The sequence below is a fragment of the Intrasporangium sp. Soil_C_50 genome (assembly GCF_057656595.1).
The window spans coordinates 372,651-472,260 of the sequence record NZ_JBDGKB010000002.1; the positions used below are offsets into that span (position 1 = coordinate 372,651).

The window sequence follows — 99,610 nt, forward strand, 5'->3', positions numbered from 1 at the left end:
GGCTTCGACCGCCGCTACGGCGTGCTGCGCTACCTCGGCGTGACGCCGCTCGGCCGGGGCGGCCTCGTCGTCGCCAAGGCCGTGGCGACCCTTGCCGTCGTGGCCGTCCAGCTCGTCGCCATGGCGGCGCTCGGGTTCGCCCTCGGCTGGCAGCCCGCGGCCGGCGGCGTCGTGTGGGCCCTCGTGTTCGTCGTCGTCGGCACCTGGGCGTTCGTCGCCCTCGCGATGCTGCTCGCGGGGACGCTGCGGGCCGAGGCGGTGCTCGCGCTGGCCAACCTCGTGTGGGTGCTCCTGCTCGGCCTGGGCGGGGTCATCGTGCCGCGCACCGAGCTGCCCGCGGGTCTCTCGCACGTCGCGGCGGTGCTCCCCTCGGCGGGGCTCGCCGACGGGCTCCGGTCGGCCCTCGTGGACGGCTCGCTGAACCTCCCGGCCCTGCTCGTCGTCCTCGCGTGGGGCGTCGTCGCGACCGTGCTCGCCGCGCGATTCTTCCGTTTCGACGACTGACCGTCCCGGACGCCGCGGCACCACGGGCCCCTGCGGGACACTGAGCGCACCGGGAGCCGTGCGGCGTCCGGGGAGAGGCGACCGTGTTCGACTACATCTTCGGGCTGCCGATGCACGCCCTCGTCATCCACGCGGTCGTCGTGTTCGTGCCGCTCGCCTCGCTCGCGGCGGTCGGCTACGCCGTCCGTCCGGGGTGGCGACGCATCCTGCGCTGGCCGACCGCCCTCGGGGCCGTGATCTCCGGCGGCTCGGCGTTCGTCGCGGCCGAGAGCGGCGAGCAGCTGCTGCGACGCGTCTCCGTGGTACGCCCGAGCACCACCGACTTCGGCCTGCTGGCCCAGCACCAGGAGTGGGGTGACCGCGCCAAGGTCGTCTGCTTCGTCTTCATGGTGCTGACGCTCGCGCTCGTGTGGTTCGTGCGCCCGCCGGAGGAGCAGCCCCCACGGGCCCGCCCGATCGACTCCGTCCTCTCGGTCCTCGCCGTCGTCGCCGCGGCGGCGGCCACGACCACGGTCGTCCTGGCCGGGCACGCCGGCTCGGCGGGCGTCTGGCACGGTCTGGGCTGAGGACGACGACCGAGGGCGATTCCGGCCCGGGGGCCTCCTGCCCGTACCCTCGTGTCGTGTCGACGCCCGTGTTCGCCCCTGCCCCCTCGACGGCGGCCCCCACCGGGTTGTCCCGGCTGCTGACGCGGCTGCGCGTCCCGGCCGCGCCCCAGCGGTGGGTGAGGCCGCTGCTCGTCGCCAACCTCGTCGGCGAGATCGGCATCGTGGCCACGGGCGGCATCGTGCGCCTCACCGGCAGCGGCCTCGGCTGCTCGACGTGGCCCGAGTGCCAGCCGGGCTCGTTCACCCCGGTTCGCACGCCCGCCAGCTCGTTCCACGACCTCGTCGAGTTCGGCAACCGCACGCTGACCTTCGTCGTGGCCGTCCTCGCGCTCGTCGCGGTCTGGGTGGTCGCGACGCACTGGCCGCAGCGTCGACGCCTGCAGGCCGTCGCCCTGGGCGTCCTCGCGGGCATCCCGGCCCAGGCGGTCCTCGGCGGCATCACCGTGCTCACCGGCCTCAACCCGTGGACCGTCATGTCGCACTTCCTCCTGTCGATGGCCCTCGTCGCGCTGTCGACGGCGCTCGTGCGCGGCGCGCTCGACGAGCAGGACGGCCCCGGCGAGGTCGTCGTGCACCCGCTGGCCCGACGGGTCGCGCACCTCACGGCCGCCGTCGGCACCGTGGTGCTGGTGCTCGGCACGATCGTCACGGGCTCGGGCCCGCACTCCGGCGACGCCGACCGGCCGGCACGCACCGGCTTCGACCCGCGCTTCGTGTCGTGGATGCACGCCGACGCCGTCATGCTCTTCTGCGGTCTCGTCGTGGCGACGCTCGTGGCGGTCCGCATCACGGCGACGACCGACCGGGCCCGTCGCTCCTTCGACCTCGTGCTCGTCGTGACGCTCCTGCAGGGGCTCATCGGCTACGTGCAGTACTTCACCGGCCTGCCCGAGCTGCTCGTGCTGCTCCACATGATCGGCGCTGCGCTGCTGGCGACCGCCCTGACGTGGGGCGTGCTGTCGACGCGTCGCTCCCCCGTCTGACCGCCCGCGCCCACCGCTGCCTAGGCTGGGCGCGTGAGCGAGCAGCCGACCCTGCGTGACGGCGACCTTGTGCTGCGGCCCTGGCGCGCCGAGGACAGCGAGGTCACCCGCCTGCTGCACGACGCGGAGATCGCCCACTGGTTCGACTTCCCCGACGTCGTGCCGTCGGCCGACGAGCACCTCGCCTGGATCGGGCGCACCCACGACGAGTGGGCCGACGACCGCGCCAAGGCGACCTTCCTCGTCGAGTGGCGCGGGCAGCCCGCGGGCTCGGTCGACGTACGCCGCTCCGAGCCCGGCGTCGGCGTCCTGTCGTGGGTCGTCTACCCGCCGTCGCGCGGGCGGGGCCTGGCGTGGCGCGCGGTGCGGCTGCTCGTCGCGTGGTCCTTCGCCGAGCTCGGCCTCGAACGCGTCGAGGCCCACGTCAACCCGGCCAACCGCGCGTCGCTGCGCACGGCGCTGCGCGCCGGGCTGCTCCGCGAGGGCCTGCTGCGGGGCAACGCGACGCTCGGCGGCACCCGGACCGACACCGTCGTCCTCGGCCGCCGCCGCACCGACCCGGCACCCGACAGCCGCGACGGCTTCACCGCGATGCTCGACTCCACGCTGCCCACCAAGCGCGCCATCGCCCAGGGCGTGCTGCGGTCCCCCGAGGGCCGGCTCCTGCTCCTCGAGCTCGTCTACAAGCACGAGTGGGACCTGCCCGGCGGCGTCGTCGACCGGCACGAGTCCCCCGCGGCCTGCGTCGTGCGTGAGCTGCGCGAGGAGCTCGCCCTCGACGTCACCGTGCGCTCGCTGCTCGCCGTCAACTGGCTGCCCGCGCTGCACGGCTGGGCCGACGCCACGGTCTTCGTGTTCGACCTCGGCACGCTCGACCCGGACGCCCTCGACCCGGCCCGGCTGCAGCGTCGGGAGGTCGCCGCCGCGCACTGGACCGAGCCGCACGAGTGGGCCGGTCGCGTCGCCCCGTACAACCGACGCCTGCTCGAGATCGTCTCGGGCCTCGGAGCCGACGCCCCGACGGTCTACCTCGAGGACGGCACCCCGGCCCTCTGACGCGGCGCGCTGCCGGCGACGCGCTCAGCGCAGGAACGGCAGCGGCAGGTGCCAGATCGGGTCGAGCGCGACGCCGACGAAGAGCAGCGTCAGGTACGTGATGGAGAAGTGGAACAGGCGCATCGGCTTGAGCGCGTCCTGGGCGACCCCGGCCCGGGCGCGCGCCAGGAGGCGGTGGGCCTCGGTGAGGAACAGGACGCCCGACACGACGGCGGCCACGGTGTAGACCCATCCGACGTGCTGGACCGGGATCAGGGCCAGCGAGGTCAGGACCATCGCCCAGGAGTAGACGACGACCTGCTTGGCCACGACGACGAAGCGCTCGACGACGGGCAGCATCGGCACGTGCGCGGCGGAGTAGTCGTCCTTGTACCGCATCGACAGCGGCCAGTAGTGCGGCGGCGTCCAGAAGAAGATGACGAGGAAGAGGATGAACGCCGACCAACTGACGGTGCCGGTGACGGCCGACCAGCCGATGAGGACCGGCATGCAGCCGGCCGCGCCGCCCCAGACGATGTTCTGGGCCGTGCGCCGCTTGAGCAGCAGCGTGTAGCCGAAGACGTAGAAGAGCAGCGCCGCGAGCGCGAGGCCGGAGCTGAGCCAGTTGACGAGCAGCCCGAGCCAGAGCGTCGACCCGATGGTGAGGGCCACACCGAAGACCAGCGCGCCCCGCGGGGAGATCGTGCCGGTGACGAGGGGGCGGCGGCTCGTGCGGTGCATGACGGCGTCGATGTCGCGGTCGATGTAGCAGTTCAGCGTGTTCGCCGCGCCGGCCGACAGCGTGCCGCCGACGACGGTCGCGACGACGAGCCACAGGTTCGGCACGCCCTGCTGCGCCAGGAACATGACGGGGATCGTCGTGATGAGGAGCAGCTCGATGATCCGCGGCTTCATCAGGGAGACGTACTGCCCGACGAGGAACTTCAGCCCACTGCCGTCCGGACCGTGCAGCGCCGACAGGTCGGCGCGGGGGTCCACCGTTGTCACTGAGATCCTCACCGCTGGTTCGTCGCTCCGACCACCGGGTACGACCCACGGCGTACAGAGCATTGCGCCGCAAGTCTAGACCGTCGCCAGACCGACGAGACACCGCACCTTCCCCGCACCGACGCGTTGCGCTCCGCGCCGGAACGGAGCCCCGGCTCCCCCTCCACCAGCCCCCTCCACGGGAGCTCGCCCGAGCCGTGCGGCACCGCGCGTGACCACGGGACGGGCGTGGTGTCGTCGCTCACACGAGCGGGACTAGGCTCGTGCCGTTACGCGATCCACCTCGTCCGAAGGAGACCGGTCCGTGTCCAGCACCGCCACGAAGGCGAAGAATCCCACCCGTTCGAGGTCGACGAAGAGCACCAAGGACCTGCTGGCACAACGAGACCCGGGCCTCCCCCGCCCCGTCGCAAAGAAGGCCGGTTGGAGCGACCTCGACGTCCGCGCCGTCGACACGACGCGTCTGCTCGCCGCCGACGCGGTCCAGAAGGTCGGCAACGGCCACCCGGGCACGGCCATGTCGCTGGCCCCGCTGGCCTACCTGCTCTACCAGAACGTCATGACGCACGACCCGTCCGACCCGTCGTGGCTCGGCCGCGACCGCTTCGTCCTGTCGTGCGGCCACTCGAGCCTGACGCAGTACATCCAGCTCTACCTGTCCGGCTACGGCCTGTCGCTCGACGACCTCAAGGCGCTGCGCACCTGGGGCTCCCAGACGCCGGGCCACCCCGAGGTCCACCACACCAAGGGTGTCGAGATCACGACCGGTCCGCTCGGCTCCGGCCTCGCCTCGGCGGTCGGCATGGCGATGGCCCAGCGCCGCCAGCGCGGCCTCTTCGACCCCGACGCGAAGCCCGGCACGAGCCCCTTCGACCACCACGTCTACGTCATCGCGTCCGACGGCGACATGCAGGAGGGCGTCAGCCACGAGGCGTGCGCCCTCGCCGGCCACCAGGAGCTCGGCAACCTCACCGTCGTCTACGACGCCAACCAGATCTCCATCGAGGACGACACCGACATCGCGTTCAGCGAGGACGTCGCCGCACGCTTCGAGGCCTACGGCTGGCACGTCGCCCGGGTCGACTGGCGCAAGGACGCGAACGGCGCCACCTACGTGGAGGACGTCGACGCCCTCCTCGCCGCGATCAAGAGCGGCGACAAGGTGCCCGACAAGCCGACGCTCGTCGTGCTCCACACGATCATCGCGTGGCCCGCGCCGACGAAGCAGAACACCGGCAAGTCCCACGGTTCGGCCCTCGGCGACGCCGAGATCGGTGCGACCAAGGAGCTGCTCGGCTTCGACCCGAAGAAGAGCTTCACCGTCGAGCCCGCCGTCCTCAAGCACGCCCGCGACGTCGTCAAGCGCGGCAAGGCCGCCCACCGCGAGTGGGACAAGGGCTTCAAGGCATGGCGCAAGGCCAACCCGGACCGCGCCGAGCTGCTCGACCGCATCCTCGCCCAGGAGGCCCCCAAGGGCCTCAAGCGCGCCCTGCCGACGTTCCCGGCCGACGCCAAGGGCGTCGCGACGCGCGCCGCGTCCGGCAAGGTGCTCGGCGCCCTCGCCGACGTCATGCCCGAGCTGTGGGGCGGCTCGGCCGACCTCGCCGAGTCGAACAACACGACGATGGAGGGCCAGCCCTCCTTCATCCCCACCGGCAAGCAGACCCGCGAGTGGAAGGGCGGCCCCTACGGCCGCACGCTCCACTTCGGCATTCGCGAGAACGGGATGGGCATGATCCTCAACGGGATCGCGCTCGAGGGGCTGACGCGTCCCTACGGCGGCACCTTCCTCGTCTTCTCCGACTACATGCGCCCGGCCGTGCGCCTCGCCGCCATCCAGCAGGCACCGGTCACCTACGTGTGGACGCACGACTCCATCGGCCTCGGCGAGGACGGCCCGACCCACCAGCCGATCGAGCACCTCGCCGCGCTCCGAGCGATCCCCGGCCTCGACGTCGTCCGTCCGGCCGACGCCAACGAGACCGCGGCCGCGTGGGCGCAGATCCTCACCAGGACCGACGGCCCCGCCGCACTGTGCCTGACGCGCCAGGCCGTCCCGACGTGGGACCGCACGAAGTACGGCAAGGTCAGCGGCGTCGCCAAGGGCGCCTACGTCCTCGTCGAGGAGTCGCGCGCAGGCGACCCCGACGTCATCCTCATCGCCACCGGCTCGGAGGTGCAGCTCGCGGTCGAGGCCGCCGAGAAGCTCGAGAAGTCCAAGGTCTCGACGCGCGTCGTGTCGATGCCCTGCCGGGAATGGTTCGAGAAGCAGGGCCGTTCCTACCAGGACAAGGTGCTGCCCCCCGCGGTGCGCGCACGCGTCAGCGTCGAGGCCGGGGTGTCGATGGGCTGGCACGACCTCGTCGGCGACGCCGGCCGGATCGTCAGCATCGAGCACTTCGGGGCCTCGGCCGACTACCAGACGCTCTTCCGCGAGTTCGGCATCACCGCCGACGCCGTCGTCAAGGCCGCCAAGGAGTCGCTCAAGGCCGCCGGCGGCACGGTCGGCTCCGGCCGCACCGCGCCGCGCATCACCGAGACCAACCCGGCCCGCGCGGAGCAGAGCGCCGCCACCGACGTCATGGGTACCGACGTGGCCTCCGGCGCGGCCGCCGCGTCGGCCCACGCCTGACCCCCGGCCCGGCCCGCCGACCTGACCCCACCTGACTTCCACGAGAAGGGGACACCCATCATGACCAACCCGAACACCCAGGCCCTCTCCGACGCCGGCGTCTCGATCTGGCTCGACGACCTCTCCCGCGAGCTCCTCGAGACCGGCAAGATCACCGAGCTCATCACCGAGCGGAACGTCGTCGGGGTCACCTCGAACCCCTCGATCTTCCAGGCCGCCCTCTCCAAGGGCGAGCGCTACAACGAGGACCTCGCCGCGCTGACGAACGCCGGCAAGGACGTCGACGAGGTCGTGCACGAGCTGACGACGTCGGACGTGCGCAGCGCCTGCGACCTCTTCCTCCCGCTCTACGAGTCGACGAAGGGCGTCGACGGCCGGGTCTCCATCGAGGTCGACCCGCGCCTCGCGCACGACACCGACAGGACCGTCGAGCAGGCCAAGCAGCTGTACGGCGACGTCGACCGGCCGAACGTGCTCATCAAGATCCCGGCCACCAAGGCCGGCCTGCCGGCCATCACGGCCGTCATCGCCGAGGGCATCAGCGTCAACGTGACGCTCATCTTCTCCCTCGAGCGCTACCGCGCCGTCATGAACGCCTACCTCGAGGGCCTCGAGAAGGCGCAGGCCAACGGCCACGACCTGGGCAAGCTCCACTCGGTCGCCTCGTTCTTCGTCTCTCGCGTCGACACCGAGATCGACAAGCGCCTCGACGCCATCGGCACCGACACGGCCAGGGGCCTGCGCGGCAAGGCCGGTCTGGCCAACGCCCGCCTCGCCTACCAGGCGTTCGAGGAGGTCTTCTCCACGCCGCGCTGGGGCACCCTCGCCGACGCGGGCGCCAACGTCCAGCGCCCGCTGTGGGCCTCGACCGGCGTCAAGGACCCCGCCTACCCCGACACGATGTACGTCGACCAGCTCGTCGCGGCCGACGTCGTCAACACGATGCCGGGCAAGACGCTCGAGGCCACCGCCGACCACGCCGACATCCACGGCGACACCGTGACCGGCGCGTACGAGGAGGCCTCGGACGTGCTCGACCAGCTCGACGGCGTCGGCGTCTCCTACACCGAGGTCGTCGACCTGCTCGAGGAGGAGGGCGTCGACAAGTTCGAGAAGTCCTGGGGCGAGCTGCTCGAGGGCGTCCGCGTCGAGATGGACAAGGTCGGGGCATGAGCTCGATCTCCGTCACCGCGTCAGGCGCGGCGGCCGAGGCGATCGCCGGCCACGTCGGCACGCTCGTGGCCGATCGGGTCGCGAGCCGGCTCTTCGAGCAGGACAGCACGCTGTGGGGCGAGGCCGCCGAGTCCGAGGCCGGCATCCGCCTGTCCTGGACCGGGCTGGCCCGCTCCTCGCGTCCGCTCGTCGGCGAGATCGCCGCCCTGCGTGGGCAGCTCACCGACCAGGGCCTGACGCACGTGGTCCTCTGCGGGATGGGCGGCAGTTCCCTCGCGCCCGAGGTCATCTGCGCGACGGCCGGCAAGGACCTCGTCGTCCTCGACTCGTCCGACCCCGACTACGTACGCCGCGCCCTCGGCGACGACCTCCCGCACACGGTCGTCGTCGTGTCGAGCAAGTCGGGCTCCACGGTCGAGACCGACTCGCAGCGCCGGGCCTACGAGCAGGCGTTCACCGACGCCGGCATCGACCCGGCCGAGCGCATCGTCGTCGTCACCGACCCCGGCAGCCCGCTCGACGGTGAAGCCCGCGAGAAGGGCTACCGCGTGGTCAACGCCGACCCGAACGTCGGCGGGCGCTACTCGGCGCTCACCGCCTTCGGCCTCGTGCCGAGCGGCCTCGCGGGCGTCGACATCGAGGCTCTCCTCGACGAGGCCGACTCCGTCGCCGACCTGCTCGCCGCCGACGACGACGCCAACCCCGGCCTGCGCCTCGGTGCGGCCATGGGCGGTACGTCGCCGCTGCGCGACAAGCTCGTCCTCGTCGACGACGGCTCCGGCATCGTCGGGTTCGCCGACTGGGCCGAGCAGCTCATCGCCGAGTCGACCGGCAAGGACGGCACCGGCGTGCTGCCCGTCGTCGTCGCCGGCGACGACGACCCGGAGGTGCGCTGGCCCGCCGCCGACGTCACCGTCGCCCGGCTCGTGGCCGACGACGACGAGGGCGACCCACCGGCGGATCCGGCTGCGGCGCAGGGTGGTTCGGAGGTCCGCGTCAGCGGTTCCCTGGGTGCCCAGCTGCTGCTCTGGGAGGTCGCCACGGCCGTCGCCGGGCGCCTCCTCGGCATCGACCCCTTCGACCAGCCCGACGTCGAGAGCGCCAAGAAAGCCGCCCGCGCCCTCCTCGACCAGGGCGCTGCCCAGGCCGACGCACCGGCGGCCACCGACGGCGCGGTCGAGATCCGCGCGGTCGGCGGCGGTGACGGCGCGTGGCTCGGCGACGCGTCCACCGTGCCTGCCGCGCTCGACGCGCTCTTCGGTCGGCTCGACCCCGAGCACGGGTACGTCGCGGTCATGGCCTACCTCGACCGGCTCGCCGACGCCGACCTGGCCGACACCCGCGCCGCGATCGCACGCCGCACCGAGCGTCCGACGACGTTCGGCTGGGGCCCGCGCTTCCTCCACTCCACCGGCCAGTTCCACAAGGGCGGCCCCGCGGTCGGCGTCTACGTGCAGGTGACGTCGGCCCCGAAGCAGGACCTGCCGATCCCCGGCCGCGAGTTCACCTTCGGCGACTTCATCGCCTCCCAGGCCGGTGGCGACGCCGCCGTCCTCGCCGAGCACGACCGCCCGGTCCTGCGGCTGCACCTGACCGACCACGACGCCGGTCTGGCGCAGGTCCGCGACGCCCTCGCGCAGCAGCCCAGCACGTCCACCACCACGTCCACCACCGCGTCCACCAAGGGAGGGACCGAGTGAGCCCGGCGCGAGTCGCCCACGGGCACAACCCGCTCCGCACGGCCGAGGACAAGCGGCTGCCCCGCATCGCGGGGCCTTGCGGTCTCGTCCTGTTCGGCGTCACGGGCGACCTCGCCCGCAAGAAGCTGATGCCGGCGATCTACGACCTCGCCAACCGCGGGCTGCTGCCGCCGGGCTTCTCGCTCGTCGGGTTCGCGCGGCGCGACTGGGCGACGCAGGACTTCGGCCAGGTCGTCCACGACGCCGTCAAGCAGCACGCCCGCACGCCCTTCAGCGAGGACGTGTGGCGCAACCTGTCCGAGGGCTTCCGGTTCGTGCCGGGCACCTTCGACGACCCGGCCGCCTTCGACCTGCTCGCCAGGACCGTCGAGGAGCTCGACCGCGACCGCGGCACCGGGGGCAACCACGCCTTCTACCTGTCGGTCCCGCCGTCGTTCTTCGCCCCGGTCTGCGAGCAGCTCGAGCGCTGCGGCCTGACACGGGCCGAGGGCGACAGCTGGCGGCGCGTCATCATCGAGAAGCCGTTCGGCCACGACCTCAAGAGCGCCCAGCAGCTCAACGAGATCGTCGAGGGGGTCTTTCCTCCCGACGCCGTCTTCCGCATCGACCACTACCTCGGCAAGGAGACCGTCCAGAACCTCCTGGCGCTCCGCTTCGCCAACCAGCTCTTCGAGCCGGTGTGGAACGCCAACTACGTCGACCACGTGCAGATCACGATGGCCGAGGACATCGGCATCGCCGGCCGCGCGGGCTACTACGACGGCATCGGCGCGGCCCGCGACGTCATCCAGAACCACCTGCTCCAGCTGCTGGCGCTGACGGCGATGGAGGAGCCGGTCTCCTTCGACGCCAAGGAGCTTCGCGCCGAGAAGGAGAAGGTCCTCTCGGCCGTCCGGCTGCCCGCCGACCTCGACACCCACTCGGCGCGCGGGCAGTACGCCGCGGGCTGGCAGGGCGCCGAGGAGGTCGTCGGGTACCTCGACGAGGACGGCGTCGACCACGGTTCGACCACCGAGACGTTCGCGGCCGTGACCCTCGAGGTCGACACGCGTCGGTGGGCCGGGGTCCCGTTCTACCTCCGGGCGGGCAAGCGGCTCGGCAAGCGCGTCACCGAGATCGCGGTCGTGTTCAAGCGCGCCCCGCACCTGCCCTTCGAGCACACCGCCACCGAGGAGCTCGGCCAGAACGCCATCGTCATCCGGGTTCAGCCCGACGAGGGCGTCACGCTGCGGTTCGGCTCGAAGGTGCCGGGCTCGCAGATGGAGGTGCGCGACGTGACGATGGACTTCGGCTACGGCTCGTCGTTCACCGAGGCGTCCCCGGAGGCCTACGAGCGGCTCATCCTCGACGTGCTGCTCGGCGACCCGCCGCTGTTCCCCCGGCACGAGGAGGTCGAGCAGTCGTGGAAGATCCTCGACCCGCTCCTCGACCACTGGGCCAAGAGCGGCAAGCCCGAGCAGTACCCCGCGGGCGCCTGGGGGCCACGATCGGCCCACCAGATGCTCGAACGTGACGGACGCGTGTGGAGGATGCCGTGATCAGGGACCTCACCGACACCACGACCACCCAGATCAGCAAGACGCTGGTCCGGCTGCGCAACGAGGTCGGCGCCATGGCGCTCGGACGCGTGCTGACGCTCGTCATGGTCGTCGAGGACACCGACGCCCAGGAGGCCATCGACGCGGCCAACCACGCCAGCCGGCAGCACCCGTGCCGCATCATCGTCGTCATCCCCGGGGAGCGTCGCGGCAGGAACCGCCTCGACGCGCAGATCCGGCTCGGTGGTGACGCCGGTGCCTCGGAGATCGTCGTGCTGCGCCTCTACGGTGCGCTCGCCGCCCATGGCCCGAGCGTCGTCATGCCGCTCCTGCTGCCCGACTCGCCCATCGTCGCCTGGTGGCCCGGCAAGGCACCCGACGACGTCGCCAAGGACCCGATCGGGGCCATGGCCCAGCGGCGCATCACCGACGCCGCCCTGCACCACAATCCGCGTCTGCTGCTCAAGAAGCGCGCCGCCGCGTACGCGCCCGGCGACACCGACCTGTCGTGGACGCGCCTGACGCACTGGCGCGGCCTGTTGGCGGCGGCGCTCGACCAGCCGCCGTACGAGCCGGTCACCGAGGCGGTCGTCAGCGGCGCACCCGAGTCGCCGTCGTCCGACCTGCTGGCCGGCTGGCTGAGCCGACGCCTCAAGGTGCCGGTCCGTCGTGTCTCCACGCCGCGGGGTTCTGGCATCGCCTCGGTCCGTCTCCAGCGGGCCAGCGGTCCGATCGACCTCGTCCGGCCGGGCGACGTCATCGCGACGCTGTCGCAGCCGGGACAGCCCGACCGGCGGATCAGCCTGCCGCGCCGCGAGCTGCCCGAGTGCCTCGCCGACGAGCTGCGTCGCCTCGACCCCGACGAGGCCTACGCCGAGTCGCTCTGCCGCGGCATCCAGGACCTGCAACCCGTGCGCCAGAGCGCGGCGGCCGCGGCCAAGGCCGGCAAGGCTCCCGACATCGCCGAGGCACGGCGCCTCGCCACCCGACTCGGCCGGGACGACTCGGCCCAGGACGCGAGCGCCATGATCACCGCTCCCCCGGCACCGGAGCACGCCGAGACCGCGGACGTCCGGGCTGCCACGGTGCGCAAGCTCGCCGGCAAGCGCACCCCGCGCGAGAAGGAGACGGCCCGGGCGCGCAAGAAGGCGTCAGCCACGAAGGCCGCTGTGAAGACGGCTGCGACGCCGGCGGCGAAGACCACCGCCACGAAAAAGGCTGCTGCGACGAAGAAGACGGCGACGAGGAAGACCGCGGCCACGTCGACGACGGCCAGGGCGACGGCGTCAAAGACGGCGTCCAAGACGGCCGGCTCGCGGACGACCGCGAAGCGCGCGGCGACGAAGAAGGCGTCGTCGTGACGGCCGACCCTCGGGTCGTCGTCCACCCGGACAAGCAGTCGCTCGCCGACGCCGCGGCGGCCCGTCTCGTCACGGCGCTCGTCGACGCCCAGACCCGCTCGCCGGAGGCCCAGGTGGCGCTGACGGGCGGGTCGATGGGGTCGGCGATCATCGCGTCGGTCGCCGAGGTTCCGGGACGGTCGGCGGTCGACTGGTCGCGCGTCCGGGTCTGGTGGGGTGACGAGCGCTACCTGCCGGCCGGCGACCCCGACCGCAACGACACCCAGAACGACGCCGCGGGGCTCACCGACCTCGGGCTCGACCCGGCGAAGGTGCATCGGGTGGCCGGGCCCGACGCGTCCGAGAGCGCCGAGGCCAGCGCCGAGGCCTACGGCGCGTCGATCCGTGAGTTCGGCCAGAACGCCTGGGACGTCGTGCTGTTCGGTGTCGGCCCCGACGGCCACGTCGCCTCGCTCTTCCCGCACCACCCGGCGCAGCGGATCGAGGATGCCATCGCCGTGGCGGTCCACGACTCCCCCAAGCCGCCGCCGGACCGGGTCAGCCTGACGTTCGAGTGCTTCGAGCGCAGCCACGAGGTGTGGTTCCTCGTCGCCGGCCCCGACAAGGCCGACGCCGTGGCGGCCGCCCTCGCGCCCGGCGCAGACCGCTGGGACGTGCCTGCCGCCGGCGTGCGGGGCACCGACGCGACGCTGTGGCTCCTCGACGCCGACGCCGCGTCGGCCCTCGGCTGAGCCAGGGCCCTGGCCCGAACGAGAAAGTGCCCACTCGACCGTGAAGGTCGAGTGGGCACTTTCTCGTGGTGGGGCCGGACGGGCCCCGTCAGGTCACTGGATGAGGCCGCGCTCTCGCAGCGAGCTCAGGGCCTCGTCGAGGATCGCGGCGCCGTCGGCGTCGCTGCGCCGCTCCTTCACGTAGGCGAGGTGCGTCTTGTAGGGCTCGACCTTCGGCGGGGCAGGCGGGTTCTCCTTGTCCTGGCCGGCCGGGAAGCCGCAGCGCGGGCAGTCCCACGTCTCCGGCAGGACCATGCCGGGCTCCTCGGCGAAGCTCGGTCGCGTCTCGTGCCCGTTGGAGCACCAGTACGAGATGAAGACGCGAGGAGCGGCGTCCCCGCGCTCGGCCTCACCCATCGGGCCGGCACCGACCCGGCTTCCACGAATGGCGTTACCACTGGCCATGTCGTGCTCCTCTCAGCTTGCGAAGCGGGTCAGCAGACCCAGGCCGATGATCGCCGTCGCCCAGACCACCGCGACGGCCACGGTGAAGCGGTCGAGGTTGCGCTCGGCCACCGAGGAACCGCCGAGGGACGTGGACATGCCCCCGCCGAACATGTCGGACAGGCCGCCACCCTTGCCCTTGTGCAGCAGGATGAACAGGGTCAGGACCAGGCTGGACAGCACCAGCAGGACCTGGAGCACGATGCGAACCGCATCCACGGGGGTCACTCCATCTCGTCGGGGTCGTCGGCGCTCGGGGGTCTCGCTCCGTCCGCGGTCGCGGTCGGCTCCGGCGCTCGGGACAGGATACCTCCCGCGCCCGCCACGGCCGAACGACCGTGGCGGGCGGGAGGCTGCAGTGCGTGAGGCGTCAGCCTGCCGTCACGTGGTCGCGGAAGCGACAGATCGACGCGAACTCGGCCGGGTCGATGGACGCGCCACCGACGAGGGCGCCGTCGACGTCCTCCTGGGCCATGATCGCGGCCACGTTCGCGGCCTTGACGCTGCCGCCGTAGAGCACGCGGACGCCGTCGGCGACGTCGCCTCCGTAGAGCTCGGCGAGCAGCGTGCGGATCGCCGCGCAGACCTCCTGAGCGTCGTCGGGCGTCGCGACCTCGCCGGTGCCGATGGCCCAGATGGGCTCGTAGGCGATGACGATGCTCGCCGCCTGCTCCTTGGAGACCCCGTCGAGGTTCTCGCGCAGCTGCGCGACGACGTGCTCGACCTGGCGGCCCTCCTTGCGGACGTCGAGGGCCTCGCCGCAGCAGAGGATCGGCGTCAGGCCGTGGGCGTACGCGGCCCGGACCTTGGCACCCACGACGGCGTCGGTCTCGCCGTGGCCCTCGCGACGCTCGCTGTGGCCGACGACGACGTACGTGCAGCCGAGCTTGGCCAGGAACGCGCCCGAGATGTCGCCGGTGTAGGCACCGGACGCGTGGGGCGAGAGGTCCTGGGCGCCGTAGCGCAGCTCGAGCTTGTCGCCCTCGATGAGGGTCTGCACGGAGCGCAGGTCGGTGAACGGCGGCAGCACCGCCACCTCGACCGCCGCGTGGTCGTGCTTGGCGTCACGCAGCGTCCAGTCCAGCTTCTGCACGAGGTGCGTCGCCTGGAGGTGGTCGAGGTTCATCTTCCAGTTGCCGGCCATGAGCGGGACGCGCCCAACCGGCTTGGTGTCCTTCGCCATCAGGCGTCGCCCTCCTCGAGAACGGTCAGGCCCGGCAGCTGCTTGCCCTCGAGGTACTCGAGGCTCGCGCCGCCACCGGTCGAGATGTGGCCGAAGTCGTCGTCGGCGAAACCGAGCTGGCGCACCGCCGCGGCGGAGTCGCCACCGCCGACGACGGTGAGCGCACCGCCCTTCGTCACCTCCACGAGCGCCTCGGCCACGGCCTTGGTGCCGGCCGCGTACGGGGCCATCTCGAACGCGCCCATCGGGCCGTTCCAGAAGACGGTGCGGCAGTCCTCGAGCTTCTCGGCGAACAGGCGGCTCGACTCGGGGCCGATGTCGAGACCCATCCGGTCGGCCGGGATCGCGTCGGCCGCGACGACCTCGTGGTCGGCGTCGGCGCTGAACGCGTCGGCCGCGACGACGTCGACGGGCAGGACGATCTCGACACCCTCCTTCTCGGCGCGCTCGAGGTAGCCCTTGACGGTGTCGACCTGGTCGGCCTCGAGCAGGCTCTTGCCGACCTCGAGACCCTGGGCCGCGAGGAAGGTGAACACCATGCCGCCACCGATGAGGAGGCGGTCGGCGGTGCCGAGGAGGTTGCCGATGACGCCGAGCTTGTCGCTGACCTTCGCGCCGCCCAGGACGACCGCGTACGGCCGCTCGGGGTCGGCCGTGAGTCGGCGCAGCACGTCGACCTCGGTGGCGACGAGGCCACCCATGGCGTGCGGCAGCAGCCGGGCGATGTCGTAGACCGAGGCCTGCTCGCGGTGCACGACGCCGAAGCCGTCGGACACGAACACGTCTGCGAGAGAGGCGAGCTCGCGGGCGAATGCGCCGCGCTCGGCGTCGTCCTTGGCGGTCTCGCCGGCGTTGAACCGGAGGTTCTCGAGCAGCAGCACCTGGCCGTCCGCGAGCGCCGCGGCCTTCGCCTGCGCGTCCGCGCCGACGGTGTCGGTGGCGAACACGACGTCCTGGCCGAGCACCTCGCCGAGGCGCCGGGCGACCGGCGCCAGCGAGTACTTCGCCTCCGGGGCGCCCTTGGGACGCCCGAGGTGGGCGCACACGATGACGCGTGCGCCCGCCTCGGCCAGGCTGCTGATGGTCGGCGCCGACGCGCGGATGCGGCCGTCGTCGGTGATCGTCGTGCCGTCCAGCGGGACGTTGAGGTCCGACCGGACGAGGACGCGCTTGCCGCGCAGGTCCCCGAGGTCCTGGATCGTCTTCACGCCGCGCCTCAGAGCGACGAGCCGACGAGCTTCACGAGGTCGACGAGGCGGTTGGAGTAGCCCCACTCGTTGTCGTACCAGCCGACGACCTTGACCTGGTTGCCGATGACCTTGGTGAGGCCGGCGTCGAAGATGCACGAGGCCGGGTCGGTCTCGATGTCCTTGGACACGATCTCGTCCTCGGTGTAGACGAGGATGCCCTTGAGCGGGCCCTCGGCGGCAGCCTTGACCGCGGCGTTGACCTCCTCGACGGTGGTCTCGCGGCTCGCCTCGAACGTGAGGTCGGTGGCCGAGCCGGTGGGCACCGGCACGCGGAGGGCGTAGCCGTCGAGCTTGCCCTTGAGCTCGGGGAGCACGAGCGACACGGCCTTGGCCGCACCGGTCGTGGTGGGGACGATGTTGAGGGCTGCGGCGCGGGCGCGACGGAGGTCCTTGTGCGGCGCGTCCTGCAGGTTCTGGTCCTGCGTGTACGCGTGGATCGTCGTCATGAGGCCTCGGACGATGCCGAACTCGTCGTGGAGCGCCTTGGCCATCGGGGCGAGGCAGTTCGTCGTGCACGACGCGTTCGAGATGACGGTGTGCTTGTCGGCGTCGTACAGGCCGTCGTTGACGCCCATGACGATGGTGATGTCCTCGTTCTTGGCCGGGGCCGAGATGATGACCTTCTTCGCACCGCCGGCGACGTGCGCCTTGGCCTTCTCGGCGTCGGTGAAGAAGCCGGTGGACTCGACGACGACGTCGGCTCCGACGCCGGCCCAGTCGATCGCGGAGGGGTCGCGCTCCTCGAAGACCCGGATGGCCTTGCCGTCGACGATGATCGAGGTGTCGTCGTAGGACACCTCACCCGGGAAGCGGCCGAGGATCGAGTCGTACTTGAGCAGGTGGGCGAGGGTCTTGTTGTCCATGAGGTCGTTCGTGGCGACGACCTCGATGTCGGCCCCGGACGCCACGATGGCGCGGAAGAAGTTGCGGCCGATGCGGCCAAAGCCGTTGATACCAACGCGAACGGTCACTGCTGTGCACCTCTTCGGTGAGACGGTGATGAGGGTGTGTCGGACGTCGTCAGACGACCTTCGTCAGACGGTGGGGTCGCGACGCTGCGACCTTGGTCACAGGCCACCCTAGTCGCTCCCCTCCCGGCCCGAACGGGCAGTCTCAGCGCTCGGTGAGCGCCCGCTCAGCGATCCGGTCAACCATCGGGTCAGCCCTCGAGCATGTCCGGCGTGAGGTTGGCCTCGGTGCCCGGCACGCCGAGGTCCTCGGCACGCTTGTCCGCCATGGCGAGCAGGCGGCGGATGCGCCCGGCGACGGCGTCCTTGGTCATCGGCGGCTTGGCGAGCTGGCCGAGCTCCTCGAGGCTGGCCTGCTTGTGCTCGAGACGCAGGTGACCGGCCTCGCGCAGGTGCTCGGGGACGTCCTCGCCGAGCAGCTCCATGGCGCGCTCGACGCGGGCGCCGGCAGCGACCGCGGCCCGCGCGGACCGACGGAGGTTGGCGTCGTCGAAGTTGGCGAGGCGGTTGGCCGTGGCGCGCACCTCGCGGCGCATCCGGCGCTCCTCCCAGGCGAGGACGGCGTCGTGGGCGCCCAGACGCGTCAACATGGCGCCGATGGCGTCGCCGTCGCGGATGACGACCCGGTCGACGCCGCGCACCTCGCGGGCCTTGGCCTGGATGCCGAGCCGGCGGGCGGCGCCGACGAGGGCCAGCGCCGCCTCCGGGCCGGGGCAGGTGACCTCGAGCGCCGAGGAGCGACCCGGCTCGGTCAGCGAGCCGTGCGCGAGGAACGCCCCGCGCCAGGCCGCCTCCGAGTCGCACGTGGCCGCGCTGACGACCTTCGGCGGCAGGCCGCGGACCGGACGGCCGCGCGAGTCGATGAGGCCGGTCTGGCGGGCGAGGGTCGCGCCCTCCTCGACGACGCGCACGACGTAGCGCGAGCCGCGGCGCAGCCCACCTGCGGCGAGGACGAGGACGTCGCTCTTGTGCCCGTACACCTCGGCGATGTTGCGCCGCAGGCGCCGTGCCGCGTTGGCGGTGTCGAGCTCGGCCTCGACGACGATCTGGCCGCCGATGATGTGCAGCCCGCCGGCGAAGCGCAGCATCGTCGACACCTCGGCCTTGCGACAGCAGGGCTTGGTCACCTCGAGGCGCGAGAGCTCGTCCTTCACCTTTGCTGTCATGGCCATGTGGCACATCCTGCCACCCTGATCAAGCACCCTCCGCCCGAGTGGGGTTCCTGACACGCCGCGACCCCCTTCGCACGCACCGCGAACGGTTCGTCATGGTTCGTCCCACCCCCGCTCCCGGGCGCGTCCGAGGGCGCCCGGGCACGCGTCCGGAGGGGTCGGGGCAGTCAGGCGATGACGTCGCGCAGCGCGGCCGCGAGGCGCAGCGGGTCGTGGACGCCGGGAGCCCCGCGCGCCGACACCGGGGCGACGACGAGCTCCGCACCGAGCTCGTCGGCGGCCGCGCGCAGCGACGCCTCGTCGACGACGACGCTCGGGTCGGCGAGGACGACGTCGAGGCGCAGCTCGGGGGCGTTTGCGGCGAACGAGGCGAGGTGGTCCTCGGCGCGGAAGTCGCGGGTCTCGCCCTTGTGCACCTCGAGGTTGAGGTTGAGCAGCCGCCGGGCCGGGGTCGCGACGAGCGCGTCGGCGAGGTCGGGCACGAGCAGGTGCGGCATGACGGAGGTGAACCACGACCCCGGCCCGAGGACGACCCAGTCGGCCTCGGCGACGGCCCCGAGCGCCTCGGTGCACGGTTCGGGGCAGGTGGGCACGATCCCGATCGAGGACACGACGCCGGGCGAGGACGCGACCCGGTGCTGGCCGTGGACGGTGACGGCGTCGTCCGGCCGGTCGGGGTCGTGGCCGACGATCTCGGCGACGATCTCGAGCGGCTCGGCGGCCATCGGGAGCACCCGTCCGCGCGCGCCGAGCAGCCGGCCCACCAGGTCGAGACCCTGGACGGTGTCGCCGAGCAGCTCCCAGATCGAGACGATCATGAGGTTGCCCAGGGCGTGGCCCTTGAGCTCGCCGGCGCCGGCGAACCGGTGCTGGAGGACGTCGCGCCACGTGTGGCCCCAGTCGCTGTCGTCGCAGAGCGCCGAGAGGGCCATCCGCAGGTCGCCGGGGGGCAGGACGTCGAACTCGCGGCGGAGCCGTCCGCTCGATCCGCCGTCGTCGGCGACGGTGACGACGGCCGTCACGTGGTCGGTGAGCAGGCGCAGGGCGCTCAGGGTCGCCGACAGGCCGTGGCCGCCACCGAGGGCGACGATCCGGCGCTGCTGCGACGGGCCGAGCGCGACGCGGGGTGCCGGGACGGTCACGCGCGCGGCCTCACTCGCGTCCGAGGTCGCGGTGCACGACGAACGTGTCGACGCGGTCGCGCCCGCCGAGCCGGCCGCTCAGGGCCTCCGCCGTGGCGACCGACCGGTGCTTGCCGCCGGTGCAGCCGACGGCGACCGTGACGTAGCGACGCCCCTCGCGGACGTAGCCCTCGATCATCGTGCCGAGCAGGTCGCTGGCGCGGTCGATGAACTCCTCGGCGCCGGGCTGCTTCATGACGAACTCGGCGACCGGCTCGTCGCGTCCGGTCAGGGATCGCAGCTCGGGCACCCAGTACGGGTTGGGCAGGAAGCGCATGTCGAAGACGACGTCGGCGTCGAGCGGCAGGCCGTACTTGAAGCCGAAGGACATGACGGCGATGCGCAGCTGCACCTTGCGGTCGCCGGCGAAGAGCGAGGACAGCTTGGCGCTCAGCTGGTGCACGTTGAGGCCCGAGCTGTCGATGACGACGTCGGCCGAGGACCGGAGGTCCTGGAGCAGCTCACGCTCGCGCTGGATGCCGTCGAGCAGCCGGCCGCTGCCCTGCAGCGGGTGCGGCCGTCGGACGCTCTCGAAGCGGCGGACGAGGGCCTCGTCGGTCGCGTCGAGGAAGACGAGGCTCGGCCGCTCGCCCCGCTCGCGCGCGGCGGAGATGGCCTCGTCGAGGTGGCCGAACCAGCCACCGGCGCGGACGTCGACGACGACCGCGACCTGCTGGTGGGATGCCTCGGGGTTGTTCGCGAGGGCGGCGTCGCGCAGCTCGGCGAGGTGGCCGAGCAGCTGCGGGGGCAGGTTGTCGACGACGAGCCACCCGAGGTCCTCGAGGACGTTGGCCGTCGTGCTGCGGCCGGCACCACTCATGCCGGTGACGATGACGATCGGTGCGTCGGCGAGGGCGGCCGGGCTGGTGGGCCTGCTGTCGGCGGTCATTCGAGGACTTCTCCCGTCGTGAGGTTCACGGCTGGCTCCTGGGGTGCACCCTCAGCCAAGTGCGTCACGACGGCCGAAGCAAGCGACGGGCCGATGCCCGGTACGGCCATGATGTCCGTCTCGTCCGCTGCGCGAAGTCGTTTCACCGATCCGAAGTGGCGCAGCAGGGCCTTCTGACGACTCGCCCCGAGGCCGGGGACCCCGTCGAGGGCGCTCGTCGTCATGGCCTTGGACCGACGCTGGCGGTGGAAGGTGATGGCGAAGCGGTGCGCCTCGTCACGCAGCCGCTGCAGCAGGTACAGCCCCTCGCTCGTGCGGGGCAGGATGACGGGGTGCTCGGTGCGGGGCAGCCACACCTCCTCGAGGCGCTTGGCCAGGCCCACGAGTGCGACCTCCTCGATGCCGAGCTCGTCGAGCACGGCCTGGGCGGCATTGACCTGAGGCAGCCCGCCGTCGACGACGACGAGGCTCGGCGGGTAGGCGAAGCGGCGCGGGCGGCCGGTCTCGGGGTCGATGGGCCCCGACGCGGCGGGCGTGTCCTCGGCGGTGCCGTCGACGGAGTGGTCGGCGGTGTTGTCGCCACCCTCATCGAGCGAGCGGGTCTCCTCGGCGAGCTCGGCGAGCTCGCCGTCGGCGGCGGCCTCGTCGAGGTACCGGCGGAACCGCCGGGTCAGCACCTCGCGCATCGCCGCGGTGTCGTCGACCGTGACGGTGCCGTCGGCGGCTGCCTCGACGGTGACGCCCGTGCCGCCGCCGTCGACGGACGACCCGGACGCACCGGACGCACCGGACGCATCGGACGCATCGGACCCGCGGCCGGCGACCGCCGTGCCACGGACGATGAAGCGTCGGTACTCGCTCTTGCGGGGCAGGCCGTCCTCGAAGACGACCATCGAGGCCACGACGTTGGTGCCCTGGACGTGGCTGACGTCGTAGCACTCGATGCGCAGCGGTGCGTCGTCGAGCTCGAGGAAGTCCTGCAGCTCCTGCAGGGCCTGGCTGCGCAGCGTGAGGTCGCCGGCACGGGCCACCTTGTGGCGGGCCAGCGACTGGTCGGCGTTGCGGCGCACGGTCTCCATGAGCGTCCGCTTGTCGCCCCGCTGCGGGATGCGGACGTCGACCCGGGCCCCGCGCACCGATGAGAGCCACTCGACGACGGCCTCGGCGTCCTCCGGGAGCGTCGGCACGAGGACCTCTCGCGGCACGGAGTCGCGGTCGGCGTCGCCGTAGACCTGCTGGAGCAGGTGGCCGACGAGGGCGGGGAGGTCCTCGCTCTCCTTCTCGACGACCCAGCCGCGCTGGCCCCGGATGCGCCCGCCCCGGACGTGGAAGACCTGGACGGCGGCCTCGAGGTCGTCATCGGCGAGCGCGAAGACGTCGGCGTCGGTGGCGTCGCCGAGGACGACGGCCTGCTTCTCGAGAGCCTTGCTGATGGCGCCGATGTCGTCGCGCAGCCGGGCGGCCTGCTCGAAGTCGAGCTCGCCTGCGGCCTCGCGCATCCGGACCTCGAGGCGCTTGACGAACCGGTTCGTGTTGCCCGCCATGAAGTCGCAGAAGTCCTCGGCGATGGCCCGGTGCTCCTCGGGCGTGACGCGCCCGACGCACGGGGCCGAGCACTTGTCGATGTAGCCGAGCAGGCACGGCCGTCCGCTCGCCGCGGCGCGCTTGTAGACGCCGGAGGAGCAGGTGCGCAGCGGGAAGACGCGCAGCAGCAGGTCGAGGGTCTCGCGGATGGCCCAGGCGTGGCCGTACGGGCCGAAGTAGCGGGTGCCCTTGCGCTTCGCGCCGCGCATCACCTGCGCTCGCGGGATCTCCTCCCCCATCGTCACGGCGAGGAACGGGTAGGACTTGTCGTCGCGGTACTTGACGTTGAACCGCGGGTCGAACTCCTTGATCCAGGAGTACTCGAGCTGGAGCGCCTCGACCTCGGTGCGCACGACGGTCCACTCCACCGACGCCGCCGTCGTGACCATGGTCGCCGTGCGCGGGTGGAGCGCGGTGATGTCCTGGAAGTACGAGGACAGCCGCGGGCGAAGGGATTTCGCCTTTCCGACGTAGATGACCCGGCCGTGCGCGTCGCGAAAGCGGTAGACGCCCGGGTCGGTCGGGATCTCTCCCGGCTTGGGTCGGTAGGTCGTCGGGTCCGCCACGTGTCCCACCCTATGTCGGGCCACCGACGCACCACGGTGCGCCCCCGGGTGGGGCGCGAGCGCCTGTGACCGGTGGGTCAGCTGACGCTGAGGTTGCTGCCGCTCACGGTGACGGTCTTCGGGGTCAGTCCGGTGGGGGCCGGGCCCGACTCGACGTCGCCGGTCGCCAGCGCGAAGTGGCTCAGGTGACACGGGCACACGAGCTGGTCGCCCTGCACCGACGACACCGCGCACCCCTGGTGCGGGCACGTCGTGTCGAACGCCTTGAACGTGCCGGCCTTCGGCTGCGTCACGACGGTGCGGGCGTCGGGGAGGAACTTCGCGCCCCCGACCGGCACCTCGGACGTCGGGATCTTCGTCGCGCCCGCCGCTCCACCACCGGAGGTGTCGGCGGGCGTCGAGGGGCTGCTGCAGGCGGCGAGGGCACCGGCGCCGGCCAGCGCACCGACCCCGAGGAGGACGCTCCGGCGCCCGGTGCCCGGGATCGGGGCGACGTGGTCACCGTCGACGGTGCCGGCCTCGTGCTGCTCGGTCATGCCTTCCTCTTCCGGGTCGTCGTGCTCGGCGACGTGCGCGCGGTGCTCACGGTGGAGCCCGAGGACGCCTTCTTCGCGGCGGCGGTGGTCTTCGTCGAGCGCGTGGCGGTCTTCGTCGCGGCCGTCTTCGTCGTCGCCGTCTTCGTCGTCGCCGTCTTCTTCGTCGCCGTCTTCTTGGTGGCCGCCGTGCCGGTCAGGGTGCGCTTCGTGGCTGAGCCGGAGCCGGACGTCCGCTGGGAACCGGTCGAGCCCTTCGCCGCTGCACGCGTCCCGGAGGCCCGCGTGGTCGTGCGCGCCGTGCGCTCGAGGATCGGCTTGAGGAACCGGCCGGTGTGGCTCACCTCGACGTCGGCGACGTCCTCGGGGGTGCCCTCGGCGATGACGGTGCCACCGCCGGATCCGCCCTCCGGGCCCATGTCGATGATCCAGTCGGCGTTCTTGATGACGTCGAGGTTGTGCTCGATGACGATGACGGTGTTGCCCTTGTCGACGAGGCCCTGCAGGACGTCGAGCAGCTTGCGGATGTCCTCGAAGTGCAGCCCGGTGGTCGGCTCGTCGAGGACGTAGATGGTGCGCCCGGTGGAGCGCTTCTGCAGCTCGCTCGCGAGCTTGACGCGCTGGGCCTCACCACCGGACAGGGTCGGTGCCGGCTGGCCGAGCCGCACGTAGCCGAGGCCGACGTCGTTGAGGGTCTTGAGGTGGCGCGCGATCGCGGGCACCGCCTCGAAGAACGTCGCGGCCTCCTCGATCGGCATGTCGAGCACGTCGGCGATCGTCTTGCCCTTGAAGTGCACCTCGAGCGTCTCGCGGTTGTACCGGGCCCCGTGGCAGACCTCGCACGGGACGTAGACGTCGGGCAGGAAGTTCATCTCGATCTTGATCGTGCCGTCGCCGGAGCAGGCGTCGCAGCGACCGCCCTTGACGTTGAACGAGAACCGGCCGGGCTGGTAGCCCCGGACCTTGGCCTCGGTCGTCTCGGCGAAGAGCTTGCGCATGTTGTCGAAGACGCCGGTGTAGGTGGCCGGGTTCGACCGCGGGGTGCGCCCGATGGGGCTCTGGTCGACGTGGACGACCTTGTCGAGCTGGTCGAGGCCGGTGACGGTCTTGTGCCGGCCCGGCACGTGCCGCGCCCCGTTGAGCTTGTTGGCGAGGACGTTGTAGAGGATGTCGTTGACGAGCGTCGACTTGCCCGAGCCGGAGACGCCGGTGACGGCGACGAGGTTGCCGAGCGGGAAGCTGACGCTGACGTCCTTGAGGTTGTTCTCGCGCGCCCCGGTGACCGTGACCTGGCGGCCGTCGTGGCCGCGGCGCACCGCCGGCGTCGGGATCTCGCGGCGGCCGGACAGGTACATGCCGGTGAGCGAGTCGGGGTGCTCGAGCAGGCCCTTGACGGGGCCCGAGTGCACGACGTGACCGCCGTGCTCGCCGGCGCCGGGGCCGATGTCGACGACCCAGTCGGCCGTGGCGATGGTGTCCTCGTCGTGCTCGACGACGATGAGGGTGTTGCCGAGGTCGCGCAGTCGGGTCAGCGTCTCGATGAGGCGGTGGTTGTCGCGCTGGTGCAGGCCGATCGAGGGCTCGTCGAGGACGTAGAGGACGCCGACGAGGCCGGACCCGATCTGCGTCGCGAGCCGGATGCGCTGGGCCTCACCGCCGGACAGCGTGCCGGCAGGCCGGTCGAGGGACAGGTAGTCGAGGCCGACGTCGAGGAGGAAGCCGAGGCGCGCGTCGATCTCCTTGATGACGCGCTCGGCGATCTGCTTCTCGCGGGACGTGAAGTCGACGGTGTCGAGGAAGCCGGCCGCCTCGTTGATGGCGAGGTTGCAGACCTCGGCGATGTTCTTGCCGCCGACGAGCACGGCCAGCGACTCGGGCTTGAGGCGGGCGCCCTTGCACACGGGGCACGGCACCTCGCGCATGAAGCCCTCGTACCGCTCCCGGCTCCACTCGGAGTCGGTCTCGGAGTGGCGACGCTTGATGAAGGGCACGACGCCCTCGAACCCCGTGGTGTACGAGCGGTCGCGGCCGTAGCGGTTGCGGTACTTCACGTGCACCTTGTAGTTCTGCCCGTGCAGCAGCGCCTCGCGGGCCCGCGCCGGCAGCGCGCGCCACGGCACGTCCATGGAGAACTTCATGTCCTCGGCGAGGGCGGCCATCACCCGCTGGAAGTACTCCGCCGAGCCGGAGCCCTGGGCCCACGGCTGGATGGCGCCGTCGGCGAGGCTGAGGTCGTCGTCGGGCACGACGAGCTCGGGGTCGACCTCGAGCTCGGTGCCGATGCCGGTGCACGTGGGGCAGGCGCCGAACGGGGAGTTGAACGAGAACGACCGCGGCTGGACCTCGTCCATGCCGAGCGGGTGGTTGTTGGGGCAGGCCATCTTCTCGGAGAAGCGGCGCTCGCGGTCGGCGTCCTTGGGCTCGCGGTCGACGAAGTCGATGACGAGGACACCGCCGGCCAGGCCCAGGGCCGTCTCGACGGAGTCGGTGAGGCGACGCTTGGCGCCGGCGTCGTCGCCCTTGGCGACGAGGCGGTCCACGACGACCTCGATCGTGTGCTTGCGCTGCTTCTCGAGCTTGGGCGCCTCGGTGAGCGAGACGACCTCGCCGTCGACGCGGGCGCGGGAGAAGCCCTTGGTCTGCAGCTCGGCGAAGAGGTCGACGAACTCGCCCTTGCGGCCCTGGACGACGGGCGCCAGCACCTGGAAGCGGGTGCGGTCCTCGAGGGTCAGCAGCTGGTCGACGATCTGCTGCGGCGACTGCCGCGTGACCGGCTCGCCGCAGACCGGGCAGTGCGGCCGGCCGGCGCGGGCGAAGAGGAGACGCAGGTAGTCGTAGACCTCGGTGATGGTGCCGACGGTGGAGCGCGGGTTGCGGTTGGTCGACTTCTGGTCGATCGACACGGCGGGCGACAGGCCCTCGATGAAGTCGACGTCGGGCTTGTCCATCTGCCCGAGGAACTGCCGCGCGTAGGCGGAGAGCGACTCGACGTACCGGCGTTGCCCCTCGGCGAAGATCGTGTCGAACGCGAGGCTCGACTTGCCCGACCCGGACAGCCCGGTGAAGACGACGAGGCTGTCCCGCGGGAGGTCGACCGAGACGTCGCGCAGGTTGTGCTCGCGGGCGCCGCGGACGACGAGGGAGTGGGAGGTGCCGGTGGGCGTAGCAGTCACGCGCCCCATGCTAGGTCGGGCCACCGACAGTGCCCGAATGCGCCCGACGAGCACCCGCCCGGGTTCGGCATACTCGCTGCATGAGCACGTGGCAGTCCACCCCCATCGAGGACTACGCCGTCCTCGGCGACCTCGGCACCGCCGCCCTCGTGAGCCGGAAGGGCTCCGTGGACTGGCTGTGCCTGCCCCGGTTCGACTCCCGTGCCTGCTTCGCTGCCCTGCTGGGCACGCCCGACAACGGTCGCTGGCTCCTGACGCCCGTCGACCCCGACGCCGAGACGACCCGCCGCTACGTCGGCAACTCCTTCGTCCTCGAGACCACCCACCGCACCCCCACCGGCACGGTCCGGGTGACCGACGTCATGCCCCTCGCCGACGGCCGCTCCGACCTGCTGCGCCGGATCGAGGGCGTCGAGGGCACGGTCCGGATGCAGCACGAGTGGACGGTGCGCTTCAACTACGGCCGCACCCGGCCGTGGGTCATGCGCCACCACGACGACCTCGAGGACCGCGTCGACGAGATCATCACCGCCATCGCCGGCCCCGACATGGTCGTGCTGCGCGGTGCGCGTCTCCCCCACGCCCAGGCGGGGCACCACGTCGACGAGTTCGACGTCACCGCCGGGCAGACGATGACGTTCTCGACGACGTGGTTCCGCAGCAACGACGACGTGCCGCCCCCGCTGCGCGTCCGCGCCCGCATCGAGGAGACGCTCGCGCTCAGCGAGGAGTACGCCGCGCAGAGCCACTACCGCGGCCCGTACGAGTCTGCGGTGACCCGGTCGCTGCTCACCCTGCGGGCCCTGACCCACCAGTCCACGGGCGGCATCGTCGCGGCGGCCACGACCTCGCTGCCCGAGGACTTCGGCGGCGAGCGCAACTGGGACTACCGGTTCTGCTGGCTGCGCGACGCCGCGCTCACCCTCGAGGCGCTCCTCGGCTGCGGCTACGTCGAGGAGACGGCCCTGTGGCGCGACTGGCTGCTGCGGGCCGTGGCCGGCGACCCCGAGGACATGCAGATCATGTACCGCGTCGACGGCGGACGCGACCTGCCGGAGCGCGAGCTGGCCCACCTGGCCGGATATGCCGGGTCCCGCCCCGTGCGCGTCGGCAACGCGGCCGTCGACCAGCGCCAGACCGACGTGCTCGGCGAGGTGATGATCTCGCTCGACCACGCCCGAGAGCGGGGCCTCGAGGAGGACGAGCACTCGTGGAGCCTCCAGCGGGCCCTCGTCAACCACCTCGCGACGCACTGGGAGGAGGCCGACAACGGGCTCTGGGAGATCCGCGGGCCGCTGCGGCACTTCACCCACTCCCGCGCCATGGTGTGGGCGGCCTTCGACCGCGCCGTCAAGGCCGTCGAGCTGTACGGCCTCGAGGGCCCGGTCGAGCGCTGGCGCGAGCTGCGCGACCGCGTCCGGCAGGAGGTGCTCGACAAGGGCTACGACCCGGTCCGCAACACCTTCGTCCAGCACTACGACACCGGCGAGCTGGACGCGTCGCTGCTGACGCTCTCCTCGATCGGCTTCGTCGACGGCGACGACCCGCGCATGGTCGGCACCATCCGGGCCGTCGAGGAGGACCTGCTCCGCGACGGCCTCGTCATGCGCTACCGCACCCAGACCGGCGTCGACGGCCTGGCCGGCGACGAGCACCCGTTCCTCGCCTGCTCGTTCTGGCTCGTCACCGCGTACGCGCGTGCGGGCATGCTGGACGAGGCCTCCGAGCTGATGGACCGCCTCGTCCGGCTCGCCAACGACGTCGGCCTCCTCGCAGAGGAGTACGACCCGGCCACCGGGCGCATGGTCGGCAACTTCCCGCAGGCGTTCTCCCACCTGACGCTCGTGGGCGCCGCCCTCGCGATCGAACGGGCGACGCGTCGGGCCGAGGAGGCCGCCCGGGAGGGCGGGGCCACCGACGACGCCGAATCCGCCGAGCACCACCGCTACGAGGCACCCGACCCCGCCGACCGCCAGGAGGCCGCCGATGCACCGTCGTGACGTCACGCCCGACCACGTCGCCACCGAGACCGACCGTCTGCTCACCACCGTCGACCGGCTCTCCGACGCCGACCTCGCCGGGCCCTCGCTGTGCGAGGGCTGGTCGCGCGGGCACGTGCTCGCCCACCTGGCGCGCAACGCCGACGCCCTGACGCGCGTCGTGGCGGTGGCCACGACCGGCGTCGCCGACACGATGTACGACAGCCCCGGGGCCCGCGACGCCGACATCGCCGCGGGGGCCGGGCGAGCGGTCGCGGCACAGGCCGACGACCTGCGTGCCTCGGCGGCGCGCCTCGCCGACGCGCTGGGGCAGCTGACGCCCGAGCACGGCGGCGTCCACGTGCGCCGGACGCCCGGCGGTCAGGAGATGCCGGTCGGTGCCGTGCCCTACCTGCGCCTGCGCGAGCTCGTCTTCCACCACGCCGACCTCGACGCCGGGTTCGGCTTCGCCGACGCGCCCGCGGACGTCGTCGCGCTGCTCCTCGACGACGCCGTGGCCCGGCTCACCACGCCCGACGGCCCCGGTGCTCCCGACGTCAGACTCGTCACCGACGAGGGCGAGGAGCACGTGCTCGGGTCGGGCGCGACCCGGGTGTCCGGGCCGCGCGCCGGTGTGCTGCTGTGGCTCGCCCGCGGTCACACCGACGGCGTCACCGTCGAGGGGCCGCTGCCGACCCTGCCGTTCGGGGGCTGACCATGAGGGACGCCTCGCCTGCCGCCCCGTACACCGGCCACGTCGACGCCGGCGGCCCCGCCGCGGTGCGCGAGCTGCCCGCCCTGACGATCCGCAAGCTCGAGGTCGGCGACTTCGGCAACAACGCCTACCTGCTGACCTGCCGGTCCACCGGCGCCCAGCTGCTCGTCGACGCCGCGGCCGACGCCGACCGTCTCCTCGAGCTGGTCGGCGACGGCGGCGCGGGCCTCGCGACCGTCGTCACGACGCACCAGCACCACGACCACGTCGGCGCGCTCGCCGAGGTCGTGCGCGCGACCGGCGCGCGGACCGTCGCCGGGGCCGAGGACGCCGATGCGCTGCCCGTGCGGGTCGACGACCGCGTCGGCCAGGGCGACACGGTCCGGTTCGGCGACGTCGTGCTCGACGTCGTGCACCTGCGTGGTCACACGCCGGGCTCGATCGCGCTGGCCTACAACGACCCCGAGGGCGTCACCCACCTGTTCACCGGCGACAGCCTCTTCCCCGGCGGCGTGGGCAACACGAAGAACGCGGGACAGAGCTTCGCCTCGCTCATCGAGGACGTCACGACCCGCGTCTTCGACGTCTACGACGACGACACGTGGTTCTACCCCGGGCACGGCGACGACTCGACGCTCGGTGCCGAGCGCCCGTCCCTGCCGGAGTGGCGCGCCCGCGGCTGGTGAGCCGGGCGGCTCAGGACGCGTCGGCCACCGGGAGCCGCACCCGGAAGGTCGTGTCGCCCGGGTGTGACTCGACCTCGATGGTGCCGCCGTGCCGGTCGACGACGATGCGGCGGGCGATGTCGAGCCCGAGGCCGGAGCCGCGGCCCACCTCCTTCGTCGTGTAGAACGCCTCGAAGGCCCGCTCGAGCGCCTCCGTGTCCAGCCCGGGCCCGGTGTCGTGGACGGACACGACGACCCACCCCTCCTCGGCACGCGTCGTCACGGTCAGGGTGCCGGAGCCGTCCATGGCGTCGACGGCGTTGTCGACGAGGTTGGTCCACACCTGGTTGAGCTCGCCGGGCAGGCCCTCGACCGGGGGGACGGCGGTGCCCCAGTCGCGCACGACCGAGACGCCGTCGCGCAGCCTCGGCCCCATGACGAGCAGCGTGCTCTCGAGCCCGTCGCGCACGTCGACGCGCTGCAGCGACGCGCGGTCCATCTGCGAGTACGACTTGACGGCCGACACGAGCTCGCTGACCCGCCGCGTCGACTCGCGCACCTGGCGCAGGAGCGCGGCCACGTCGACCGTCGCGCCGACCCACGCGAGGGCCGGCCCCACTGCGTGCGGCGGCACGGCCTCTGCGACGCGCTCGCCCCACGCGACGTCCGCGCCCGAGGCCACGAGGGTCGGGGAGATCTCCCACGGACGGGCGACGCCGTGGTGCTCGAGCCAGTCGCCGAGCGCCTCCTCGCGGTCGGCCTGCTCGAGCGCGTCGGGCAGCACCGTCGGCGGCTCGAGCTCGCGGCGCAGCGCGTCGAGGGCACTGAACTGCTCGGCGGTGACGGCCCGGCCGGCCAGGTCGCGCAGGCCCTCGAGGAGCGCGTCGCAGGCCCGCGCGAGGTCGGCCGCCGAGCGGGTGGCGGCCGCCGCGGGGTTGTTGATCTCGTGGGCCAGCCCGGCGGCGAGGGTGCCGAGGGTCACGAGGGCGCTGCGCTGACGAGCCGTGGCCTCGATCGAGCGGGCCGTGCCGTAGAGCCCGGCGACGAGGTGGGCGGCGAACGGGAACCACGTGTCCGCGAAGGCGCGGAGCCGCTCGGCGGGCACCCGGAGCACGTGCCCCGGCTCACGCCCGCGCCCGGTGGCGAGGTAGACGCCGTTCTCGTCCCAGGCCCGGAAGCCGCCGGCCCACCGGCCCGGCACGTCCATCCGACCGACGACGACGTCCTCGCGGCCGCTGTGCCGCGACAGCTCGAGCGACCCGTCGAGCAGCACCCACCACGCGTCGGCGTGCTCGCCCTCGCGGAAGAGCAGGTCGCCCGGACCGACCTCCACCTCCTCGCCGACGTCGAGGAGCGCGTCGAGCTGCTCGTCGGTCAGGCCGTCGAAGAGCGGGACGGCTCGGAGGTCGTCGCGCGTCACCATCCCGGCCTCCTCAGACCGTCGCCAGGTAGCGGTGCACGAAGTGGACGGCCATGGCGCCCTCCCCGACGGCGGAGGCGACGCGTTTCATCGAGTCGAGCCGCACGTCGCCGGCGGCGAACACTCCGGGCAGGCTCGTCTCGAGGGCGAAGGGTGCGCGGGCCAGCGGCCACACCGGATACCCGGGCGCGACAGCGCTGCCCACTCCCCTGGCGACGAGATCCGTTCCGGTCACGACGAACCCGTGGTCGTCGCGCATGACGTCGGCACCCAGCCAGTCGGTGCGCGGCTCCGCGCCGATGAAGACGAAGAGCCAGGACCCCGGCACGACGAGCGTTGTCCCGGAGGTGCGGTCCCGCAGGGTCAGCCACTCGAGGTGCTCCGCACCCGCCACCGCAGAGACCTCGGAACCGAGCCGTACCTCGATGCAGGGGTGGGCCCGGACGCGGTCGACGAGGTAGGTCGACATCGACGCCTCGAGGTTCGGACCGCGCACGACGAGCGTGACGCTGCGGGCGAATCGCGCGAGGTTGAGCGCCGCCTGGCCGGCCGAGTTCGCAGCCCCCACGACGAACACGTCGTCGCCGGCGCACTGGGCGGCGTCGCGGGCGTTGGCGCCGTAGTAGACGCCGCGGCCGACGAGCGCGTCGACCCCCTCGGCGCCGAGGCGACGGTAGGAGACCCCGGTCGCGAGTACGACGCTGCGCGCCTCGACGTCGTCACCCCCCTCGATCCGGACAGCCCGCACCGGCCCTCGGGCCTCGAGCGCGGTCACGTCGCGGGCGACGACGAGCTCGGCACCGAACCGTCTGGCCTGAGCGAGCGCCCGCTGGGTCAGGTCGTCGCCGGACAGCCCGCGCGGGAAGCCGAGGTAGTTCTCGATCGAAGCGCTCTGGCCCGCCTGGCCGCCGGGGGCCGCGTGCTCGACGACGACGGTCGAGAGGCCCTCCGACGCCGCGTACACGGCCGCCGCGAGGCCCGCCGGTCCCCCACCGACGATGCACAGGTCGTAGAGGCTGCGCTCGGCACGGGTGCGCAGCCCGAGGGCCGCCGCGAGGTCGACGAGCGCCGGGTCGCGCAGCGTGTCGCCGTCGGGCACGAGCACGAGCGGCAGGTCGGACGCGTCCGCACCGGCGACGTCGAGCAGGCGCGCGCCCTCGGCGTCGCGCTCGACGTCGAACCACGCGTACGGCACGTGGTGGTTGGCCAGGAAGGTCTTGACCTCGTGGCTCCGCTCGGACCACCGGTGCCCGACGACGCGCACGTCGGAGGCGTGGTCGGGGTGCGCCGCGTGCCAGTCGGACAGGAGGTCGTCGACGACCGGGTAGAGCCGCTCCTCGGGGGGGTCCCACGGCTTGAGGAGGTAGTGGTCGAGCCCGATGTCGTTGATCGCGGCGATGGCGACGTCGGTGTCGGCGTAGGCCGTGAGCAGCAGCACCTTGGCGTCGGCGGCGAGGTCGCGGACGTGTCCGAGCAGCTCGATCCCGGTCATGCCCGGCATCCGCTGGTCGGCGAGGACGAGGGCGAGCGGCTGGTCGCGCAGGACGAGCCGTCGCACCACCTCGAGCGCCTCGGCGCCGGAGGTCGCGCGCACGACGCGGTGCTCCGCGCCGTAGCGGGAACGCAGGTCGCGCGCCACCGCCTCGGACACGTGAGGGTCGTCGTCGACGGTGAGGATGACCGGCCTGCCCACCGCCTCAGCGTAGGAGCAGGCAGCCGCGAACGGGCCCGAGTGGGCGGATCCCGCTCATGGTGAGGAGGGCGTCAGGCGCTCTCGGCCTCGTCGACGTCCGAGATGTCGCCCATGCCCGACGTGTCACCCTCGGCGAGCGCGATGAACGACTCGAGCTCGGTGCGCAGGAACTCCAGGTCGTCGGGCACGTTCGTGAGGATGAAGTGCCGTCGCAGGCTGTGCGCGACGCAGAGGCCGACGCCGAGGCGGGAGCGGCCGTGGCGTTCGCGCCACGCACGCTCGAGCTCCGGCCCGCCGGTCCAGTCGACCGGGGCGTGGAGCCAGCCCTGCACGTCGACGATGTCGCCGTCGGGGCCGTGTCGTCGGTTCTTCGGAGGGTCGAACCCCTCCAGGATGATCCGCTCGTCCATGTTTCGACGGTACTCCTCGGGCTGGGGACGAAGAACGGTTCTGTGACGGGCGAGTCGGCATCGACACGAGACTCGCAGACCTCTCCCAGCGGACGCCCACGGACGGCGTCCGCGGACGTCGTTCCCACGGTGCGGCCTGCGCTGCCGCGCGTGGGTCGGGATGCGAGGATGACCGGCGTGAGCGCCGTCCCGTCCCCCGCCTCCGGCGTGCCCGTCACGCACGTCACCCGCGTCGCCGTGACGACCGTGTGGTCCGACCCGCAGAGCCCTCGGGCCGTCGACGCTCCCGTCGTCGCCGACGCGCCGGACGCCGCGGCCTGGCTCGCCGCACTCGACGCCCACCCCGACGACGACGAGTCCGGTGACGGCCGCCTGGGGCTGCACGGCCGTGTCGAGACCCAGCTGCTCGAGGGCGAGCCGGTGCTCGTCACCGGCACCGACGCGTCGGGCCGCTGGTCGCACCTCGTCGCACCGTGGCAGCGCTCCCCCAAGGACGGGCGCGGCTACCCCGGTTGGGTGCCCACCGCGCACCTGCGCCCGCTCGAGCCGGGCGAGACCGTGCCCGCGGGCCCGGCGGCGTCCGCCGATGCGGCGTCCCTCGACGGCCCGCACCCCGCCGTCACCCTGGCACGCGGCCACCTCGGGCTGCCCTACCTCTGGTCCGGCACGTCGCCGCTCGGCCTGGACTGCTCGGGGCTCGTGCTGTCGGCGTGGCGCCGCCTCGGCGTCGTCGTCTCGCGCGACGCCTACGCCCAGGCCGAGACGGCCGAGCCCGTGGCCCTCGACGCCGTCCGCGCCGGCGACCTCTACTTCTTCGCCCGCCCCGGCCGGCGGATCCACCACGTCGGCATCGTCGTCGAGCCGGGTCGCATGGTGCACGCGTCCGAGACAGGCGGCGTCCTCGTCGAGGAGGAGCTGACCCAGGACCGCATCGACACGCTCGTGGCTGCGGGACGGCTCCCCCTCCCATGAGCATCGACCGCCGCACCGCGCCGCTGCTCGTCCTCGGCGCCGTCGTCTCGGTCCAGTTCGGCGGTGCGCTCGCGGCGACCCTCGTGCCGCGGATCGGCGCGGCGGGATCCGTGCTGCTGCGGCTCTGCTTCGCCATGCTCATCCTCGTGGCCGTCGCCCGGCCGTCGGTCCGGCGCCGCTCACGCTCCGACTGGCTCACCGTGGTGCTCTTCGGCGCCGCGCTCGCCGCGATGAACACGGCCTTCTACGCCTCGCTCGCGCACCTGCCCATCGGCGTGGCCGTGACGATCGAGTTCCTCGGACCGCTGACGCTCGCAGCCGTGCTGAGCCGTCGGGGGCGCGACATCGCCGCGGTCGTCGCGGCGGGCCTCGGGGTCGTCCTCGTCTCGGGCGCGCTCGGGGCGTCCTGGGGGCGCTTCGAGCCGATCGGCATCTTCTTCGCCGCCCTCGCCGGAGCGATGTGGGCGGCCTACATCGTGATGAGCCAGCGCACCGGCCGCGCCTTCGCCGGGCTCGACGGGCTCGCGCTCGCCCTCGTCGTCTCCTCCCTGCTCGTCGCGCCCATCGGCCTGCCCTCGGTACCGACGTGGACCGGCGGCGACGTCGCCCTCGGCCTCGGCATCGCCGTGCTGTCCTCGGTGCTGCCCTACTCCCTCGAGCTCGTCGCCCTGCGCCACCTCGCGCGGAGCGTCTTCGGCATCCTGCTGTCGCTCGAGCCCGCGGTGGCGGCCCTCGCCGGGTTCGTCGTGCTCGACCAGGTCCTCGACGCCGGGCAGCTCGTCGGCATGGGCCTCGTCGTCGGCGCCAGTGCGATGGTGCTCGGTGCCCAAGGACGACACGAGCCGCCGGAGGAGCCAGAGCCCGACCCCAGCCTCGGCCCGTGACGCGTCGCGGGCCGGCCGCCGCCCGCCGGTCCGGCTTTGGGCGGGGCCGGTTGACCTCAGGTGGACTCGAAGTCGTAGCGTCGCGGCGTGACCACCCCCGAAGCCGTGACCGCTGAGCCGACCCGCAGCCCGGACGACCGCGGCGGCCTGCTGTCACCGGCGCTGCGCGCCACGACCGTCGGGATGCTCGCCCTCGTGTCGCTGCACGCGTTCGAGGCCCTCGCGCTGACGACGGTCATGCCGACGATCGCCGCCGACCTCGACGGTGAGTCGCTCTACGCGATGGCGTTCACGGCGACGCTCGCCGCCGGCATCGTCAGCATCGTCTGGAGCGGCAACCTCGCCGACCGGCGTGGTCCGCGCCCACCGCTGCTCATCGGCCTCGTCCTCTTCGCCGCAGGCCTCGTCGGCGCAGGACTCGCACCGACGATGCCGGTGCTCGTCGGGGCCCGAGTCGTGCAGGGCCTCGGCGCCGGCATGACGAGCACGGCGCTCTACGTCATGGTGACGCGCGTCTACCCGCAGCGCCTCCACACCGCCATCCTCGCCGGGTTCTCGGCGGCGTGGGTCGTGCCCTCGATCGCGGGGCCGTTCGTCGCGGGGCTCATCGCCCAGACCATCGGCTGGCGCTGGGTCTTCGGCCTGGCCATCGTCGTGCTCGTCGGGGCCGCGGCGCTCCTGTCGCGGATCGTCACCGGCCTCCGGCAGGAGCCGGTGCCCGTGCCCTGGCGCCGCGGCGCCGTCGTGGCGTCGGTGGCGCTGGCCCTCGCCGTCCTCGTGCTCAACTCCGTGTCCGGTGCGGTCGACGTCCGTTCGCTCCTCGTGGCCGTCGTGGCCCTCGTCGTCGTCGGTGCCACGCTGCGCCGGCTCATGCCGGCCGGCACGCTCCGGTTGCGCCGCGGCCTGCCGAGCGACGTCGCGCTGCGAGCCCTGGCGTTCGCCGCCTTCACGGGCGGGGAGGTGTACCTGCCGAGGCTGCTCACCGAGCGTGACCACCTGTCCCCCAGCCTCGCCGGTGTCGCGCTGACCGTCACCGGCGTCACGTGGTTCGCGGGCTCGTGGGTGCAGGGACGCTGGTCCGACCGGTTCGAGATCGGCAGGACCGCCCGGCTCGCGCTCGGAGCCATGGCGGTCACCCTCGTCGCCCTCGCGGCCGGGGTCGCGGCCGGAGCACCCGCTTGGGTGCTCGTCGCGGTCTTCCCGGTGCTCGGCCTCGGCATCGGCACCCTCTACCCGCGCGTCACCGCCCAGGCCCTGTCGCGCGCCGACGACCGCGAGCAGGGCTTCGTCAGCTCGGCGCTGCAGATCGGCGACTCCGCCGGGGCGGCCACGGCAATCGCCGTGTCGGCGCTCGTCTTCACCGCCGCGGGGTCGAGCAGCCCCGACGCGTACGGGGCACCGGCGTACGTCGCCGTCCTGCTGACCATGCTCGTTCCGGCGGTCGTCGGCTGGCTCGCCGCCCACCGCGTCCGCTGATCGGCGCCGCGCCCGGGCGCGTCAGGCGGGTGACGACGGCAGGTCGAAGCTGCGCCGCACCACGGCGTCCCACACGCGGTCGCCGCCGAGCAGGCGAGTCGCCACGAGGGCCTTGGCCGCCGGCGTGACGAGGTAGCGGCTGCGCGGGTGCTCGCTCTCGACGGCCTTGGCGACGACGCCGGCGATGACGTCGGGCCCGACCGCGTTGCGCGAGCGGTAGTTGCGCTCGGTGACCTGGTCGGACGTCGCCCGCAGCGTCGCGTACGGTCCGTCGTCACCGCCGCGGGACAGACCCTGCGAGGCGACGTCGCCGAACTCGGTGCGGGTGAGCCCCGGCTCGACGAGCACGACCTCGACGCCGAACGGGGCGACCTCGACACGGAGAGCGTCGGTCAGCGCCTCGACCGCGTACTTCGAGGCGTGGTACCAGCCACCGGTCGGGAAGGTGATCCGACCGCCCATCGAGCCGATGTTGACGATGCGGCCGCGGCCGGCGGTGCGCATGCCCGGCAGGACGAGCTGGCACATCCGCCCGAGCCCGAAGACGTTCGTCTCGAACTGGCGGCGGACCGCCTCGAGCGGCACCTCCTCGACGGGCCCGTACTCGCCGTAGCCGGCGTTGTTGACAAGGACTCCGACCGCGCCGTGCTCACGCTCCACCTCGGCCACCGCGGTGCGCATCGAGGACTCGTCGGTGACGTCGAGCTCGAGGGTGTGGGCCCCGGCCGCGGCCAGGGACTCGAGGGTCTCGGGGCGGCGCGCCGTCGCGTAGACGACGTGGCCGTCCGCGAGGAGCCGTGCGGCCGTTGCGTGACCGATGCCGGAGCTGCACCCCGTGACGAGCACCGCGCCCCGACGCGTCGCGTCGCCCCCGGTGCCGCCGGTCGTCGTGCCGTCCGTGCTGGTCATCGCCTGCTCCTCGTCCTGCCACCCGGGCGGTGGTCCCACCGCAACCTAGCGCGGGAGCCCGGGGGCCGGCGAGGTGGTCAGGACCGGTGCGCCGCGTCGGCGTCGGAGCTGGGCGCCGCGTCAGCGCCGGCCTCGACCGCCTCACCGTTGCGGGCGTCGTGGCGCGACTTGAGGAGGCTGGCGACCGTCGTGACGCCGAGGATGACGACGATGGCGCCGAGCGACACCGAGATCGGGATGTCGGGCACGCCCTCGATCGGCCGTCCGCCGTTGATGAACGGCAGGTTGTTCTCGTGCAGCGCGTGCATGACGAGCTTGACGCCGATGAAGCCGAGCAGCACGGCCAGGCCGATGCTGAGGTACACGAGGCGCTTGAGGAGTCCGCCGATGAGGAAGTACAGCTGCCGCAGGCCCATGAGCGCGAAGACGTTGGCCGTCAGGACGAGGAAGGGCTCCTTCGTCAGCCCGTAGATCGCCGGGATGGAGTCGAGCGCGAAGAGCAGGTCGGTGGTGCCGAGGGCGAGGATGACGATGAACATCGGCGTGAGGAGGCGCTTGCCCTGCTCGAGGACGGTCAGGCGCGTGCCGTTCCACTCGGTCGTGGCCGGGAAGCGCTTCTCGACCCACCTGAGGAACCGGTTCTCCTCGAACTCGTCGTCGTCGCTCTCGCCCTGCGTCGCGAGCTTGACCGCGGTGTAGACGAGGAACGCGCCGAAGATGTAGAAGACCCACGCGTAGGCGTTGATGACGACGGCGCCGAGGCCGATGAAGACGCCGCGCAGCACGATGGCGATGACGATGCCGATCATGAGGGCCGACTGCTGGAGCTTCTGGGGCACCTTGAAGCTGGCCATGATGAGCAGGAAGACGAAGAGGTTGTCGACCGACAGCGAGTACTCGGTCAGCCAGCCTGCGTAGAACTCACCCGCGTACTGCCCTCCCCACTCGAACCACACGAAGAGGCCGAAGACGACGGCCGCCGCGATGTAGAAGGCGAGGTGCCGGCCGGCCTCGGCCATCGAGGGCACGTGCGGCCTCCGCGCGATGACGAGGATGTCGATCAGGAGGAACACGGCCATCAGGCCGATCGTGAGGAACCAGCCCCACACGGGAACGTTCATGGGCACAACCTTCCGGTCACCGAGATCAGCAACCGGAGGTCTCTCCCGCCCCGTCGCGCGTGGCGACCGGACCGACGGGACCGGGAGCCGTGGTGAACCGCTCCGTGATGACGAGCCCGTCGCAGCAGGGATACTCCCCTCCGAGAACGCCTGATCCTCTCATCACGAGGATCCCGCGTCGAATCGGGGCCGTCTACCGGGCGGTCGGGCGCTGCCGACGCGGCAGACCGGCCACGACGAGGTCGTAGGACGTGTCGAGGGCCTCGAGCAGCTCGTCCTCGGCGATCGCGCCGTCGGTGCGGAGGGTGTTCCAGCCGTGCCGACCGATGTAGGCCATGACGGAGGCGTCGGCGGGGTGGCGCTGCAGCCACTCGTCGGCCGCGTCGCGGCTGCGCGCGCACTTGAGGCCGATCGAGGCCGGACCGAGGAAGGCGAAGATCTTGTCGCCGACCTTGGCGACGGTGTCGCCGTCCCACGGCGAGTCCTCCCAGGCGCCCGGCTTGCCGAGCGCCTCGGCCCGCAGCCGGTCCGAGACCGACCCGCCGCGACCGGTCATCCGCTCAGCCCCTCACCGGGTGGCCGCGCTCATCTGGCGCAGCTCCTTCTTGAGGTCGCCGAGCTCGTCGCGAAGCCGGGCGGCAAGCTCGAAGTGCAGCTCGGCCGCAGCCTGGTGCATCTGCTCGGTGAGCTCCTGGATGAGCCCGGCGAGGTCCGCCGCCGCCATGTCGGCGGGACGCTTGCCCGACCCCGTGGAGACTCCGACGTCGGCCTGGACCGCGCCTCGCCCGCCGCCGTTCTTGCCGCGCGACTGGGACCGGCCCGAGCCGATGAGCTCGGCGGTGTCGGCGTCCTCGCGGTTGAGCAGGTCGGTGATGTCGGCGATCTTCTTGCGCAGCGGGGTCGGGTCGATGCCGTTCTCGGTGTTGTAGGCGATCTGCTTCTCGCGGCGGCGGTTGGTCTCGTCGAGCGCCTCCTGCATCGAGGGGGTGATGGAGTCGGCGTACATGTGCACCTGGCCGGAGACGTTGCGGGCCGCGCGGCCGATCGTCTGGATGAGCGAGCGCGCCGACCGGAGGAAGCCCTCCTTGTCGGCGTCGAGGATCGCCACGAGCGACACCTCGGGCAGGTCGAGGCCCTCGCGGAGCAGGTTGATGCCGACGAGGACGTCGAAGATGCCGGTGCGCAGCTCGCGGAGCAGCTCGACGCGGCGCAGCGTGTCGACCTCGCTGTGCAGGTACCGGACCCGGATGCCCTTGTCGAGCAGGTAGTCGGTGAGGTCCTCGGCCATCTTCTTGGTGAGGGTCGTGACGAGGACGCGCTCGTTGCGCTTCGTCCGCTCCTGGATCTCGTGCATGAGGTCGTCGATCTGGCCCTTGGTCGGCTTGAGCACGACCTCCGGGTCGACGAGACCGGTGGGGCGGATGATCTGCTCGACCGGCGGCCCGGACTTGGCCATCTCGTACTCGCCGGGCGTCGCCGACAGGTAGATCGTCTGGCCGATGCGCTCGAGGAACTCCTCCCACTTCAGCGGCCGGTTGTCCATGGCGCTGGGCAGCCGGAAGCCGTGCTCGACGAGCATCCGCTTGCGCGACATGTCGCCCTCGTACATCGCCCCGATCTGCGGGACGGTCTGGTGCGACTCGTCGAGGACGAGAAGGAAGTCCTCGGGGAAGTAGTCGAGCAGGCAGTTCGGCGCGGAGCCGGACGTGCGACCGTCGATGTGGCGGCTGTAGTTCTCGATGCCGTTGCAGAAACCGACCTGGCGCATCATCTCGACGTCGTAGGTCGTGCGCATGCGCAGGCGCTGGGCCTCGAGGAGCTTGCCCTGCTTCTCGAAGCGGGCCAGCTGGTCCTCGAGCTCGAGCTCGATGCCGCGGATGGCGCGCTCCATCCGCTCGGGGCCGGCGACGTAGTGCGAGGCCGGGAAGACGTACATCTCCTGCTCCTCGTTGACGACCTCGCCGGTGACCGGGTGCAGCGTGTAGATGCGCTCGATCTCGTCGCCGAAGAACTCGATGCGAACCGCGAGCTCCTCGTACACCGGGATGATCTCGACCGTGTCGCCGCGGACGCGGAACGTTCCCCGCGTGAAGGCGAGGTCGTTGCGGGTGTACTGCATCTCGACGAAGCGGCGCAGCAGGTCGTCGCGGACGATCTCCTGGCCCACCTTGAGCCGGGCCATCCGGTCGACGTACTCCTGCGGCGTGCCGAGACCGTAGATGCACGACACCGACGCCACGACGATGACGTCGCGACGCGTCAGCAGCGAGTTGGTGGCCGAGTGGCGCAGCCGCTCGACCTCGTCGTTGACCGACGAGTCCTTCTCGATGTAGGTGTCCGTCTGCGGGATGTAGGCCTCGGGCTGGTAGTAGTCGTAGTAGCTGACGAAGTACTCGACGGCGTTGTTCGGCAGCAGCTCGCGGAACTCGTTGGCCAGCTGCGCGGCGAGGGTCTTGTTCGGCGCCATGACGAGCGTCGGGCGCTGGACCTGCTCGATGAGCCACGCGGTGGTGGCCGACTTGCCGGTCCCGGTGGCACCGAGCAGCACCGTGTCGGTGTCGCCCGCCCTCACCCGGCGCGCGAGCTCGGCGATGGCCGTCGGCTGGTCGCCGCTCGGGGTGTACTCGGAGATCACCTCGAAGGGTGACACCGTGCGCTGGAGGTCGGTCGTCGGACGCATGGCTCAACCGTACGTCCGACGACCGACAGCGCCCACTCGCCTACTGCTCCCAGACGTAGGCGGGCCGCAGCTCGACGGTGTCGCCCGGTCCGGCGAACTGCACGGCCAGCTCCTCGGCCCGTTCCGGCGAGGCGACGTCGAGCAGGAAGAACCCGGCGAGGTGCTCCTTGGCCTCGGCGTACGGCCCGTCCGTCGCCACGGTGCCGCTCGCGTCCCAGCGGTAGAGGCGGGACGACACGGGATCGCCGAGCGCCTCGCCGCCCTTGAGCTCGCCGCTCGCCGACAGCTGCTGGAGCATCGCGTCGAACGCGGCGCCACCGCGCTCCCGCTCCTCCTGCGGGCGGGCGAGCGCCTCGGGCATGAAGTCACCGGTGGGGTGGCCCCAGGGCTGCGGGTTCGAGTGGATGAGGATGACGTACTTCACGGTTGGCGTCCCTTCGGTCGTGAGCGGCCAGTCTGCCGCCTCGGAGGGGACGTCGGAGCCGTCGGCCCCGCCTCGACGTCACGGCACGCGGTTCGTCCACTCCGGCGTCGCGAACTTCGTGTCGACGAGGCGCCGGGCCTCGCCGAGCTCGGCCTCGGTGTAGTCGGAGGGGTTGCTCCGGTAGCGCCGCGAGAACGACGCGGCGAACGCGTCGAGGATCGCCTCGCGCGACAGCCCGGTCTGGCTGCGCATCGGGTCGACCCGCTTGTTCGCCGACCGGTGGCCCTTGTCGCTCATCTTCTCCCGGCCGATGCGCAGCACCTCGAGCATCTTGTCGGCGTCGATGTCGTAGGACATCGTCACGTGGTGCAGGACGGTGCCGTCGGCGAAGCGCTTCTGGGCGGCGCCTCCGATCTTTCCGGCCTCGCTCGCGATGTCGTTGAGCGGCACGAAGTGCGCGCGGACGCCGACCTCCTCGAGGGCGCCGATGACCCACTCGTCGAGGAAGGAGTAGGACCGCTCGAAGCTCAGGCCCTCGACGAGCGAGCCGGGCACGACGAGCGAGTACGTGATGCAGTTGCCCGGCTCCATGAACATCGCGCCGCCCCCCGAGACGCGCCGCACGACGTCGATGCCGTGCCGGGCCGCCCCCTCCGGGTCGATCTCGTTGCGGACCGACTGGAACGAGCCGATGACCACGAGCGGGCTGTCCCAGTCCCAGAAGCGCAGTGTCGGCGGACGTTCGCCGCGGGCGACCTCCCCGGCGATCACCTCGTCGAGGGCGACGTGCAGGGCCGGGTGCAGGACCCGCGGCGGGATGACGTCGAACGCGTGGTCGTCCCAGCCCGTCGCCTTGCCGAGGGCGCGGCGCACGGCGATGCCGATGGCCTCGGGCGTGAACCCGACGAGCGCCACGGAGTCGTCGAGGGCGGCGGTGACGGCGGACGCCAGCCGCTCCACGCCGGCGTCGACGGGCAGACCGGTCAGGGCCGCGTTGATGTCGTCGAGCGCCTCGTCGGGCTCGAGGAAGAAGTCGCCGGAGACGCTGACCGACGCCAGCCGGCCGCCCACCTCCTCGACGTCGACCGCCACGAGCTTGCCACCGGGGACCTTGTACTCACCACGCACGACGTGGACAACACGGACACCTCTCCGTGTATGCCGGGCGCGTTCGGCCGGCGGCGGCGCACCGGTGGCCGAGGCGTCAGGGGCGCCAGCCGGTGCGTTCTGCCCACGCGTTCGCGCGGTGCCAGGCAACCTCGAACCAGGGCTCCTTCGCGACGACGTAGTCCGACGTCGTCGTGTGCTCCCCCAGCAGCCGGCGCTTCTCGGCGGCGTACGCGTCGCGCTCGGCGGGCTCGTGGCGGAGCCAGTCCCTTAACAGCAGCGCGAACCGCCAACCGGCGGAGCCGTGCTCACGCACGTGGACGTGCACGTGGTTGCCCGGGTCGCACCCGCCGAGGAACTGCTTGAGCCAGTCGGACGCGTCGGCACCCTCGGGATGGGGCGTGTCGGAGTGGATGCCGCGGTCGAACACGTAGCCGGCGCGTGCGAACGCCGCCCGCACGTCGTCGCGCTCGACGTCGGCGAGGTGGCGGACGCCGACCTGCACGTCGACGACATCCTTGGCGAGCAGCCCCGGCACCGACGTCGACCCGACGTGCGACACCTCGGTGAGGACGCCCGTGGGTGCGAAGGCGGCCGCGAGCCGGGCCACGACGCGCTCGGCGCGGGCCTCCCAGTCGGGCCGCGGCGCGACGACGCAGTCGTCCGCCCGGTCCGGACGCCGGGATCGGGTGCCGCTCGCGAGGTTGGCCGCGTACGGGGCGAGCCGCTGCTCCCACAGGGCGTCGACGGCACGCGCCAGGTCCTCGGGCCTGCCGTCGTTGGGCAGGACGACGTCGGCGACCGCCCGGCGCTGGGCGTCGGTGGCCTGCGCGGCGATGCGGCGCCGCGCGTCGTCGGCGTCGAGCCCGCGCTGCTCGACGAGCCGGCGCACCCGGGTGTCCGGGTCGGCCTCGACGACGACCGACAGGTGCTCGTGCACCCAGAGGCCGCGCTCGACGAGGAGCGGCATGTCGTAGACCGACACGGCGTCGGCGGGCGCGGCTGCCCTCAGCGCGGTGACCCGCGCGACGATCGCCGGACCCGTGATCGCGTCGAGGGCGGCCAGCTCGTCGGCGTCGGCGAAGACGACGGCGGCGAGACCCGCGCGGTCGAGGGTGCCGTCGGGTCGGATCACCGCCGCGCCGAAGCGTTCGCGGATCGCCGCGAGCGTCGGCTGCCCGGGCTCGACGACCTCGCGGGCCACGGCGTCGGCGTCGACGACGTGCGCGCCGAGCTCGGCGAGCCGCCGTGACACCGTCGACTTGCCCGACCCGATCCCTCCGGTGACCCCGACGCGCAGCATCCGGCAACCCTACGGGCGCGGGGGCCCGCGTCAGGCGAGGCGGGCCGGGAAACCGCCCGTGGCGATGGGGCCCCACCGTGTCGGCGTGACGCGCAGCAGCGACTTGCCCTGGTCGTGCATCGCCTGCCGGTACTCGTCCCAGTCGGGGTGCTCGCCGGAGATGGCGCGGTAGTAGTCGACGAGAGGCTCGACGGACTCGGGCAGGTCGATGACCTCGCAGTCGCCGTCGACCTGCAGCCACTCCCCGCCGAAGTCGTCGGACAGGACGAGGACGCTGACGGCCGGCCGGCGGCGGGCGTTGGTCGTCTTGGCCCGCTCGGGGTAGGTCGAGATGACGATGCGACCGTGCTCGTCGACGCCGCCGGTGACCGGGGAGGTCTGCGGCCTCCCGTCGGAGCGGGTGGTCACGAGGACCATCGAGTGGCGGGGCCGGACGAACTCGAGCATCCCGTCACGGTCGACGGTGGTGTTGGTCGCGATCTGGCGCGGCATCGGTCACTGCCCTCCTGCGCTGGCCCGGTCGAAGACGGCCACGAGCGCCTCGGCCAGCCAGGTGGCGTACATCTCGTGGGTCCACCCGCAGCGGCGGACGAATCGGTCGTAGATCTCGGGGGCCGTCAGGGTCCACACGAGGTCGGTGAAGCCCTTGCGGTCCAGCCCGCCGGGCAGGCCATGGGCCGCCTCGAGCGCGTTGAGCGCGTTGGTGTTGCCGGCCCGGCGCTCGGAGTCGATCGTCGCGACGAACTCCTGCAGCCCGGTGTCGCCGCCGGCGCCCTGGGCGAGGATGACGCCGAGGAGGGGCCCGACGCGCTCGTAGATCGTCGCGCACAGGGCCGCGTACGCCCGCACGAAGCCCTCACGGTCGGGGGCGTCGGACATGGCGCGGAACTCCGGCCGGTCCTGCATCGCGACGGGCTCGTCGTCGCCGGCGAGGAGCACGTCGTAGACCGCCTTGACGACGTCGGCCTTGCCGCCGATGGCGTTGTAGACGGTCTGGGCGCTCACCCCCGCGGTCGAGGCGAGCTGGCTGACCGACATCGCGTGGTAGCCGTCGGCGAGAAGCATGCCTCGTGCGGCGTCGACGATTCGGCGGCGGGTCGCCCGGGCCGCCTGCGCCCGGGAGCTGTTGTCGTAGACCCGGTCTGTTGACATCTGCGCCCTTCGTGGGGATCATGAGTTTCGCTGGAACGGGGTTCCAGCGAATGGGTGGGGTCAGGGGTCCCCACCCGTTTGCTGCGCCCACCGGCACAACGGGCCGACAGCGGCGACCTGTCGACGATCGAGTGTCGCACGGCCGGCCCACCCGACCCGCACGGGTCGGCTCGAGGGGAGACGAGGGATCGCACCGGGACTGCCCGGCGCGGTCCCTCGTCGCCGCTCCCGCTCAGCCCGACCCGGCAAGAAGGGCGAGCGCGCGGTCCGGGTAGTCGGACACGAGACCGTCCACGCCGGCTCCGACGACGGCGCGGATGTGCTCGGGCTCGTTGACGGTCCACGGCAGGACTCCGAGGCCGAGCGCGTGCGCACGTTCCACGAGCGCCACGTCGACCAGCACGTGCTCCGGCGACAGGACGTGGGCTCCCACCTCGGCCGCACCGGCCGCCACGTCGTCTCCGTGCGCCGCGACGTCGACGCCGCCGGTCCACGGGCTGTCCGGCACCCACGTGACACCGGCCTCGACGAGCGCCGAGCGGGCGACGTCGGGCGCCACCTCGCGGGCCCGCTCGAGGACCGACCAGTTGAACGAGTGGACGAAGCAGCGGTCGTCGACGCCGAGGTCGTGGACGACGTCGAGGACGCCGTCGAGCAGCTCGTCACGGCGGGCGGCCTCGGTCCGGTCGCGCGGGTCGACCTTGAGCTCGATGGTCCACCACACGTTCGGAGACCTCTCGAGGCCGTGACCGACGACCTCGCGCATCGTCGGGATGCGAGCGCCGGGGTCGGTGCGCTGGCCCGGGAAGCCGGGCAGGCCCTGGCTGCCGACGTCGACGGTGCGCAGCTGCGCCAGCGTCAGCTCGTCGACGCGTCGGCCGACGACGTCCGGGCCGGTGGGCCGGCACTTGTGGGACAGCAGCACGGGGTCGTGCCACACGACGAGCTCGCCGTCGGCAGTGAGGCGCACGTCGAGCTCGACGCCGGTCACCCCGGCGTCGAACGCTGCCGTGAAGCTGGCCAGGGTGTTCTCGACGACGAGGCCCTTGGCGCCCCGGTGCCCTTCGACGTCGAAGCGCCCGGACGCCCACGGCCCGCGCGCCGACCCACCCCCCGCCACGGGCGTCGTGTGACGGGTCACGAGGTCTGCCGGGTCGCTCACCCTGCCAACCTAGCGACGGCATGGAACACCCATGGGTTAGTGGACTGTCGGTCCGCCGCCGCTGCAGCCAACGCCCGTCCCCCGTACTGGGCGCCGGCCTGTGCCTGCACGACCTCATGACGGGTGCTTCTCTCCCGCCGTCACGGCGACGGGCAGGACGTTGCCGTCGACCGGCGCCGGGCACGTGCCGAACTCGGTGAAGGCGAACGGGAGGTTGACGGCCCGGTTGAGGTCGACCTCCACGGCGCGCAGTGCGCAAACCTCTCGAACCACCCGCGAGGCCCCCGGCGACGCGTCGTCACCACGCCCACCCCGTCATCGAGTCCCATTGTCCTGCAATGTGATTCACCACTTGAGGCCGGTCGAGTCGACCAACGCAATTCCTACTCTCCGCATAGGAAATCGTCTGAAGACTTCTTGCATCGTGAGACGTGCTGCCCAGTCCTTGCTCCACTCCCGACCTCGATCCCGTCCCCGGAGATGCGACAGGGCCCCGGACCAGATGGTCCGGGGCCCTGTCGACGTCAGAGCGTCAGAGCGTCAGCTCAGTTGCCCGTCAGCTTCTCGCGCAGAGCCGCGAGCGCCTCGTCGGAGGCGAGGGTGCCCTCGGCGGGAGCCGGCGCGTTGCGCTGCTCGTCGCCGCCCTGGTCGCCCGTCGCGGACGAGTAGGACGTCGAGGTGCTCGGGCTGGACGCAGCCTCGGCGTCGGCCTTGTGGGCCGCCTCGACCTGGCTCTTGTGGGCCTCCCAGCGGGCGTGGGCCTCGGCGTACTGCCGCTCCCACTTCTCACGCTGCGACTCGAAGCCCTCGAGCCACTCGTTCGTCTCCGGGTCGAAGCCCTCGGGGTACTTGTAGTTGCCCTGCTCGTCGTACTCGGCGGCCATGCCGTAGAGGGTCGGGTCGAACTCCGACACCGGGACGGACTCGTCGTTGGCCTGCTTGAGCGAGAGCGAGATGCGACGACGCTCGAGGTCGATGTCGATGACCTTGACGAAGATCTCGTCACCGACGTTGACGACCTGCTCGGGCAGCTCGACGTGACGCTCGGCGAGCTCGGAGATGTGCACAAGGCCCTCGATGCCGTCCTCGACGCGGACGAACGCGCCGAAGGGGACGAGCTTGGTGACCTTGCCCGGGACGACCTGGCCGATGGCGTGGGTCCGGGCGAAGTGCTGCCACGGGTCCTCCTGCGTCGCCTTGAGCGACAGGGAGACACGCTCGCGGTCCATGTCGACGTCGAGGACCTCGACGGTGACCTCGTTGCCGACCTCGACGACCTCGGACGGGTGGTCGATGTGCTTCCACGACAGCTCGGAGACGTGGACGAGACCGTCGACGCCGCCGAGGTCCACGAACGCACCGAAGTTGACGATGGAGGACACGACGCCCTGACGGACCTGGCCCTTCTGGAGCTCCTTGAGGAACGTCGTGCGCACCTCGGACTGCGTCTGCTCGAGCCACGCGCGGCGCGAGAGGACCACGTTGTTGCGGTTCTTGTCGAGCTCGATGATCTTGGCCTCGATCTCCTTGCCGACGTACGGCTGGAGGTCGCGGACGCGGCGCATCTCGACGAGGGAGGCGGGCAGGAAGCCGCGCAGGCCGATGTCGAGGATGAGACCACCCTTGACGACCTCGATGACGGTGCCGGTGACGACGCCGTCCTCCTCCTTGATCTTCTCGATCGTGCCCCAGGCGCGCTCGTACTGGGCGCGCTTCTTGGACAGGATCAGACGACCCTCCTTGTCCTCCTTCTGGAGAACCAGGGCCTCGACCTCGTCGCCGACGCCGACGATCTCGGACGGGTCGACGTCGTGCTTGATGCTCAGCTCGCGCGAGGGGATGACGCCCTCGGTCTTGTAGCCGATGTCGAGCAGGACCTCGTCCCGGTCGACCTTGACGATGCGACCCTCGACGATGTCGCCGTCGTTGAAGTCCTTGATGGTGGCGTCGATCGCCGCAAGGATGTCTTCCTGAGAACCGATGTCGTTGATCGCGACCTCAGGAGCGGTCTTCTCGACCGTGTTGGCAGTCATGTAGTAGGAACTCCGATTGTGGACAGTTACGTTGGAGACCTCGTGGCGGCGAGCCCGTGGCCCGGTGCCCCGACGTCGTGTGGACGGGTTCAACATTGAGCGCACACAGTCGTGTGCGCCGAGCAATCCTATCGGCGCTGTCAGCATCCGGTCAAAAGGCGGGACGGACGCCGTGAGCACGCCCGAGAACAACCCGACGCCCGTGCCCACCCAGCTCCCCACCGAGGCGACCCGCCGCGCGGCCGCCGCGGGCGAGACCGCGAGGGCCAACCGCACGTGGTGGGACGCCGAAGCACCGGGCTACCACGCCGAGCACGGCGCCTTCCTCGGCGACACCGACTTCGTCTGGGGTCCCGAGCGGCTGCGTGAGGAGGACGCCGGCCTGCTCGGCGACACCGCCGGGCGCGACGTCCTCGAGATCGGCGCCGGCTCGGGGCAGTGCTCGCGCTGGCTCGCCGGGCGCGGCGCCCGCGTCGTCGCGAGCGACCTCTCGGCCGGGATGGTCGCCACGGGCCTGCACGTCAATGCCGGGCTCCCGGCCGACGCCGCGACCCGCGTCCCGTTCGTCCAGTGCGACGGTCGCTCGCTGCCCTTCGCCGACGCGTCGTTCGACGTCGTCTTCACCGCATACGGGGTCGTCCCGTTCGTCGCGGACTCCGACGTCGTCATGGCCGAGGCCGCCCGCGTGCTGCGCCCCGGCGGCCGGTTCGTCTTCTCCACGACGCATCCGGTGCGCTGGGCCTTCCCCGACGACCCCGGCGCGCGCGGCCTGACCGTCACGCAGTCCTACTTCGACCGGACGCCCTACGTCGAGCAGGATGCCTCCGGCCGGGCCACGTACGTCGAGCACCACCGGACCCTCGGTGACCGCGTTCGCGAGATCGCGGCCGCCGGGCTGCGGCTGCTCGACGTCGTCGAGCCGGAGTGGCCCCAGGGCCACGACGAGCCGTGGGGCGGCTGGTCGCCGCTGCGGGGCCGGGTGCTGCCGGGCACCGCCGTCTTCGTCTGCGAGCGCTCCTGACACGACTGTGGCGGCGGACCGGGTCCCCGGTCCGCCGCCACCTGGCGTCTGCTGTCCTACCGCGGCGCCGCTGGGCGCCGGTCGATCACAGGAAGCGACGCCGCAGGAACACCGCTCCCCCGGCGAGCCCGAACGCGGCCGCGGCACCGGCGGCCCGCCCGACGTTCGCACCGCCCTGGCCGTCGACGCCGGCGATCTCGAACGAGTACGCCGTCGCGCCCTCGGCGCCGGCGGGGGCGCCGTAGGCCATGCTCTCGGCCTTGGCCCGACGGGCCCCGACCTCGATGAGCGCGTACTTCTCGCCGAAGTCGGAGGCCGTCTCCTTGCCCTTGCCCACGATGACCTTGGCGCCCTCGTCGCTGAGACGCTGCGCGCCGTCCTTCAGCTGGGGTGCCTTGGAGGCCGCCTCGGTGAGCCCGTCGGCGATCTGCGAGGCGCCGGACGCGGCGTCGCCGAGCCCGTCGGCGAGCTGCCCTGCACCGGTGCTCAGCTTGCCCATGTTGTCGTCGACCTTGGCGTTGCCATCGGCCACCCGAGCGACGCCGGCACTGACCTTTCCGGCCCCGTCGGCGAGTTCGCCCGACTTGTCTCGCAAGGCCGCGGTTCCGGTCGCCTGCAACTCCTTGGCGCCCTTCGCGACCTGCGACGTACCGCCGTGAACGGCGTCGGCGCCCGCGGAGAGGGCGTCGACAGCGTCGAGCAGGTCGAGACCGCCGAGCCCTAGGAGATCGACCCCGCTCTGGAGGTCGTTGACCCCACCACGGAGCGTCTTGTCCTTCGCGTGGTCGGTCGGCGTACCGATGCCGCCCTGGACCTTGGCAACGACGCCGTCAACGAGCTGGCTGACGCCGCCGTCGACGAGCTGCACGCCCTCGAGGAGACCCGGCACCTTCGGGTCGCAGATCCCGGAGAGGGTCGTGTTGCTCAGGCCGCACTCGACGCGCGCCAGGCCCACGGCCGCGGCGGACAGCTTGCCCTTGAGCACGCCGAGACCGTCGGACACCTGCCCGAGACCGCCGGACACCTGCGCCAGCCCGGAGTCTGCATCAGACAGGCCACCGAGCACCTGGTCGAGGCCCTTCGACGCGTCATCGGTCTGCGTTCGCAGCTGGCCCAGCCCTCCCTGGACCTGGCCGAGAATGACGTGGCACGTCGGACCGCAGTCCGCGCCCAGCGCCATCGCCACACCCTCGTCGAGCTTCGTGATACCCCCTGTGGTCGAGAGGGCTGCATCGAGCCCGGATCGGATGCTGGTCACCCCGCCGACGAGCGTCTTCGGCTGGTCGGCGCTGCCGATTCCAGCCCGGACCTCACCGACCCCGCCCTTGGACTGGTCAACACCACCCTTGAGCTGGTCGAGGCTGCCGCCGGCTGCGGTGGCTTCGGCAAGACCGGCGCGCACCTGGTCGACGCCGTCGATGAGGGTCCCCGTCTGGCCCTTGCCGCCGAGACCTGCCCTTAGCTGCGCGATGCCCGCGTGCAGCGGCTTGGCCTGCTCGGGCAGGCCACCGACACCGTCGTAGAGCTGGGTGAGCCCGGCGTCGACCTGGTCGAGACCGTCGGCCACCTGGGCCAGCCCGTCGAGCAGCTCGGGCGCGTGCTCACCGACGAGGTGCAGGCCCGCGGCGACCTGGCCTGCGCCTCCGTCGACGACCGAGGCGCCGCCGGACAGCTTCTTGGCGCCGTCGTCGACCTGCGCGGCACCGCCGTGCAGCTTCACCGCGCCGTCGGCCACCTGAGTGGAGCCCGAGCTGGCCTCGCCGGCACCGGCGCGCAGCTTGGCGGTGCCGGCCTTGAGCTGCCCTGCGCCGGAGGCGAGCTGGCGCGAGCCGGGCAGCGCCTGGGCACCGAGGCCGGCGTCGAGCTTCTTCGCGCCGTCGCGCAGCTGGACGAGCCCGCCGAGGAGCGTCGCGGCGCCGTCACGCAGCTTGAGGAGGTTGTCGTCGATCTGCGTCGCACCGGCCGTGAGCTCGACGCCCTTCTGGGCGCCGCCCTTGTAGCTGTCGGCGCCGCCCTTGAACGACGGGCTGTCGAGGGGGCTCACCGGGAGCGCCTGGACGGAGGCCGCCGGGACGAGGCCGCTGGTGATGTCGGCGGCGTAGCCGAAGGTCGCCTCGGGCTTTCCGATGGGGCCGAACAACGTCATGGTGTAGCTGAGCTTCGTGCCGCCGTGGCCGTCGCCGGCGACAGACGCACCCGGGGAGGACACGTTCGTGAAGCCCTCGGGCAGCACGGTGCTCAGCTGGCCGACCATGGGGATGACGACGTCGACCGTCTTGGTCACCTGGGTGCCGGTGCCGTCGTCGAAGGAGACCTCCTGCTGGGACCCGGTCACGTTGCGCACCGTGTACGTCACCTGGAGGCGTCCGCTGCGCCCGGCGACGTCGCCGGGCTCGATCGGCTTGCCGTCGAGGGTGTAGGCGGCGTGCACCTCGAGCGGCAGCTTCTTCGTGAAGTCGCTGACGGTGCGCAGGTGCTGCTCGCCGTCGACGTCGAAACGGCCGGTCATGACGCCGTTCTCGATGCTGAAGCCGCCGAAGCCGTCGAGGTTGCGCAGGCCGCGCGTCTCGATCGGGTTGGACAGGTCGACGCTGCCCTTGCCGCGCATGCTGACCTGCTCGTAGACCCGGGCTGTGTCGAGGGCACCGGTGGGGTCGAGGTAGGCCTGCACCGTCTCGGTGTTCGTGACGGTGACACCGCCCGAGCCGGTGGATGCGGCAGCAGCGGGCGCCGCCGCGAGGAAGGCGATGGTCGGGGCCGTGGCGAGGCCCACGACGAGGGTGGCGATGGTGCGGCGGCTCACGAGGCGGCTCCGGTCACGAGGTCGTCGATGCTGGTCTGGTCGTCGCGGTCCGAGCGACGGTTTGTGCGCTCCGCGTGGCGGGCAGGCGTCCGGTCCTCGTGCTCGGCGGCAGCGGTCGCGAAGGCGGAGTCCTGCTGCAGCGGAAGAAGGTTCGTCACGAGGAAGCCGAGTGCGACCGCGAGCAGCACGGTCGTCGCCGCCCCCGGGGAGTCGCTGAGGAACTGCGGCGGCGCCGCCGTGTACGCCTCCTCGTAGGCACCGACGATCGCCGCGGCGCCGAGCAGCCCGCTCCAGAGCGGCAGTCGGCCGCTCGTCACGGCCGCGACGACCGCCACGACGGCGACGACGAGGAACGCCGCAACGGCCCGTCCGGCGGGCGCATCGGGCAGGAGGGCGGCGCGGAGCGCGAAGCCCACCCAAGCGGCGAGGAAGCCGACGCCGAAGCCCGCCACCTTGCCCCATCCCGGGCGGTGTCCCACGAGACCCAGGACCCCGCCGAGCGCGGCGCCGAGGAGCGCCACGTGCTCGAGGTCGAGCGAGAGGGTCTCGCTCAGTGCGATGACGGCCGCCGCGAGGACGGCGAGACACAGACCTGTGACCAGGCTCTTGACCATGTCCACCTCACAGTAAAAGCACCCGTCTCCGTCGACGGGTGCAAGTTACCGAGGAGTATGCAGGTCTCGGGGTCGGCGCGCACCGGGTCGTGACCCAACCGACACGGCCGTTGCCAGAACGTGACCAAATCGGGCATGACGGATGGGTTTGACCCTCGTTCGCGCGCCTCGGGTGAAACGCGTCAGTGCGCGGCGTCGTGCCAGGAGCGGCCGACCCCGACGTTGACGTCGAGCGGGACGTCCATCGGCGCAGCGTTGCCCATCTCGTCGCGGACCAGCTTCTCGACGTCGTCGCGCTCCCCCGCCGCGATCTCGAGGACGAGCTCGTCGTGGACCTGGAGCAGGATGCGGGACTTCGCCCCCGCCGCCGCGAGCGCACGGTCGACGCCGATCATCGCGACCTTCATGATGTCGGCGGCGGACCCCTGGATCGGCGCGTTGAGAGCCATCCGCTCGGCGGCCTCGCGACGCTGACGGTTGTCGGAGGTGAGGTCGGGGAGGTAGCGCCGGCGCCCGAGCATCGTTGCGGTGTAACCGGTTCCGCGTGCCTCGGCCACGACGTCTCGCAGGTAGGCGCTGACGCCGCCGAACCGCTCGAAGTACCCGTCCATGAGGCCGCGGGCCTCCTCGGTGCTGATGGTCAGCTGCTTGGACAGCCCGTAGGCGGACAGCCCGTAGGCCAGGCCGTAGGACATCGCCTTGACCTTGGAGCGCATCGCGGCCGTGACGTCGTCGGGCTCGACGCCGAAGACGCGCGAGCCGACGAACTTGTGGAGGTCCTCACCGGTGCGGAACGCCTCGATGAGCCCGGCGTCGCCGGACAGGTGGGCCATGACGCGCATCTCGATCTGCGAGTAGTCCGCCGACATGAGCGCCTCGTAGCCCTCGCCGACGACGAAGAGCTCGCGGATGCGGCGCCCCTCCTCGGTGCGGATCGGGACGTTCTGCAGGTTGGGCTCGGTCGAGGACAGCCGCCCCGTGGCGGCGATGGTCTGCAGGTAGGTCGTGTGGATGCGGCCGTCGTCGGCGACCGACTTCTGCAGCCCCTCGACGGTGACGCGCAGGCGCGCGGCGTCGCGGTGGCGCAGCAGCGCCTCGAGGAACGGGTGCTCGGTCTTGGTGTAGAGGTCGGCCAGGGCGTCGGCGTCGGTGGTCCAGCCGGTCTTCGTCTTCTTCGTCTTCGGCATGTTGAGCTCGCCGAAGAGCACCTCCTGCAGCTGCTTGGGCGAGCCGAGGTTGATGCGGTTGCCGCCGATGGCGTCCCAGGCGTCCTCCTGGGCCTGCGCGACCTTCGCCGCGAAGTCGGTCTCGAGGGCGTCGAGGCCGGGCACGTCGACGGCGATGCCGGTGCGCTCCATCCGGGCGAGGACGTCGATGAGCGGCAGCTCGATGTCGGCGAGCAGCTCGGTGCCGCCGATCGCGGCGACCTGCTCGTCGAGCGACACCGCGAGGTCGCGCACCGCGGTGGCCCGGACCATCTCCTGGCCGGCCGCCTTCTCGTCGGCGTCGCCGCCGAAGTCGAGCATGCCCTGGCCGTCGGCGGGCGCGGCACCGCTCAGCTCGCGCTTGAGGTGGCGCAGCACGAGGTCGTCGAGGTGGTAGGTGCGCTGGTCGGGCTTGACGACGTAGGCCGCGAGCTGCGTGTCGCTGCTCAGGCCGGCGAGGGTGAACCCGCGCGCGGTCAGCGCCTCGACGGGCCCCTTGGCGTCGTGCATCGCCTTGGGACGCGCGGGGTCCTCGAGCCAGGAGGCGAGGGAGGTCTCCCCCTCCTCGGTGAGGGTCGTGAGGTCGACGTACGCGGCGGCGCCGTCGGGAGCTGCGACGGCCAGACCGGTGGCGTCGCCCGTGCCGCGGGCCCAGGTGCCGCTGACCGACAGACCGGCGCGCTCGCCCGCAGGAAGGTGGGCGGCGACCCAGTCGGCGACCTGCTCGGCGGCGAGTACCTCGCCGTCGACGTCGAAGCCCTCCTCGGCCTCCGGCTCGGCGGCCTCGACCGAGGCGAAGAGACGGTCGCGCAGGACACGGAACTCGAGGCGGTCGAAGACCTCGTGGACCTCCTCGCGCGCCCACTGGTGGCGCACGAGGTCGGCCACGCCGACGCCGACCGGGGCGTCTCGGACGAGCTGGTTGAGGCGGCGGTTGCGCAGCACCTGGTCGAGGTGCTCCCGCAGCGACTCCCCCGCCTTGCCCTTGATCTGGTCGATACCGGCGACGATGCCGTCGAGGTCGCCGAACTGGGTGATCCACTTCGCGGCGGTCTTGGGACCGACGCCGGGCACGCCCGGCAGGTTGTCCGAGGTCTCGCCGACCATCGCCGCGAGGTCGCTGTAGCGGTTGGGCGGGACGCCGTACTTCTCCTGCACCTGGGTCGGGCCCATGCGCCACACCTCGGAGACGCCGCGGACCGGGTAGAGGATCGTGACGTGGTCGGTGACGAGCTGGAAGGTGTCGCGGTCGCCGGAGCAGATGAGCACCTCGAGGCCCTCGTCGCCGGCAGCCGTGGCGATCGTGGCGATGATGTCGTCGGCCTCGTAGCCCTCGAGCTCGACGTAGCTGATGCGCAGTGCGTCGAGGACCTCCTTGACGAGCGGCACCTGACCCTGGAACTCGTCGGGGGTCCGAGCCCGGCCCGCCTTGTACTCGGCGTACTGCTCGGTGCGGAAGGTCTGCCGCGACTTGTCGAAGGCCACGACGACGTGCGTCGGCTCCTCGTCGCGCAGCATGTTGATGAGCATCGAGGTGAACCCGTACACCGCGTTGGTGTGCTGCCCCGTGCTCGTCGAGAAGTTCTCGGCGGGAAGCGCGAAGAAGGCGCGGTAGGCCAGCGAGTGTCCGTCGAGGAGGAGAAGTCGGCTCACGGGGCAACCCTAGTGGCGAGCGCCGACGGCGTGATCGCGGGCACGACGCCGGCGCCGACGCGGTGGCACGCGCCCGCCCGACGCACCGGGCCGCATACGATCGCCGGCATGACGGACCCCCTGGACGGCACGACCGGCGAGCCCACCCCGCACGAGACAGCCCTCGCGGTGATGCGCGACATGGCGTCAGGCACGCTCCTCGAGCGGATGGGCATCGAGGTGACCGAGGCGTCGCCCGACCGACTCGTGGCCACGATGCCGGTGGCCGGCAATACCCAGCCCTACGGCCTGCTCCACGGCGGCGCGAGCGTCGTGCTCGCCGAGACCCTCGGGTCGGTCGGCGCGCAGCTGCACGCCGGCCCCGGCAGGGTCGCGGTCGGCCTCGACATCAACGCCACCCACCACCGGGCCGCGCGCTCCGGGGTCGTCACCGGCACCGCGACGGTGCTGAGCGCCGGGCGGACGCTCGTCAGCTACGAGGTCGTCGTCGAGGACGAGGACGGCCGACGCCTGTGCACCTCGCGGATCACCTGCCTGCTGCGCGACGCGGCGCCCGGGTCCTGACCCTCCGCGCGCGTCGCTGACGGCCGGGGCGCGAGGCCGCAGGGCTGGGCCGACGCGTCAGCCGGCGACCTGCGGACCGTGGTGACGCGGATGCCGGCCGGCGCCCAGGACGCGCGGCTCGCGCGTCTCCCGAGGTTCGCGGCGCAGGTCGCGGCGGCGTCGGAGCACCTGCTCGAGGCCGACGCGCTGCGAGCGCGGGGCCGGCTCTCCGGCGAGCTTGCGCTGCACCGTCGCCGACGTGGCGACACGGCGGACCGTCTCGGCGGCGAAGCCGAGGCGGGCGAAGAACCGGTTGGCGTCGCGGTCACCGGCGGGCACCGTGCTCGCGAGGTGCTCGGCGCCCTGACGGTCGGCGTAGCGCGACGCGGCCGTCAGCAGCGAGCGGGCCACGCCCTGGCGTCGGTGCTCGGGCAGGACGAAGAGCATGTCGATGGACACGCACGGCGAGTCGACGAGGAGGCTGCGCGTGGAGTCGGCGAGCACGACGTAGCCCGAGGGCTTGTCGCCGGAGAAGGCGACGAAGGCGCAGATGTCCTCGCGCTGCAGTGCGTGCCGCAAGGTGCCGTCGAGAGCGAGGCGCTGGGCCGCCTCGGGCGTCGTGCCGCCCTCGATCCGGTGCGCGATCCACAGCTCGATGAACATCGAGTGCAGGGTCTCGTCGACCCGCCGCACCGACACGCCCGCTCGCCCCATCGTCCCTCCAGTCGAAACCCCGGTCTCCCCCGAGGCCACCCGGCAGACACTACGACCAACCATGGACCGGCGGAAGGGGAACCCCGGATCGAACCTCGCATTTCGGTCAGCCGACGCCGGCCCGGGCGTAGAGACGGCCGGTGCCGGACGCGTCGGTCGTCACGACGAAGAGGGTCCCGGCGGCCACCGCGGACGCGGTCGGCCGTCCCGGCGGCGAGGGTTCGCGCGACCACGTGCCGCCGTGCCGCACGAGCAGCGCCCCCGGGCCCACCACGACGTCTGCGTCGCCCACGGCGACCGGCGCCGGGAGCTGGTCGTGGTCCCCGACCGCCACCTCCGGGACCTGCAACCTGGTCGGCGCCCCGTCCGCGACGCGCCAGACGGCGAGCCGTCCCTCGTCCTGACCGACGACGAGGCACCCCCCGGACCCGCACCGGGCGGCGTGCGCTTCGGCGAGCGGCGACGTGGCTGGCAGCCGGACGAGCGTCCACGGGCCACCGGCCGACGTCGAGGTCCAGATCGCCGGCGTGGACCGCACCGAGCCGCCGGCCAGGTCGGTGACCGAGCCGGCGAGCACGGCCCCCGAACCCGAGCCTGTCAGCGTCCGGGCCCCGTTGAGGGCGACCGCGGTGCTGCCGAGCGGTGTACCGGTCGAGCTCTGCCGGTTCCACCGCGACCCGGAGAGCCGCCACAGCGCGACGTCGTTGCCCGCACGCTCGCTCTGCCAGCCGCCCGACACGAGGGGCACGCCGGCGACGAACGCGGCGCCACTGAGGTCGCCGGCGCCCCAGCCGCCGAACACCTCGAAGGGCTGCGGCTGCTCGGTGACGGCGCGGGTCGAGCCGGACCAGACGGTCCACCGGACGTTCGCGTGCGCGCCGCCGCGCGCGCCGCCCAGGGCGAGCACGCGGTCGCCGTCGACGGCGACCGACAGCCAGCGCGCCTCGAACGCGTAGGGCGACACGGGGGTGAGCCGGACCGGCCGCGCTCCCGCCGCGCTCGCTCCGGTGAGCACCCACAGCCGCGGGTTCGGGCGGGTGGCGGCGTAACTGCCGACGAGCAGCGCACGGTCGGTCGCCGCGAGCGTCACGGGCTGCGACGCGTCCGGCAACGCGACCTGAGCCCACCCGGCCGGGAGCCCGGCCGATGCGCCGGCCGGGACGCTCGACGCCCCGACGCCGGAGGTGCCGGGCGACGCGCCCACCGTGGGCGTCGCCGGCCCGCTGCCCCCACCGGCCTGGCAGGCACCGAGGAGTGTGAGCAGGGGAAGGACCAGGTACAGCAGCCGCCGGGAGACGACGTCGTACCGGGAGCGGGGGCGGCCTCGACGGGCACGATCGCCCGGTCGGGGCCGCCCCCGGTCCACGTCGTCAGTCCTCGCCGAGATACGCCTTGCGGACCTCGTCGCTCGCCATGAGCTCGCGCCCCGTGCCCTTCAGCACGATCCGCCCGACCTCGAGGACGTACCCCTGGTCGGCCCGCTGCAGGGCGGCCTGGGCGTTCTGCTCGACGAGCAGGATCGTCGTGCCCTGGGACTGGAGCGTCGTCACCGTCGACATGATGCGCTTCATCATGATCGGCGACAGGCCCATCGAGGGCTCGTCGAGCATGAGCAGCTTGGGGCGGCTCATCATGGCCCGACCCATGGCCAGCATCTGCTGCTCGCCGCCGGAGAACGTGCCGGCCGGCTGCTGGCTGCGCTCCCCGAGGATCGGGAACAGCTCGTAGGCCGCCCTGAGGTCCTTCGCGATGTCGTTGTCGCGCCGTGAGTACGCCCCGAGGAGGAGGTTCTGCTCGACGGTGAGGCGCGGGAAGATCCGACGCCCCTCGGGTGAGTGCGCGATGCCGAGGTCGACGATGGTGTGCGCCGCCGCCGCGTCGATGCGCTTGCCCATGAAGGTGATCGACCCGGAGGTCGGCTTCATGAGCCCCGAGATGGTCCGCAGCGTCGTCGTCTTGCCGGCGCCGTTGGTGCCGATGAGCGAGACCACCTGGCCCTCGTCGATGGAGAAGCTGATCCCCTTGACGGCCTTGATCTTGCCGTAGGACACGACGAGGTCCTTGACCTCGAGCATGGCGGTCACTCGGTTGCTCCTTCGTGGCTCTCGTCGCGCTCGTCGACGGCCGTGCCGTCCTCGTCCTCGTCGTCCTCGGCGCCGCCGATGTAGGCCTCGATGACGCGCGGATCGGACTGCACCTCGTCGGGGGTCCCCTCGACGAGCACCTCACCGCGCACCAGGCACAGCACGCGGTCGCAGAGGTTGAAGATGAACCGCATGTCGTGCTCGATGACGACGACGGCCATGCCGCTGTCGCGGATCTTGAAGATGAGGTCGCTGGCCTGCTGGGTCTCGCGCGGGTTCATGCCGGCCGTCGGCTCGTCGAGGAGGACGAGCTTCGGGTCGGTGGCTAGGGCGCGGGCGATCTCGAGTCGCCGCTGGTCGCCGTAGGGCATGTTGCGGGCGAGGTTCTCTGCCGACTTGCCGAGGCCCACGAAGTCGAGCAGCTCCTGGGCCCGGGCCCGGGTCTCCTCCTCCTCGCGCCGGAACTTCGGCCCGCGGATGATGGACGTGAAGGCCATCGCGCCGGTGCGGCAGTAGCGCCCGACCATGACGTTCTCGAGGGCCGTCATGTTGCCGAAGAGCCGGATGTTCTGGAACGTGCGGGCCATCCCGGCCACGACGACCGCCCGCGGCTTGGGCGGGATCTGGCTGCCGAGCAGGTCGACGCGTCCCTCGGTCGGCTTGTAGAGGCCGGTGAGGCAGTTGAAGAACGTCGTCTTGCCGGCACCGTTGGGGCCGATGAGACCGACGATCTCGCCCTCGTGGACCGACATCGACACGTCGTTGACGGCGGTGAGCCCGCCGAAACGCATCGTGACCCCGGTGGCCTGCAGGACGGGCGTGCCCGCGGCTGACGCCGCGGCCCGCTCGGACTGGTCGACGGCGGTCATGCCTTGGCCTCCTGCTCCTCGACGATGTGGACTTCCTCGATGCGCTCGGCCAGCTCCTCGTCGTCCGCGTGGAACTCGAGCTTGCGCCGCTCGCTCGCGACCAGTCCCTCGGGACGGAAGCGCATCATGAGCACGAGCAGCAGGCCGAAGAGGAGCAGCCGGTAGTCGGCGACGAAGCGCAGCTTCTCCGGGAGGAGCTTGAGGATCGCCGCGCCGACGAACACGCCGGCGACGGTGCCCATGCCGCCGAGGACGACGGCGGCGAGCAGGAACGCGGACTCGAGGAAGACGTACTGGTCCGGGGACACCGACACGTCGAGGTGCGCCTTGATCGTGCCGGCCATGCCGGCGAGGAACGCGCCTCCGGCGAAGGCGAACAGCTTGAGGCCGAAGACGTTGACGCCCATGGCCTCGGCCGCCTTCTCGTCCTCGCGGATCGCGACCCAGCCCCGGCCGATGCGGCTGTTGTTGAGGCGCGTGAAGATCGTGATGACGATGACCGCGACGATGAGGAGCAGGAAGTAGTAGTTGGCGAAGCGGCCCAGCGGGATGCCGGCCACGACGTGCGTCTCGCCGAAGTCGAACCCGAAGAAGTTCAGCTCGGGGATGGCCGGGATGCCGTTCGGGCCGTTCGTGAGGTTGGGGCCGTTCTCGCCGTCGAGGTTGTTCATCGTGATGCGGAAGATCTCACCGAAGGCGAGGGTCACGATGGCGAGGTAGTCGCCGGACACGCGCAGCGTCGGCGAGCCGATGATGAGGCCGAGCGTGGCCGACGTGCAGGCGCCCACGGCCATGACGACGAGGAACGGCGGCTTCCATCCGACGGTCGCGAAGGCCGACGTCGACAGCATGGCGGCCACGTAGGCGCCGGCGCCGAGGAAGGCGATGTAGCCGAGGTCGAGCAGGCCGGCGAGACCGACGACGATGTTGAGGCCGAGTGCGGTGACCGCGAAGATGATGACCTGCGTCGCGATCGACATGTTGGCGTCGGACCCGTTCTGGGTGAACGGGAAGAGGAACGCCACCACGAACGCACCGAGGCTGAACACCCGCCGGTTCCGCGCCGCGATGTGACCCAGCCACTCGAACCCGCGCGACTTGGCGAGCGCGAAGGCGAGGCTCCCGGTGAAGACGACCATGAGGCTGAACGTCTCGCCGTCGGGGATGCCGAGCAGGTAGGCAGCCCCGAAGAGGACGACCGCGAGCAGGACGACGACGACGAGGATCTCGACCCACGACGGCAGCACGAACCGCAGCAGGTCCCCCTCCGGGGCAGTGCGGACCTCCCACGAGCCGACGGCCATGGCCAACGACCCGACGAGGGCGAGCCAGCCACCCGGGTTGATGTTGATGAGCCCACCCGACTGGTACGCGATGAGCACCAGCGCGATGACGACGTAGATCGCCGCGCCGATGCACAGCGCCCGGACGGCCGCCCCCGTGTCGAACCACTCGGTGACCCGGCGCAGCGGGCCGCGGACGGTGAGCAGGCCGAGCACGACGAGGACGCCGGTGATGATCATCGCGATCTGGACGGCGTTGGGGTAGAAGCTGACCGAGAGGTCACCGAGCACGTCGCTGGTGTAGCTCCAGGACAGGAACGTCGAGGCGATGAGCAGGACCGCGCCGACGAGGGTGACGGTCCAGGCAGCGCCGGGTGAGAGGGGGACGCGTCGGCGTCCGCCGTCGTCGGGCACGGTGGCCTCGGGGCTCGTGACGGTACTCATGCGCGGTCCACCACCCGGGCGCCGAGGAGGCCCTGCGGCCGGAAGACGAGGACGACGATGAGCAGGACGAACGCCCACACGTCCTTCCACGCCGGGCCGCCGAACTGGCCGGGGATGTACTGCGTGGCGAACGACTCGACGAGCCCGAGGACCAGGCCGCCGAGGATGGCGCCGGGGATGTTGCCGATGCCGCCGAGCACCGCCGCCGTGAAGGCCTTGAGGCCGGCGAGGAAGCCCATCCGGAAGTCGATGTTCGAGTTCAGCAGGCCCTGCGCGATGCCGGCCACCGCGGCGAGCACGGCACCGAGGGCGAAGGCGATGACGATGATCCGGTCGACGTTGATGCCCATGAGCCGCGCGGTGTCGGGGTCCTGCGAGACCGCCTGCATTCCGCGTCCGGACTTCGTGCGGTAGACGAAGAACCACAGGAGGGTCCCGCACACGACGAGCGAGGCCAGGGTGAAGATCGCGGCCCGCGGGAAGACGAGGCCACCGACCTGCAGCGCGGGTCCGGTCACGACGTCGATCTGCGGGTACGGGATCTTGCTCTTGGCCCCGGGGTAGAAGAGCCGGACGGCCTCCTGGAGGAAGACCGAGACGCCGATGGCGGTGATGAGCGGTGCCAGGCGTGGCGCCCCACGCAGCGGCCGGTAGGCCACGCGCTCCATCGCCACGGCCACGGACACCGACGCGATGACGGCGCCGATGACCATGAACGGCAGCACCCAGAGGGCGGTGGTGCCGGAGAAGAAGATCTGCCACACGGCGAGCGAGCCGAAGGCGCCGATCATGAACACCTCGCCGTGGGCGAAGTTGATGAGCTGGACGATGCCGTACACGACGGTGTAGCCGACGGCGATCAGCGCGTAGAGCGAGCCGATCACCAGGCCGTTGATGAGGGTCTGCAGGAACTCGTTCATGAGGTCAACATGTCGTCGAGGGTCACCTGTCTGGGTGCCGCGCCGGGCGCGGAGGGGCGGGAGGAGCGGAGAAGCGGGCCGGGGTCGTGAGCCCCCGCCGGGTCGTCGGGACGCCTGCGCCGGGGGTACGGGCACGGCCCGGGTCGGAGCTGTCCTCCGGCCCGGGCCGTGTCATCGTCGTCAGCTGGCGGCGATCGTCTCGGTCTTGACCGAGACCCACTTGCCGCCGTCGACCTTGTAGCCGGTGATGACGCGAGCGAGCGTGTCGCCGAAGTCGTCGAACTTCACGTTGCCGGTGACGCCCTGGAAGTCGACGCCCTTCATCGCGTCCACCGTGGCCTGACGGGCGCTCTTGGCGTCCGAGGCGCTCGCGAGCGAGGTCTTGAGCGCCGCGATGATCGCGTTGGCCGCGTCGTAGGAGTAGCCGCCGTAGGCAGCAGCCGGGTCGGCGTACTTCGCAGCCTCGTAGTCGGCGAGGAACTTCTTGCCGGCGTCCGTCGACTCGGTCGGGGCGCCGACCGAGGTGGCGAGGTCACCGTTCGACGTCGTGCCGGCGAGCTGGATGTACTTCGGGTCGAAGATGCCGTCGCCGCCCATGAGCGGGACGTTGAGACCGCTGTCCTTCATCTGCTTGGAGAGCGGGCCCGCCTGCGGGTACTCGCCGCCGTAGTACACGGCGGCGGGCTTGCTCGGCGCGACCTTGGAGATGACGGGCGCGTAGTTGCTCTCGTCGGGGTTGATCGACTCGGCCGCGACGACGGTGCCGCCGCCCTTGGTGAAGGACTCGGTGAAGTACTTGACCAGACCCTGGCCGTACGTCTTCTTGTCGTTGATCGTCGCGACCGACTTGATGCCCTGGTCGAGGAGGAACTTCGCGGCGAAGGCGCCCTGGACGATGTCGGTCGTGCAGGTGCGGAAGTACGTCTTGTACGGACGCGTGTTGCCGTCGGCGCCACGGGTCAGGGCCGGGCCGGTGTTGGCCGGCGAGACCTGCACGATGTTGGCGGCGGAGAAGACCGGCTGGGTCTGCTGGGAGACGCTCGAGTTGAGGTTGCCGACCACCGCGACGACCTGGTCGTCGGCGGCGAGCTTCGTCGCACCGTTCTTGCCCACATCGGGCTTGGCCTCGTCGTCGACCGGCTCGACCTGGAGCGTCCAGCCGGGGATCGTGTTGTTCGCGTTGGCCTGCTTGACGGCCAGGTCGACCGAGTTCTGGATGCCCTTGCCGAGCGCCGAGAGGTCGCCGGAGAGGGGCGCGATGACGCCGATCTTCGCGATCTTCTTGCCACCACCGGATGCCCCGCCGCCGGTACCGCCGCTGTCGCCGCGGGTGCCACAGGCACTCAGGGCCAGTGCTGCAGCCAGAACCGGCACAGCGAACTTCATGTGGGAACGCACAGGTGTCCTCCTGATGTCACATCCCCTCCTGCGAGGGCTGACTCGGAGACTAGGCCCATGCCCCCCGGCTGGTCACGGATTCCGGACGATCGGTGACCGTGTCGTGACCTGTCGTGACCTGCCCGCCGGACGATCTCAGGCGGGCCCTGCGTCACGACGACGGGAAGCCGTTGATGACGGCCTCGGCGACCTCTTTCATCCCGAGACGGCGGTCCATCGCGGTCTTCTGGATCCAGCGGAACGCGTCGGACTCGGACAGCTTGAGCTGGGTCATGAGCACGCCCTTGGCCCGGTCGACGAGCTTGCGGGTCTCGAGGCGCTCACCGAGGTCGGCGATCTCGGCCTCGAGGGCCTTGAGCTCCTGCCAGCGCGACGTCGCGATGTCGATGGCTGGGCGCAGGTCGTCGGCCGTGAACGGCTTGACGATGTAGGCCATGACGCCGGCGTCGCGGGCGCGCTCGACGAGCTCGGTCTGGGAGAAGGCGGTCAGCATGATGACCGGGCAGGCCTTGGTCTCGTGCAGCTGCTCGGCGGCCGAGAGACCGTCGAGCACCGGCATCTTGACGTCCATGATGACGAGGTCGGGCGTCAGCTCCTTGGCCAGAGCGACGGCCTGCTCGCCGTTGTTGGCCTGGCCGACGACCTCGTAGCCCTGCTCCCCCAGCATCTCGACGAGGTCGAGCCGGATGAGGGCCTCGTCCTCGGCGACGAGGATGCGGGTGGCGCCGGGAACCGCGCCCTGGGCGGGCGCCTCCTCGACCGGCGCGGCCGCCATGGTGGGGCGGGGCTTGGGCGTCGCGCTCTCGTCGGCGTTCGCGGTCGTGCTCTCGTCAGTGCTCTGCTCGCTGGTCACGCGTCACAGCGTAACCGGGGGCACGTTTCACGCGCGTTTCGGGCCGGTGACGCGCGTGCGGTGCGCAGTCGGTGCTCGACGCGTCGCCTGAAGGGTCAGGGCGAGGGGTGCCGAGGGCGGGACTCGAACCCGCACGACCTTGCGGCCAGAGCATTTTGAGTGCCCCGTGTCTGCCATTCCACCACCCCGGCCGGAGTGCCGGGCCAGCATACCGATGCGGCTGAGGGCCGGTACCCGCGGTGGCGGGCACCGACCCTCGGTGCGTCGGGAGGACGGGTCAGCCCGTGACCTCCTCCGGACGGTAGGCAGGTGCCCGGCGGTGGACCGCGTCGCCGACGCGGTGCACGCGCAGCGCGTTCGTCGAGCCCGGGATGCCGGGGGGAGAGCCGGCGACGATGAGGACGCGGTCGCCCTCGGTGACCCGGTGCTCGGGGATGAGCTTGAGGTCGACCTGCATCGCGAACTGGTCGGTGTGGTGCATCCGAGGCACGAGGTAGGTCTCGATGCCCCAGGTCAGGGCCAGCTGGGAGCGGACGCGAGGCTCGGAGGTGAAGGCCAGCATCGGCAGCCGCGGGCGCAGGCGGGCCATCCGCGTGGCAGAGCCGCCGGTCTCGGTGAAGGTGATGAGGAACTTCGCCCCGACCACGTCGCCGATCTCGACCGCCGCCTTGCTGACCGCGCCGCCGACCGTCTTCGGGTTGGTCTTCATCCGGGCGATCTTGTCGTAGCCGCGCTCCTCGGTGGTCTCGATGATGCGGGCCATCGTGCGCACCGCGTCGATCGGCCACGCCCCGACGGACGTCTCGCCCGAGAGCATGAGGGCGTCGGCGCCGTCGAGGACCGCGTTGGCGGCGTCGGAGGCCTCGGCACGCGTCGGGCGCGGGTTCTCGATCATCGACTCGAGCACCTGCGTCGCGACGATGACCGGCTTGGCCTCGCGGCGGGCCAGCTCGATGGCCTGCTTCTGGACGAGCGGGACGTCCTCGAGGGGCATCTCGACGCCGAGGTCACCGCGGGCGACCATGATCCCGTCGAACGCGGAGACGATGGCCTCGAGGTTCTCGACGGCCTGCGGCTTCTCGATCTTGGCGATGACCGGCAGACGGTAGCCGAACTCGTCCATGATCTCGTGGACGTCGGCGAGGTCGTCGGGCGAGCGGACGAACGACAGCGCGATGAGGTCGACGCCGAGGCGCATCGCGAAGCGGAGGTCCTCGCGGTCCTTCTCCGACAGGGCCGGCACGCTGACGGCGACGCCCGGCAGGTTGATGCCCTTGTTGTTGCTGACCTCGCCGGGCACGACGGTCTCGGTGAGGACGTCGGTGTCGGTGACCTCGACGGCCTTGAGCATGACCTTGCCGTCGTCGATGAGCAGGAGGTCGCCGGGCTTCACGTCACCGGGCAGGCCCTTGTACGTCGTGCCGACGATCGAGTCGTCGCCCTCGACGTCGCGCGTGGTGATGGTGAACTGCTGGCCGACGCTGAGGGAGACGGGGCCGCTCGCGAACCGGCCGGTGCGGATCTTGGGGCCCTGGAGGTCGACGAGGATGCCGACGGCGCGGCCGGACTCGTCGCTGGCGGCGCGGACGTCGCGGTACACCTGCTCGTGCACGGAGTGGTCTCCGTGGGAGAGGTTGAGGCGGGCCACGTCCATGCCGGCGTCGACGAGGGCGCGCAGCTGGTGAGGGGAGGAGGTCTTGGGTCCGATCGTGCAGACGATCTTGGCGCGGCGCATGGTTCTCACCTTATGGGGCCTGTGACCTGAGTCACCAAGGGGGTTCGCCCCGTGGACGGACTCGGCTCAGGCGGTCAGCGGGCGGTCGTTCGGGCCGATCGGGCGCGGCAGCGACGAGGACCCGGTGAGCCACGCGTCGACACCCGCGGCCGCGGCCCGGCCCTCGGCGATGGCCCACACGATGAGCGACTGGCCACGGCCCGCGTCGCCGGCGACGAAGACGCCGGGCACCGAGCTCATGAAGTTCTTGTCGCGCCGGACGTTGCTGCGCTCGTCGAGGTCGACGCCGAGCTGCGCGACGACGCCCGGGCCCTCCGGGCCGAGGAAGCCCATCGCGAAGAGCACGAGCTGGGCCGGGATCTCCCGCTCGGTGCCCGGCTTGGGAGTCAGCTTCCCGTCGACCATCTCGACCTCGGTCAGGCGCAGGGCCGCGACGTTGCCGTCGTCGTCGCCGACGAAGTCGGTGGTGCTGACGGCGTAGACGCGCTCGCCGCCCTCCTCGTGGGCGCTCGCGACGCGGTAGAGCATCGGGTACGTCGGCCAGGGCTGGCCGGCCGGGCGCTCCTCCCCCGGCTGGGGCAGGATCTCGAGGCTCGTCACCGACGCTGCGCCTTGGCGGTGCGCCGTGCCGATGCAGTCGGCGCCGGTGTCGCCGCCGCCGATGACGACGACGTGCTTGTCGGTGGCGAGGATCTGGTCGGCCACCTCCTCGCCGAGCGCGGCACGGTTGCCCTGCGGCAGGTAGTCCATCGCCTGGTGGATGCCGCCGAGCTCGCGGCCCGGCACCGACAGGTCGCGCGGCACCGTGGCACCGAGCGCGAGGACGACGGCGTCGTAGCGGTCCCGCAGCTGCTGTCCGGTGACGTCGCCGCCGACGTCGACGCTGTTGCGGAAGCGCGTGCCCTCGGCCTCCATCTGGGCCAGGCGCCGGTCGAGGACCGACTTCTCCATCTTGAACTCGGGGATGCCGTAGCGCAGGAGGCCGCCGGGCTTGTCGGCCCGCTCGAAGACCGCGACGGTGTGGCCGGCGCGCGTCAGCTGCTGGGCGGCGGCGAGGCCCGCGGGCCCCGAGCCGACGACCGCGACGGTCTTGCCGGACAGGCGCTCGGGCGGCAGCGGCCGCACGAGGCCGTCGTCGAAGGCGCGCTCGATCGTCGTGACCTCGACCTGCTTGATCGTCACGGCCGGCTGGTTGATGCCGAGGACGCACGCGGTCTCGCACGGGGCGGGGCACAGGCGCCCGGTGAACTCCGGGAAGTTGTTCGTCGCGTGCAGCCGCTCGATGGCGTCGGACCAGTCGCCGCGCCACGCGAGGGTGTTCCACTCGGGGATGAGGTTGCCGAGCGGGCAGCCAGAGTGGCAGAACGGGATGCCGCAGTCCATGCAGCGTCCGGCCTGGCGCTGGAGCTGGCCGCGCTCCTGCTCCTCGTAGACCTCCTTCCAGTCCCGGATGCGCACCGGGACCGGACGACGGGTCGGGAGCTCGCGCTCGCGGGTGGTGAGAAAGCCCTGGGGGTCAGCCACGGGAAGCCTCCATGATCCGGTTCCACACGTCGGCACCGTCGGGGTCGAGGCCCTCGGCCTCGGCTTCGGCGCGGACGTCGAGGACGCGCTGGTAGTCGCGGGGAAGGACGAGCGTGAACCGCTCGCGGGCGGACGCCCAGTCGTCGAGCAGGGCCTGCGCGACCGGCGAGCCGGTCCACTGCACGTGCCCCTCGAGCAGGGCGCGCAGGGTCGTCTCGTCATCGGGCCGCAGCGCGCCGAGGTCGACGAGCTCGGGGTTGACGAGGCGCGGGTCGAGGTCGAGGACGTAGGCGACGCCACCGGACATGCCGGCCGCGAAGTTGCGGCCCGTGGCCCCGAGGACGACGGCCACGCCGCCGGTCATGTACTCGCAGCCGTGGTCGCCGACACCCTCGACGACCGCGTGGGCGCCGGAGTTGCGGACGCAGAACCGCTCCCCCACGACGCCGCGCAGGAACAGCTGGCCGGTCGTCGCGCCGTAGGCGATGACGTTGCCGGCGATGACGTTCTCCTCGGCGACGAGGCGCGCCTCCTTCGCCGGCCGGACGACGACGCGTCCGCCGGACAGGCCCTTGCCGACGTAGTCGTTGGCGTCGCCGAACAGCTGCATCGTGACGCCGGCCGGCAGGAACGCCCCGAAGGACTGGCCGCCGGAGCCGGTCATCGTCAGCTCGATGGTGTTGTCGGGCAGGCCGTTCGGGTGCGACTTGGTCACGTGGTGGCCGAGCATCGTGCCGACCGTCCGGTTGACGTTGCGCACCGCGATGCTCGAACGCACCTGCTCGCCGCTCTCGATGGCCGGCAGCGCCCGCGTCAGCAGCTCGTTGTCGAGCGCCTTGTCGAGGCCGTGGTCCTGCGCGGTCGACTGGTGCAGCGTGCCGCCGGTCGGGTTGTCGGCGACGGACAGGATCGGCGTCAGGTCGAGCCCCGAGGCCTTCCAGTGCGCGACGGCCTTCTCGATGTCGAGGCTGCCGACCTGGCCGACGGCCTCCTCGATCGACCGGAAGCCGAGCGCGGCGAGGTGCTCGCGGACCTCCTCGGCGATGTACTCGAAGAACGTCTCGACGAACTCCGGCTTGCCGGTGAACCGGGCACGCAGCTCGGGGTTCTGGGTGGCGATGCCGACCGGACACGTGTCGAGGTGGCAGACGCGCATCATGACGCAGCCGGACACGACGAGCGGAGCGGTGGCGAAGCCGAACTCCTCGGCGCCGAGCAGCGCGGCGACGACGACGTCGCGACCGGTCTTCAGCTGTCCGTCGACCTGCACGACGATGCGGTCGCGCAGCCCGTTGAGCACGAGCGTCTGCTGGGCCTCGGCGAGGCCGAGCTCCCACGGGGCGCCGGCGTGCTTGAGCGAGGTGAGCGGGCTGGCGCCCGTGCCGCCGTCGTGGCCCGAGATGAGCACGACGTCGGCGTGCGCCTTGGACACGCCGGCCGCGACCGTGCCGACGCCGACCTCGGAGACGAGCTTGACGTGGACCCGCGCCGCCGGGTTGGCGTTCTTGAGGTCGTGGATCAGCTGGGCGAGGTCCTCGATCGAGTAGATGTCGTGGTGCGGCGGCGGCGAGATGAGGCCGACGCCGGGCGTCGAGTGCCGGGTGCGCGCGACCCACGGGTACACCTTGTGGCCCGGGAGCTGGCCGCCCTCACCGGGCTTGGCGCCCTGGGCCATCTTGATCTGGATGTCGTCGGAGTGCGTCAGGTAGAGGCTCGTGACACCGAAGCGCCCGGAGGCGACCTGCTTGACGGCAGAACGACGCTCGGGGTCGAGGAGGCGCTCGATGTCCTCGCCGCCCTCGCCGGTGTTGGACCGGCCACCGAGGTGGTTCATGGCGACGGCGAGGGTCTCGTGGGCCTCCTGCGAGATCGAGCCGTAGCTCATCGCGCCGGTGTTGAACCGCTTGACGATCTCGCTGACCGACTCGACCTCCTCGATCGGCACGGGCAGCCGGCCGGTGACCCCGGTGGGCCGGAAGCCCATGAGGCCGCGCAGCGTCATGAGGCGCGTCGTCTGGTCGTCGACGCGGTTCGTGTACTGCTTGAACACGTCGTAGCGACGCTGGCGCGTCGAGTGCTGGAGGCGGAAGACCGTCTCGGGGTCGAAGAGGTGCGGCTCGCCCTCACGACGCCACTGGTACTCGCCGCCGACCTCGAGGACGCGGTGCGGCTGGTGGACGCCGTCGGGCGGGTAGGCCGTGGCGTGCCGCTCGGACGCCTCGCGGGCGATGACGTCGAGGCCGACGCCACCGAGCTGGCTCACCGTGCCGGTGAAGTAGCGGTCGACCAGGTCCTGCGACAGGCCGATGGCCTCGAACACCTGCGCGCCGCGGTAGGAGGCGACGGTCGAGATGCCCATCTTCGACATGACCTTGAGGACGCCCTTGCCGAGCGCCTTGATGAGGTTCTGGACGGCCTTCTCGGGCGTGACGCCCTCGATCTGGCGCGACCGGACGAGGTCCTCGACGGTCTCCATGGCGAGGTAGGGGTTGACCGCCGCGGCACCGTAGCCGATGAGCAGGGCGACGTGGTGCACCTCGCGGACGTCGCCGGCCTCGACGAGCAGACCCACCTGGGTGCGCGTCTTCTCGCGGATGAGGTGGTGGTGCACGGCAGCGGTGAGCAGCAGCGACGGGATCGGCGCGAGGTCGCGGCCGGAGTCGCGGTCGGAGAGCACGACGAAGCGCGCGCCCCGGGCGATGGCCTGAGACACCTCGGCGAAGATCTCCTCGAGCCGGTCGCGCATCGCGCGTGCCCCGCCGGTGACGTCGTAGAGGCCGCGGACCACGTGCGTCGCGTAGCCGGGAAGGTCGCCGTCGGCGTTGATGTGGACGATCTTGGCGAGCTCGTCGTTGTCGATGACCGGGAACTCGAGGACGAGCTGGCGGGCGTGCGCCGGCGACGCCGACAGGGCGTTGCCCTCCGGGCCCATGAACGTGCCGAGCGAGGTGACGAGCTCCTCGCGGATGGCGTCGAGCGGCGGGTTGGTCACCTGGGCGAAGAGCTGGGTGAAGTAGTCGAAGAGCAGCCGCGGACGCGAGGACAGGACGGCGATCGGGGTGTCGGTACCCATCGAGCCGAGCGCCTCGCCGCCGGTGCGCGCCATCGGCGCGAGGAGGATGCGCAGCTCCTCGGCGGTGTAGCCGAAGGTCTGCTGGCGGCGCGCGACCGAGGCGGCCGTGTGGACGATGTGCTCGCGCTCCGGGAGGTCCTCGAGCCGGATGAGGCCGGCGTGCAGCCACTCGGCGTACGGCTTGGCGGCCGCGAGCTGGGACTTGATCTCGTCGTCGCCGACGATCCGGCCGTGCTCGGTGTCGACGAGGAACATCTTCCCGGGCTGCAGGCGTCCGCGCCGGACCACGCGCTCCGGGTCGAGGTCGAGGACGCCGGTCTCGGAGGCCAGCACGACGAGGCCGTCGTCGGTGACGGCGTAGCGCCCGGGTCGCAGGCCGTTGCGGTCGAGGACCGCGCCGACGAGCGTGCCGTCGGTGAAGCAGACGTTGGCCGGGCCGTCCCACGGCTCCATGAAGCTGGAGTGGAACTCGTAGAAGGCCTTGCGGGCCGGGTCCATCGTCTCGTGGTTCTCCCAGGCCTCCGGGATCATCATGAGGACGGCGTGCGGCAGCGAGCGGCCGCCGAGGTGGAGCAGCTCGAGGACCTCGTCGAAGCTGGCCGAGTCGGACGACTCGGGCGTGCAGATCGGGAAGAGCCGGTTGAGGTCGCCCGGGATGATGTCGCTCGTGAGCAGGCTCTCGCGGGCGTGCATCCAGTTGCGGTTGCCCTTGACGGTGTTGATCTCGCCGTTGTGGGCGATGAGCCGGTAGGGGTGCGCGAGCGGCCACGACGGGAACGTGTTCGTCGAGAACCGCGAGTGCACGAGCGCGAGCTCGGTGGCGAAGCGCGGGTCGGACAGGTCGGGGAAGAACGGCTCGAGCTGGCCGGTCGTCAGCATGCCCTTGTAGACGATGGTGCGGGCCGACAGCGAGGCGAAGTAGACGTCGACCTCGCGCTCGGCGCGCTTGCGCAGGCAGAAGGCGAGCCGGTCGAGGCCGAGGGCGACCTGCCGGCCGATCGAGCTGCTGACGAAGAGCTGCTCGAAGTGCGGCATGCAGTCGCGGGCCACCTGGCCGACGAGGTCGGCCTCGACGGGGACGTCGCGCCAGCCGAGGACCTTGAGGTTCTCCTGGGCCGCGATCTCCTCGATGCGGGCCTTGGCCGCGGCGCGCTCGACGGCGTTCGCCGGCAGGAAGGCGATGCCCGCGGCGTAGGCCCCGGCGTTCGGCAGGGTGAAGGGCAGGACGCCGCGGAAGAACGCGTCGGGGATCTGCGTCAGGACGCCGGCGCCGTCACCGACGAGCGGGTCGGCGCCGGTGGCACCTCGGTGGTCGAGGTTGCGGAGCGCCGTCAGGGCGTGGTCGACGATGTCGTGCCCGGCGCTCCCGCGCATCGTCGCGATGAGGGCGACACCACAGGCGTCGTGCTCGAACTCGCGGCGGTAGAGACCGGAGTCCTCAGGCTGAGCACTGAAGAGGTTCCGGGTACGGGTGTGCGGCGACATGTTCACCGTCCTTCTCGGGTACCAAGGAGCGGCGTGGAGGGCCGCCAACGCATGACGAAAAGCGTGTGGACGGCGCTGGCCACAGGCTGTGTTGCGTCGAGGCTAGCGGAGGAGCCCGCTGTCCTACCTGTTGATACGCGAGATTTCGGATGCTGAGACGCCGTGCGCGGACGGCATGGTCGGACGTGACGAAGGTCGCGTCAGGAGCCCGACGCGCGCTCCTTCTCCGCGGGGCCGGAGGGGACGTGGTTTGCGCCGTCGCCGGGCCCGCCGGCCGCAGGATCTTCGGACGCGCCGTCGGCGTCGTCGGGGCCGCCCAGACCGTCGGACGCGTCCGCGTCCGGGCTGTCGTCGGGGCGCGGCGTGTCCGGCTGGGCCATCCCGCGGAACCGGATCCAGAGGACCAGCCCGAGCAGGAAGACGAGGATCGAGACCCACGTGTTCACCCGCTGGCCGAGGATGTGGTTGGCCTCGTCGCTGCGCATGTTCTCGATGACGATGCGCCCCACCGGGTAGCCCATGACGTAGGCCGCGAACGTCTGGCCGGCCCGAAGCTGCCGGTGGCGCCCGAGCCAGATGAGGAACGCGGCGAGGGCGAGGCACCAGAGGGCCTCGTAGAGGAAGGTCGGCTGGTAGTAGCCCTTGACGACGGGCTGGCCCGCGGAGTCGAGGATCGCGTGCCCGGCGCTGGTGTCCCAGGCGTAGATCTTCAGCCTCCACGGCAGGTCGGTGGGGGCGCCGTAGATCTCGTTGTTGAACCAGTTGCCGAACCGGCCCATCGCCTGGGCGATGGCCAGGCCCGGAGCCGCGGCATCGACGAAGTGGCGGAAGCTGACGTCGTGCTTCCGCGCGCCGATCCACGCACCGAGGGCCCCGAGCGCGACGGCGCCCCAGATGCCGAGGCCGCCCTCGTAGATGGCGAACGCCTTCCACGGGTCGCCGTTCGGTCCGAAGTAGGGCTGTGGCGTCGTGATGAGGTGGTAGAGCCGCCCGCCGACGATGCCGAAGGGCACCGCCCACGCGGAGATGTCGATGGCGACGCCGCGCTGGTAGCCGAGCGCGGTCAGCCGGCGCGACGTCAGCCAGACGGCGACGACGATGCCGGCGAGGATGCACATGGCGTACCCGCGGATCGGCAGCGGCCCGAGGTGCCAGACGCCGACCGTCGGCGAGGGGATGTACGCCGGCAGGGACGCGAGCGTGGTCATCCGCGTGCCGCCCGGACGCCGTCAGCGAGCTCGCGGGCCAGCGCGCCGAGCGCCTCGAGGCCGGCCTCGGGCGAGACCGCTTCGGTGAGGCAGCGCACGAGCGCCGAGCCGACGATGACGCCGTCGGCGAAGCGTCCGACCTCGGCGGCCTGGGCACCCGTGGAGACGCCGAGGCCGACGCAGACGGGCAGGTCGGTGTGCTCGCGGGTGCGGGCCACGAGGGCGTCGGCCTGGGCGCCGACGGCAGACCGGGCGCCGGTGACGCCCATGACGGCGGTCGCGTAGACGAAGCCGCGGCTGGCGGCCGTGACGTAGGCGAGACGCTCGGGCGTGGAGCTCGGGGCGACGAGGAAGACCTTGTCGAGGTCGTGGGCGTCGGCGGCGGCGATCCACTCGCCCGCCTCGTCGGGGATGAGGTCGGGCGTGATGAGACCCGCTCCCCCGGCGGCGGCGAGGTCGGCGGCGAAGCGCTCGACGCCGTAGTGCAGCACCGGGTTCCAGTACGTCATGACGAGGGCCTGGGCCCCTGCGTCGGCGACGGCCCGGACCGCGGTGAAGACGTCCTTGAGGTGGACACCGCCGGCGAGAGCGCGCACGGCGGCGTCCTGGATGACGGGGCCGTCCATGACGGGGTCGCTGTAGGGCACGCCGACCTCGACGACGTCGACGCCGTTCTCGACGAGGACGCGCATCGCCTCGACCGAGCCCTCGACGGACGGGAAGCCGACGGGCAGGTAGCCGACGAGGGCGGCGCGGCCCTCGTCGCGGCAGGCCTGCAGGACGGCTCCGACGCTCACAGCTGCTCTCCCATGCCCTTGGCGCCGTCGTCGGCGGTGGCCGCGACGTCGGCGGACGCGTCGGCGATGACGGTCTGGCCCTCGTCGCCGATGAGGCCGAACCACGCGGCGGCGGTGTGGACGTCCTTGTCGCCGCGTCCCGACAGGTTGACGAGGACGACGGCGTCGGGGCCGAGCTCGCGGCCGAGCTGCATCGCGCCGGCGAGGGCGTGCGCGCTCTCGATGGCCGGCAGGATGCCCTCGGTCTGCGCGAGGAGGCGGAAGGCCTCCATGGCCTCGTCGTCGGTGATCGGCCGGTACTCGGCCCGGCCGGTGCGCAGCAGGTGGGCGTGCTCGGGGCCGACGCTCGGGTAGTCGAGGCCCGCCGAGACGCTGTGCGACTCGATGGTCTGGCCGTCGTCGTCCTGCAGCACGTAGGTGAACGCGCCGTGGAGGACGCCGGGGGTGCCGGCGGCGAAGCGCGCCGCGTGCTTGCCGGACGCGACACCCGACCCGCCCGCCTCGAAGCCGACGAGCCGCACCGACGCGTCGTCGATGAACCGGTGGAAGATGCCCATGGCGTTGGAGCCGCCGCCGACGCACGCGCACACGACGTCCGGCAGCCGGCCGACGAGGTCGAGCACCTGCTGACGGGCCTCGACGCCGATGATGCGGTGGAAGTCGCGGACCATCTCGGGGAACGGGTGCGGGCCCGTGACGGTGCCGAGGACGTAGTGCGTGGTGTCGACGTTGGCCACCCAGTCGCGGAACGCCTCGTTGACGGCGTCCTTGAGGGTCCTGCTGCCGTTGTCGACGGGCACGACGGTGGCCCCGAGCAGCTGCATCCGGGCGACGTTGAGCGCCTGGCGCTCGGTGTCCTTGCGGCCCATGTAGACGACGCACTCGAGGCCGAGCAGCGCCGCCGCCGTGGCCGTGGCGACGCCGTGCTGGCCGGCGCCGGTCTCGGCGATGACGCGGGTCTTGCCCATGCGCTTGGTCAGCAGCGCCTGGCCGAGCACGTTGTTGATCTTGTGCGAGCCGGTGTGGTTGAGGTCCTCGCGCTTGAGGATGACGCGGGCCCCACCGCAGTGCTCGGCGAAGCGCGGCACCTCGGTGATGATGCTCGGGCGACCCGTGTACGTCCGGTGCAGCCGCTCGAGCTCACCGACGAACTCGGGGTCGACGACGGCCTTGCGCCACACCTCCTCGAGCTGCTCGAGCGCCGGGATCAGCGCCTCCGGGACGTATCGACCGCCGAACTCGCCGAAGCGGCCGTGCGGTTCGGGCGCTGCTGCTGGCTGTGGTGCGGGTGATGCGGTCATGCCCTCTCCCTGACACCGGCGGCGGGCGCACCGGCGGTGCGCACCGCGGCGGCGGCGTCCATGAACGAACGGACGGTGGCCTCGGGGTCGCCGTCCCTGACGAGTGCCTCGCCGACGAGCACGGCGTCGGCGCCGGCGCGGACGTACGCCGCGACGTCGTCGGGCCCGGCGACACCGGACTCGGCGACGGCCAGGACCCCGGACGGGATGCGCGGCAGCAGGTCGGTGACGGTGCGGGGGTCGACCTCGAGGGTCTTGAGGTTGCGGGCGTTGACGCCGACGAGGACGGCGTCCGCGGCGAGCGCGCGCTCGAGCTCGGCGGCGTCGTGGACCTCGACGAGGCACGTCATGCCGAGCTCGTGGGCCTGCTGTCCGAGGTCCCGGAGCTGCGCGTCGTCGAGCGCCGCGACGATGAGCAGGACGAGGTCGGCGCCGTGCGCGCGGGCCTCGGTGACCTGGTAGGCATCGACCATGAAGTCCTTGCGCAGCAAGGGAGTCCGCACGCAGCGGCGCACCTCGTCGAGATCGGCGAGCGTGCCGCCGAAGCGGCGTTCCTCGGTGAGGACGCTGATGGCCGCGGCGCCGCCGGCGGCGTAGGCGGACGCGAGACGCCCCGGCTCGGGGATCTGCGCGAGCGCGCCCTTGCTCGGGCTCGAGCGCTTGACCTCGGCGATGACCGCGACGCCGTGGGCGGCGCGGAAGCCGGGCAACGGGTCGAGGGCCGGGGCGGCGTCGCCCACCCGGCGTTCGAGCTCGGCGAGCGGCGTCGCGGCACGACGGCGTCCGAGATCCTCCCGGACGCCGCTGATGATCCCGTCGAGGACCGTCGCCACGGTGCTCAGCTCTGGCCGAGCGTCTGGCTGCCGGCCTCGTCCGGCGCGTCGACGAGGCTGCCGGCCTGCGCGTGGTGCGACGAGCTGCCGTAGCCGGCCATCGACATGACCTTGCCGGCGATCACGCCGAGGACGATGACCACGCCACCGACGATGCTGATCGGCAGGCTGGCCGCGACGACGCCGACGGAGGCGATGGCCGAGCCGACCAGGATGATGCCGACCGCCGTCCACGCGGCAACGCTGTGTCCGTGGTCCTCGTGCTGCTCTTCCATGGCGTCCTCTCTCGTCGCGTCGGCCGGGGTCCGGTGGGCCGACCACGACATTCTGTCAGGTCCCGCGGTGGGCCTCGTCTCAGGTCTCGTCGGAGGCGTCGCGCAGGGTCGGGTCGCCCCCGTCGGACAGCTCGTCCCACGCGGTGCGGACCTCGCCGCGCGGTCCGCTCTCGGGTCGCTCGCCGCGTTCGTAGCGGGCCGACAGGGCCGCCCAGGACCGGCTCGACAGGGCCGTGAGGACGCATCCGGCGACGAGCGCGACGGCCACGACGACGGCGACCCAGGCCCAGGGCGTCGTGGACCCGGTGGCGTCGGGCGCGGTCGTGCGGGCCAGCTCGCGCGCCACCGCCCCGGCGACGGCGTCGACCGGGCGCAGCGCGACGAGGAGCGTGAAGGCCAGCGCCCCGAGGGAGGCGAGCACCATGGCCACCGCGGAGACGGCCCGGATGACGCGTCCGCCCGTGAGCAGCCCGAGCAGGCCGACGGCACAGACGGCGGCGAGACCGGGGATGCCCGGCGCCGCCTGGCCGCCGGTCACCTCGGTCAGGCCGTGGGCGAGGACGTCACGGGCCTCGCCGCGTGCCCAGGGCAGCGTCGAGAGGCCGAGCAGCAGCGCCGCCGGCACGAGGACGGCGACCGCGGCGAGCCGCTTGGACAGCCTCATGCGCGCCCGGCGCTGACTCGGCGGAGTCCGGCGGCGGCCGCGACGGCGCGCAGGGCGGCGGCGGCCTTGTTGACGGTCTCCTCGTACTCGAGGTGCGGCACCGAGTCGGCGACGATGCCCGCACCGGCCTGCACGTGGGCCAGCCCGTCCTTGATGAGCGCCGTGCGGATGGCGATGGCCATGTCGAGGTCGCCGGCGAAGTCGAGGTAGCCGACGACGCCGCCGTAGAGCCCGCGCCGCAGGCCCTCGTAACCGTCGATGAGCGCCATGGCCCGCGGCTTCGGGGCGCCGCTCAGGGTGCCGGCGGGGAAGGTCGCGACGAGGGCGTCGTAGGCGCTCTGGCCCTCGCGGAGGTCGCCGACGACCGTCGACTCGATGTGCATGATGTGGCTGTACCGGCGGATCGACATGAAGTCGACGGTGTCGACGGTGCCGGCCCGGCAAATGCGCTGCAGGTCGTTGCGCGCGAGGTCGACGAGCATGAGGTGCTCGGCGCGCTCCTTGGTGTCGGCGAGCAGTTCCTCGGCGAGGTGGGCGTCGTGGTCCGGGCTCTTGCCACGGGGCCGTGAGCCGGCGATCGGGTGCGTGATGGCCTGCCGGTCGGTGACCTTGATGAGCGCCTCGGGGCTCGAGCCGACGACGTCGTAGGACGAGCCGTCCGGGTGGGGCAGGCGCAGCAGGTACATGTACGGGCTCGGGTTGCTGACGCGCAGCGCCCGGTAGACGTCGAGGGCGTCGGCCGCGCACGGCACGGTGAACCGCTGCGAGACGACGATCTGGAAGGCCTCGCCCGCCCGGATCGCCTCCTTGGCCTCTTCGACCATCGCCTCGAACTGGGGCTGGGTGTGGCTGCTCGTCGGCTCGAGGTCGATCGGCTCGATCGTCGAGACGGTGCTCGGCGCCGGCTCGGCGAGCAGGTCCTCCATCCGGTCCAGACGGGCGACGGCGTCGGCCCAGGCGTCCTCGATGCGCTCGTCGGTGGCGTCGTGGTTGACGGCGTTGGCCACGAGCAGGAGCGAGCCGTCGCTGTGGTCGAAGACGGCGAGGTCGGTGGCGAGCATCATGGCGACCTCGGGCAGGTCGAGCTCGTCACGCCCGGCGTCGGGCACCTTCTCCCACCGGCGCACCGCGTCGTAGGTGATCGCCCCGACGAGGCCGCCGGTGAGCGGCGGCAGCCCGGGGATGCGGGGCGTGGCGAGGGCGGCGACGGTGTCACGGACGGCGCCGGTCGGGTCGCCGGACGTGGGCAGCCCGACAGGCGGTTCGCCGATCCAGTGCGTCTTTCCCTCGCGCTCGGTCAGGGTCGCGGCGCTGCGGGCGCCGACGATCGAGTAGCGCGACCAGACGCCGCCGTGCTCGGCCGACTCGAGCAGGAAGGTGCCCGGGGCGTCGGCGGCGAGCTTGCGGTACACCCCGACGGGCGTCTCGGCGTCGGCGAGGACCCGGCGCACGACGGGGATGACCCGGCGGTGCTCCAGCGCGAGCTTGGTGAAGACCGGCAGGCTCGGCCACGTGCGGCCCCACGCGAGGTCTGCGTGCGGGGCGGGCGCGGGTGCGAGCGGGGCGGTCGAGTCGGGCACCGGCCCATTCTGGCCCACCGCGCCCGGACGCTCCCGTCGCCCCTCACCCACCGGACGTGCCGGGACCGGTCAGGTGGTCGGTCAGGTGGCGGGTGCGGCCTCGCCGACGACGGCCGGCAGGACGCGGGCGTCGAAGCAGGTGCGGTCCCCGGTGTGGCAGGCCGCGCCGACCTGGTCGACGGTGACGAGCAGGGCGTCGCCGTCGCAGTCGAGGCGCACCCCCTTGACCCACTGGACGTGCCCGCTCGTGTCGCCCTTGCGCCAGTACTCCTGGCGGCTGCGCGACCAGAAGGTGACCCGGCCCTCGGTCAGGGTGCGCCGCAGCGCCTCGTCGTCCATCCAGCCGAGCATGAGCACGTCACGGGTGTCGTGCTGCTGCACGACCGCCGCGACGAGGCCGTGCTCGTCGCGCTTGAGCAGCTCGGCGATGCGCGGGTCGAGCGCGTCGAGGTCAGCAGGGCCGGTGGTGTCGGCGGGGTCGGCGGTCACCGGGACATTGTGCCGGACCTCAGAGCGCCTGCTGCTGGGCCACCCACGAGGCGTGCAGCCGCGTGTAGACGCCGCCGAGGGCGACGAGCTCGCTGTGGTGGCCGCGCTCGACGATGTGCCCGGCGTCGACGACGATGACCTCGTCGGCGTTCTCGGCCGTCGAGAGACGGTGTGCGATGGCGATCGAGGTGCGGCCGCGGGTCAGCGAGTCGAGCGCCCGCTGCAGGCGCACCTCGGTGTGCGGGTCGACCGCCGAGGTGGCCTCGTCGAGGACGAGCAGGTCGGGGTCGGCCAGGTAGGCCCGGGCGAGGGCGACGAGCTGCCGCTCACCCGCCGACAGCGACTCGCCCCGCTGGCCGACGTCGGTGGCGAGGCCGAGCGGGAGGGTCGCGACCCAGCCGTCGAGTCCGAGATCGGTCAACGTCGCGCGCACCTGCTCCTCGGTGGCCTCCGGCCGACCGAAACGGACGTTGTCGAGGAGCGTGCCGTCGAAGAGGAATCCCTCCTGCGGCACGAGGACGACGCGGGACCGCAGCGAGGAGAACCGGATCCGGCGCAGCTCGGTGCCGTCGAGCAGGACCCGGCCGGAGGTGGGGTCCATGAGGCGGGTCAGCAGCTTGGCGAGCGTCGACTTGCCCGACCCGGTCTCGCCGACGATGGCGACCCGGCTGCGCGGGGCGATCGTGAGGTCGATGTCGTGCAGGACGGGCTCGCCTCCGGGATAGGCGAACCCGACGCCGCTGAACTGCACCGTGATGGGGCCGCGCGGCAGCTCGACGCCCTCCTCTGCCGGGTCGGACACGTCGGCCGGGGTGTCGATGATGCCGATGACGCGGCGCCAGCCGGCCACGGCGTTCTGCATCTCGTTGAGGATCTCAGTGGCCTGCTGCACCGGCATCGTGAAGAGGTTGACGAGGAAGAGGAAGGCGAGCAGCTCGCCGAGCGTGAGCCGGCCGTCGACGGCGAGGACGGTGCCGACGACGAGGACGACCGCCGTGGTCAGGCCCGACACGAGCTGGCCCGACGTGAACGCGATGACCGAGCGGGCCTGGGCGCCGATGGCGGCGCTTCGGTGCCCCTCGATCGCGGCGTCGATGCGGCCCTCGGTGCGGGCCTCGACGCCGTACGCCCGGATGGCCTGGGCGCCGACGACGGCCTCGGAGATGGCGCCGAGCATGTCGCCGACGCGTTCGCGAACCTTCGTGTAGGCCCGCCCGACGATGCCCTGGAAGGTGCGGATGATGACGAACAGCGGCACGAAGCACAGCCAGACGACGAGCGCGAGGATGGGGCTGTAGAACACCATGAGCACGGTCGCGAGGGTGATCTGCGCGACGTTGACGATGAGCATGAGCCCGCCGAACTGCACGAACATCGAGATCGTGTCGACGTCGGAGGTGACGCGGGACACCAGCGACCCGCGTCGCTCGGTGTTCTGCGTCAGCATCGCAAGGTCGTGGATGTGGCGGAACGCCTTGAGCCGCAACGTCGCCAGCCCACCCTCGGACGCGCGGAAGAGCCGGACGTTGACGAAGTAGGCCGAGAAGGCGGTGACGACGACGCCGACGAGCGCGACCGCGATCCAGAAGGTGACGACGGCCATGTCGGGTCCGCCGGCGGCGAGGATGCCGTTGTCGGTGATGCGCTGGACGACGAACGGCACGAGGACGCGTCCGACCGTCGACAGGACGGCCAGGGCCATCGTGACGCCGATGCCGCGGCGCAGCTCGGGCGAGAGCTCGAGGCCGCGCCGGAGCGTCTCGCTCGTGGTCAGCTCGTGGCCGGTGGCGATGCCGTGGTGCTCGACCGGGGCCTGGGATCGCATGCTCATCGGACCGCCTCCTGCTGCTCGTCGCGGCCGTCCGCGGTGCCGGTGTCGGGTCCTGACTCGGCGTCGACGAGGTCGTACTCGTCGAGGTCCTCGGCGCCGGCCGCGATCGCCTGCCGCTCGGCCGCCTCGCGGGCGTACGCGGTGACGAGACGCTCGTAGCCGGCGCACCGGCCCATGAGCTCGGCGTGCCCGCCGTGGTCGACGACGCGCCCGGCCTCGACGTAGACGACCTCGTCGGCGAGCAGGATCGTGGCCATCCGGTACGCGACGACGACGACCGTGGTGCCCGAGCTGGCCTCGCGGAGCCGGGCGAGGATCGCCTGCTCGACGCTCGGGTCGACGGCCGAGGTGGCGTCGTCGAGGACGAGCAGCTGCGGCTCGCGGATCACCGCGCGGGCCAGGGCGATCCGCTGGCGCTGGCCACCCGAGAGTGACGCGCCTCGCTCGCCGACGTGCGTGTCGAGGGCGTCCGGGAGGCGCTCGACGAAGCTCGCGCCCTGGGCGACGTTGAGGGCGCGCCACACCGCCTCGTCGTCGTGCTCGGCGCCGAGGGTGACGTTGCCGCGGACGGTGTCGTCGAACATGAAGGTCTGCTGGGCGACGAGGGCCGCGACGTCGCTGACGCCGCCGTGGCGCACCTCGCGCAGGTCGACGCCGTCGAGGAGCACGGCGCCGCTGTCGGGGTCGACGAGGCGCAGCAGGAGGTTGGTCAGGGTGGTCTTGCCGCTGCCGGTGGGCCCGACGACGGCGACGGTCGAGCCGGGTGCGACGTCGAGGGTGACGTCGACGATCGCCGGGTTGAGGTCGGTGCCCCCGTCCTCGGTCTCGATCTCGTAGGCGTAGGCGAGCCCGTCGGCCTGCAGGTGGCTCGACCGGCCGCGGGGCAGCTCGCGCTCGCCGTAGGTCATGCTGCCGGTGGCCTCGAGCACCGCCTCGATGCGGCGCCACCCGACGACTGCACGCGGCATCTCGGCGAGCACCCAGCCGAGGGCCCGGACCGGGAAGGCGAGGATGGAGAAGAGGTAGGCGATCTGCACGACCTGCGCCGCCGACAGGTAGCCACTCTGGACGCGCAGGGTGCCGACGAAGAGGACCGCCAGGGTGCCGATGGTCGGGATGGCCTCGATGACGGGGTCGAAACGGCCGCGGGTGCGACCGACCTCGACGTTGGCCGCGCGCAGGTCGTGGGTGACGGCGGCGAACCGCTCGGCCTCGTGGTCCTCACGGCCGAGGGACTTGACGACGAGCGCGGCCTCGAAGCTCTCGTGCGCCACCTCGGACACGTCGGCCCGCAGCTGCTGGGCCCGGGTGACGCGCGGCGACATGGCCCGCTGGAAGGCGACGTTGGCCAGGAACAGCATCGGGAACACCGTCAGGCCGACGAGCGCGAGCCACGGGTCGATGACGGTCATCTGGACGATGCCGAAGACGAGCATGACGACGACGCCGAGGGCCATCGGCAGCGGCGCGAAGATGTTCCACGTGGCCTCGACGTCGGCGTTGGCGTTCGACAGCAGCTGGCCGGACGGGTGCTTGTGGTGCCAGGCGAGCGGGAGGCGCAGGTACTGGCGGGTGACCTTTCTCCGGTACATCGCCCCGAGGTTGAACATGGCGATGCCACCGGCGAGGCGGCGGCCGATGACCCCGACGACGTTGACGAGCACGACGAGTGCGAGGACGCCGCCGATGGTCCACAGCTGCTCGGCCGTGACGTGGTGGGCGCTGATGGCCGGGCTGACCGCGTGCTGGACGACCCAGCCGATGGCCCACGCGGTGAGGCCGGTCATGACGCCGTAGACGACGCTGCCGAGGACGGCGAGGGCGAACCACCGCGGCTGGCCCTTGATGCCGCGGCCGATGACGCCGAGCCCCTCACAAAGGGTGGAGCCGCCGGTGCCGGCTCCCGAGGTCGACGGTCCGTTCACGGTGTGGCGCTCCCCTGTCGCTGGGCCTCGTGGGCCGTCCTCGCTCGCTGGTCGACGCCGCCCGGGCAGCCCGGGTCGGCGACTTCCCACCTTCTCACGGACCGGTGACGGCCCCGGCGCGGGCACGCGTCCACAGCCACTCGGCGTCCGGCCCCCGCTCGCCGTCCGCGGGGCTCCGGCGGAAGCCGAGCCTCGCGAGGACCCGGTGGCTCGCGACGTTGCCCGGCTCGGTGTGCGCGACGACCGACAGCCCGGCGGCCTCGAGCGAGCGCACCATGGCGCCGAGGGCGTCGGTCATGAGGCCCCCGCCGCGGGCCTGCTCGACGAGCCCGTAGCCCACCTCGACGACGCCGTCGTCGGGCGGACCGAAGCAGCCGATCGTGCCGACGGCGAGGCCGTCGGAGCGGCGCACGATGTGGCGGGGCGACCACGCGTCGGGGTCCTGCATCATCCCGATGGCGTCGAGGTCGTCCGCGCGCGGGTAGCCCGGCGCCCATCCCGGACGCTGCTCGCCGCGCCGCATCGCGTCGGCCTCCTCCCGCGTCACCGGCACGAGACGGGCGAACCGCGTCTCGATCGGCCCGGGACCGAACGGCACGGCGGCCGCTCCCGTGGGCACCCAGTAGCGGCGGTGGCCCTCGACGGTCTGCTCGAGGTACCCGCCGCACGCCTCGATGACGTGCGCGGACGCGACGTTGTCGTCGTCGCAGGTGACGAGCACGGGGTCGTTGCCGTGCGCGGCGGCCACCGCCAGAGCGAGGCGGAGGGCAGCCGTGGCGACGCCGCGCCGCCGGGCGACGGGCGCGACCGCGTACCCGATGTGGCCGCCCTCAACGAGGAGCGCGGGGGTGAGGTCACGGCGGATCGCGATGGTCCCGACGACGCGTCCGTCCTCGACGACCCATCGGTAGGCCGAGGCGACGCGTCCCTCGGGCAGCTCGACGTCGGTGCGCTCCTGCCGCCCGAGCCAGTCGACCCACTCGGCGAACGCGTCGGGGTCGGTGAGCAGCTCGCGGTCGGTGTGGCGGTAGCCCGAGCCGTGGACCGTCCCGCCGCCGAAGGCGTCGACGAGCTGCCACCACGAGTCGGCCAGGTCGGCGGTGGGGCGCACGAGCTCGATCACGGCACGACCCTAGGCAGGCGTCGACGGCGGGGCCACCGAGTTTGCCGTCGCGGGCCTGAGAGGATGACGCCCATGACGCGCCACGCCCGGACCGAACGGCTCCAGCTCTGCGACACGCTCGAGCGCGTCGGCCCCGACGCGCCGACGCTGTGCGAGGGCTGGGCCACCCGCGACCTCGCGGCCCACCTCGTGGTCCGCGAGCACCGCCCCGACCTGCAGGCCGGCGCCTACGTGCCGTTCCTCGCCGCCCGGCTCGAGCGCGAGCAGCGCGCCCTCGCATCCGGCGACTTCCCGGCGCTCGTCGCGCGCGTCCGGGCCGGCGCGCCGGCGTGGAACCCGATGCACCTCACCGCGGTCGACGAGCTGACGAACACCGTCGAGTACGTCGTGCACCACGAGGACGTCCGCCGCGCCCAGCCCGACTGGAAGCCCCGTGAGCTGTCCCCCGAGCTCGAGGCGGCCCTGTGGTCGTCCCTGCGCCGGTCCGCGCGACTCATGTTCCGCAAGGCGCCGACCGGGATCGTCCTCGTCGCACCCGGGCGGGGTCGGTACGCGGCCAAGCTCCCCGACGCGCACGGCACCGTGGTGCTGCGCGGCGCGCCCCTCGAGCTCGTCCTCTTCGCCTACGGGCGCCAGGACGTCGCCCGCGTCGAGGCGTCCGGCGACGCCGACGACATCGCGGCCCTGCAGGGCGCGCACCTCGGCATCTCCTGAGGGTCGAGCCGACGACCGCCGAGGGGGCTAGCGGACGGTGACGCCCGCCTCGCGCAGGGCGTCCTTGACCTGACCCACGGTCAGCTCCCCGAAGTGGAAGACGCTCGCGGCCAGCACCGCGTCGGCCCCGGCCTGCACCGCGGGGGCGAAGTGCTCGAGGCGCCCCGCTCCCCCGCTCGCGATGACGGGCACCGACACCGCGGCCCGGACCCGACGGATGAGCTCGAGGTCGAAGCCGTCCTTCGTGCCGTCGGCGTCCATCGAGTTGAGCAGGATCTCGCCGGCGCCGAGCTCAGCGGCCCGCGCACACCACTCGACGGCGTCGAGGTCGACGGGCGTGCGGCCCCCGTGCGTCGTCATGACGAAGTCGTCGGTGGGCCGCCCGTCGTCGCCGAGACGGCGTCGCACGTCGGCCGACAGCACGAGCACCTGGGCTCCGAACCGGGCGGCGATCTCGGCGATGAGCTCCGGCCGGGCGATGGCTGCGGTGTTGACGCCGACCTTGTCGGCCCCTGCGCGCAGCAGGCGGTCGACGTCGTCGGTGGTGCGCACGCCTCCGCCGACCGTCAGTGGGATGAAGACCTGCTCGGCGGTGCGGCGCACGACGTCGTAGGTCGTCTCGCGGTTGCCGCTGCTTGCCGTGACGTCGAGGAAGGTCAGCTCGTCGACGCCCTGAACGTCGTAGGCCTTCGCGAGCTCGACGGGGTCGCCGGCGTCACGGAGGTTCTCGAAGTTGACGCCCTTGACCACGCGTCCCGCGTCGACGTCGAGACAGGCGATGACGCGGGTGGCGACGGGCATGCCCCAAGGCTAGGACAGCCGGCGAGCAGGCTGCCGGTCGGTCTCGCACCCGCTCGGTATCGTCGCGGCCATGTGGGACGACGTCACGGCTGCAGCGCTACCCGCGCACGTCGACGCCGTGGTCGCCCTGACGCTCGTCGCGAAGCCCCGCTGCGGCGACACCGTCGTCGTCGCCGTCGACGGACCGAGCGGGTCGGGCAAGACGACCCTCGCCCTCGGCGTCCGGGCGGCGCTCGCCGCGCGGACCGGCGGCGACGTCGGCCTCGTGCACATGGACGAGATCTACCCGGGCTGGGACGGCCTCGCGGCGGCGCCCGGGCTGCTCGCCCGACAGGTGCTCGGCCCGCTGTCACGGGGCGAGCCGGCCGCGTACCGGCTGTGGAGCTGGGTGCGCGACACGTGGGTCGGGAGCCGCGTCGTGCCGCCCGCCCCGCTGCTCGTCGTCGAGGGGTGCGGCAGCAGCGTCGGTCCTGCCCGCCCGTACGTCGCCGTCTCGGTCTTCGTCGAGGCAGACCGCGACCTGCGTCGCCGCCGTGGCCTGGAGCGCGACGGCGCTGCCTACGCGCCGCACTGGGACCGCTGGGCGGCCCAGGAGGCCGAGCTGTTCGAGGGCGACCGCACCAGGCGGTGCGCGGACCTCGTCGTCGACACATCTAGTCTCTGAGCCATGCACCACTCCCCCACGGCGGCCGCCGCCCTCGGCACGAACGGATGACCCCGCGCTCCACCCGTGCCGTGCGCCCGCTGCCGCCCGTGTGGGTCATGGCCGTCGCCCTCGTGGCCGTCGCCGCCAACCTGCGCATCGCCATCACGAGCGTCCCACCGCTGCTCGACAGCATCTCGGCCGACCTGCACCTGTCGCACGCCGCCGCCGGCGCCCTGACGACCCTGCCGGTGCTCTGCATGGGCCTGTTCGCCCCGGTGGCGAGCCGCCTGGCCCACCACCTCGGCGCCGTGGCCGCGGTGCTCGCGGCGATCGTCAGCATCCTCGCCGGAACCGCGAGCCGGTTCGCCGGCGGGCACGGCATCGTCCTCTACGCCGGCACGTTCCTGGCCGGCGTCGGCATCGCCGTGGCAGGCACGCTCCTGCCGCGGCTCGTCAAGACGTTCTTCCCGCCGCGTCGGGTCGGGCTCGTCACCGGGCTCTACATGCTCGCGATGATGGGCGGGGCAGCCGTCAGCTCGGCGCTGTCCGTGCCGCTGGCCGAGCGGTTCGGCTCGTGGCAGGCCTCGCTGGGCTCGTGGTCGGTCGTCGCCCTTGTCGGCGTCCTCGCGTGGGCCCCCTTCACCCGACGCGCCAACCCGCACCACACGACGGGCGAGGAGGGCGCCGGACGCCTTCCGTGGCGCAGCCGCACCGCCTGGCTCGTCGCGTTCTACCTCGCGCTGCAGTCCTGGTGCTTCTACTCCGCCGTCACCTGGCTCGCGCCGACCTACGTGGAGCAGGGCTGGTCGCGCGCGTCGGCCGGCTACCTCGCGGCCGCCTTCAGCGCGGCGCAGATCGTGTCCGGCCTCGTCGGCCCGCTGCTGAGCGACCGCACCGCCGACATGCGCCGGCTCCTGCTCCCCGCGGCGGTCCTCGGCGTCGCCGGCAGCCTGGGCATCGCCTTCGCACCGCTCGGCGCTCCGTGGGTGTGGGCGCTCGTCACCGGGCTCGGGCAGGGTGCGGCGTTCTCGCTCGCGCTCGTGCTGCTCGTCCGGTACGCCGTGACCCCCGAGGCGAGCGGGCGTCTCACCGGCATGGCGTTCCTCGTGTCCTACGGCCTGGCCTCCGTCGGCCCGCTCGCCATGGGGCTGGTCCGCGACGTCTCCGGTGGGCTGTTGCCGGTCTGGCTCATCCTCGCCGTCGTCGGCGTCGTCCAGGGCGCCGTCGTGCTGCTGCTGCGGCCCGGTCTGCGACGCGTCGACTGACGCTCCCCGGCCCGGCGGCCGCATCGGGGCCGCACGTGGGCGCCGGATGCATGTCACGCGTGTGGCGGGTGTCGACTGCTGTTCACTCGTGCGCCGGGAGGGCGGTAATCCTGTCAATTCAGGCGAAACCGCTCACATCCTCGCGATCGGCATCGCACACTGCTTGTCGGCCGGCCTCGCGTCCTGTCCTCACCAGGCGAGACGGCATCCCCTCCACGAAGGACAGCGACGTTCAGCGACCTCACTGACCCTGACTTCCGAGGAGACGACCGATGCCCCTCCACCCCACGACGCCCAGCCCCGTGGCCAGTCCACGACGCCCCCGCACCCGACGCCTCAGGCGCCTGCTCGCCTCCGCGCTGAGTCTCGCCACCGCTGCGACGCTGCTCCCGGCGACCGCCGCCGACGCTGCGGTCCCCACCGCCGCGTCAGCCGCCGTCACCGTTCCGGGCATCGTGAGCCTGTCGACCGTGGCCGGCCCGACCCGCGGCGGCACCGTCGTCGACCTGTCCGGCTCCGCCGTGGGCACCGCGACGAAGGTGTGGTTCGGAAGCACCGGGGTGACCCGCATCCAGCGGGTGACCAGCACCCGCATCCGCGTCTCGACCCCGGCACACGCGGCCGGGGTCGTCTACGTCCGCGTCTCCAACGCGTCCGGCACCTCGCCGCAGACGGTCCGCTCGACGTTCGCCTACGACGCGGTGCCCAAGGTCACCCGCCTCTCGACGACGAACGGCTCGACCACCGGGGGCACCGCCGTGACCCTGACCGGCGCCGGGCTCTCCCGCGCCATCGTGGTCCGGTTCGGCACGACGGCCGCGCGGATCGTCGCGCGCGTCTCGGCGACCGAGCTGCGCGTCGTGGCACCGGCCCACACCTCGGGCACCGTCGACGTGCGCGTCGCCACCCCGGGTGGCACGTCCGCGGCGACGACGGCGACCCGCTTCCGCTACGGGGTCCTGCCCGTCGTGACCAGCCTGTCCACGACGGCGGGCCCGACGAGCGGCGGCCAGACGCTCACCCTCACCGGGAGCGCCCTGACCGGCGCCACGGCCGTCTGGTTCGGCACGTCGCGCGTCTCGTCCGTGACGCGGCTGTCAGCGACGTCGGTGCGCGTGCTCACTCCCGCGCGCCCGGTGGGCGACGTCGACGTCCGGGTCACGACCCCGATCGGCACGAGCCCCGTCGTCGCGAACGGCAGATACTCCTACCAGCCCGTTCCGGCGGTCACGGCCATCGCGCCGTCCACGGGGCCGAGCAAGGGCGGCACCGTCGTCACCATCACCGGCACGGGCCTCGGCCGCACCACCGGAGTCCGGTTCGGCACCACCTGGGTCAACTTCACGCGCATCTCGGCCTCGACCGTACGTGTGACTGCTCCCGCCCACGCCGCGGGCACCGTCGACGTCCGGGTCACGACGCCGGGCGGCACGTCCGCCACGTCGGGCGCCGACCGCTTCACCTTCGGTGCACCTCCGACGCTCACCAGGCTCTCGGCCGACGCCGGCCCGCTGGCCGGCGGCACGGTCGTGACGTTGACCGGCACGCACCTCGAGGACGTCACCACCGTGCGGTTCGGCACGACGAACGGCACGGGCCTCGTCCGCGTCTCCTCGACCACCGTGCGCGTCACGAGCCCGGCCCACGCGGCCGGCACCGTGACGGTGCGCGCCGTCAACGCCAACGGCACGTCCCCGGACCTGCCGGCCACCTCCTTCACCTACGAGCCGGCGCCGAGGGTCACGGCCCTGTCGGTCCCGGCCGGTCCGCTGGCCGGTGGCACCGTCGTGACCCTCACCGGCACGACGCTGGGGCGCACGCGGTCGGTGACGTTCGGCGGCGTCGCCGGCACCAACCTCGTGCGGGTGTCCGACACCACGGTCCGCGTCACGAGCCCGGCCCACGCGGCCGGGACCGTCGACGTGCAGGTCGTGGCCCCCGGAGGAACGTCGGCCACCGGAGCCGCGGCTCGCTTCGACTACCAGGCCGTGCCCACCGTCACGGCCGTGACGCCGTCGCTGTCACCGACCAAGGGCGGCAGCACCGTCACCGTCACGGGCACCGGGTTCGACAGGGTCAGCGCCGTCCTGCTGACCGGTACGCCGGTGACCTCGTTCACCCGCGTCTCCTCCACCCGCCTCACGCTGACCCTGCCCCCGCACGCCGAGGGACTGGTCAACGTGCGGGTCACCACGCCGGGAGGCACCTCTCCCTCCGCCCCCGCCAACGTCTTCACCTACCAGAACCCGCCCGTCGTCACCGGCGTGACGCCGTCCTCGGGCCTCCTGGGCGGTGCGACGACGGTGACGCTGACGGGCACCTCGTTCCAGAACACGTCGGCGATCCTCTTCGACGGGGTGCCCGCGACGTCGTTCACCCGGGTGTCGGCCACGCAGCTCACCGCCGTCGTGCCGGCCCGCAGCGTGACCGGCGACGTGTCCGTCCGCGTCACGACGCCGGCGGGCACGGTGCTCCTCGCAAAGGGCTACCGGTACGAGGCCGGCACGACCCTGGCCCCGGGCCAGACGCTCGCCTCCGGCACGGCACTGCGCTCGTCCAAGGGCACCTACGCGCTCATCGTCATGGTGAGCGGTGACGTGGGCCTCTACAAGGGCACGACCCGGCTGTGGCACACCGCGACGTCGGGAGCCGGCAACCGCGTCGTCGTCCGCCCCGACGGCAACATCGCCGTCCTGCGCCAGGACGGTGCAACGCTCTGGACGAGTGGGACGGCCGGCTGGGCCGGGGCCCAGGTGACGCTCGGCGAGGACGGCCTGCTCGTCCTCAAGCAGGGCACGACGCCGGTGTGGGACCACCGTGGGATGCGCTACGACCGGCTGCTGTCCGGCCAGACGCTGCGCTCGGGCGAGTCGCTCCAGTCGGTCAACACGTCCTGGCGCCTGACGATGCGCACCGACGGCAACCTCGTCGTGACGACCGCTGCCGGCCGGCTGCAGTGGTCGGCCCTGACGACGGGCACGGGCAACGTGGCCGTCATGCGCGCCGACGGCAGCTTCGTGGTCCAGTCCCGGACCGGGTCGACCCTCTGGTCGACGGCGACCGGGGACGCGGGCGGCGCGGTCGTGCGGATGCTCGGCGATGCCAACGTCGCCGTCTACCAGGGCCCGAAGGTCGTGTGGGCCATCACGGGTGGGCCGGAGCCCCGCAGCTGGTCCTGCTACTCGCGGGGCACGCAGACGTGCATCTCCCGGTTCGGCTACTACGGCCAGAGCGCCTGGAACTACCCGGTCGACGCGTGGGGCAACAACTGCACGAACTTCTCGGCCTACCGCCTCTCCCGCGACGGCATCGCCAACCCGGGCAACCTCGGCAACGCCAACACGTGGGACGACCGCGCCCGGGCCAAGGGTCTCGTCGTCGACCAGAAGCCGAAGGTCGGCACCATCGCGCAGTGGAACAGCAACCACGTGGCCTACGTGGACTGGGTCAGCGCCGACGGCAACAAGGTCGCGATCTCCGAGAGCGGCTACGGCGGCACCGTCCTAGGCGTGACGTACACCTCGATGAGCGGTCGCCGGATCCTCACGCGGGGCACGTCGTCCTGGCCGTCCAACTTCATCCACTTCCGCTGAGCCGGGTGACGGCGACCGAGGGGGCGAACGAGATGTCGGACACGACCGAGCAGGTGGCAGGACCCGGGAAGGGGCCGGCGGTGGCGCGCGTCAGCAGCGTTGAGCGCCGCCGGGTGCTCGCGGGCCTCGGGGGCGGCGCGTCGCTCGCGGTCGCGCAGGCGGCCACGGCGCAGGCTGCGGGCGCACCCGCGTCGACGCCGGCCGCCACCTCGGCGACGGTCGCCACCGCCGCGCCCGCGGTGATCGCCACCCTCGGCGCGTCGGCGAGCGACCCCGTCCTGCACCTGCTGCGTCGGGCGACCTTCGGCCCGACACCGGCGCTCGTCGCCGAGGTCCGCGCGACCGGCACGACCGCGTGGCTGGACGCCCAGCTGGCGCCCCTGACGAAGGTGCCGGACACGACGATGGACGGCGTGCTCAAGCGCTGGCCGCGCCTGGGCTGGAGGATCTGGGAGGTGCGCGAGCGGGTCGCGGCGAACGGCTCCTGGGACGTCATGTACGACCTGCTCGAGTCGCACCTGGCACGGGCGCTGTGGTCGCGTCGGCAGCTGCTCGAGACGGTCGTCGACTTCTGGACCAACCACCTCGTCATCCCGGTGCCGAGCAGCGAGGTCTGGGACAGCGCGCACCTGTTCCAGCGTGACGTCGTCCGCAAGAACGCACTCGGCACGTACACGGCGATGCTGGGCGCGGCGGCGCGCCACCCGGCGATGCTCAAGGTGCTCGACAACGCCGACAGTCGCAAGCAGGCCCCGAACGAGAACTACGCCCGCGAGCTGCTCGAGCTGCACACCGTCGGCGCCGGTGCCTACACCGAAGCCGACGTCAAGATGTCGGCGCTGGCCCTCACCGGCCTGTCTGTCGACTCCGAGTCGGGCCTCTACTCCTACAAGCCGCAGCGCCGGTACGTCGGGGCGCTCAAGGTCATGGGCTGGAGCCACGCCAACACGAGCCCCGAGGGTGGCGACGCCGTCGCGACCTCCTACCTCACCTACCTCGCGACGCACCCCTCGACGGCGAAGCGGATCGCGACGAAGCTCTGCATCCGCTACGTCTCCGACACCCCACCGGCGACGCTCGTCACGAAGCTGGCGCAGGTGTACACGGCCAACAACACGGCGATCGCCCCGGTCCTGAGGGCGCTGTTCCTCTCCCCCGAGTTCGCTGCGTCGATCGGCAAGAAGGTGCGCACGCCCTACGAGGACGCCCTCGCGTCGTGCCGCATCCTCGGCCTCGGGCCGGAGCCGGCACCGGCCGACCCGGCCAAGGCGGACCTGCGCGGGCTGCTCTGGCTCACAGGGACCTTCGGCCAGGCGCCGATGGGCTGGCCTGCGCCGAACGGCTACCCGGATGTCGCCGGCGCCCTCGGTGGCGCGTCGAGCACCCTCAACCGCTGGAACTTCCACCTCGGGCTGGCGGGCAGCTGGACGCTCAAGGCGATGCCGCGCCCGGCGCTGTCGACGCTCGTGCCGACGACGCGGCCGGCCACCTACGGCGCGTTCGTCGAGGCCCTCGCGGCCCGGCTGCTCGTGACGGTGTCGACGGCCCAGCGCGACGCCGTCTGCCGGTTCCTCGAGCACGCCCCCACCGACGCGCTCAAGGCCGACGCACCCGCCCTGACATGGCGGCTGCCGTACGTCGTCGCGCTCCTGCTCGACTCCCCCGCTTTCGCGACCCGCTGAGGACGACGCCATGACCACCAGCCCCGCGCTCCCGACGCACGTCGTCGGCTCCCTCGACCCCGCCGTCGCCGGGGTGGCCGAGTGCGGCTGCCCGCAGGGTCAGGCGCTCGCCTCGCAGGTCTCCCGCCGGACGCTGCTCGCGGGGGCCGGTGCCCTCGGAGCCATCGGTGCCGTCGTCGGCGTCGCGAGCCCCAGCGCGGCCACGCAGCTGGCCTTCGCCGGCACCGACTACACCGGCGACACCATCGTCGTGCTCAGCCTCCGCGGCGGGTTCGACGGCCTGTCCGCCGTTGCGCCCGTGGGCGATCCGGCCTATGCCGTTGCCCGCCCGACGATCGCCGTGCCGACCTCGCGGGCCATCCAGCTCGACGCGACGTTCGGCCTGCACCCGGCGCTCGCGCCGCTCAAGGCCATCTGGGACCGTGGCGCCCTCGCCGCCGTCCAGGCCGTCGGCCAGGTCAACCCGACGCGCTCGCACTTCGAGGCGATGGCGGCGATGGAGAACGCGGCCCCCGGCTCGACGCTCCGCACCGGCTGGCTCGACCGGATGATCGGGCTCACCGGCACCGTGACGACGTTCTCCTCCGCGGCCGTCGGGGCGACGAGCGCGCCCCAGTCGATGCTCGGCCCGAACCCCGAGATCGCGATCCGCCGCGTCGACGACTTCAGCCTCAGCGGCGCCTGGAACGACACCGAGCAGGCCCGGTGGACGACGGCGCTCTCGGCGCTCTACGCCGGTGCCCCGGCGACGCTCGGCGGGCCCGCCCGCGCCACCCTCGGCGCGCTCTCGACAACCGCGCAGCTCAAGGCGCAGGGCTACACGCCCGAGAACGGCGCCCAGTACCCGAAGGGCGACCTCGGCGACGCGCTGCGCGAGGTGGCCCGGCTCGTCAAGGCCGGAGTCGGGCTTCGGGCGGCGACCGTCGACGTCGGCAACTGGGACATGCACTCCGGCCTCGGCGCGAGCGACTCTGGCTGGATGTTCCGCCAGCTGACCGAGCTCGGCCAGGCGCTGGCCGCCTTCGACCGGGACCTCGGAGCGAAGATGGCCGACGTCACGCTCGTGACGATGAGCGAGTTCGGTCGACGCGTCGCCGAGAACGCCTCCGGCGGGCTCGACCACGGCCACGGCAACGTCTCGTTCGTCCTGGGCGGCGGGGTGCGCGGCGGGCAGGTGTACGGGCGCTGGCTCGGCCTCGGGGCGGCCGCCCTCGACCAGGGTGACCTCGCCGGCACGACCGACTACCGGACCGTGCTGGCGGAGGCGCTCGAGAAGCGGGCCGGGCTCGCCACCTCCACGGTGTTCCCCGGTCTCTCGACGAGCCGGGTCGGGCTGTTCGCGGCCCGCACCTGAGGTCCCGGGCTCAGACGAAGCTGCTGAAGCCCTTCGAGACGAGGATCCGGCCGGAGAACCCTCCCTTGCCGTTGCCCTTGTAGACGTACAGGTAGCCGTTCGGGGCCAGAGCCAGCAGGTCGTTGCGCCGGTCGCCGGTGAAGTCGCCCAGGCCGGCGATCTGGCTGAACCCGTTCCAGCTCGTGCCGATCTGCTTGCGGGGCCGGAAGCCGCCGGCGCCGTTGCCCGGGTAGAGCCAGAGGGTGCCGTCGGCCTTGCGGGCGACGAGGTCGTTGCGTCGGTCTCCGTCGAGGTCGCCGACGCCCACGATGCTGATGAAGGACTGCCACCCGCTCCCGACGCGCCTCGGCGCGTAGAAGTGGGTCCAGTCCTTGTTGGCCCAGAGGTACATGTCGCCGTTGTCGGCGACGGTCAGGACGTCCGCCTTCGCGTTGCCGTTGAAGTCTCCCGGCGTGACGATGTGGCGGTAGCTCTTGAACTTCGACGCGAAGAGCGAGTTGAACGCCACGAGGCGGTTGCCGTTGTAGGCCCACCACGCCTCGTCGTACCCCGAGGGGCCGACCGCCAGGATGTTGCCGCCGAAGAAGTCGTCGTTCGGCCTCGCCACGGCCGGCAGGAGGGCACGCACCTCACCGAGGCCCGAGCCGACCCTGGTGCTGCCGGCGATGCCGCCCCGGCCGTTCCCGCGGTAGATGTAGGCGACGTTGCCCCTCGTGACGCCGATGATGTCGGCCCGGCCGTCGTTGCTGACGTCCAGCGTGAGGAAGAGGCGCTGCAGAGGACGAGGAGTGGCGGTGGCGGCGCGCGAGGCCCCGACGCCGGCGGCGTTCTTGGCACGGACCGCGATGCTGTAGGTCGCGTTGTTCGTCAGGCCCGACACCGTGAGTGCGCGGGCTGCCGCGCCGACCGTGTAGGTCCTGCCACCGGGCGAGACGGTGACGGTGTAACCCGTGACCGCGCTGTTGCCGGTGTCAGCCGCGTCGCCCCACTGAACCCTGGCCGACCGGTCGGACGGAGTCGTCTCGACCCACAACGGCGCCGTGGGCCTGGCGATGACCGTCAGGTCGAGGGTCGCCAGGTCGATGTTGTGGGTGGTCGGGCACGAGCGGTTGCACGTCAAGGTGCCGTCGCGGTAGTAGCTGCTGGAGTTGCCGGCCTTGTCCCGCAGGGTGACCACGTCCGCGTACCACTGCCCCGGACTGACCGCAGGCACCGTGCCCGACGCTACGCCGGGTCCCGTGACCTTGGTCTCCCAGCCCCAGAGGCCAGGGCTCTGGGCGCCGTAGGTGGGCGTGTACTGGATCCTCACCGAGTCGAGGGCTTGCTCCGTCGCCACGTAGGAGATCGAGCCGGTCCCGCCGCTGACGACGGCCGGCTGTCGGTACGCGAGGCTCGACAGCACGGGCGAGTCACCGTCCACCGACGAACCGGTGACCGAGATGGTCGTCGTCGTGAAGGGCAACGAATGCGACGCAGGGCCGACGGCGCTGCCCGGCGGCCGCAGGCGCACGACGCCCGTTGCGAGGTAGGACACCATGTTGCCCGGCAGGTCGCTCAGGTAGATCGCGTCCAGCCTGTAGGTGCCGTTCGGTACCGATGCCGGGACCACCCCGACCACGGACGCGTAATCGGTGGACCGGCCGGTGAGGCGAAACGTCTCGTGCCCGTTGGTGAAGACGGCCACGGGAACAGGGCCCACTGCCGCCACCTGCGGGTGTTCCTCGTCCACGCCCAGGTCGAGGCGGGCCACCTGGCCGACGGGCACGGTCGGCGTGGCAACGGAGAGAGAGGTCAGGAGGGGCACCTGCGCGTCGGCCGTCGAACCACTGACCGACAGCGAGACGTCGAACGAGAGGTGGTGCACCGCGCCAAGGCATTCGGGCACGCAGCTCATGCTGTCGGCCGAGTACCCCGTACGGTTACCGGACGCGTCCGTGACCGTGAGGACCTTGAGACGGGTCACCGCATTGGCGAGCCCGTCCGACACGGTCGTAGACGCAACGCCGTCGAGCGGCAGCTGGTCACCGAAGTCCCAGTAGGTCCGACGCCCCGCGGCGTCCTCGAAGGTGGCCTCGATCGAGACCGTCGGCGAGGCGTCGGTGGCCGAGTACGAGATCGTGACCGGGTCGCCCGGCCGGACATCGGCCGGCGACGTGAACGTGATGGCGTCGAGCCGCGGTGCGACGTCGTCGGCGGCCCAGGCCGCGGGTGACGAAGCGGCGATGCTGGTGGCCGCGACTCCGACTGCGAGCAGAGCTGCGAGCCGACCACGAACATGGTCGAACGAGAACACGAGTCCCCCTGTAGGACATGCGGACGAACGACCGAAGCATAGGGCCTGGACCACCCGTCGACGGGTTCATTCCGGTCACGAGCTCCCGGGAGCCACTCCCGTGCTTCGGTCCCTCGGTGGCAGAGAAAGTGGTGGCCGTCCGGGCCGTCGGTTCCCTAGCGTGTGCGTCCGTGGAGACGATCCCCTACCGATCGCTGCCGGTCGACCAGTCCGAGGTGGTGTACGAGCACGGCCCCGACTCGCAGCGCAGGCCGGGCATCCCCGAGGGTCGGACGGTCGAGGTCTCCCTGCCGGACAGCACCGTCTACCCCGGCACGTCCCGACGCGTCTGGGTCCACGTGCCGGCCGGGCACGATGCCGCGACGCCGGCCCGTGTGGTCGTGTTCCAGGACGGCCGGTGGTACCTCGACCCCGACGGCCAGGTGCGGGCCGGCATCGTGCTGGACAACCTCGTCGGCTCGGGGGCGCTGCCCCCGACGATCGGGGTGTTCGTCGACCCGGGCGTCTTCGTCGACGTGGACGACCCCGACGAGCGGAAGAACCGCAACGCCGAGTACGACGCCTTCGACGACCGGTACGCCACCTTCGTGCTCGACGAGGTGCTGCCCCTCGTGCAGGACCGTTGGGCGCTGAGCGCCGACCCCGCCGACCGGGCCGTCTGCGGCGGCAGCAGCGGAGGCAACGGCTCGTTCACCGCGGCGTGGACGCGTCCGGACGAGTTCGGCCGCGTCGTCGCCTTCCTGTCGAGCTTCGCCCAGATGCCCGGGGGCAGCCCGTATCCGCAGCTCATCGCCGAGACGCCCCGCAAGCCCCTGCGCATCTTCCTGCAGGCCGGCCACCGTGACCTCGGCTGGAACGAGCCGGAGTGGAACTGGCTCGCCGACAACCTGCGGGTGGCAGCGGCGCTGGCCGAGGCGGGCTACGACTTCCGGCTCGTCCTCGGCGACGGCGCGCACAGCCCCAACCACGGCGGGGTGCTCCTGCCGGACGCGCTGCGATGGGTCTTCCGACCGAGCGACGACGAGGGGGCGGACGCGTGACGGTTCCCGGCTCCGCTTCGAGCCGGCTCGACGCCGGCCGGGCCTGCCTGCTCGTCACCGGAGGGCCGGGCGCGGGCAAGTCCACGGTGGCGCGCCATGTGGCCCGGGCCCTGTCCCGCTCCGCCCTCATCGAGGGCGACACCGTCGCCCGCCTCGTCGTGGGCGGCTACGTCTGGCCCCTCGGGGACCCGCCCGACGAGGCGGCCCGCCAGGTGGCCCTGTGCAACGACAACATCTGCTCTCTCGCCGTGAACGTCATGGCCGCCGGCTTCACGCCTGTCATCGACTGGATCGTGCCCGACGCCGAACAGCTCGAGGTCTACCGCGCGGCTCTCGGCCCGCGGTTACGGCTGGTCGTCCTCGATCCCGGCGCCGCCGTGTGCGTGGAGCGTGACCGGCAACGGCCATCCATGGAGCAGTTCGCCTTCGACGGCCACGACCGGCTGCGAGCGAACATGTGGACGGGCTACGGGTCACGGGGATGGTGGCTGGACTCCTCCGGGCTCGATGCCGAGAGCACCACCCGGCAGGTCCTCGACGAGGCGTACGAACGCGCGTCCTGCTGATCCCGGCGAGAAGGCCGCACCTACACGTTGACCTCGAAGCCGAGGTCGTAGTCGCTCGCGGCGATACCGCCGGACCCCCAGTTCTCGGGAGGGCTCTCCCGCAACAGGATCGACACGTGCTCACGCGGGATCCCGTGGTGGCCGAGCCGTTCGACGATCTCGCGGTAGAGGGCGCGCTTGGCCTCGGTGGAGCGTCCGGAGAAGCAGTCGATCGTGACCCGCAGATACGTGTCGGCGACACCCTCGTGCAGCCCGTTCACCATCGCGTGCGGCTCGAACTCGGCCAGCCGGATGAAACGGTCGGCCTCCGGGATCCGGAACGCCGCGACGAGCGCCGCATGGACCGCGTCGATCAACGCGACCTGCTCGTCCGGCGTGTAGCGGCGACGGACCTCGATCAGGGTGCTGGGCATGGGTTCCCTTCCGGCATCGGCGTGGTGGTCGCGCCATGCTTCCACGGCCTCGACTCCACTGCTCGACTGACGTTCGACGGAGCTCGTCAGTCCACCACCGATCAAGGGGATCCGACTGTGCGACAGCATCTTCGACCGGCTGAACCCTTGACATTCTATTCGAACTGGTGTTCGATCGGGAGATGGGGACAGGGGTAGGTGAGGAGCACGACGCGGCCGGCGACGTGTCGTCGCTGGCCGTGCTGTACCCGCCCCGGCACCACGAGTCCGCGCCCGCCCGGGCGCGAGGCCGGTCCATGGTCGAGCGGTCCCTGCGGCGCGAGGTCGCCCGGCACGTCCTGGCCGATCAGCTGCCCGACCTCGTGGCCGAGCTGCTCGAGGCCGCCGGCGACGACCTCACCGCGTCGCCCCTGACCGACCTCGAGGCGCAGTCCGACGCCGAGCTGCGCCTCCTGGAGGCGGTCGAGCACGCCAAGGCCGTCCTCGACGCCGCAGGCCTGCACGCGCTCGCGCGGCTGCGCTCCTGCATCGAGTCCACCGAGCTGGCCCGCACCGCCGACCTCGGCGGCACGACCCCGACCGGGTGGCTCGACGCCGACCGGCTCACCAGGCTCGAGGTCACCACCGCCACCGGCC

Annotated in this window: 82 protein-coding genes and 1 tRNA gene (1 of these 83 running past the window's edge); 27 read left to right on the forward strand and 56 right to left on the reverse strand. The window is 72.3% G+C overall.

What is annotated here, in order from left to right:
* From AC3A5R_RS09250 to AC3A5R_RS09265, 4 genes are all read left to right on the forward strand, one after another.
* Positions 1 to 504: the 3' portion of an ABC transporter permease gene (locus AC3A5R_RS09250; protein ID WP_487620458.1), read on the forward strand. It extends 297 nt beyond the left edge of the window; 504 of the gene's 801 nt are visible here — the last part of the coding sequence; its start codon lies beyond the left edge, outside the window; the stop codon is at positions 502 to 504.
* An 83-nt stretch (positions 505 to 587) separates the two neighbouring features.
* Positions 588 to 1,070: a DUF2231 domain-containing protein gene (locus tag AC3A5R_RS09255; RefSeq protein WP_487620459.1), complete on the forward strand. Its 483-nt coding sequence runs from the start codon at positions 588 to 590 to the stop codon at positions 1,068 to 1,070.
* 56 nt (positions 1,071 to 1,126) lie between these two features.
* Positions 1,127 to 2,095 carry a COX15/CtaA family protein gene (locus AC3A5R_RS09260; RefSeq protein ID WP_487620460.1) on the forward strand — a complete coding sequence of 323 codons (969 nt, stop codon included), beginning with the start codon at positions 1,127 to 1,129 and terminating at the stop codon, positions 2,093 to 2,095.
* A gap of 33 nt (positions 2,096 to 2,128) precedes the next feature.
* On the forward strand, positions 2,129 to 3,151 hold the full coding sequence (locus AC3A5R_RS09265; protein WP_487620461.1) for an NUDIX hydrolase: 1,023 nt from the start codon (positions 2,129 to 2,131) through the stop codon (positions 3,149 to 3,151).
* 24 nt (positions 3,152 to 3,175) lie between these two features.
* Here the strand turns inward: AC3A5R_RS09265 and AC3A5R_RS09270 are convergent, their stop codons facing one another.
* Positions 3,176 to 4,150: a heme o synthase gene (locus tag AC3A5R_RS09270; protein WP_487620462.1), complete on the reverse strand. Its 975-nt coding sequence runs from the start codon at positions 4,148 to 4,150 to the stop codon at positions 3,176 to 3,178.
* A 292-nt stretch (positions 4,151 to 4,442) separates the two neighbouring features.
* On the opposite strand from AC3A5R_RS09270, the gene tkt reads away from it, so the two are divergent.
* The 6 genes from tkt to pgl are packed head-to-tail and all read left to right on the forward strand — an operon-like array spanning position 4,443 to position 13,273.
* Complete coding sequence (gene tkt / locus AC3A5R_RS09275; protein ID WP_487620463.1) at positions 4,443 to 6,770, forward strand: transketolase; 2,328 nt, start codon at positions 4,443 to 4,445, stop codon at positions 6,768 to 6,770.
* Positions 6,771 to 6,830: 60 nt separating this feature from the next.
* A complete protein-coding gene (gene tal / locus AC3A5R_RS09280) occupies positions 6,831 to 7,943 on the forward strand; it encodes a transaldolase (protein ID WP_487620464.1) in 1,113 nt (370 codons plus the stop codon).
* Positions 7,940 to 9,643 (forward strand): glucose-6-phosphate isomerase, encoded by a 1,704-nt coding sequence (locus AC3A5R_RS09285; RefSeq protein ID WP_487620465.1) that lies wholly within the window; start codon positions 7,940 to 7,942, stop codon positions 9,641 to 9,643. Before tal ends, AC3A5R_RS09285 begins: the two co-directional genes overlap by 4 nt.
* A complete protein-coding gene (gene zwf, locus AC3A5R_RS09290; protein WP_487620466.1) occupies positions 9,640 to 11,181 on the forward strand; it encodes a glucose-6-phosphate dehydrogenase in 1,542 nt (513 codons plus the stop codon). The genes AC3A5R_RS09285 and zwf overlap by 4 nt, the downstream gene beginning before the upstream one ends.
* Positions 11,178 to 12,542 (forward strand): glucose-6-phosphate dehydrogenase assembly protein OpcA, encoded by a 1,365-nt coding sequence (opcA, locus tag AC3A5R_RS09295; protein ID WP_487620467.1) that lies wholly within the window; start codon positions 11,178 to 11,180, stop codon positions 12,540 to 12,542. Before zwf ends, opcA begins: the two co-directional genes overlap by 4 nt.
* Positions 12,539 to 13,273, forward strand: coding sequence for a 6-phosphogluconolactonase (gene pgl, locus AC3A5R_RS09300; protein ID WP_487620468.1), 735 nt, complete (start codon positions 12,539 to 12,541; stop codon positions 13,271 to 13,273). The genes opcA and pgl overlap by 4 nt, the downstream gene beginning before the upstream one ends.
* 93 nt (positions 13,274 to 13,366) lie before the next feature.
* Here pgl and AC3A5R_RS09305 read toward each other — a convergent pair whose 3' ends face one another.
* The 11 genes from AC3A5R_RS09305 to uvrA form a co-directional block, all read right to left on the reverse strand.
* Positions 13,367 to 13,717: an RNA polymerase-binding protein RbpA gene (locus AC3A5R_RS09305; protein ID WP_323100067.1), complete on the reverse strand. Its 351-nt coding sequence runs from the start codon at positions 13,715 to 13,717 to the stop codon at positions 13,367 to 13,369.
* 12 nt (positions 13,718 to 13,729) lie between these two features.
* A complete protein-coding gene (gene secG / locus AC3A5R_RS09310; RefSeq protein WP_323100068.1) occupies positions 13,730 to 13,975 on the reverse strand; it encodes a preprotein translocase subunit SecG in 246 nt (81 codons plus the stop codon).
* 151 nt (positions 13,976 to 14,126) lie between these two features.
* Positions 14,127 to 14,939: a triose-phosphate isomerase gene (gene tpiA / locus AC3A5R_RS09315; protein WP_487620469.1), complete on the reverse strand. Its 813-nt coding sequence runs from the start codon at positions 14,937 to 14,939 to the stop codon at positions 14,127 to 14,129.
* Positions 14,939 to 16,147: a phosphoglycerate kinase gene (locus AC3A5R_RS09320; protein ID WP_487620470.1), complete on the reverse strand. Its 1,209-nt coding sequence runs from the start codon at positions 16,145 to 16,147 to the stop codon at positions 14,939 to 14,941. Before AC3A5R_RS09320 ends, tpiA begins: the two co-directional genes overlap by 1 nt.
* An 8-nt stretch (positions 16,148 to 16,155) precedes the next feature.
* Entirely contained in the window at positions 16,156 to 17,160 is a 1,005-nt protein-coding gene (gene gap / locus AC3A5R_RS09325) for a type I glyceraldehyde-3-phosphate dehydrogenase (protein WP_487620471.1), read from the reverse strand.
* 188 nt (positions 17,161 to 17,348) lie between these two features.
* Complete coding sequence (whiA, locus tag AC3A5R_RS09330) at positions 17,349 to 18,329, reverse strand: DNA-binding protein WhiA (RefSeq protein WP_487620472.1); 981 nt, start codon at positions 18,327 to 18,329, stop codon at positions 17,349 to 17,351.
* Between the two features lie 167 nt (positions 18,330 to 18,496).
* The gene (locus AC3A5R_RS09335; RefSeq protein ID WP_487620473.1) at positions 18,497 to 19,471 is read right to left on the reverse strand and encodes a gluconeogenesis factor YvcK family protein; all 975 of its coding nucleotides are present in this window, start codon (positions 19,469 to 19,471) and stop codon (positions 18,497 to 18,499) included.
* A gap of 10 nt (positions 19,472 to 19,481) precedes the next feature.
* Complete coding sequence (gene rapZ / locus AC3A5R_RS09340) at positions 19,482 to 20,399, reverse strand: RNase adapter RapZ (RefSeq protein ID WP_323100080.1); 918 nt, start codon at positions 20,397 to 20,399, stop codon at positions 19,482 to 19,484.
* Entirely contained in the window at positions 20,396 to 22,549 is a 2,154-nt protein-coding gene (gene uvrC, locus AC3A5R_RS09345) for an excinuclease ABC subunit UvrC (protein WP_487620474.1), read from the reverse strand. Before uvrC ends, rapZ begins: the two co-directional genes overlap by 4 nt.
* 77 nt (positions 22,550 to 22,626) lie before the next feature.
* A complete protein-coding gene (locus AC3A5R_RS09350; RefSeq protein WP_487620475.1) occupies positions 22,627 to 23,085 on the reverse strand; it encodes a Rieske (2Fe-2S) protein in 459 nt (152 codons plus the stop codon).
* Positions 23,082 to 26,264: an excinuclease ABC subunit UvrA gene (gene uvrA / locus AC3A5R_RS09355; RefSeq protein ID WP_487620476.1), complete on the reverse strand. Its 3,183-nt coding sequence runs from the start codon at positions 26,262 to 26,264 to the stop codon at positions 23,082 to 23,084. Before uvrA ends, AC3A5R_RS09350 begins: the two co-directional genes overlap by 4 nt.
* 71 nt (positions 26,265 to 26,335) lie before the next feature.
* On the opposite strand from uvrA, the gene AC3A5R_RS09360 reads away from it, so the two are divergent.
* From AC3A5R_RS09360 to AC3A5R_RS09370, 3 genes are read left to right on the forward strand one after another with little or no spacing between them, the layout of a single operon-like run.
* The gene (locus AC3A5R_RS09360) at positions 26,336 to 28,255 is read left to right on the forward strand and encodes a glycoside hydrolase family 15 protein (RefSeq protein ID WP_487620477.1); all 1,920 of its coding nucleotides are present in this window, start codon (positions 26,336 to 26,338) and stop codon (positions 28,253 to 28,255) included.
* Positions 28,242 to 28,949, forward strand: a complete 708-nt coding sequence (locus AC3A5R_RS09365; RefSeq protein WP_487620478.1) for a maleylpyruvate isomerase family mycothiol-dependent enzyme — start codon at positions 28,242 to 28,244, stop codon at positions 28,947 to 28,949. Before AC3A5R_RS09360 ends, AC3A5R_RS09365 begins: the two co-directional genes overlap by 14 nt.
* Before the next feature lie 2 nt (positions 28,950 to 28,951).
* A complete protein-coding gene (locus AC3A5R_RS09370) occupies positions 28,952 to 29,635 on the forward strand; it encodes an MBL fold metallo-hydrolase (protein WP_487620479.1) in 684 nt (227 codons plus the stop codon).
* A gap of 10 nt (positions 29,636 to 29,645) precedes the next feature.
* On the opposite strand, the gene AC3A5R_RS09375 is transcribed toward AC3A5R_RS09370, so the two are convergent.
* The 3 genes from AC3A5R_RS09375 to AC3A5R_RS09385 all read right to left on the reverse strand — a co-directional run bounded on the left by AC3A5R_RS09375 (position 29,646) and on the right by AC3A5R_RS09385 (position 33,137).
* Complete coding sequence (locus AC3A5R_RS09375) at positions 29,646 to 31,037, reverse strand: sensor histidine kinase (protein WP_487620480.1); 1,392 nt, start codon at positions 31,035 to 31,037, stop codon at positions 29,646 to 29,648.
* 10 nt (positions 31,038 to 31,047) lie between these two features.
* Complete coding sequence (locus AC3A5R_RS09380) at positions 31,048 to 32,727, reverse strand: NAD(P)/FAD-dependent oxidoreductase (RefSeq protein WP_487620481.1); 1,680 nt, start codon at positions 32,725 to 32,727, stop codon at positions 31,048 to 31,050.
* A 71-nt stretch (positions 32,728 to 32,798) separates the two neighbouring features.
* The gene (locus AC3A5R_RS09385) at positions 32,799 to 33,137 is read right to left on the reverse strand and encodes a hypothetical protein (RefSeq protein ID WP_487620482.1); all 339 of its coding nucleotides are present in this window, start codon (positions 33,135 to 33,137) and stop codon (positions 32,799 to 32,801) included.
* A 177-nt stretch (positions 33,138 to 33,314) separates the two neighbouring features.
* On the opposite strand from AC3A5R_RS09385, the gene AC3A5R_RS09390 reads away from it, so the two are divergent.
* From AC3A5R_RS09390 to AC3A5R_RS09400, 3 genes are all read left to right on the forward strand, one after another.
* Positions 33,315 to 34,109: a C40 family peptidase gene (locus tag AC3A5R_RS09390; protein ID WP_487620483.1), complete on the forward strand. Its 795-nt coding sequence runs from the start codon at positions 33,315 to 33,317 to the stop codon at positions 34,107 to 34,109.
* The gene (locus AC3A5R_RS09395; protein WP_487620484.1) at positions 34,106 to 34,993 is read left to right on the forward strand and encodes an EamA family transporter; all 888 of its coding nucleotides are present in this window, start codon (positions 34,106 to 34,108) and stop codon (positions 34,991 to 34,993) included. Before AC3A5R_RS09390 ends, AC3A5R_RS09395 begins: the two co-directional genes overlap by 4 nt.
* A gap of 87 nt (positions 34,994 to 35,080) precedes the next feature.
* On the forward strand, positions 35,081 to 36,469 hold the full coding sequence (locus AC3A5R_RS09400; protein ID WP_487620485.1) for an MFS transporter: 1,389 nt from the start codon (positions 35,081 to 35,083) through the stop codon (positions 36,467 to 36,469).
* Between the two features lie 21 nt (positions 36,470 to 36,490).
* On the opposite strand, the gene AC3A5R_RS09405 is transcribed toward AC3A5R_RS09400, so the two are convergent.
* The 12 genes from AC3A5R_RS09405 to rpsA all read right to left on the reverse strand — a co-directional run bounded on the left by AC3A5R_RS09405 (position 36,491) and on the right by rpsA (position 48,360).
* Complete coding sequence (locus AC3A5R_RS09405; protein ID WP_487620486.1) at positions 36,491 to 37,378, reverse strand: oxidoreductase; 888 nt, start codon at positions 37,376 to 37,378, stop codon at positions 36,491 to 36,493.
* A gap of 77 nt (positions 37,379 to 37,455) precedes the next feature.
* Positions 37,456 to 38,499: a TerC family protein gene (locus tag AC3A5R_RS09410; protein ID WP_487620487.1), complete on the reverse strand. Its 1,044-nt coding sequence runs from the start codon at positions 38,497 to 38,499 to the stop codon at positions 37,456 to 37,458.
* A 193-nt stretch (positions 38,500 to 38,692) separates the two neighbouring features.
* Positions 38,693 to 39,055 carry an MmcQ/YjbR family DNA-binding protein gene (locus AC3A5R_RS09415; RefSeq protein WP_487620488.1) on the reverse strand — a complete coding sequence of 121 codons (363 nt, stop codon included), beginning with the start codon at positions 39,053 to 39,055 and terminating at the stop codon, positions 38,693 to 38,695.
* 12 nt (positions 39,056 to 39,067) lie between these two features.
* The gene (gene uvrB, locus AC3A5R_RS09420; RefSeq protein WP_487620489.1) at positions 39,068 to 41,179 is read right to left on the reverse strand and encodes an excinuclease ABC subunit UvrB; all 2,112 of its coding nucleotides are present in this window, start codon (positions 41,177 to 41,179) and stop codon (positions 39,068 to 39,070) included.
* Between the two features lie 40 nt (positions 41,180 to 41,219).
* A complete protein-coding gene (locus AC3A5R_RS09425; protein ID WP_487620490.1) occupies positions 41,220 to 41,603 on the reverse strand; it encodes a YciI family protein in 384 nt (127 codons plus the stop codon).
* Positions 41,604 to 41,681: 78 nt separating this feature from the next.
* Positions 41,682 to 42,731, reverse strand: a complete 1,050-nt coding sequence (gene lplAB, locus AC3A5R_RS09430; protein ID WP_487620491.1) for a lipoate-protein ligase LplAB — start codon at positions 42,729 to 42,731, stop codon at positions 41,682 to 41,684.
* A gap of 76 nt (positions 42,732 to 42,807) precedes the next feature.
* Positions 42,808 to 44,013: a dephospho-CoA kinase gene (coaE, locus tag AC3A5R_RS09435; protein ID WP_487620492.1), complete on the reverse strand. Its 1,206-nt coding sequence runs from the start codon at positions 44,011 to 44,013 to the stop codon at positions 42,808 to 42,810.
* A 30-nt stretch (positions 44,014 to 44,043) separates the two neighbouring features.
* Complete coding sequence (locus tag AC3A5R_RS09440) at positions 44,044 to 44,505, reverse strand: PPOX class F420-dependent oxidoreductase (RefSeq protein WP_487620493.1); 462 nt, start codon at positions 44,503 to 44,505, stop codon at positions 44,044 to 44,046.
* A gap of 3 nt (positions 44,506 to 44,508) precedes the next feature.
* On the reverse strand, positions 44,509 to 45,165 hold the full coding sequence (locus AC3A5R_RS09445; RefSeq protein ID WP_487620494.1) for a TetR/AcrR family transcriptional regulator: 657 nt from the start codon (positions 45,163 to 45,165) through the stop codon (positions 44,509 to 44,511).
* Positions 45,166 to 45,397: 232 nt separating this feature from the next.
* The gene (locus AC3A5R_RS09450; RefSeq protein WP_487620495.1) at positions 45,398 to 46,327 is read right to left on the reverse strand and encodes a glycerophosphodiester phosphodiesterase family protein; all 930 of its coding nucleotides are present in this window, start codon (positions 46,325 to 46,327) and stop codon (positions 45,398 to 45,400) included.
* A gap of 114 nt (positions 46,328 to 46,441) precedes the next feature.
* Positions 46,442 to 46,570 (reverse strand): DUF1684 domain-containing protein, encoded by a 129-nt coding sequence (locus AC3A5R_RS09455; RefSeq protein ID WP_487620496.1) that lies wholly within the window; start codon positions 46,568 to 46,570, stop codon positions 46,442 to 46,444.
* Between the two features lie 302 nt (positions 46,571 to 46,872).
* Positions 46,873 to 48,360, reverse strand: a complete 1,488-nt coding sequence (gene rpsA / locus AC3A5R_RS09460) for a 30S ribosomal protein S1 (protein WP_487620497.1) — start codon at positions 48,358 to 48,360, stop codon at positions 46,873 to 46,875.
* Between the two features lie 172 nt (positions 48,361 to 48,532).
* On the opposite strand from rpsA, the gene AC3A5R_RS09465 reads away from it, so the two are divergent.
* Entirely contained in the window at positions 48,533 to 49,381 is an 849-nt protein-coding gene (locus AC3A5R_RS09465) for a class I SAM-dependent methyltransferase (RefSeq protein WP_487620498.1), read from the forward strand.
* A gap of 85 nt (positions 49,382 to 49,466) precedes the next feature.
* Here AC3A5R_RS09465 and AC3A5R_RS09470 read toward each other — a convergent pair whose 3' ends face one another.
* The 3 genes from AC3A5R_RS09470 to polA form a co-directional block, all read right to left on the reverse strand.
* Entirely contained in the window at positions 49,467 to 52,184 is a 2,718-nt protein-coding gene (locus tag AC3A5R_RS09470) for a hypothetical protein (RefSeq protein ID WP_487620499.1), read from the reverse strand.
* The gene (locus AC3A5R_RS09475) at positions 52,181 to 52,798 is read right to left on the reverse strand and encodes a hypothetical protein (RefSeq protein WP_487620500.1); all 618 of its coding nucleotides are present in this window, start codon (positions 52,796 to 52,798) and stop codon (positions 52,181 to 52,183) included. The genes AC3A5R_RS09470 and AC3A5R_RS09475 overlap by 4 nt, the downstream gene beginning before the upstream one ends.
* Positions 52,799 to 52,980: 182 nt before the next feature.
* The gene (gene polA / locus AC3A5R_RS09480; RefSeq protein WP_487620501.1) at positions 52,981 to 55,656 is read right to left on the reverse strand and encodes a DNA polymerase I; all 2,676 of its coding nucleotides are present in this window, start codon (positions 55,654 to 55,656) and stop codon (positions 52,981 to 52,983) included.
* A 171-nt stretch (positions 55,657 to 55,827) separates the two neighbouring features.
* Here polA and AC3A5R_RS09485 point away from each other — a divergent pair, with 171 nt between their 5' ends.
* On the forward strand, positions 55,828 to 56,220 hold the full coding sequence (locus tag AC3A5R_RS09485; RefSeq protein WP_487620545.1) for a PaaI family thioesterase: 393 nt from the start codon (positions 55,828 to 55,830) through the stop codon (positions 56,218 to 56,220).
* Positions 56,221 to 56,277: 57 nt separating this feature from the next.
* Here the strand turns inward: AC3A5R_RS09485 and AC3A5R_RS09490 are convergent, their stop codons facing one another.
* The 23 genes from AC3A5R_RS09490 to AC3A5R_RS09600 all read right to left on the reverse strand — a co-directional run bounded on the left by AC3A5R_RS09490 (position 56,278) and on the right by AC3A5R_RS09600 (position 84,607).
* On the reverse strand, positions 56,278 to 56,913 hold the full coding sequence (locus AC3A5R_RS09490; RefSeq protein WP_487620502.1) for a GNAT family N-acetyltransferase: 636 nt from the start codon (positions 56,911 to 56,913) through the stop codon (positions 56,278 to 56,280).
* 106 nt (positions 56,914 to 57,019) lie between these two features.
* Positions 57,020 to 58,279: a hypothetical protein gene (locus tag AC3A5R_RS09495; RefSeq protein ID WP_487620503.1), complete on the reverse strand. Its 1,260-nt coding sequence runs from the start codon at positions 58,277 to 58,279 to the stop codon at positions 57,020 to 57,022.
* Between the two features lie 4 nt (positions 58,280 to 58,283).
* On the reverse strand, positions 58,284 to 58,988 hold the full coding sequence (locus tag AC3A5R_RS09500) for an ABC transporter ATP-binding protein (protein WP_487620546.1): 705 nt from the start codon (positions 58,986 to 58,988) through the stop codon (positions 58,284 to 58,286).
* 5 nt (positions 58,989 to 58,993) lie between these two features.
* Complete coding sequence (locus AC3A5R_RS09505; RefSeq protein ID WP_487620504.1) at positions 58,994 to 59,866, reverse strand: ABC transporter ATP-binding protein; 873 nt, start codon at positions 59,864 to 59,866, stop codon at positions 58,994 to 58,996.
* Entirely contained in the window at positions 59,863 to 61,593 is a 1,731-nt protein-coding gene (locus tag AC3A5R_RS09510; protein ID WP_487620505.1) for a branched-chain amino acid ABC transporter permease, read from the reverse strand. Before AC3A5R_RS09510 ends, AC3A5R_RS09505 begins: the two co-directional genes overlap by 4 nt.
* Positions 61,590 to 62,513 (reverse strand): branched-chain amino acid ABC transporter permease, encoded by a 924-nt coding sequence (locus tag AC3A5R_RS09515; RefSeq protein WP_323100151.1) that lies wholly within the window; start codon positions 62,511 to 62,513, stop codon positions 61,590 to 61,592. Before AC3A5R_RS09515 ends, AC3A5R_RS09510 begins: the two co-directional genes overlap by 4 nt.
* Positions 62,514 to 62,693: 180 nt before the next feature.
* A complete protein-coding gene (locus AC3A5R_RS09520; RefSeq protein WP_487620506.1) occupies positions 62,694 to 63,911 on the reverse strand; it encodes a branched-chain amino acid ABC transporter substrate-binding protein in 1,218 nt (405 codons plus the stop codon).
* A 151-nt stretch (positions 63,912 to 64,062) separates the two neighbouring features.
* Positions 64,063 to 64,686, reverse strand: coding sequence for an ANTAR domain-containing response regulator (locus AC3A5R_RS09525; RefSeq protein ID WP_487620547.1), 624 nt, complete (start codon positions 64,684 to 64,686; stop codon positions 64,063 to 64,065).
* A gap of 186 nt (positions 64,687 to 64,872) precedes the next feature.
* Positions 64,873 to 64,955, reverse strand: a tRNA-Leu gene (locus AC3A5R_RS09530).
* 86 nt (positions 64,956 to 65,041) lie between these two features.
* Entirely contained in the window at positions 65,042 to 66,499 is a 1,458-nt protein-coding gene (pyk, locus tag AC3A5R_RS09535; protein WP_487620507.1) for a pyruvate kinase, read from the reverse strand.
* A 66-nt stretch (positions 66,500 to 66,565) separates the two neighbouring features.
* Positions 66,566 to 68,023 (reverse strand): glutamate synthase subunit beta, encoded by a 1,458-nt coding sequence (locus AC3A5R_RS09540; RefSeq protein WP_487620508.1) that lies wholly within the window; start codon positions 68,021 to 68,023, stop codon positions 66,566 to 66,568.
* Positions 68,016 to 72,581, reverse strand: a complete 4,566-nt coding sequence (gltB, locus tag AC3A5R_RS09545) for a glutamate synthase large subunit (RefSeq protein WP_487620509.1) — start codon at positions 72,579 to 72,581, stop codon at positions 68,016 to 68,018. The genes AC3A5R_RS09540 and gltB overlap by 8 nt, the downstream gene beginning before the upstream one ends.
* Before the next feature lie 200 nt (positions 72,582 to 72,781).
* On the reverse strand, positions 72,782 to 73,789 hold the full coding sequence (gene lgt, locus AC3A5R_RS09550; protein WP_487620510.1) for a prolipoprotein diacylglyceryl transferase: 1,008 nt from the start codon (positions 73,787 to 73,789) through the stop codon (positions 72,782 to 72,784).
* On the reverse strand, positions 73,786 to 74,586 hold the full coding sequence (trpA, locus tag AC3A5R_RS09555) for a tryptophan synthase subunit alpha (protein WP_487620511.1): 801 nt from the start codon (positions 74,584 to 74,586) through the stop codon (positions 73,786 to 73,788). Before trpA ends, lgt begins: the two co-directional genes overlap by 4 nt.
* Positions 74,583 to 75,887: a tryptophan synthase subunit beta gene (trpB, locus tag AC3A5R_RS09560; protein WP_487620512.1), complete on the reverse strand. Its 1,305-nt coding sequence runs from the start codon at positions 75,885 to 75,887 to the stop codon at positions 74,583 to 74,585. The genes trpA and trpB overlap by 4 nt, the downstream gene beginning before the upstream one ends.
* Positions 75,884 to 76,720: an indole-3-glycerol phosphate synthase TrpC gene (gene trpC / locus AC3A5R_RS09565; protein WP_487620513.1), complete on the reverse strand. Its 837-nt coding sequence runs from the start codon at positions 76,718 to 76,720 to the stop codon at positions 75,884 to 75,886. Before trpC ends, trpB begins: the two co-directional genes overlap by 4 nt.
* 5 nt (positions 76,721 to 76,725) lie before the next feature.
* Complete coding sequence (locus tag AC3A5R_RS09570) at positions 76,726 to 76,995, reverse strand: HGxxPAAW family protein (RefSeq protein WP_487620514.1); 270 nt, start codon at positions 76,993 to 76,995, stop codon at positions 76,726 to 76,728.
* A gap of 79 nt (positions 76,996 to 77,074) precedes the next feature.
* A complete protein-coding gene (locus AC3A5R_RS09575; RefSeq protein WP_487620515.1) occupies positions 77,075 to 77,659 on the reverse strand; it encodes a Trp biosynthesis-associated membrane protein in 585 nt (194 codons plus the stop codon).
* Positions 77,656 to 79,239, reverse strand: a complete 1,584-nt coding sequence (locus tag AC3A5R_RS09580; RefSeq protein WP_487620516.1) for an anthranilate synthase component I — start codon at positions 79,237 to 79,239, stop codon at positions 77,656 to 77,658. The genes AC3A5R_RS09575 and AC3A5R_RS09580 overlap by 4 nt, the downstream gene beginning before the upstream one ends.
* 81 nt (positions 79,240 to 79,320) lie before the next feature.
* Positions 79,321 to 79,728, reverse strand: coding sequence for a phosphoribosyl-AMP cyclohydrolase (hisI, locus tag AC3A5R_RS09585; RefSeq protein WP_487620517.1), 408 nt, complete (start codon positions 79,726 to 79,728; stop codon positions 79,321 to 79,323).
* A gap of 19 nt (positions 79,729 to 79,747) precedes the next feature.
* On the reverse strand, positions 79,748 to 81,559 hold the full coding sequence (locus AC3A5R_RS09590) for an ABC transporter ATP-binding protein (RefSeq protein WP_487620518.1): 1,812 nt from the start codon (positions 81,557 to 81,559) through the stop codon (positions 79,748 to 79,750).
* Positions 81,556 to 83,484, reverse strand: coding sequence for an ABC transporter ATP-binding protein (locus tag AC3A5R_RS09595; RefSeq protein ID WP_487620519.1), 1,929 nt, complete (start codon positions 83,482 to 83,484; stop codon positions 81,556 to 81,558). Before AC3A5R_RS09595 ends, AC3A5R_RS09590 begins: the two co-directional genes overlap by 4 nt.
* A gap of 94 nt (positions 83,485 to 83,578) precedes the next feature.
* Positions 83,579 to 84,607, reverse strand: coding sequence for a GNAT family N-acetyltransferase (locus AC3A5R_RS09600; protein ID WP_487620520.1), 1,029 nt, complete (start codon positions 84,605 to 84,607; stop codon positions 83,579 to 83,581).
* A gap of 72 nt (positions 84,608 to 84,679) precedes the next feature.
* Between AC3A5R_RS09600 and AC3A5R_RS09605 the strand changes: the two genes are divergently transcribed.
* Entirely contained in the window at positions 84,680 to 85,321 is a 642-nt protein-coding gene (locus tag AC3A5R_RS09605) for a TIGR03085 family metal-binding protein (protein ID WP_487620521.1), read from the forward strand.
* Positions 85,322 to 85,348: 27 nt separating this feature from the next.
* On the opposite strand, the gene hisF is transcribed toward AC3A5R_RS09605, so the two are convergent.
* Complete coding sequence (gene hisF, locus AC3A5R_RS09610; RefSeq protein WP_487620522.1) at positions 85,349 to 86,122, reverse strand: imidazole glycerol phosphate synthase subunit HisF; 774 nt, start codon at positions 86,120 to 86,122, stop codon at positions 85,349 to 85,351.
* A gap of 70 nt (positions 86,123 to 86,192) precedes the next feature.
* Between hisF and AC3A5R_RS09615 the strand changes: the two genes are divergently transcribed.
* The 5 genes from AC3A5R_RS09615 to AC3A5R_RS09635 all read left to right on the forward strand — a co-directional run bounded on the left by AC3A5R_RS09615 (position 86,193) and on the right by AC3A5R_RS09635 (position 94,662).
* On the forward strand, positions 86,193 to 86,786 hold the full coding sequence (locus tag AC3A5R_RS09615; protein WP_487620523.1) for a uridine kinase family protein: 594 nt from the start codon (positions 86,193 to 86,195) through the stop codon (positions 86,784 to 86,786).
* A gap of 47 nt (positions 86,787 to 86,833) precedes the next feature.
* Complete coding sequence (locus AC3A5R_RS09620; RefSeq protein WP_487620524.1) at positions 86,834 to 88,033, forward strand: MFS transporter; 1,200 nt, start codon at positions 86,834 to 86,836, stop codon at positions 88,031 to 88,033.
* A gap of 272 nt (positions 88,034 to 88,305) precedes the next feature.
* Positions 88,306 to 91,626, forward strand: coding sequence for an IPT/TIG domain-containing protein (locus AC3A5R_RS09625; RefSeq protein WP_487620525.1), 3,321 nt, complete (start codon positions 88,306 to 88,308; stop codon positions 91,624 to 91,626).
* A 32-nt stretch (positions 91,627 to 91,658) separates the two neighbouring features.
* Positions 91,659 to 93,308, forward strand: coding sequence for a DUF1800 domain-containing protein (locus tag AC3A5R_RS09630; protein ID WP_487620526.1), 1,650 nt, complete (start codon positions 91,659 to 91,661; stop codon positions 93,306 to 93,308).
* Positions 93,309 to 93,318: 10 nt separating this feature from the next.
* Complete coding sequence (locus AC3A5R_RS09635; RefSeq protein WP_487620527.1) at positions 93,319 to 94,662, forward strand: DUF1501 domain-containing protein; 1,344 nt, start codon at positions 93,319 to 93,321, stop codon at positions 94,660 to 94,662.
* A gap of 10 nt (positions 94,663 to 94,672) precedes the next feature.
* Here the strand turns inward: AC3A5R_RS09635 and AC3A5R_RS09640 are convergent, their stop codons facing one another.
* Entirely contained in the window at positions 94,673 to 96,955 is a 2,283-nt protein-coding gene (locus AC3A5R_RS09640; protein WP_487620528.1) for an FG-GAP-like repeat-containing protein, read from the reverse strand.
* Between the two features lie 170 nt (positions 96,956 to 97,125).
* On the opposite strand from AC3A5R_RS09640, the gene AC3A5R_RS09645 reads away from it, so the two are divergent.
* Positions 97,126 to 97,995: an alpha/beta hydrolase gene (locus AC3A5R_RS09645; RefSeq protein WP_487620529.1), complete on the forward strand. Its 870-nt coding sequence runs from the start codon at positions 97,126 to 97,128 to the stop codon at positions 97,993 to 97,995.
* On the forward strand, positions 97,992 to 98,561 hold the full coding sequence (locus AC3A5R_RS09650; protein ID WP_487620530.1) for a P-loop nucleotide/nucleoside kinase family protein: 570 nt from the start codon (positions 97,992 to 97,994) through the stop codon (positions 98,559 to 98,561). Before AC3A5R_RS09645 ends, AC3A5R_RS09650 begins: the two co-directional genes overlap by 4 nt.
* A 20-nt stretch (positions 98,562 to 98,581) precedes the next feature.
* Here AC3A5R_RS09650 and AC3A5R_RS09655 read toward each other — a convergent pair whose 3' ends face one another.
* Complete coding sequence (locus tag AC3A5R_RS09655) at positions 98,582 to 98,974, reverse strand: tautomerase family protein (RefSeq protein ID WP_487620531.1); 393 nt, start codon at positions 98,972 to 98,974, stop codon at positions 98,582 to 98,584.
* A gap of 182 nt (positions 98,975 to 99,156) precedes the next feature.
* Here AC3A5R_RS09655 and AC3A5R_RS09660 point away from each other — a divergent pair.
* Positions 99,157 to 99,610: hypothetical protein (locus AC3A5R_RS09660; protein ID WP_487620532.1), on the forward strand; the 454-nt coding region annotated here is incomplete at its 3' end.

Coding starts and splice junctions, on each gene's coding strand:
- pyk (WP_487620507.1), bottom strand. CDS start 66,499: ATGCGCCGCGCCAAGATCGTCTGCACGATCGGACCCAAGACCTCCTCC.
- AC3A5R_RS09350 (WP_487620475.1), bottom strand. CDS start 23,085: ATGACCGAGCAGCACGAGGCCGGCACCGTCGACGGTGACCACGTCGCC.
- uvrA (WP_487620476.1), bottom strand. CDS start 26,264: ATGGGGCGCGTGACTGCTACGCCCACCGGCACCTCCCACTCCCTCGTC.
- tal (WP_487620464.1), top strand. CDS start 6,831: ATGACCAACCCGAACACCCAGGCCCTCTCCGACGCCGGCGTCTCGATC.
- AC3A5R_RS09575 (WP_487620515.1), bottom strand. CDS start 77,659: ATGAGGCTGTCCAAGCGGCTCGCCGCGGTCGCCGTCCTCGTGCCGGCG.
- AC3A5R_RS09590 (WP_487620518.1), bottom strand. CDS start 81,559: ATGAGCATGCGATCCCAGGCCCCGGTCGAGCACCACGGCATCGCCACC.
- AC3A5R_RS09410 (WP_487620487.1), bottom strand. CDS start 38,499: ATGAACGTTCCCGTGTGGGGCTGGTTCCTCACGATCGGCCTGATGGCC.
- AC3A5R_RS09445 (WP_487620494.1), bottom strand. CDS start 45,165: ATGTCAACAGACCGGGTCTACGACAACAGCTCCCGGGCGCAGGCGGCC.
- AC3A5R_RS09515 (WP_323100151.1), bottom strand. CDS start 62,513: ATGAACGAGTTCCTGCAGACCCTCATCAACGGCCTGGTGATCGGCTCG.
- tpiA (WP_487620469.1), bottom strand. CDS start 14,939: ATGGCGAAGGACACCAAGCCGGTTGGGCGCGTCCCGCTCATGGCCGGC.
- AC3A5R_RS09365 (WP_487620478.1), top strand. CDS start 28,242: ATGCACCGTCGTGACGTCACGCCCGACCACGTCGCCACCGAGACCGAC.
- trpB (WP_487620512.1), bottom strand. CDS start 75,887: ATGACCGCATCACCCGCACCACAGCCAGCAGCAGCGCCCGAACCGCAC.
- AC3A5R_RS09415 (WP_487620488.1), bottom strand. CDS start 39,055: ATGACCGGTCGCGGCGGGTCGGTCTCGGACCGGCTGCGGGCCGAGGCG.
- rapZ (WP_323100080.1), bottom strand. CDS start 20,399: ATGACCGCCGACAGCAGGCCCACCAGCCCGGCCGCCCTCGCCGACGCA.
- AC3A5R_RS09620 (WP_487620524.1), top strand. CDS start 86,834: ATGACCCCGCGCTCCACCCGTGCCGTGCGCCCGCTGCCGCCCGTGTGG.
- AC3A5R_RS09605 (WP_487620521.1), top strand. CDS start 84,680: ATGACGCGCCACGCCCGGACCGAACGGCTCCAGCTCTGCGACACGCTC.
- AC3A5R_RS09615 (WP_487620523.1), top strand. CDS start 86,193: ATGTGGGACGACGTCACGGCTGCAGCGCTACCCGCGCACGTCGACGCC.
- AC3A5R_RS09440 (WP_487620493.1), bottom strand. CDS start 44,505: ATGCCGCGCCAGATCGCGACCAACACCACCGTCGACCGTGACGGGATG.
- AC3A5R_RS09570 (WP_487620514.1), bottom strand. CDS start 76,995: ATGGAAGAGCAGCACGAGGACCACGGACACAGCGTTGCCGCGTGGACG.
- lgt (WP_487620510.1), bottom strand. CDS start 73,789: ATGACCACGCTCGCGTCCCTGCCGGCGTACATCCCCTCGCCGACGGTC.
- AC3A5R_RS09395 (WP_487620484.1), top strand. CDS start 34,106: ATGAGCATCGACCGCCGCACCGCGCCGCTGCTCGTCCTCGGCGCCGTC.
- AC3A5R_RS09485 (WP_487620545.1), top strand. CDS start 55,828: ATGCGCGACATGGCGTCAGGCACGCTCCTCGAGCGGATGGGCATCGAG.
- AC3A5R_RS09490 (WP_487620502.1), bottom strand. CDS start 56,913: ATGGGGCGAGCGGGCGTGTCGGTGCGGCGGGTCGACGAGACCCTGCAC.
- rpsA (WP_487620497.1), bottom strand. CDS start 48,360: ATGACTGCCAACACGGTCGAGAAGACCGCTCCTGAGGTCGCGATCAAC.
- AC3A5R_RS09655 (WP_487620531.1), bottom strand. CDS start 98,974: ATGCCCAGCACCCTGATCGAGGTCCGTCGCCGCTACACGCCGGACGAG.
- AC3A5R_RS09475 (WP_487620500.1), bottom strand. CDS start 52,798: ATGGTCAAGAGCCTGGTCACAGGTCTGTGTCTCGCCGTCCTCGCGGCG.
- uvrB (WP_487620489.1), bottom strand. CDS start 41,179: ATGCGTCCGACGACCGACCTCCAGCGCACGGTGTCACCCTTCGAGGTG.
- AC3A5R_RS09510 (WP_487620505.1), bottom strand. CDS start 61,593: ATGAGTACCGTCACGAGCCCCGAGGCCACCGTGCCCGACGACGGCGGA.
- AC3A5R_RS09360 (WP_487620477.1), top strand. CDS start 26,336: ATGAGCACGTGGCAGTCCACCCCCATCGAGGACTACGCCGTCCTCGGC.
- AC3A5R_RS09305 (WP_323100067.1), bottom strand. CDS start 13,717: ATGGCCAGTGGTAACGCCATTCGTGGAAGCCGGGTCGGTGCCGGCCCG.
- hisF (WP_487620522.1), bottom strand. CDS start 86,122: ATGCCCGTCGCCACCCGCGTCATCGCCTGTCTCGACGTCGACGCGGGA.
- AC3A5R_RS09500 (WP_487620546.1), bottom strand. CDS start 58,988: ATGCTCGAGGTCAAGGACCTCGTCGTGTCCTACGGCAAGATCAAGGCC.
- AC3A5R_RS09505 (WP_487620504.1), bottom strand. CDS start 59,866: ATGACCGCCGTCGACCAGTCCGAGCGGGCCGCGGCGTCAGCCGCGGGC.
- whiA (WP_487620472.1), bottom strand. CDS start 18,329: ATGGCCATGACAGCAAAGGTGAAGGACGAGCTCTCGCGCCTCGAGGTG.
- AC3A5R_RS09635 (WP_487620527.1), top strand. CDS start 93,319: ATGACCACCAGCCCCGCGCTCCCGACGCACGTCGTCGGCTCCCTCGAC.
- gltB (WP_487620509.1), bottom strand. CDS start 72,581: ATGTCGCCGCACACCCGTACCCGGAACCTCTTCAGTGCTCAGCCTGAG.
- AC3A5R_RS09285 (WP_487620465.1), top strand. CDS start 7,940: ATGAGCTCGATCTCCGTCACCGCGTCAGGCGCGGCGGCCGAGGCGATC.
- AC3A5R_RS09385 (WP_487620482.1), bottom strand. CDS start 33,137: ATGGACGAGCGGATCATCCTGGAGGGGTTCGACCCTCCGAAGAACCGA.
- AC3A5R_RS09630 (WP_487620526.1), top strand. CDS start 91,659: ATGTCGGACACGACCGAGCAGGTGGCAGGACCCGGGAAGGGGCCGGCG.
- AC3A5R_RS09370 (WP_487620479.1), top strand. CDS start 28,952: ATGAGGGACGCCTCGCCTGCCGCCCCGTACACCGGCCACGTCGACGCC.
- AC3A5R_RS09375 (WP_487620480.1), bottom strand. CDS start 31,037: ATGGTGACGCGCGACGACCTCCGAGCCGTCCCGCTCTTCGACGGCCTG.
- coaE (WP_487620492.1), bottom strand. CDS start 44,013: ATGCTGCGCGTCGGGGTCACCGGAGGGATCGGGTCGGGCAAGTCGACG.
- AC3A5R_RS09405 (WP_487620486.1), bottom strand. CDS start 37,378: ATGACCAGCACGGACGGCACGACGACCGGCGGCACCGGGGGCGACGCG.
- AC3A5R_RS09525 (WP_487620547.1), bottom strand. CDS start 64,686: ATGGCGGCCGCGCCGGTCGAGGAGGCGCCCGCCCAGGGCGCGGTTCCC.
- AC3A5R_RS09625 (WP_487620525.1), top strand. CDS start 88,306: ATGCCCCTCCACCCCACGACGCCCAGCCCCGTGGCCAGTCCACGACGC.